Origin of the sequence: Streptomyces sp. NPDC050164 (assembly GCF_044459945.1) — a bacterium.
In the GTDB taxonomy this organism is placed as follows: domain Bacteria; phylum Actinomycetota; class Actinomycetes; order Streptomycetales; family Streptomycetaceae; genus Streptomyces; species Streptomyces coeruleorubidus_A.
This window is the reverse complement of record NZ_JBITJK010000010.1, coordinates 1-113321: the sequence shown is the minus strand read 5'-3', so window position 1 is coordinate 113321 and position 113321 is coordinate 1. Positions and strand designations below refer to the sequence as shown.

Annotated in this window: 100 protein-coding genes, 7 pseudogenes and 1 riboswitch (1 of these 108 running past the window's edge); of the genes and pseudogenes, 53 read left to right on the top strand and 54 right to left on the bottom strand. The window is 71.0% G+C overall.

Annotated features, from left to right (window positions below):
- Positions 1-255: the 5' portion of a MerR family transcriptional regulator gene (locus ACIBNA_RS16965; protein ID WP_399165980.1), read on the bottom strand. 153 nt of this gene lie to the left of the window's left edge; 255 of the gene's 408 nt are visible here — the first part of the coding sequence; it begins with the start codon at positions 253-255; the stop codon falls past the left edge of the window.
- A 49-nt stretch (positions 256-304) separates the two neighbouring features.
- On the opposite strand from ACIBNA_RS16965, the gene ACIBNA_RS16960 reads away from it, so the two are divergent.
- On the top strand, positions 305-1192 hold the full coding sequence (locus tag ACIBNA_RS16960) for an NAD(P)-dependent oxidoreductase (protein ID WP_399165979.1): 888 nt from the start codon (positions 305-307) through the stop codon (positions 1190-1192).
- 14 nt (positions 1193-1206) lie between these two features.
- Here ACIBNA_RS16960 and ACIBNA_RS16955 read toward each other — a convergent pair.
- Positions 1207-1608, bottom strand: a pseudogene (locus ACIBNA_RS16955) (hypothetical protein); the annotation flags it as partial.
- Positions 1609-2754: 1146 nt separating this feature from the next.
- On the opposite strand from ACIBNA_RS16955, the gene gcl reads away from it, so the two are divergent.
- Positions 2755-4539 (top strand): glyoxylate carboligase, encoded by a 1785-nt coding sequence (gene gcl / locus ACIBNA_RS16950; RefSeq protein WP_399165978.1) that lies wholly within the window; start codon positions 2755-2757, stop codon positions 4537-4539.
- An 864-nt stretch (positions 4540-5403) separates the two neighbouring features.
- Here gcl and ACIBNA_RS16945 read toward each other — a convergent pair.
- Positions 5404-5643 carry a hypothetical protein gene (locus tag ACIBNA_RS16945; RefSeq protein ID WP_399165977.1) on the bottom strand — a complete coding sequence of 80 codons (240 nt, stop codon included), beginning with the start codon at positions 5641-5643 and terminating at the stop codon, positions 5404-5406.
- Positions 5644-5735: 92 nt separating this feature from the next.
- On the opposite strand from ACIBNA_RS16945, the gene ACIBNA_RS16940 reads away from it, so the two are divergent.
- The gene (locus ACIBNA_RS16940; RefSeq protein ID WP_399165976.1) at positions 5736-6935 is read left to right on the top strand and encodes a Shedu anti-phage system protein SduA domain-containing protein; all 1200 of its coding nucleotides are present in this window, start codon (positions 5736-5738) and stop codon (positions 6933-6935) included.
- Between the two features lie 273 nt (positions 6936-7208).
- Here the strand turns inward: ACIBNA_RS16940 and ACIBNA_RS16935 are convergent.
- The 3 genes and pseudogenes from ACIBNA_RS16935 to ACIBNA_RS16925 form a co-directional block, all read right to left on the bottom strand.
- Positions 7209-8010 (bottom strand): annotated as a pseudogene (locus ACIBNA_RS16935) (catalase).
- A 209-nt stretch (positions 8011-8219) separates the two neighbouring features.
- The gene (locus ACIBNA_RS16930; protein ID WP_399165975.1) at positions 8220-9113 is read right to left on the bottom strand and encodes a 2-hydroxy-3-oxopropionate reductase; all 894 of its coding nucleotides are present in this window, start codon (positions 9111-9113) and stop codon (positions 8220-8222) included.
- Between the two features lie 22 nt (positions 9114-9135).
- Positions 9136-9957, bottom strand: a complete 822-nt coding sequence (locus ACIBNA_RS16925; protein ID WP_399165974.1) for a TIM barrel protein — start codon at positions 9955-9957, stop codon at positions 9136-9138.
- 473 nt (positions 9958-10430) lie between these two features.
- On the opposite strand from ACIBNA_RS16925, the gene ACIBNA_RS16920 reads away from it, so the two are divergent.
- The 7 genes and pseudogenes from ACIBNA_RS16920 to ACIBNA_RS16890 all read left to right on the top strand — a co-directional run.
- Positions 10431-10682, top strand: a complete 252-nt coding sequence (locus ACIBNA_RS16920) for a hypothetical protein (RefSeq protein WP_399165973.1) — start codon at positions 10431-10433, stop codon at positions 10680-10682.
- Positions 10679-11047 carry a helix-turn-helix domain-containing protein gene (locus ACIBNA_RS16915; RefSeq protein WP_010039054.1) on the top strand — a complete coding sequence of 123 codons (369 nt, stop codon included), beginning with the start codon at positions 10679-10681 and terminating at the stop codon, positions 11045-11047. The genes ACIBNA_RS16920 and ACIBNA_RS16915 overlap by 4 nt, the downstream gene beginning before the upstream one ends.
- Positions 11048-11207: 160 nt before the next feature.
- Positions 11208-11717, top strand: coding sequence for a 2-oxo-4-hydroxy-4-carboxy-5-ureidoimidazoline decarboxylase (uraD, locus tag ACIBNA_RS16910; protein ID WP_399165972.1), 510 nt, complete (start codon positions 11208-11210; stop codon positions 11715-11717).
- A gap of 7 nt (positions 11718-11724) precedes the next feature.
- Positions 11725-12141: a hydroxyisourate hydrolase gene (uraH, locus tag ACIBNA_RS16905; protein ID WP_399165971.1), complete on the top strand. Its 417-nt coding sequence runs from the start codon at positions 11725-11727 to the stop codon at positions 12139-12141.
- Positions 12142-12147: 6 nt separating this feature from the next.
- Positions 12148-13080 carry a factor-independent urate hydroxylase gene (gene pucL / locus ACIBNA_RS16900; RefSeq protein WP_399165970.1) on the top strand — a complete coding sequence of 311 codons (933 nt, stop codon included), beginning with the start codon at positions 12148-12150 and terminating at the stop codon, positions 13078-13080.
- 108 nt (positions 13081-13188) lie between these two features.
- The gene (locus ACIBNA_RS16895) at positions 13189-14568 is read left to right on the top strand and encodes an 8-oxoguanine deaminase (protein WP_399165969.1); all 1380 of its coding nucleotides are present in this window, start codon (positions 13189-13191) and stop codon (positions 14566-14568) included.
- A gap of 476 nt (positions 14569-15044) precedes the next feature.
- Positions 15045-16132: pseudogene (locus ACIBNA_RS16890) on the top strand (nucleobase:cation symporter-2 family protein); the annotation flags it as partial.
- 302 nt (positions 16133-16434) lie between these two features.
- On the opposite strand, the gene ACIBNA_RS16885 reads toward ACIBNA_RS16890, so the two are convergent.
- The 3 genes from ACIBNA_RS16885 to ACIBNA_RS16875 form a co-directional block, all read right to left on the bottom strand.
- On the bottom strand, positions 16435-16857 hold the full coding sequence (locus ACIBNA_RS16885; RefSeq protein WP_399165968.1) for an acyl-CoA thioesterase: 423 nt from the start codon (positions 16855-16857) through the stop codon (positions 16435-16437).
- 65 nt (positions 16858-16922) lie between these two features.
- Positions 16923-17552 (bottom strand): hypothetical protein, encoded by a 630-nt coding sequence (locus ACIBNA_RS16880; protein ID WP_399165967.1) that lies wholly within the window; start codon positions 17550-17552, stop codon positions 16923-16925.
- 80 nt (positions 17553-17632) lie between these two features.
- Entirely contained in the window at positions 17633-18841 is a 1209-nt protein-coding gene (locus ACIBNA_RS16875; protein WP_274820733.1) for a pyridoxal phosphate-dependent aminotransferase, read from the bottom strand.
- 86 nt (positions 18842-18927) lie between these two features.
- On the opposite strand from ACIBNA_RS16875, the gene ACIBNA_RS16870 reads away from it, so the two are divergent.
- Positions 18928-19554, top strand: coding sequence for a winged helix-turn-helix transcriptional regulator (locus ACIBNA_RS16870; protein WP_399165966.1), 627 nt, complete (start codon positions 18928-18930; stop codon positions 19552-19554).
- A 79-nt stretch (positions 19555-19633) separates the two neighbouring features.
- Here ACIBNA_RS16870 and ACIBNA_RS16865 read toward each other — a convergent pair whose 3' ends face one another.
- From ACIBNA_RS16865 to ACIBNA_RS16855, 3 genes are read right to left on the bottom strand one after another with little or no spacing between them, the layout of a single operon-like run.
- Positions 19634-20425 (bottom strand): hypothetical protein, encoded by a 792-nt coding sequence (locus tag ACIBNA_RS16865; RefSeq protein ID WP_399165965.1) that lies wholly within the window; start codon positions 20423-20425, stop codon positions 19634-19636.
- Positions 20425-21699 carry a VWA domain-containing protein gene (locus tag ACIBNA_RS16860; RefSeq protein WP_399165964.1) on the bottom strand — a complete coding sequence of 425 codons (1275 nt, stop codon included), beginning with the start codon at positions 21697-21699 and terminating at the stop codon, positions 20425-20427. The genes ACIBNA_RS16865 and ACIBNA_RS16860 overlap by 1 nt, the downstream gene beginning before the upstream one ends.
- A 44-nt stretch (positions 21700-21743) precedes the next feature.
- Complete coding sequence (locus ACIBNA_RS16855) at positions 21744-23237, bottom strand: IucA/IucC family protein (protein ID WP_399165963.1); 1494 nt, start codon at positions 23235-23237, stop codon at positions 21744-21746.
- A 109-nt stretch (positions 23238-23346) separates the two neighbouring features.
- On the opposite strand from ACIBNA_RS16855, the gene ACIBNA_RS16850 reads away from it, so the two are divergent.
- Positions 23347-24915 (top strand): IucA/IucC family protein, encoded by a 1569-nt coding sequence (locus ACIBNA_RS16850; protein WP_399165962.1) that lies wholly within the window; start codon positions 23347-23349, stop codon positions 24913-24915.
- 145 nt (positions 24916-25060) lie between these two features.
- Here ACIBNA_RS16850 and ACIBNA_RS16845 read toward each other — a convergent pair whose 3' ends face one another.
- The 4 genes from ACIBNA_RS16845 to ACIBNA_RS16830 all read right to left on the bottom strand — a co-directional run bounded on the left by ACIBNA_RS16845 (position 25061) and on the right by ACIBNA_RS16830 (position 29565).
- A complete protein-coding gene (locus tag ACIBNA_RS16845) occupies positions 25061-25426 on the bottom strand; it encodes a DUF4345 family protein (RefSeq protein ID WP_399165961.1) in 366 nt (121 codons plus the stop codon).
- A gap of 209 nt (positions 25427-25635) precedes the next feature.
- Positions 25636-27711 (bottom strand): iron ABC transporter permease, encoded by a 2076-nt coding sequence (locus ACIBNA_RS16840; RefSeq protein WP_399165960.1) that lies wholly within the window; start codon positions 27709-27711, stop codon positions 25636-25638.
- Between the two features lie 7 nt (positions 27712-27718).
- On the bottom strand, positions 27719-28699 hold the full coding sequence (locus tag ACIBNA_RS16835; protein ID WP_399165959.1) for an ABC transporter substrate-binding protein: 981 nt from the start codon (positions 28697-28699) through the stop codon (positions 27719-27721).
- Positions 28696-29565 carry an ABC transporter ATP-binding protein gene (locus tag ACIBNA_RS16830; RefSeq protein WP_399165958.1) on the bottom strand — a complete coding sequence of 290 codons (870 nt, stop codon included), beginning with the start codon at positions 29563-29565 and terminating at the stop codon, positions 28696-28698. The genes ACIBNA_RS16835 and ACIBNA_RS16830 overlap by 4 nt, the downstream gene beginning before the upstream one ends.
- Before the next feature lie 245 nt (positions 29566-29810).
- On the opposite strand from ACIBNA_RS16830, the gene cbiE reads away from it, so the two are divergent.
- Both cbiE and cobM read left to right on the top strand, forming a co-directional pair.
- Entirely contained in the window at positions 29811-31073 is a 1263-nt protein-coding gene (cbiE, locus tag ACIBNA_RS16825) for a precorrin-6y C5,15-methyltransferase (decarboxylating) subunit CbiE (protein ID WP_399165957.1), read from the top strand.
- Complete coding sequence (gene cobM / locus ACIBNA_RS16820) at positions 31070-31819, top strand: precorrin-4 C(11)-methyltransferase (RefSeq protein WP_399165956.1); 750 nt, start codon at positions 31070-31072, stop codon at positions 31817-31819. Before cbiE ends, cobM begins: the two co-directional genes overlap by 4 nt.
- 28 nt (positions 31820-31847) lie before the next feature.
- On the opposite strand, the gene ACIBNA_RS16815 is transcribed toward cobM, so the two are convergent.
- Positions 31848-32966 carry a cobalt-precorrin-5B (C(1))-methyltransferase gene (locus ACIBNA_RS16815; protein WP_399165955.1) on the bottom strand — a complete coding sequence of 373 codons (1119 nt, stop codon included), beginning with the start codon at positions 32964-32966 and terminating at the stop codon, positions 31848-31850.
- Between the two features lie 18 nt (positions 32967-32984).
- Here ACIBNA_RS16815 and ACIBNA_RS16810 point away from each other — a divergent pair, with 18 nt between their 5' ends.
- Positions 32985-33749, top strand: a complete 765-nt coding sequence (locus ACIBNA_RS16810) for a cobalt-precorrin-6A reductase (protein WP_399165954.1) — start codon at positions 32985-32987, stop codon at positions 33747-33749.
- A gap of 420 nt (positions 33750-34169) precedes the next feature.
- On the opposite strand, the gene ACIBNA_RS16805 is transcribed toward ACIBNA_RS16810, so the two are convergent.
- The 3 genes from ACIBNA_RS16805 to cobG are packed head-to-tail and all read right to left on the bottom strand — an operon-like array spanning position 34170 to position 37611.
- Positions 34170-35660: a precorrin-2 C(20)-methyltransferase gene (locus ACIBNA_RS16805; protein ID WP_399165953.1), complete on the bottom strand. Its 1491-nt coding sequence runs from the start codon at positions 35658-35660 to the stop codon at positions 34170-34172.
- Complete coding sequence (locus ACIBNA_RS16800) at positions 35657-36328, bottom strand: precorrin-8X methylmutase (RefSeq protein ID WP_399165952.1); 672 nt, start codon at positions 36326-36328, stop codon at positions 35657-35659. The genes ACIBNA_RS16805 and ACIBNA_RS16800 overlap by 4 nt, the downstream gene beginning before the upstream one ends.
- The gene (gene cobG, locus ACIBNA_RS16795; protein ID WP_399166061.1) at positions 36325-37611 is read right to left on the bottom strand and encodes a precorrin-3B synthase; all 1287 of its coding nucleotides are present in this window, start codon (positions 37609-37611) and stop codon (positions 36325-36327) included. The genes ACIBNA_RS16800 and cobG overlap by 4 nt, the downstream gene beginning before the upstream one ends.
- A 101-nt stretch (positions 37612-37712) precedes the next feature.
- Positions 37713-37789, top strand: a riboswitch (cobalamin riboswitch).
- Between the two features lie 56 nt (positions 37790-37845).
- On the opposite strand from cobG, the gene cobN reads away from it, so the two are divergent.
- Entirely contained in the window at positions 37846-41472 is a 3627-nt protein-coding gene (cobN, locus tag ACIBNA_RS16790; protein WP_399165951.1) for a cobaltochelatase subunit CobN, read from the top strand.
- Positions 41473-41577: 105 nt separating this feature from the next.
- On the opposite strand, the gene ACIBNA_RS16785 is transcribed toward cobN, so the two are convergent.
- The 6 genes from ACIBNA_RS16785 to ACIBNA_RS16760 form a co-directional block, all read right to left on the bottom strand.
- Complete coding sequence (locus ACIBNA_RS16785) at positions 41578-42720, bottom strand: acetamidase/formamidase family protein (protein ID WP_399165950.1); 1143 nt, start codon at positions 42718-42720, stop codon at positions 41578-41580.
- Positions 42721-42862: 142 nt separating this feature from the next.
- A complete protein-coding gene (locus ACIBNA_RS16780) occupies positions 42863-45076 on the bottom strand; it encodes a cytochrome P450 (RefSeq protein ID WP_399165949.1) in 2214 nt (737 codons plus the stop codon).
- A gap of 141 nt (positions 45077-45217) precedes the next feature.
- The gene (locus tag ACIBNA_RS16775) at positions 45218-46300 is read right to left on the bottom strand and encodes an NAD(P)-dependent alcohol dehydrogenase (RefSeq protein WP_399165948.1); all 1083 of its coding nucleotides are present in this window, start codon (positions 46298-46300) and stop codon (positions 45218-45220) included.
- A gap of 193 nt (positions 46301-46493) precedes the next feature.
- Positions 46494-48719: an arylsulfatase gene (locus ACIBNA_RS16770; protein ID WP_399165947.1), complete on the bottom strand. Its 2226-nt coding sequence runs from the start codon at positions 48717-48719 to the stop codon at positions 46494-46496.
- Positions 48712-49419, bottom strand: a complete 708-nt coding sequence (locus ACIBNA_RS16765; protein ID WP_399165946.1) for a histidine phosphatase family protein — start codon at positions 49417-49419, stop codon at positions 48712-48714. The genes ACIBNA_RS16770 and ACIBNA_RS16765 overlap by 8 nt, the downstream gene beginning before the upstream one ends.
- Before the next feature lie 113 nt (positions 49420-49532).
- Positions 49533-49679 carry a hypothetical protein gene (locus ACIBNA_RS16760; RefSeq protein ID WP_399165945.1) on the bottom strand — a complete coding sequence of 49 codons (147 nt, stop codon included), beginning with the start codon at positions 49677-49679 and terminating at the stop codon, positions 49533-49535.
- An 89-nt stretch (positions 49680-49768) separates the two neighbouring features.
- Here ACIBNA_RS16760 and ACIBNA_RS16755 point away from each other — a divergent pair.
- Positions 49769-50167: pseudogene (locus tag ACIBNA_RS16755) on the top strand (dihydrolipoyl dehydrogenase); the annotation flags it as partial.
- A 173-nt stretch (positions 50168-50340) separates the two neighbouring features.
- Here ACIBNA_RS16755 and ACIBNA_RS16750 read toward each other — a convergent pair.
- From ACIBNA_RS16750 to ACIBNA_RS16730, 5 genes are all read right to left on the bottom strand, one after another.
- A complete protein-coding gene (locus ACIBNA_RS16750) occupies positions 50341-51309 on the bottom strand; it encodes a bifunctional riboflavin kinase/FAD synthetase (protein WP_399165944.1) in 969 nt (322 codons plus the stop codon).
- Between the two features lie 516 nt (positions 51310-51825).
- Complete coding sequence (locus tag ACIBNA_RS16745) at positions 51826-52707, bottom strand: formylglycine-generating enzyme family protein (protein ID WP_399165943.1); 882 nt, start codon at positions 52705-52707, stop codon at positions 51826-51828.
- A 127-nt stretch (positions 52708-52834) separates the two neighbouring features.
- Positions 52835-54430, bottom strand: a complete 1596-nt coding sequence (locus tag ACIBNA_RS16740; RefSeq protein WP_399165942.1) for a sulfatase — start codon at positions 54428-54430, stop codon at positions 52835-52837.
- Positions 54379-54711, bottom strand: a complete 333-nt coding sequence (locus tag ACIBNA_RS16735; RefSeq protein WP_399165941.1) for a hypothetical protein — start codon at positions 54709-54711, stop codon at positions 54379-54381. Before ACIBNA_RS16735 ends, ACIBNA_RS16740 begins: the two co-directional genes overlap by 52 nt.
- Positions 54708-54983: an alcohol dehydrogenase catalytic domain-containing protein gene (locus tag ACIBNA_RS16730; RefSeq protein WP_399165940.1), complete on the bottom strand. Its 276-nt coding sequence runs from the start codon at positions 54981-54983 to the stop codon at positions 54708-54710. Before ACIBNA_RS16730 ends, ACIBNA_RS16735 begins: the two co-directional genes overlap by 4 nt.
- 72 nt (positions 54984-55055) lie before the next feature.
- Here ACIBNA_RS16730 and ACIBNA_RS16725 point away from each other — a divergent pair, with 72 nt between their 5' ends.
- From ACIBNA_RS16725 to ACIBNA_RS16685, 9 genes are all read left to right on the top strand, one after another.
- Positions 55056-56504, top strand: coding sequence for an aldehyde dehydrogenase family protein (locus ACIBNA_RS16725; RefSeq protein WP_399165939.1), 1449 nt, complete (start codon positions 55056-55058; stop codon positions 56502-56504).
- A gap of 11 nt (positions 56505-56515) precedes the next feature.
- A complete protein-coding gene (locus ACIBNA_RS16720; RefSeq protein ID WP_399165938.1) occupies positions 56516-57715 on the top strand; it encodes a PucR family transcriptional regulator in 1200 nt (399 codons plus the stop codon).
- Between the two features lie 231 nt (positions 57716-57946).
- A complete protein-coding gene (locus ACIBNA_RS16715; protein WP_399165937.1) occupies positions 57947-58969 on the top strand; it encodes an alcohol dehydrogenase catalytic domain-containing protein in 1023 nt (340 codons plus the stop codon).
- On the top strand, positions 58966-60345 hold the full coding sequence (locus ACIBNA_RS16710) for an amidohydrolase family protein (protein ID WP_399165936.1): 1380 nt from the start codon (positions 58966-58968) through the stop codon (positions 60343-60345). Before ACIBNA_RS16715 ends, ACIBNA_RS16710 begins: the two co-directional genes overlap by 4 nt.
- Before the next feature lie 451 nt (positions 60346-60796).
- Positions 60797-61879: a BMP family ABC transporter substrate-binding protein gene (locus ACIBNA_RS16705; RefSeq protein WP_399165935.1), complete on the top strand. Its 1083-nt coding sequence runs from the start codon at positions 60797-60799 to the stop codon at positions 61877-61879.
- Between the two features lie 292 nt (positions 61880-62171).
- On the top strand, positions 62172-63263 hold the full coding sequence (locus ACIBNA_RS16700; protein WP_399165934.1) for a BMP family ABC transporter substrate-binding protein: 1092 nt from the start codon (positions 62172-62174) through the stop codon (positions 63261-63263).
- Positions 63264-63292: 29 nt separating this feature from the next.
- Positions 63293-64849, top strand: a complete 1557-nt coding sequence (locus ACIBNA_RS16695; RefSeq protein ID WP_399165933.1) for an ABC transporter ATP-binding protein — start codon at positions 63293-63295, stop codon at positions 64847-64849.
- Positions 64846-66024, top strand: a complete 1179-nt coding sequence (locus ACIBNA_RS16690) for an ABC transporter permease (protein ID WP_399165932.1) — start codon at positions 64846-64848, stop codon at positions 66022-66024. Before ACIBNA_RS16695 ends, ACIBNA_RS16690 begins: the two co-directional genes overlap by 4 nt.
- Entirely contained in the window at positions 66021-66935 is a 915-nt protein-coding gene (locus ACIBNA_RS16685) for an ABC transporter permease (RefSeq protein ID WP_399165931.1), read from the top strand. The genes ACIBNA_RS16690 and ACIBNA_RS16685 overlap by 4 nt, the downstream gene beginning before the upstream one ends.
- Positions 66936-67012: 77 nt before the next feature.
- Here the strand turns inward: ACIBNA_RS16685 and ACIBNA_RS16680 are convergent, their stop codons facing one another.
- On the bottom strand, positions 67013-68047 hold the full coding sequence (locus tag ACIBNA_RS16680) for an aldo/keto reductase (RefSeq protein ID WP_399165930.1): 1035 nt from the start codon (positions 68045-68047) through the stop codon (positions 67013-67015).
- A gap of 185 nt (positions 68048-68232) precedes the next feature.
- Between ACIBNA_RS16680 and ACIBNA_RS16675 the strand changes: the two genes are divergently transcribed.
- From ACIBNA_RS16675 to ACIBNA_RS16650, 6 genes are all read left to right on the top strand, one after another.
- Entirely contained in the window at positions 68233-68685 is a 453-nt protein-coding gene (locus ACIBNA_RS16675) for a VOC family protein (protein WP_399165929.1), read from the top strand.
- Complete coding sequence (locus tag ACIBNA_RS16670; protein ID WP_399165928.1) at positions 68670-69065, top strand: nuclear transport factor 2 family protein; 396 nt, start codon at positions 68670-68672, stop codon at positions 69063-69065. The genes ACIBNA_RS16675 and ACIBNA_RS16670 overlap by 16 nt, the downstream gene beginning before the upstream one ends.
- Before the next feature lie 158 nt (positions 69066-69223).
- On the top strand, positions 69224-70042 hold the full coding sequence (locus ACIBNA_RS16665; protein WP_399165927.1) for a fumarylacetoacetate hydrolase family protein: 819 nt from the start codon (positions 69224-69226) through the stop codon (positions 70040-70042).
- Positions 70043-70118: 76 nt separating this feature from the next.
- Positions 70119-71282 (top strand): amidohydrolase family protein, encoded by a 1164-nt coding sequence (locus ACIBNA_RS16660; protein WP_399165926.1) that lies wholly within the window; start codon positions 70119-70121, stop codon positions 71280-71282.
- A 32-nt stretch (positions 71283-71314) separates the two neighbouring features.
- Entirely contained in the window at positions 71315-72088 is a 774-nt protein-coding gene (locus tag ACIBNA_RS16655) for an HpcH/HpaI aldolase/citrate lyase family protein (protein WP_399165925.1), read from the top strand.
- A complete protein-coding gene (locus tag ACIBNA_RS16650) occupies positions 72085-72441 on the top strand; it encodes a cupin domain-containing protein (RefSeq protein ID WP_399165924.1) in 357 nt (118 codons plus the stop codon). The genes ACIBNA_RS16655 and ACIBNA_RS16650 overlap by 4 nt, the downstream gene beginning before the upstream one ends.
- Positions 72442-72525: 84 nt before the next feature.
- On the opposite strand, the gene ACIBNA_RS16645 is transcribed toward ACIBNA_RS16650, so the two are convergent.
- The 3 genes from ACIBNA_RS16645 to fdxA form a co-directional block, all read right to left on the bottom strand.
- Complete coding sequence (locus tag ACIBNA_RS16645) at positions 72526-73323, bottom strand: IclR family transcriptional regulator (protein WP_399165923.1); 798 nt, start codon at positions 73321-73323, stop codon at positions 72526-72528.
- Between the two features lie 132 nt (positions 73324-73455).
- Positions 73456-74454, bottom strand: coding sequence for an NAD(P)/FAD-dependent oxidoreductase (locus tag ACIBNA_RS16640; RefSeq protein WP_399165922.1), 999 nt, complete (start codon positions 74452-74454; stop codon positions 73456-73458).
- Entirely contained in the window at positions 74451-74798 is a 348-nt protein-coding gene (fdxA, locus tag ACIBNA_RS16635) for a ferredoxin (protein ID WP_399165921.1), read from the bottom strand. Before fdxA ends, ACIBNA_RS16640 begins: the two co-directional genes overlap by 4 nt.
- A 172-nt stretch (positions 74799-74970) precedes the next feature.
- Here fdxA and ACIBNA_RS16630 point away from each other — a divergent pair, with 172 nt between their 5' ends.
- Genes ACIBNA_RS16630 through ACIBNA_RS16615 form a run of 4 tightly spaced genes read left to right on the top strand, consistent with a single transcriptional unit; the run spans position 74971 to position 79239 of the window.
- Positions 74971-76323 (top strand): SRPBCC family protein, encoded by a 1353-nt coding sequence (locus tag ACIBNA_RS16630; protein WP_399165920.1) that lies wholly within the window; start codon positions 74971-74973, stop codon positions 76321-76323.
- Positions 76320-76847, top strand: a complete 528-nt coding sequence (locus tag ACIBNA_RS16625; protein WP_399165919.1) for an aromatic-ring-hydroxylating dioxygenase subunit beta — start codon at positions 76320-76322, stop codon at positions 76845-76847. Before ACIBNA_RS16630 ends, ACIBNA_RS16625 begins: the two co-directional genes overlap by 4 nt.
- A 20-nt stretch (positions 76848-76867) precedes the next feature.
- Positions 76868-78079: a Dabb family protein gene (locus ACIBNA_RS16620; protein WP_399165918.1), complete on the top strand. Its 1212-nt coding sequence runs from the start codon at positions 76868-76870 to the stop codon at positions 78077-78079.
- The gene (locus ACIBNA_RS16615; protein ID WP_399165917.1) at positions 78076-79239 is read left to right on the top strand and encodes a M20/M25/M40 family metallo-hydrolase; all 1164 of its coding nucleotides are present in this window, start codon (positions 78076-78078) and stop codon (positions 79237-79239) included. Before ACIBNA_RS16620 ends, ACIBNA_RS16615 begins: the two co-directional genes overlap by 4 nt.
- A gap of 155 nt (positions 79240-79394) precedes the next feature.
- On the opposite strand, the gene ACIBNA_RS16610 is transcribed toward ACIBNA_RS16615, so the two are convergent.
- The 5 genes from ACIBNA_RS16610 to ACIBNA_RS16590 all read right to left on the bottom strand — a co-directional run bounded on the left by ACIBNA_RS16610 (position 79395) and on the right by ACIBNA_RS16590 (position 83263).
- Complete coding sequence (locus tag ACIBNA_RS16610) at positions 79395-80468, bottom strand: TauD/TfdA family dioxygenase (RefSeq protein ID WP_399165916.1); 1074 nt, start codon at positions 80466-80468, stop codon at positions 79395-79397.
- A gap of 116 nt (positions 80469-80584) precedes the next feature.
- Complete coding sequence (locus ACIBNA_RS16605) at positions 80585-80725, bottom strand: hypothetical protein (RefSeq protein WP_399165915.1); 141 nt, start codon at positions 80723-80725, stop codon at positions 80585-80587.
- A 193-nt stretch (positions 80726-80918) separates the two neighbouring features.
- Positions 80919-82193, bottom strand: a complete 1275-nt coding sequence (locus ACIBNA_RS16600; RefSeq protein ID WP_399165914.1) for a cation:proton antiporter — start codon at positions 82191-82193, stop codon at positions 80919-80921.
- A 72-nt stretch (positions 82194-82265) separates the two neighbouring features.
- Positions 82266-82676 carry a four-helix bundle copper-binding protein gene (locus ACIBNA_RS16595; protein WP_399165913.1) on the bottom strand — a complete coding sequence of 137 codons (411 nt, stop codon included), beginning with the start codon at positions 82674-82676 and terminating at the stop codon, positions 82266-82268.
- 146 nt (positions 82677-82822) lie between these two features.
- Positions 82823-83263 (bottom strand): hypothetical protein, encoded by a 441-nt coding sequence (locus ACIBNA_RS16590; RefSeq protein WP_399165912.1) that lies wholly within the window; start codon positions 83261-83263, stop codon positions 82823-82825.
- A gap of 704 nt (positions 83264-83967) precedes the next feature.
- Between ACIBNA_RS16590 and ACIBNA_RS16585 the strand changes: the two genes are divergently transcribed.
- Positions 83968-85218: an acyl-CoA dehydrogenase family protein gene (locus ACIBNA_RS16585; RefSeq protein WP_399165911.1), complete on the top strand. Its 1251-nt coding sequence runs from the start codon at positions 83968-83970 to the stop codon at positions 85216-85218.
- 94 nt (positions 85219-85312) lie between these two features.
- Here ACIBNA_RS16585 and ACIBNA_RS16580 read toward each other — a convergent pair whose 3' ends face one another.
- From ACIBNA_RS16580 to ACIBNA_RS16560, 5 genes are read right to left on the bottom strand one after another with little or no spacing between them, the layout of a single operon-like run.
- The gene (locus ACIBNA_RS16580; protein WP_399165910.1) at positions 85313-85894 is read right to left on the bottom strand and encodes a GAF domain-containing protein; all 582 of its coding nucleotides are present in this window, start codon (positions 85892-85894) and stop codon (positions 85313-85315) included.
- Between the two features lie 31 nt (positions 85895-85925).
- Positions 85926-86528, bottom strand: a complete 603-nt coding sequence (locus ACIBNA_RS16575) for a GTP-binding protein (protein ID WP_399165909.1) — start codon at positions 86526-86528, stop codon at positions 85926-85928.
- Positions 86506-86883 (bottom strand): DUF742 domain-containing protein, encoded by a 378-nt coding sequence (locus tag ACIBNA_RS16570; protein WP_399165908.1) that lies wholly within the window; start codon positions 86881-86883, stop codon positions 86506-86508. Before ACIBNA_RS16570 ends, ACIBNA_RS16575 begins: the two co-directional genes overlap by 23 nt.
- A gap of 2 nt (positions 86884-86885) precedes the next feature.
- Positions 86886-87314: a roadblock/LC7 domain-containing protein gene (locus ACIBNA_RS16565; protein WP_399165907.1), complete on the bottom strand. Its 429-nt coding sequence runs from the start codon at positions 87312-87314 to the stop codon at positions 86886-86888.
- Positions 87315-87364: 50 nt separating this feature from the next.
- Positions 87365-88969, bottom strand: coding sequence for a sensor histidine kinase (locus tag ACIBNA_RS16560; protein ID WP_399165906.1), 1605 nt, complete (start codon positions 88967-88969; stop codon positions 87365-87367).
- Between the two features lie 459 nt (positions 88970-89428).
- Between ACIBNA_RS16560 and ACIBNA_RS16555 the strand changes: the two genes are divergently transcribed.
- Positions 89429-90388 (top strand): FAD-dependent oxidoreductase, encoded by a 960-nt coding sequence (locus ACIBNA_RS16555; RefSeq protein WP_399165905.1) that lies wholly within the window; start codon positions 89429-89431, stop codon positions 90386-90388.
- A gap of 18 nt (positions 90389-90406) precedes the next feature.
- Here the strand turns inward: ACIBNA_RS16555 and ACIBNA_RS16550 are convergent.
- A pseudogene (locus tag ACIBNA_RS16550) lies at positions 90407-90553 on the bottom strand (IS5/IS1182 family transposase); the annotation flags it as partial.
- 55 nt (positions 90554-90608) lie between these two features.
- Here ACIBNA_RS16550 and ACIBNA_RS16545 point away from each other — a divergent pair.
- Positions 90609-90752: pseudogene (locus ACIBNA_RS16545) on the top strand (IS630 family transposase); the annotation flags it as partial.
- 32 nt (positions 90753-90784) lie between these two features.
- On the opposite strand, the gene ACIBNA_RS16540 reads toward ACIBNA_RS16545, so the two are convergent.
- Complete coding sequence (locus ACIBNA_RS16540; protein WP_399165904.1) at positions 90785-91105, bottom strand: antibiotic biosynthesis monooxygenase family protein; 321 nt, start codon at positions 91103-91105, stop codon at positions 90785-90787.
- A 413-nt stretch (positions 91106-91518) separates the two neighbouring features.
- Positions 91519-94395 carry an SAV_2336 N-terminal domain-related protein gene (locus tag ACIBNA_RS16535; RefSeq protein ID WP_399165903.1) on the bottom strand — a complete coding sequence of 959 codons (2877 nt, stop codon included), beginning with the start codon at positions 94393-94395 and terminating at the stop codon, positions 91519-91521.
- A gap of 438 nt (positions 94396-94833) precedes the next feature.
- Here ACIBNA_RS16535 and ACIBNA_RS16530 point away from each other — a divergent pair.
- The 5 genes and pseudogenes from ACIBNA_RS16530 to ACIBNA_RS16510 all read left to right on the top strand — a co-directional run bounded on the left by ACIBNA_RS16530 (position 94834) and on the right by ACIBNA_RS16510 (position 99679).
- A pseudogene (locus ACIBNA_RS16530) lies at positions 94834-96036 on the top strand (NAD(P)/FAD-dependent oxidoreductase).
- 93 nt (positions 96037-96129) lie between these two features.
- Positions 96130-97026 carry an RNA polymerase sigma-70 factor gene (locus ACIBNA_RS16525; RefSeq protein ID WP_399165902.1) on the top strand — a complete coding sequence of 299 codons (897 nt, stop codon included), beginning with the start codon at positions 96130-96132 and terminating at the stop codon, positions 97024-97026.
- A 165-nt stretch (positions 97027-97191) separates the two neighbouring features.
- Positions 97192-98226, top strand: a complete 1035-nt coding sequence (locus tag ACIBNA_RS16520) for an NADP-dependent oxidoreductase (RefSeq protein ID WP_399165901.1) — start codon at positions 97192-97194, stop codon at positions 98224-98226.
- Between the two features lie 306 nt (positions 98227-98532).
- Positions 98533-98862, top strand: coding sequence for a type II toxin-antitoxin system PemK/MazF family toxin (locus tag ACIBNA_RS16515; RefSeq protein ID WP_399165900.1), 330 nt, complete (start codon positions 98533-98535; stop codon positions 98860-98862).
- An 88-nt stretch (positions 98863-98950) separates the two neighbouring features.
- Positions 98951-99679 carry an SDR family oxidoreductase gene (locus tag ACIBNA_RS16510; RefSeq protein ID WP_399165899.1) on the top strand — a complete coding sequence of 243 codons (729 nt, stop codon included), beginning with the start codon at positions 98951-98953 and terminating at the stop codon, positions 99677-99679.
- 473 nt (positions 99680-100152) lie between these two features.
- On the opposite strand, the gene ACIBNA_RS16505 is transcribed toward ACIBNA_RS16510, so the two are convergent.
- Positions 100153-100422, bottom strand: coding sequence for a hypothetical protein (locus ACIBNA_RS16505; protein ID WP_399165898.1), 270 nt, complete (start codon positions 100420-100422; stop codon positions 100153-100155).
- A gap of 38 nt (positions 100423-100460) precedes the next feature.
- Between ACIBNA_RS16505 and ACIBNA_RS16500 the strand changes: the two genes are divergently transcribed.
- The 3 genes from ACIBNA_RS16500 (at position 100461) to ACIBNA_RS16490 (ending at position 102458) form a co-directional block, all read left to right on the top strand.
- On the top strand, positions 100461-101174 hold the full coding sequence (locus ACIBNA_RS16500; protein ID WP_399166060.1) for a site-specific integrase: 714 nt from the start codon (positions 100461-100463) through the stop codon (positions 101172-101174).
- A 79-nt stretch (positions 101175-101253) separates the two neighbouring features.
- Positions 101254-102168, top strand: coding sequence for a HipA family kinase (locus tag ACIBNA_RS16495; protein WP_399166059.1), 915 nt, complete (start codon positions 101254-101256; stop codon positions 102166-102168).
- Positions 102165-102458 (top strand): SelT/SelW/SelH family protein, encoded by a 294-nt coding sequence (locus ACIBNA_RS16490; protein ID WP_399165897.1) that lies wholly within the window; start codon positions 102165-102167, stop codon positions 102456-102458. Before ACIBNA_RS16495 ends, ACIBNA_RS16490 begins: the two co-directional genes overlap by 4 nt.
- Before the next feature lies 1 nt (position 102459).
- On the opposite strand, the gene aceB is transcribed toward ACIBNA_RS16490, so the two are convergent.
- On the bottom strand, positions 102460-104085 hold the full coding sequence (gene aceB, locus ACIBNA_RS16485) for a malate synthase A (RefSeq protein WP_399165896.1): 1626 nt from the start codon (positions 104083-104085) through the stop codon (positions 102460-102462).
- A 206-nt stretch (positions 104086-104291) separates the two neighbouring features.
- Positions 104292-104906 (bottom strand): NTP transferase domain-containing protein, encoded by a 615-nt coding sequence (locus ACIBNA_RS16480; protein WP_399165895.1) that lies wholly within the window; start codon positions 104904-104906, stop codon positions 104292-104294.
- A 195-nt stretch (positions 104907-105101) separates the two neighbouring features.
- Here ACIBNA_RS16480 and ACIBNA_RS16475 point away from each other — a divergent pair, with 195 nt between their 5' ends.
- Positions 105102-105431 carry a DUF5955 family protein gene (locus ACIBNA_RS16475; RefSeq protein WP_399165894.1) on the top strand — a complete coding sequence of 110 codons (330 nt, stop codon included), beginning with the start codon at positions 105102-105104 and terminating at the stop codon, positions 105429-105431.
- 257 nt (positions 105432-105688) lie between these two features.
- On the opposite strand, the gene allR is transcribed toward ACIBNA_RS16475, so the two are convergent.
- On the bottom strand, positions 105689-106486 hold the full coding sequence (gene allR / locus ACIBNA_RS16470; RefSeq protein ID WP_399165893.1) for an allantoin degradation transcriptional regulator AllR: 798 nt from the start codon (positions 106484-106486) through the stop codon (positions 105689-105691).
- Between the two features lie 257 nt (positions 106487-106743).
- On the opposite strand from allR, the gene allB reads away from it, so the two are divergent.
- Together allB and alc are read left to right on the top strand one after the other, a co-directional pair.
- On the top strand, positions 106744-108084 hold the full coding sequence (gene allB / locus ACIBNA_RS16465; protein WP_399165892.1) for an allantoinase AllB: 1341 nt from the start codon (positions 106744-106746) through the stop codon (positions 108082-108084).
- 52 nt (positions 108085-108136) lie between these two features.
- On the top strand, positions 108137-109252 hold the full coding sequence (gene alc, locus ACIBNA_RS16460; RefSeq protein WP_399165891.1) for an allantoicase: 1116 nt from the start codon (positions 108137-108139) through the stop codon (positions 109250-109252).
- A 90-nt stretch (positions 109253-109342) separates the two neighbouring features.
- Here the strand turns inward: alc and ACIBNA_RS16455 are convergent, their stop codons facing one another.
- Positions 109343-110086: an SDR family oxidoreductase gene (locus ACIBNA_RS16455; RefSeq protein ID WP_399165890.1), complete on the bottom strand. Its 744-nt coding sequence runs from the start codon at positions 110084-110086 to the stop codon at positions 109343-109345.
- 175 nt (positions 110087-110261) lie between these two features.
- On the opposite strand from ACIBNA_RS16455, the gene ACIBNA_RS16450 reads away from it, so the two are divergent.
- The gene (locus ACIBNA_RS16450) at positions 110262-110888 is read left to right on the top strand and encodes a dihydrofolate reductase family protein (RefSeq protein WP_399165889.1); all 627 of its coding nucleotides are present in this window, start codon (positions 110262-110264) and stop codon (positions 110886-110888) included.
- Positions 110889-111040: 152 nt separating this feature from the next.
- Positions 111041-111436: a ribonuclease domain-containing protein gene (locus tag ACIBNA_RS16445; RefSeq protein ID WP_399165888.1), complete on the top strand. Its 396-nt coding sequence runs from the start codon at positions 111041-111043 to the stop codon at positions 111434-111436.
- A gap of 48 nt (positions 111437-111484) precedes the next feature.
- Here the strand turns inward: ACIBNA_RS16445 and ACIBNA_RS16440 are convergent, their stop codons facing one another.
- Positions 111485-111685 carry a hypothetical protein gene (locus ACIBNA_RS16440; RefSeq protein ID WP_399165887.1) on the bottom strand — a complete coding sequence of 67 codons (201 nt, stop codon included), beginning with the start codon at positions 111683-111685 and terminating at the stop codon, positions 111485-111487.
- Positions 111686-111865: 180 nt separating this feature from the next.
- On the opposite strand from ACIBNA_RS16440, the gene ACIBNA_RS16435 reads away from it, so the two are divergent.
- Positions 111866-113146 carry a histidine kinase gene (locus tag ACIBNA_RS16435; protein WP_399165886.1) on the top strand — a complete coding sequence of 427 codons (1281 nt, stop codon included), beginning with the start codon at positions 111866-111868 and terminating at the stop codon, positions 113144-113146.
- The last annotated feature ends 175 nt before the right edge of the window (positions 113147-113321 follow it).

The following is a 113321-nucleotide window of genomic DNA, read 5'->3' as shown; positions in this document are numbered from 1 at the left end:
CGCCGCCAGCAGTTCGGGACACCCGAGCAGCTCCGGGGCCTCTCCGACCGCACAGGGCAGCAGATACGCGATGTCCTCGGACGATAAGCCGGCGCCGAGCAGGTGGCGGATCTGTCTCACCCGCAGTACCGCGTTCTCGTCGTACTCGCGGTACCCGTTCGTGCCGCGGTCCGCCTCCAGCAGGCCCTGGGCCTCGTAGTAGCGCAACTGATGGGCGTTGACGCCCGTCCGGCGACTCAGTTCCCCGATACGCATCAAAACCTCGCTTGACCTTCACACCGGTATCAACGTTGACGATGTTGCCATGAACAGGACCGACACACCCGTGACAGTCATCGGACTCGGACTGATGGGCCAGGCACTCGCCGGCGCGTTCCTGAAAGCCGGTCATCCCACGACTGTGTGGAACCGTACGACCGCCAAAGCCGACGGGCTGGTGGCCCGAGGCGCACGGCTCGCCCCGACAGTCGGCGACGCGGTCCGGGCCGGCTCCCTGACGATCATCTGCGTCACCGACTACCAGGCCGTGCGGGAGCTGTTCGGCACGGGCGACGTGGAGCTCGACGGCACGACGCTGGTCAATCTGACCTCGGGCGACTCGGCCCAGGCCCGGGAGACCGCCCGATGGGCCGAGCAGCGCGGCGCCCGCTACCTGGACGGCGCGATCATGGCCGTCCCGCCGGCCATCGGCACGCCCGAGGCGGTGATTCTGCACAGCGGCCCGCAGGCGCACTTCGACGAGCACGAGCCGACCCTCGACGTGCTCGGCACCGTCACCCACCTCGGTGCGGACCACGGCCTTGCGTCCCTGTACGACGTGGCCGGACTGGCCATGATGTGGAGCGTCCTGAACGCCTGGCTCCAGGGCACCGCGCTGCTCAGGACGGCCGGTGTCGACGCGGCGACGTACGCGCCGTTCGCGCAGCGGATCGCCGCCGGTGTGGCCGAATGGCTGCCCGGATACGCCGAGCAGATCGACAGCGGCTCCTTCCCGGCCGAGGTGTCGGCCCTGGAGACCGACGCGCGGGCCATGGCACACCTGATCGAGGAGAGCGAGGCGGTGGGGGTCAACGCCGAACTGCCGAAGCTGTTCAAGGCGATGGCCGACCGCTCGATCGCCGCGGGGCACGGTGGCGAGCAGTATCCCGTGCTGATCGAAGAGTTCAGCAAACCCGGGTCCGGCGACGACTGACCTGTTCGGGCGTGTCAGGGCGCCCGGTTCTCCGTGCCGGTGGCGTCCAGTGCGCCGGCCGGGGCGTTCACCGGCCGTGGTGTGCCGGTGAGGTCGAGGACGAACAGCGGGATGCCGAGGGCGTCGGCGCGGGCCCGTGCGTCGTCCGCGTACCCGGCGAGGGAGAGGTACAGGCAGTCCGCCGACTCCGTCATGGCCGTCAGCCACAGGCACTCCACGTCCCGCAGGGTCGCCGGGCGCACGCCCGGGTCGACCAGCGCGACGACGCCGCGGGCGGCGAGCCCGATCCCGGACGGCGGCCGCTGGTCAGCCCGCCGGACGCCCCGGTAGCCCAGCCAGCGCAGGTACAGCGCGGTGGCCGTGACGGCGTCGAGCGCGGTACGGATCGTGACGGAACGGAAGGGGGGCCGGGGGGCAGAGACAGCGTCGTCACCGGGGTCGGTCCCGGCATGGTCGACGGCGTCGGCACCGCCGCGGCTGCGGCTACCGGCGGCGGTCTCGCCACGGCCACCGGCCTCGGCATCGCCGCGGCCTCCCGCGTCGTCACCGGGGGCGTCACCGGGGTCGGTCCCGGCACGGTCGACGGCGTCGGCACCGCCGCGGCTGCGGCTACCGGCGGCGGCCCGGCCACGGCCACCGGCCTCGGCACCGCTGCGGCCTCCGGCGTCGTCACCGGGGTTGGTCCCGGTTCGGTCGGCGGCGTCGCCGCGGCTGCGGCTACTGGCGGCGGCCTGGTCGTGGCTTTCGGCTTCGGCGTCGCTGCGGCCACCGGCCTCGGCGGCGGCGCCAGCACCGCCATCGGCGTCGGCTCCTGCACTGTCACCGGCCGTGGCAGGGGCAGGGGCCCCCTCGGCGTAGGCAGAGGCGGCGGCCCGCTCGGCGGATGCGGCGTCGTGCGGGCAGGTCGCACGGCCCGGGTGCGTCGCGCCCTCCCGGCCGGCCTCGGCGTCCGCGTCAACCGTGATGTCCCGGTCACGCCGGAGGCCGCCGTCGGCTGCCGTGTCCTGCCTCGTCGTGCCGCCAGGCCTCAGGACATCGTCGGATGTCCTGTCCTGGCCCGTCGAACCGCCTCCGCCGGACACCCCCTCCCGCCCCTCCGCCACCGGCACCCGCAGCACCGCCCCGCACGGGCACCCCACCTCCGGCCGCGGCCACTCCCCGCGTCGGCCGCAGCGCTCGCACCGCACCGTCACCCAGTCGTCCTGCCAGACGCGGTGGGCGACGGGCGTCACCGTCCCGTCCCGGTCGAGCCGCGGGGCGACGGGCGCTCCGCACACGCACGGGTACGACGGGGCCGTGAAGCGGTGCTCTCGTCGGCAGGACGGACAGCGCACCGGCACGCTCTCGGCCATGACCACTCCCGTACGGCGTCACATCGGGACAGCGCGTCCATCGTGCTCCAGCGAGCCCCTGCCTGTCCGCCGCTTGTCCCTCCCTTGACGCCCTTCGTCCGCCCCACATACATTCATTCCAGATCGTAGAAGTTAGTTTCCGTAATACGGAAGAGCTCACCGCAGGGCGCGACGGGAGTGCGAATCCGACAGCCGAAGCAGGAGTACTCGATGGCTCGAATGACCGCTGCCCGCGCGGCAGTTGAGATCCTCAAACGCGAGGGCGTCACCGACGCGTTCGGTGTCCCGGGCGCGGCGATCAACCCCTTCTACGCGGCGCTCAAGGCCTCCGGCGGCATCAACCACACCCTCGCCCGCCATGTGGAGGGCGCCTCGCACATGGCCGAGGGCTACACCCGCACCCACGCGGGCAACATCGGCGTCTGCATCGGCACCTCCGGCCCGGCCGGCACCGACATGATCACGGGCCTGTACTCCGCGACCGGCGACTCCATCCCGATCCTGTGCGTCACCGGCCAGGCCCCGACCGCCGTGATCCACAAAGAGGACTTCCAGGCCGTCGACATCGCCTCGATCGCCAAGCCGGTCACCAAGATGGCCGTGACCGTGCTGGAGGCCGCGCAGGTCCCCGGCGTCTTCCAGCAGGCCTTCCACCTGATGCGCTCCGCCCGCCCCGGGCCGGTCCTGATCGACCTGCCGATCGACGTCCAGATGACCGAGATCGAGTTCGACCCGGAGACGTACGAGCCGCTCCCGGTCTACAAGCCCGCCGCCACCCGCGCCCAGATCGAGAAGGCGATCGGGATGCTGAACGCCTCCGAGCGGCCGCTGATCGTGGCGGGCGGCGGTGTCATCAACGCCGATGCCGCCGAACTGCTCGTCGAATTCGCCGAGTTGACCGGCACCCCGGTCGTCCCCACCCTCATGGGCTGGGGCGTCCTGCCCGACGACCACGAGCTGAACGCCGGCATGGTGGGCCTCCAGACCTCGCACCGCTACGGCAACGCGACCTTCCTGGAGGCCGACTTCGTCCTCGGCATCGGCAACCGCTGGGCCAACCGCCACACCGGCAAACTCGACGTCTACACGGCCGGACGGAAGTTCGTCCACGTCGACATCGAGCCGACCCAGATCGGCAAGATCTTCGCCCCCGACTACGGCATCGCCTCCGACGCCAAGGCCGCGCTGGAGCTGTTCGTCGAGGTGGCGCGCGAGCTGAAGAAGGCCGGCGAGCTGCCCGACCGCTCCGCCTGGGCGGCCTCGGCGCAGGAGCGGAAGGCGACCCTCCAGCGCCGGACGCACTTCGACGACATCCCGATCAAGCCGCAGCGCGTCTACGAGGAGATGAACAAGGCCTTCGGCCCTCAGACCCGGTACGTCTCCACCATCGGCCTCTCGCAGATCGCCGGCGCGCAGATGCTGCACGTCTACCGGCCCCGCCACTGGATCAACTGCGGCCAGGCCGGCCCGCTCGGCTGGACCATCCCGGCAGCGCTCGGCGTCGCCAAGGCCGACCCGGAGGCGTCCGTCGTCGCGCTCTCCGGCGACTACGACTTCCAGTTCATGATCGAGGAACTGGCCGTCGGCGCGCAGCACAAGATCCCGTACGTCCACGTCCTCGTCAACAACTCCTACCTGGGCCTGATCCGCCAGGCGCAGCGCGCGTTCGACATCGACTTCCAGGTCAACCTGGAGTTCGAGAACATCAACGCGCCCGAGCTCGGCGTCTACGGCGTCGACCACGTCAAGGTCGCCGAGGGCCTCGGCTGCAAGGCCATCCGCGTCACCGACCCCGCCGAACTCGGCGCCGCCTTCGAGCAGGCGAAGAAGCTCGCCGCCGAGTACCGGGTGCCGGTCGTCGTCGAGGCGATCCTGGAGCGCGTCACCAACATCTCCATGTCGACGACCAACGACATCGGCAACGTCGTGGAGTTCGAGGAGATCGCCACGGAGCCCGGCCATGCGCCGACGTCGATCAGGACGCTGAAGGTCTGACGCACGCGCAGGAGAGGGGCGGCCCGTCCGGGAGGACGGACCGCCCCTGTCGCGTTCACGCGTTCACTACGCGCCTCCACCCCGCATCCGCCTCCGCCCCCGCCGCAGTAGGTGTAGCCCGCACTGCCGCCTCCGTACGGACCGCGTGAGTGCTTGAGGAGGCTCTTGCCGCCCACCTCTGCCCGGCGGAGCAGACCCGCCCGGAGGGCGAAGCGCGGCACCACCAGCCGCAGGGCCGCCTCGCCGTGCAGGGCCACGGCCAGCAGCCGGTCGTGGTCGGTCAGGCCGCGTCTGCCGGCGGGCAGCGGATGGCGCCGACGCAGCTCCCGCACATGTCGGCGTGCACCGCGCGTCGGACCGAGCAGCGGGTAGCGCAGCAGGCCCGCCTCCGCGAGCGGGATGCGCATCAGGGCCACCGCGAGCCGTATGCCCGGGTCCTTGACCAACGTCCGCAGACCGGCGGGCTCGTGGAGACAGGCGTGCACCTTCTGGGCCAGGGGAGAGGGCGGCCCTTGCGCGCTCACGGCGTCCGCGACGCCCGCCCGCACCGTCCCCGGCCGGTCCGCCTCCACCAGGCCCCGCAGATACAGATCCACCACGGCGACGGTGACGGCGGCCCGGGGGCCGTCCCCCAGCAGTGCGATCTCGTGCGGCTCCAGCCGGACCGCCGTACCGTCATCCATGGCTTCACCCCCGTGCCGGGGCCCGCCGCCCCCGTGCCGGCGGGTCCCGTGTGCCGAGAATGTGCCCGGCCCCGGGGGCGGTTGAAGCCCCCGGGGCCGGGTTCAGAGGTTCATTTGAGGGTTCCGTACACGGCGTACGACCGGTGCCGTACGCGCGCCTGCGAAGGGGCGCGGGGCGGGTTCACGCCTCGTGGTGTTCGGACAGCCCCGGCCAGTCGTCCGGGCCGCCGCCCTGCCACTCGACGAGATCGCTGTCCGCGACGTCGGTGACGTACAGGTCCGCCAGCCGCAGGATCTCGGCGACGTCGTCCATATGTGTGGCGATACCCAGTGTCGCGTCGCCCTCGGTGACGCGCCGGGAGCCGTCCAGGGCAGGAGGGTGCACCACGACGTGCGGATGCGCCGGTGATGGATGTGTCATGCCTCCAGCGTCCTGCGGCAGCGCTGGATACGCACGCCGGGGTGTTGTCAGACCCTGCGAACACAATGCGCCGTATGACACCGAGAAGCGACATGACGTTGGAGTGGCATTTACGTGAGGTGGTGGCCAAGGAGGCCATCGACCAGACCGTGAAGAACGCCGTGCAGTCGGTCTTCACGCACATGCACAGCGGCCGGAGCGGCAAGAGACGGGGCGGCAGAGAGCTGATACGGCTCTTGGAGGAAGTGCGAGGGACTGCGGCCGGGGTCGGCGAGTGGCAGGTAGTACGGCTCGTGCAGGATGCGATCGAGTATGCAGAGGGGCGGATCCTGCGGTACGACTTCGAGGATCGCTACAGGCTGTTCGGAGATGGACGAAGGAGGGAGTCGCACACGGGCTTCCTCGGCAGCACCATGAAGGCGATGCACCAGTGGCTCATCGACAGCGGGCGGGAGTTCCTGTCGGACCACCCCGAGGCCGGGATCAAAGAGTTCCTGGAGCATTTCCGTGCGCAGGGTGAGGACGCGCTGTTCCTTCAGGCCCCCGACGATCGCCCTGGGCGTTATGTGATTCCGAGGGGCCGTGCCGAGATCACCCTGTGGTTGGAGCGGATCATCCGCAGCGGTCGGATCGATGTCGCCGACCCGGCCGCTGAAGCCCGGAAGATCGTCACATCGCCCGAAGCCATGGCCCTGCTGGCTGCCGATGACCAAGGACGAATCCTCCTGCAGGCCGCTGAACTGCGCCGACGCGCGGCCCGACTCAAGGAACTGCGCACCGTCGTCGAGGATCGCAAGGCCACAGAGGCCGATGTGCAGCGGGCGCTTGACGGGCAGTACTGGATCTTCGGTGGGCGGTTCGTGGGCGAGGCGGCGCAGCGGCGCCTCGTGCCGGGAGACGAGGTGGACATCCCGCTGATACGTGGTGACGGAGCGCTCCATATCGTCGAACTCAAGCGAGCCATGAGCCTCAAGGGTCCCCTCGTCAAGCGGCATCGCAACGCATGGGTTCCGGCGGCGCAGGTGCACGAGGCCGTCGGCCAGGCTGTCAACTACCTCACTGGTCTGGATGAGAGCCGGGAGCGGCTCCGTGCCGACCTCGGTATCGAGACTCGGCGTGCCAGCGCCCTCGTCCTGGTCGGACATCCGGCACTGCATCCCGAGGTGCCGGAGGAGGAGATCAACGAGGCGCTGCGGACGTTCAATTCTCACCTCACCAGGGTCGAGGTCCTGACATACAAGGAACTCCTGGACAACGCCGAGCGCTCCCTCGCCGGAGATGGCCCGGTGTAGGGAGCGCGTCAGTGCTGGCCGTCCGACGGCGCGAGGCTGGGCGCGACAGGACGTTCGCGCCGCCGGACGGGGTCTGGGGAGGGGTGCCGGTAGTGGGACCGCGGCGGGTGCGACGGAGTCCGGAACGGGCTTCCCTCAGGTCGAGAACCCGGCCGGGTCCTTCACCACCGCACTGGCTCACACTCCGCCGCGGTCCGCGCCCTGCCCGCGCCCGTGCCCGGGGCGACCACCCCTCATCCGGGTCGCCCAAGCGGTCGGACACGGGCAGGGAGTTCAGTCCTCGCGCAGGGCGCGGACCGCCTCCTCCACGCGCCGCCCGTACTCGGGGTCGGCGGCGTGGAAGTGCGCGAGGTTCTTCTCGACCACGTCGTCGCAGGAGACCTGGGAGAGGCCGCCGGCGATGTTCGCGACCAGCCGGGACTTCTCCTGCGCGGACATCAGCCGGTACAGCTCGCCGGCCTGGAAGAAGTCGTCGTCCTTGGTGTGGAGGGAGGCCGCCTGGGTGCCCGTGTGGCCGGTCACCGCCCGCGGGGCCGACAGCGGGCGGCCGGCCTCCACCGGGCCGTCGCAGGAGTTCGGCTCGTAGTTCTTCGAGTGCCGGCCCTGGGCGTTGGACGCCATGAAGCCGTCCCGGCCGTAGTTCCGGGCGGTCGTGGCCCGGGGCGCGTTGACGGCCAGCCGCGTGTGGTTGACGCCGTGCGCCCAGAAGTCCCGGAAGTTGTCCGGTTCCTGACGGCCCGATGGGGGTCCCCCCGCGTTCTTAAGGCGTGGGGGAGGGTCGCGCTTCTGGGAGTGGATGAAATCCGGGAACTTGATCGGGTCCTTGATGAAGAACACCGGGGTGTTGTTGCCGAAGAGGTCGTAACTGCCCTCGGCCGTATGGAACTTGACCGCGAAACCCGCGCGGGTCGCGCACCGCGTCCGCGCCGCCGAGGCTGTCGGCCACGGTCGAGTAGCGCAGGAACTCCTCGGTCCGCTTGCCGGTCTCGCTCAGACCGCCGACGCCGGCGGTGGCGGAGTTCTGGTTGTCGGCGACGGGGGCGCCGGACTCGGTGGTGAGCACGCGCTGCGACATCGTGACCCTTCCCTACGAGAGGGCAGTGGAAAAGTGTTTCCGCTTTGTGGAGCCTAGGGGTTGGGGTGATCGGAGCGTCAACAGTTTGTTGAAGTAATGGGCATGGCTGGGTCCGGACGGCGCCGCCGCTTTGGGCGCGACAGGACAGGTGTCAGCGGCGGCGCCGCCCGGGGTACGAGGGACCCTCGGGCCATGAGGGTGTACGAGGGTCAGATCCGGGCGCCGGAGAGCCGCTCCACGGCCCGCAGCAGCGCCGAGTGGTCCAGGCCGCCGTCGCCCTGCGCGCGCAGGGACGCGACCAGCTGGGCGACCACGGCGCCGACGGGCAGGGCCGCGCCGACGTTGCGGGCGGCGTCCGTGACGATGCCCATGTCCTTGTGGTGCAGGTCGATCCGGAAGCCCGGCTTGAAGTCCCGGCCGAGGAAGTTGTCCTTCTTGCGGGTCAGCACGGTCGAGCCCGCCAGGCCGCCGTTGAGGACGTCCAAGGCCGCCTTCAGGTCCACGCCGGACTTCTCCAGGAAGACCACGGCCTCGGCGCACGCCTGGATGTTCACGGCGACGATCAGCTGGTTGGCGGCCTTCACGGTCTGGCCGGAGCCGTGTGGGCCGCACAGCACGATGGTCTTGCCAAGCGCCTCGAAGATGGGCCTGGCCTGGTCGAAGTCGGCCTGCTCGCCGCCGACCATGATGGACAGCACGGCCTCGATCGCACCGGCCTCCCCGCCGGACACCGGGGCGTCCAGGACGCGGATGCCCTTGTCCTTCGCCGCCTTCGCCAGGTCGACCGAGGTCTGCGGGGTGATCGAGGACATGTCGATCAGCAGGGCGCCGGACCCGGCGTTCTCCAGGATGCCGTCGGGGCCGTAGGCGATGGCCTCGACCTGCGGGGAGGCGGGCACCATCGTGATGACGACGTCGGCGTCCCGCACGGCCTCGGCGATCGAGCCGGCGGACGTGCCGCCGGCGGCGGCGAGGCGGTCCAGCTTCTCCCGCTCCAGGGTGAATCCGGTGACGTCGTAGCCCGCCTTGATCAGGTTCTCGGACATGGGGGAGCCCATGATGCCGAGGCCGATCCAGGCGATCTTGGGCAGTGCGTTGCTCATGGTGTGCCTTTCGGTACGGGGGTCAGCGGGGCAGCCAGTCGAAGGCCTCGGCGCTCGGGCGGTCGCCCGGCTTGTACTCGAGGCCGACCCAGCCGTCGTAACCCGCCTTGTTCAGCCGGTCGAGGAGGTCTTCGAGGGGCAGCGAGCCCGTCCCGGGGGCGCCGCGGCCGGGGTTGTCGGCGATCTGGACGTGGCCGGTCTTCGCGGCGTACCGCTCGATCACCTGCGGCAGGTCCTCGCCGTTCATGGACAGGTGGTAGAGGTCCATGAGGAAGCGGGCGTTGCCCAGCCCCGTCGTGTCGTTGACCTTGTCGACGACGCCGACGGCGGCCGGTGCCGACACCAGCGGATACGACGGCGACTCGGGCTGGTTGAGCGCCTCGATCAGCAGGATCGCGCCGATCCGGTCGGCGGCCCGCGCCGCGAGCACCAGGTTCTCCAGGGCGAGCGCGTCCTGCTCGGCCGGGTCCACGCCCTCGACGCGGTTGCCGTACAGGGCGTTGAGCGCCTTGCAGCCCAAGGAGGCGGCGAGATCGGCCGCCACGTCGATGTTGGCGCGGAACCTCGCCGACTCCTCGCCCGGGATCGACAGGACGCCACGGTCGGGGCCGGGCAGTTGGCCGGCGTAGAAGTTGAGGCCCGTGAGCTGGACGCCCGCGTCCTCGACGGCCCTCTTCAGCGCGTCGAGCTCCGACTGCTCAGGGATGGGCGAGTCGACCCAGGGCCACCACAGCTCGACCGCCGTGAAGCCGGCCGCGGCGGCGGCCGCGGGACGCTCCAGGAGCGGGAGTTCCGTGAAGAGGATCGACAGGTTGACGTTGAAGCGCTGGTCTGCGAATCCCATCGGGCCGCGCTCCCTTCCGTTTGGTTCCGCATCGTGGAAGTTGCTTTCTGCTTACCGGAAGACTGCCGTCGGGTCTCGTGGCTTGTCAAGAGGACGGGCGGCGGACTTCGGCCGTCCGGCGCGGGCCCATGCGTCCGGAGGCGGAGGTGCCCGCCGCGCTGGAGCTGACCCGGCTGGCGCCCGCCCGCTGCCCGAGTTCCGAGGTGGCCGTGGCGCCTCGTCGTTGCGGGGTCACCGGGCTGGCGCCGTACGTCGGCCGCGGCCCCCGCGAGCACGCCGAGGGCGTCTCCGTAGCCGGTGCGGGGTCGGCTCGCGTGCGAACAGCGGCGGGCGTGAACGTGAATGCGTGGGAAGCGTGTGTGTATGTCGGAGGGGATGTGTTCATGCGCAGAGTGCGGAGTGCGTGCGCAGGCGGTCCGGTCCGCCCCGGCGTCGGCTAAGGTCGCACAGGTCACGACGGTTCTGGGGGCAGCATGCGACTGAGAGTGGAGTTCACGACCGAGCCCTTCGACCTCGACGAGGCACCCGCGCACGCGCTGGTCGCCCGCGAGGTCGTGGAGGCCGCCGAATTGGACGCCGTGGACGTCGGCCCGTTCGGCAACACCGCCGAGGGCGGTGCCGACGCGGTGCTCACCGCCGTGGACGCCCTGCTCCGCAAGACCCTGCAGGCGGGCGCCACCCGGGTCTCGCTCCAGGTCAACGTGATCGAGGAGGGCGAGGCGTGAGCGGCGCCGGGGACGAGCCGTTCATCGCGGCCGTGAAGCCCCTGGTCGACGCCATGGGCGGCGAGATGATCCCGCCGGACGAGGCCGGCCCCGACGACGTCGTCCTGTCCTGGGAGGGCCGCGACGCCGTCGCCGTACGGCTGCCGCAGCTCGCCGACTCCCTCGACCACATCCTCGCCGCCATGGAGCGCCGCAAGGGCATGCCGCTGGCCGACCTGGACCGCAAGGCCAAGCAGGAGGTCGTACGGATACTCGAGGCGCGCGGCGCCTTCTCCGTACGGCACGGGGTGGAGACCGTGGCGAGCGCCCTGGGCGTCAGCCGCTTCACCGTCTACAACTACCTCAACCGCGAGAAGGGGGCCTGACCGGGCTCGTGCCCTGACCAGGCTCATGCCCGGTTCCGCCGCCTCGCCGGGTTTCGTCACACGGAATTTTCAACAAACTGTTGACGTGCTGTCGGGGGAGGGCGTTAGCTATCGGCACGCCCGTTCAGCACGAAGGCCGTACCCGGCCACGGAGGCTCCCGTGACTTCCACTTCCACGCCGCCGGGCCTGGCCCGGTTCAACGCCCTCGAGGAGCACGCGGCCTTCACCGCGCTCCACGAGGCGTGCGCCTCCACGGAGTGGGCGAAGCGGCTGCTCGCCGCCCGCCCCTACGCCACCCCCGAGGCGCTGTACGCCGCGAGCGACGCCGCCATGGCGGAGCTGACGGCGCAGGACCTCGCGGAGGCGATGGCCGGCCACCCGCCCATCGGCCGCCCGAAACCCGGTGACCCCACCTCGGCCCGGGAGCAGCGCGGCATGGCCGGCGCCTCCGACGCGCTCAAGGCGGAGATGCTGGAGCTGAACCTCGCCTACCAGGAGAAGTTCGGCCACGTCTTCCTGATCTGCGCCACCGGCCGGACCGGCGAGCAGATGCGCGACGCGGTCAGGGAACGGATCGGCAACACGCCGGGGCGGGAGCGGGAGATCGTCCGCACCGAACTGGGGAAGATCAACCGCATCCGCCTGGCCCGACTCGTCGAAGAGGACTGACAGCAGCATGAGCACCTCCGCCACCGCGTCCGTGTCCACGCACATCCTGGACACCAGCGCCGGCCGCCCCGCCGAGGGCGTCGCCGTCCGGCTCTCCGCCCGCAGCGGGAGTGCGGCCGCCTGGCAGGCGCTCGGCGGCTCCGCGACCGATGCGGACGGCCGGTGCAAGGACCTCCCGGCCCTGCCGGAGGGGACCACCCACGTACGGCTCGACTTCGCCGTCGAGCCGTACTTCGAGAAGAAGTCCGCGAACGACGCGAAAAGCCAAGCCGATGCGCAGCAGGACGCCCCCGCGAATCGGGACAGCGGCGCCGGTGTGTTCTTCCCGGAGGTGGCGATCACGTTCGCCGTCGTACCGGGCGAGCACTACCACGTACCGCTGCTGCTCAACCCGTTCGGCTACTCCGTGTACCGAGGGAGCTAGCTACTCATGCCCACCATTCTGGGACAGAACCAGTACGGCAAGGCCGAGAACCGAGTCGTCAAGATCACGCGGGACGGCGCCACCCACCGCATCAAGGACCTCAACGTCTCCGTGTCGCTGAGCGGCGACATGGACGAGGTCCACTACTCCGGCTCGAACGCCAACGTCCTGCCCACCGACACCACCAAGAACACGGTGTACGCGTTCGCCAAGGAGCACGGCATCGAGTCCGCCGAGCAGTTCGGCATCCACCTCGCCCGCCACTTCGTCACCAGCCAGGAGCCGATCCACCGGGCCCGGATCCGCATCGAGGAGTACGCCTGGGAGCGGATCGAGGCCTCCGACGCCAACTCGCAGTCAACCGGCGCCGACGAGGCCAGGCACTCCTTCGTCCGCAAGGGTCAGGAGGTCCGGCTGACCCAGATCACCTACGACGGCTCGTCGTGGGAGGTGATCTCGGGCCTGAAGGACCTCGTCGTGATGAACTCGACCAACTCCGAGTTCTGGGGCTACGTCAAGGACAAGTACACGACGCTGAAGGAGGCCTACGACCGCATCCTGGCCACCCAGGTCTCCGCCCGCTGGCGGTTCAACTGGACCGACGACGACCAGCGCATGCCCAACTGGGAGCAGTCCTACGAGCAGACCAGGAAGCACATGCTCCAGGCCTTCGCCGAGACGTACTCGCTCTCGCTCCAGCAGACGCTGTACCAGATGGGCGCGCGGATCATCGACAACCGCGGCGAGATCGACGAGGTCCGCTTCTCCCTCCCGAACAAGCACCACTTCCTGGTCGATCTGGAGCCGTTCGGGCTGAAGAACGATACCGCCGACGGTGCTGTGTACTTCGCGGCCGACCGCCCCTACGGCCTGATCGAGGCGACGATCCTGCGGGACGGCTGCGAGGCGCAGATCCCCGTGGACCTCACCAACCTCTGACGTTCCCTCTTTCGGCACCCGTGGCCGGGGAACCCATCTCCTCGGCCACGGCACTCAAACTCCCAGGGTCCTGCCGTGCCCCCTCCACCTCAGCGCAAAGGACGAACCATGGCAGCAGCCCAGCGCATCGTCATCGAGAACTGTGCGATCGCGACCGTCGACGCCGACGACACCGAGTACGCCTCCGGACATGTCGTCCTCGCCGGCAACCGCATCGAGTCGGTCGGCGCGGGCAAGGCCCCCGAGGGCCTGGAGAACGTCGTACGCCGCATCGACGCCTCCGGTCACCTCGTCACCCCCGGACTGATCAACACCCACCACCACTTCTACCAGTGGATCACCCGGGGCCTGGCCACGGACCACAACCTCTTCGACTGGCTGGTCGCGCTGTACCCGGTCTGGGCGCGCATCGACGAGCCGATGGTGCGCGCGGCGGCCCAGGGCTCGCTCGCGATGATGGCCCGCGGCGGCGTCACCACCGCCATGGACCACCACTACGTCTTCCCGCACGGCTCCGGCGACCTGTCCGGCGCGATCATCGGCGCCGCCCGCGACATGGGCGTCCGCTTCACCCTCGCCCGCGGCTCCATGGACCGCAGCGAGAAGGACGGCGGCCTGCCCCCGGACTTCGCCGTCGAGACCCTCGACGGGGCGCTGGCCGCCACCGAGGAGACCGTCCGGCAGCACCACGACTCCTCCTTCGACGCCATGACCCAGGTCGCCGTCGCGCCCTGCTCGCCCTTCTCCGTCTCCACCGAACTCCTGCGGGACGGCGCGCAGCTCGCCCGCCGCCTCGGCGTACGGCTCCACACCCACGGCTCGGAGACCGTGGAGGAGGAGAAGTTCTGCCACGAACTGTTCGGCATGGGACCGACCGAGTACTTCGAGTCCACCGGCTGGCTCGGCGAGGACGTGTGGATGGCGCACTGCGTCCACATGAACGACTCCGACATCGCCGCCTTCGCCCGTACGAAGACCGGCGTCGCGCACTGCCCGTCGTCCAACGCCCGTCTCGCGGCCGGTATCGCCCGCGTCCCCGACATGCTCGCGGCCGGCGTCCCGGTCGGCCTCGGCGTCGACGGCACCGCGTCCAACGAGTCCGGCGAACTCCACACCGAGCTGCGCAACGCCCTCCTCATCAACCGCCTCGGCGCGCACAAGGAGGCCGCCCTGAACGCCCGCCAGGCGCTGCGCCTCGGCACCTACGGCGGCGCCCAGGTGCTGGGCCGGGTGGCGGAGACCGGCTCACTGGAGCCGGGCAAGCTCGCCGACCTGGTCCTGTGGAAGCTGGACACGCTCGCCCACGCCTCCATCGCCGACCCGGTGACGGCCCTGGTCTTCGGCGCGGCGGCCCCGGTCACCGCCTCCTTCGTGAACGGCCGGCAGATCGTCGAGGACGGGCGGCTGCTCACGGTCGACGAGGACGCCATCGCCCGCTCCACGCGGGACGAGGCCCGGCGGCTGGCGAGGATCGCCGCGCAGGGCTGACCCCCCCGATGACTCCGGCCGGGAGGGACGGCTCCCGGCCGGTGCCGCGGACCCGAGCGGGGTCCACGGCGGCCGTCTCCGGGGCGCGCAGAGATGGCGCGCCCCGGAACGGAACTCCCTCTTTTCGCTGGGCAGGAGTCGTCGCCCCACCGTTCCTCAGCAGCGACGGGCGTGAGCCCGTGCACTGGCACGCCCCGAACGGTCTTGGGCGCACTGGTCGTCCGCTTTCGCATCCCGGGCGGCGACACGAATCCTGTCCGTGGTCCGAGCCGGGCGGGCGGAGTCCCTCACGACCTGGTCTGGTGGGCGCGGCCAGAGGCGGCGGGGAGGCCCTGAACCGTCCCTCTGTGGAGCAGGGGCCCCGCGCGCTGGCGCCGTGCCCGACGTTCCAAATCGCACGGCAACGCTACCCCGCTGCCCGTGTGCCGCCGCAAGCTCATCAACCGACGATCACACGATCGAGCGAAGTCGCTGTTCGGTCCGACGCCCTGCCGATCATCTTCGGCGCGGTCATCGTCGCCGGACTCCTCGGCTTCATAGCCGCCCCGTCTTCTGCAAGGCGGTCCGCTTCTTCCCGCCGGTGGTGACGGGCACGGTCATCACCCTGATCGGCATCTCCCTGCTCCCGGTCGCCTTCGGCTGGGCTCAGGGACCCGACCCGGCGGCGCACGACTACGGTTCGGCGACCAACCTGGGGCTGGCCGCCGGCACTCTCGTCATCGTCCTGCTGCTGCGGCGCTTCACCCGGGGCTTCGTCAAGCAGATCGCGGTGCTGCTCGGCCTGGTCGCGGGCACGCTGATCGCGCTCCCGTTCGGCGCCACGGACTTCGGCCCGGTCGCGGACGCGGCGGTCATCGGCTTCCCGACCCCCTTCCACTTCGGCGCCCCGCAGTTCCAGCTCGCCGCGATCCTCTCCCTGTGCGTGGTGATGGTGGTGTCGATGACCGAGTCGACCGCCGACATGCTGGCGCTGGGTGAGATCGTCGACCGCCCGGCCGACGAGAAGACCATCGCGGCCGGCCTGCGCGCCGACACCCTCGGCTCGGCGATCAGCCCGCTCTTCAACGGCTTCATGTGCAGCGCCTTCGCGCAGAACATCGGCCTGGTGGCGATGACGAAGATCCGCAGCCGCTATGTCGTCGCGGCCGGCGGCGGATTCCTGGTGCTGATGGGCCTGTGCCCGATGGCCGCCTCGCTGATCGCCGTCGTACCGCGCCCGGTGCTCGGCGGGGCGGGCGTGGTGCTGTTCGGCTCGGTCGCGGCCAGCGGCATCCAGACCCTGGTCCGGGCCGGCCTGGACAAGGACAACAACGTCCTGATCGTGGCCGTCTCCCTGGCCGTCGGCATCATCCCCATCACGGCGCCGGAGTTCTACCACGCCTTCCCGGAGACGGCGCGGATCGTCCTGGACTCGGGCATCTCGACGGGCTGCGTGGCGGCGGTCCTGCTGAACCTGGTCTTCAACCACCTGGGCCGACGCGACCGGGACGCCCACGACGTGACCCACCCGATGGAGGCGGGCGAGGAGATCACGGGCGTCACCCGGACCCCGGCCGCACCGTGAGACCGGCGAAAACAGCTCCGGACTCCGCTTAGGCTCCTGCCTCGGTCAACTCACCGTTGACCGGGGGGACAGGGGACGAGGGGGAGACGGACCGATGAGGGGGCGACCCCGGACGAGTGCCGGCTCATCCTCGCCGACGCCGATCGCCACCGCTGGACGTTGGCCGGGGCGGCGAGCGGCAGCGAGATCTGAGTCAAGCACCCGTCCGGGGACATCGCCCTGCTCGTGGTCGAGACGAAGTCGACCGCACTGCCGGAGCTCGCCTCCCTCATGGTGGACATGACGATCTGGCGGCAGGCGTCCTAGAGTCCGAACAGGCTCGGGTCCGACGCCAGCTCCCTGAAGCGCTCCTGGGGCTCCGCGACCAGCTTGCGGGCCTTCAGGTCCAGCAGGCCGCCGACCGCCGTGATCTCGGCCGCCACCGTGCCGTCCGTCTTGCGGACCGTCTGCTCGATGCGGAAGGTCTTGCCCTCGCCCCAGGCGAAGGCGCAGGTCACCTCGACCTCGTCGCCCGCGAGCAGCTCCCGCTTGTAGCGGATGGTCGTCTCCAGGGAGACCGGGCCCACGCCGCTGCCTATGAGGGCGGACTGGCTGATCCCCGCGGCCTGCAGTAACGACCAGCGGGCGTGTTCCGCGTAGTTCAGGTACACGCTCTGGTTGAGGTGACCCTGCACGTCGGTCTCGTAACCGCGGACGGTCACCGGGACGGAAAACGGCTCGCTCATGGGCTTCCCTTCTGGCACCGGACACTCGTGGCGTACGCAACGATCCCCCGATCTTGGCATGCTCATCACGCCCGGCGCGGCGAGGCCAGGAGATAGCGGGTCCCGGTGCGCGGCTCGCGGTGCTCGCTCACCTGCCAGCCTGCCCCTTCCAGGGTGGCCGCGCAGGCCCGCAGCGCCTCGTCGTCCGGCTCGTACACGGCGACGGCCTCCGGCTGCGGGGTCTCCCGCACCCGGTAGCCCCCGTCGTCCCGCCCGGCCGGGCGGTGTCCGGCCGCCTCCAGCGCGAGTGCGGCGGCCTGCACGAGATGCGTACGCTCCCAGCCGCAGGGCCGCTCCACCGCACCGTCCGGGTTGGTCATCCGGCGCAGCTCCAGCAGTCCCTGCCAGGCGCTGTGCACCTCACGGCGCCGGGCGGGCCCGGTCTCGGGCGCCGCCTCCTCGCCGCCGACGCGCGCGGCGAACACACCGGCGGTTGCGGGGGCCTCGGCGGCGGGCACGGGCACCTGTGTGACGCCCTGCCGCACCCGGTGGCCCTCCGGGGTCAGGAAGTGGTCGTGCGGCGGCCGGGGGTGCCGGAAGGCGAGCCCCTGCCGCACCAGCGCCGCCAGCTGTGCCTCCGTACCCCGCAGCCGGCCGGTCACCGGGTCGGCGGCGTCGATGACCCGCCGCTGCGCGGCGGTCGGCGGTCGGGTCACGGCGCGCTCCTCTCCGGCACAGGCCCCGGGGCACTCGCCCCACCTGCTGGAAGGCTACGACCCGCCACTGACAATCGCGCCTACTGCCGGTACCCGCCGAGGAAGCGTCCGATCCGCCCGATCGCCGCCTCCAGGTCGTCCGCGTGCGGCAGGGTCAGGATGCGGAAGTGATCCGGGGTCGGCCAGTTGAAGCCCGTGCCCTGCACCACTTGGATCTTCTCCCGCAGCAGCAGGTCCAGGACGAACTTCTCGTCGTCGTGGATCTTGTGCACCTTGGGGTCGAGGCGCGGGAACGCGTACAGCGCCCCCTTCGGCTTCACGCACGTCACGCCGGGGATCTCGTTGAGCTTCTCCCAGGCCACGTCCCGCTGTTCGAGCAGCCGGCCACCGGGCGCGGTCAGTTCGCGGATGGACTGGCGGCCGCCGAGCGCGGCCTGGATGGCGTACTGGGCGGGCGCGTTGGCGCACAGCCGCATGGAGGCCAGCATCGTCAGGCCCTCCAGGTAGTCCTTCGCGTGCTGCCTCGGGCCCGTCACCACCAGCCAGCCGGAGCGGAAGCCCGCCACCCGGTACGTCTTCGACAGGCCGGAGAAGGTCAGGACGACCAGGTCGGGGGCGAGCGCCGCGACCGAGTGGTACACGGCGTCGTCGTAGAGGATCTGGTCGTAGATCTCGTCGGCGAAGACCATCAGGCCGTGGCGGCGGGCGAGGTCGAGGATGCCCTCGATGATCTCCTTCGGGTAGACCGCGCCGGTGGGGTTGTTGGGGTTGATGATGACCACGGCCTTCGTGCGGTCCGTGATCTTCGACGCCATGTCGTCCAGGTCGGGGTACCAGTCGGCCTGCTCGTCGCACAGATAGTGGACCGCCTTGCCGCCCCCGAGGGTCGTCACCGCCGTCCAGAGCGGGAAGTCCGGTGCGGGGATGAGGATTTCGTCGCCGTCCTCGACCAGCGCCTGTACGGCCATCGAGATCAGCTCGGAGATGCCGTTGCCGAGGAAGACGTCGTCGACGCCGACCTCCAGGCCCAGCGTCTGGTAGCGCTGGGCGACCGCGCGGCGGGCGGGGAGGATGCCGCGCGAGTCGGTGTAGCCGTGTGCCTGCGGCAGCATCCGGATCATGTCCTGGAGGATCTCCTCCGGCGCCTCGAACCCGAAGAGCGCGGGGTTGCCGGTGTTCAGGCGCAGCACGCTGTGACCGGCCTCCTCCAGCGCGTTGGCGTGCTCTATCACCGGGCCGCGGATCTCGTAACAGACCTCGCTCAGTTTGCTCGACTGCCGGAACTCCATGCGCCGCTTCCCCTCGCTGACTGGTGTTGCTTGGTTTTACCAAGTAGCAGCTTGGAAAGTCCAACAACTTGTCTAGACTGCGTCGCATGCCACCTCGCCGAAGCTACGACCAGTACTGTTCCGCCGCTCGCGCCCTCGACGTCGTCGGCGACCGCTGGACCCTGTTGATCGTCCGGGAGCTCCTCGCCGGTCCCCGCCGCTACACCGACCTGCACGCGGACCTGCCCGGCGTCAGCACGGACGTACTCGCCTCCCGGCTCAGGGACATGGAACGCGACGGCCTGGCCACCCGCCGCCGGCTGCCGCCTCCCGGCGCGGCTTACGTGTACGAACTCACCGCCCGGGGAGGTGAGTTGCTGCCCGTGCTCCAGGCGCTGGGGGAGTGGGGGCAGGCGGAACTCGGCGAGCGGCGGCCGACGGACGCGGTGCGGGCGCACTGGTTCGCCCTGCCGCTGCTGCGCCTGCTGGACGGGGAGGGACTCGTCGAAGTCCGCCTGGAAGAGGGGCTGTTCCACCTGCACGCCGGTGCCGAGGAGGGGCTCGTGTACGGCGACGGGCCCGCCCCCGGGGAGCCGGACGCCCGGCTGGTCCTGGACACCGGCACGTGTACGGCGCTCAGCCGGGGGGAGCTGAGCCTGGCCCGGGCCGTGCGGGAGGGCCGGGTCGAGGTGAGCGGCGAGGGCACGCTGGCCAAGGCGCTCCGCGAGGCATGACCTCGCCAGGCACTCCGCGAGCGTGAATGAAGGCCCGCAGTCAGCGGGCCTGCTGAAACAGCGGGCCTTCGAAGCACGGTCAGGCGCTCGGCGGCACCCGTGACGGCCGTCCCGCGCCGCGTGTCAGCGCGTGGCCGGCGACACCCGCCAGCGCCGCCAGCACGCCGCCCACCGCCGTCCACACCCACCGGTCCGACCACCAGCCGGACGCCCAGCCGTCCTCGGGCTGCAGGCCGGCCAGTACGGCCGCGTTCTCCTGCTGGTCCTCGGACCTCGTCGCGATGCCCGGCACCAGTGGCTCGGCCAGCGATCCGTCCACCGCCGCCGAGCCGCCGGTGTCCTTGGAGTCGGCGCGGACCTCGGTGTCGACCGGGAGGCCCAGGTCGGAGGTGGGGACACCGGTGGCCGTCAGCCGGATGTAATAGGTGCCGGGCAGCGGGTCGTTCGCCCACGGCTCCGACCAGGCGCGGACCGTGCGCAGCACGCAGGTCAGGTCCACGGAGGGCGCGTTGGCCGCCGCGGTGCGGGTCTGTGCCCCGTACTGGCAGGCCTGGCGGCGGCGCAGGCCGTCGTACACGTCGATCTGCCAGGTCTGTTCGGCGTGGGTGTCCGGCAGCTTCACCGACGCCCTGACCGTGGGGCGCGCTCCGGTGTCGGCGGGGAACGACCAGTACAGGTAGTCGCCCGTGGAGCCGCTCGCCGTGGCCCGCTGCCCCTGCTCGATCTCCGTGGCCGTACGGAAGGACGTGCCCGCCTGCGTGGGCGCCGACGCGCCGTCCCGCGACGCACTCGGCCACGGGTCGGCCGCGGCCGGGGCGGCCGTCAGTGAGAAGGTCAGCAGCGCGGCGCTCAACACACGTACCGTTCGCATCAGTCGGTCCTCCAGATCGCGACCCGCCAGCGCGACAGCCAGCCCCAGACGAGACCGGCGAGGAAGCCGGTGAGAATCAGCGCGCCGAGCAGCCACCAGCCGCGGCCGAGGCCGAAGGAGGCCACGTCGCCCGCCTGGCTCGGGCCGTCCACGACGTCGACCGTCAGCTCCAGCGGCAGACCGGGCGCGGTCTTCACCCCGGAGGCCGCCGAGAAGGAGTGGGTGACCGCCAGGCACACGGCCTGCGCGGCCGGCTTGTCGCTGTCGGTGCCGTCACGCTCGGGCTCGGGGTGCCTGAGCCCTGTCGAGATCACATCCGTACGGCCGTTGCCCGCCGCCTCGCCCCGCACGATCTCCCGCCCGTGCACCGTGACGGCTCGCAGCAGTACCCCGTAGGCGGGAGTCACGGCCCGGTCGGCCGCCACGCTCACCGAGGCCCGCAGCTCCTGGCCCGGCAGCACGTGCACCCGGTACCAGCGCTGCTGCCCGAACTCCTCCCGGTCCGTGTACAGCCCGGACTTCAGCGCCGGTGCCTTGGCGCACTCGGCGGCGCCCTCCACAGGCACCGGCGTCACCACCGGATCGGCGGCCCGGTCCACCAACTGGTTGACGCGGTCGGTGAGTTCGTCCTGGTGCTCCACCGAGGTGTACGTGCCGCCGGTGGCCTCGGCGATGCAGCTCAGCTGCCTGCTCAGCTTGGCCGTCGGCACCAGGCCCAGCGTGTCGATGGTCAGGCCGATGCCCTTGGCGGCTATCTCGCGGGCCACCTCGCACGGGTCGAGCGGGGCGCAGGTGTCCTCGCCGTCGCTGATCAGCACGATGCGCTTGGAGCCGTCGCCGCCCTCCAGGTCGTCGGCCGCCTTCAGCAGGGCCGGGCCGATCGGCGTCCAGCCGGTCGGGGTGAGCGTGGCGACGGCCGTCTTGGCCTCGGTGCGGTCCAGCGGGCCGACCGGGTAGAGCTGCGCGGTGTCCTTGCAGCCCGTCTTCCGGTCGTCCCCGGGGTAGTCGGCGCCCAGGGTGCGGATGCCGAGTTCCACCTCCTCGGGCGTCGCGTCGAGCACCTCGTTGAACGCCTGCTTCGCGGCGGCCATCCGCGACTGTCCGTCGATGTCCCGCGCCCGCATCGAACCGCTCACATCGAGGACGAGGTCGACCTTGGGGGCGTCCTGGCCCGTGGGTTCGCCGGCGGCCGCTCCGGCCGGGCAGGCGAGCCCGGCCGTCAACGCGGCGAGCAGGGCACAGACCGCTGCCACCGGCCGTTTTCTTGTGATCATCGGCGGATCTTATTGATCACCGGTGCCGTGCTCCAAAACGGGGTTCAGGCAAGGGGGTTGGGCAGTTCCGCCCACTGGTCCCCGGCCGTCTGCGGCGACAGCCGCATCAGCGTCAGCGCCTTGGTGGGCAGCGGTTCCGCGCGCAGCGCCGCGAGGTCCGGGCTGCGGGGCAGCTCCCGTACGGCCGTCTCCAGCGCCTCCGTGAGCGCCGCCCCCGACCCTGCCGTGCCGGCCAGCGCTCCCGCCACCAGCGAGCCGAACAGCTTGCGCCGCAGCGTGCGTTCGTCGTCCGTGACCATCCGGGCGGGCAGGTCGGGCACCGTGATGCCGTGCCGGCCGAGACGGACGGGGCTGACGCGGATGTCGGCCAGGTCGCGGTAGACCAGCCGCAGCGGATCGCCCGCCGGCGACAGGATCACCAGGAGGTTCTGGCCGTGTGCCTCCAGGGCCACGCCCAGCTCCAGCAGCCGCAGACCGACGGTGAGGGCGAGGCGCGCGAAGCCGGCCAGCCAGGCGGGGGAGCGGGGGAGGTCGGTGGTGGCGAGCGCCGCCACCGGCAGGACCCGTTCGCCGTCCCTCGCGTACGTCTCCGGCGGCTCCCGCAGGACGGCCGCGAAGTCGGGGGAGCCGGCCGCCGCCGCGCCCAGGGTGCGGGTCATGTGCAGCAGGCCGTCGGTGTGCGCCGCCGGCGTCCCGGCGAACTCCGACAGCACCGCGGACGCGGCGACCGAGGGCAGCGAGATGTCCCGCACCGACGACGTCAGCCGGGCACTGAGCGAGGTCTTGACGTGCGGCCCGCCGGGCAGCGCGAGCGTCCGCAGCGACATCAGGGGATGCCCGGCGCGCCGCTCCTCGCACACCCGCTTCAGCACGTGCGCCGCCTGCCAAGGGTGCACCGGCAGCACCACCCGCTCCCCGTCCCGCAGATCCCGCGGCCAAGCGCCCGTCACCAGGCACTCCTGCGCCCGCACCGGCACCAGCCCCAGCTCCACCAGCGGCCGGTGCTCGGGCCCGTAGGCGAGCTGCTCGGCCACCGAGAAACCGGGCCGGGACCGGCAGGTGGGATGGAACGGATGCCCGTCGACGATCCGCTGCTCCCACTCCCAGTCGCTCCCCGGCCACGCGTCCGTCGCGCGCCGCTCCTGCCCCGCTCGCGACAGCGCCAACGAGGCGACACTGTGCCCGAGCTCGGCGGCGAAGGACGCGGAGTGCGGTACGGCGAGGTCCGTCACCAGCCGGGCCGGATCGTCGTACTCCGCCTCGTCGAGCCGTACGACGGTGACGTAGGCGCCGGTCGCGTACGGATCCGGCCGCGGGCCGTGCAGCCGGCGGCCGTCGGACAGGTACAGGGTCAGCCCGTCCCGGCCCTGCTCACGGGTGACCCAGGGCAGCGGATCGTGGGCGAGACCGCGCCACAGCCGGGACAGCACGGCCGCCCGGGCGCCGGGCAGTTCGGCCTCGTACCGCGGCAGGAGACCGGGCCGCACGACGGCCAGTTCGTCGGCGACCTCGGCCTCGGCGGTGGGGGAACGGTGCACGGGCGGGCTCCTCGGGTACGAATAGGGCGTCACGGCGGGATGACGACGACACGCATACCGATCATCTCCGCCCGGAAGTCCGGAAATCCGGAAGGACCGCAGGGAACGAGTGGAACGCGTGGACCTCATGCCCCCGCCCGACGGCGACGACTCCGCCCACGGCGCATCCGCCCCCGGCGACTTCGCCCAGGACGACCCGGTCACCGGCGATCTCGCCGAACGGGCCGACGCGTACGCCGCCGTGCCGCTGCTGAACTGCCTGCTGCGGGAGGTGGCGCGGCCGGTGAGCGAGACGGGCGAGCACCGGGTCCACCACCTGCCCGGCGGGGACCGCCTGCTGCGCGTGCGCGGCACGCGGCGACCCGCCGAGCCCGAGGTCCGCGTGGGCGGCGGCTGGCACCGCGTCGGCCACACCGAGCTGGTCAAACTCGTCGCGGAGGAACTGCGCCGGCACACCGGGCTGTCCAACCACGAACTGCCCGCGGAGATGATCGACAGCCGGGACGCCGTGGCCGCGCTGCTGGCCGCCCGCGCCCGGGCGACCCCGCCCGACGACCCCTATCTGCGCTCCGAGCAGTGCCTCCTCACCGGCCACACCCACCACCCGGCCCCCAAGGCGCGCGGCGGCGGCCCCGCCGCCGGCTGGCTGCCCTACGCGCCCGAGGCGTACGCCCGCTTCCCGCTGACCCTGCTCGGGCTGCGCGAGGACACCGTCGTCGAGGAGGGCGACACCTCGGCCCTCGACGCCCTCGGCACGGCCCCGCCCGGCTACCGGCTGCTGCCCGCCCACCCCTGGCAGCTCGACCTGGCCGGTCCCGAGCTCGCCGACGCCTTCGCGGACGGCAGAGTCGTCCGGCTCGGCACGACCGCCTTCGACACCTGGCCGACGGCCGCGATCCGCACGCTCTACGCGCCCGGGCACGACCTCTTCCTGAAGTTCAGCCTGGACGTGCGCATCACCAACGACATCCGCCGGCTGTGGCGCCACGACCTGCTCGCCCTGCGCCGGACCGACGCCGCGGTGTGCGCCGCCTTCGAGACGTTCGAAGGCCCCCCGGCCTGGCTCAGCGACCGCGGATACCGCACCGCCGACTTCGCCTTCGAGGCCCTGGCCGTCCTCGTCCGGGACGGCTTCGCAGGCCGTCTCCTGCCCGGTGCGACCCCGCTGCTCGCCGCCGGTCTCGTCGAGGGCTTCGACGGCAGCCCGCTCGATGGGGCCGCCGACCCCGAGGCGTGGTGGGCGGCGTACCTGGCGCAGGTGGTGCCCCCGGCCCTGACGGCCTTCGCCCGGCACGGTGTCGTCATCGAGGCGCACCTCCAGAACACCCTGGTCGCCGTGGACGCCGGCGGCACACCCGTGCAGGCGCTGTACCGGGACGCCGAGGGCGTGAAACTCCTGCCCGACGTGGAGCGGGAAGCCGGCTGGGAGCGGCTCGTGTACTGCCTGGTCGTCAACCACCTCTGCGAGATCGCCGGCGCCCTCGCGGAACGCCACCCCGGCCTCGACCCCTGGCCCGCCGCCCGCCGCGAACTCGCCCGCCACGACGTCCCCGAGATCCCCGCCCTGCTCGCCTCGCCCACCCTCCCCGGCAAGACCAACCTGCTGCTCCGCTGGACGGGCGCCGACGGCGCGGCCGCGCGCTACCTGCCGTTGCCCAACCCACTGCGCGGCGCCTGAGAGCCGTTCACCCGCCCGGACCCTCCGGGGCACCGGAAGAGGGTCGCGGTCAGGGTGAGGGTGGCTGTCCGCGTGTCCCACCTGCGAGGAGAGGCATGACCGAGACCGACAGGGCCACCGCCCTCGCCGCCGAGGCCGGGTGCGATCAGCTTCGGGACACAGCGACCCGGCTCCCGCCGAATCCGGTCTGCGGCGCGTAGGCGCGAACCCGGACTACTGGTATCCGGCCGCCCTGTCCCGGCGGGTGCGCGGCGAGCGGGTGCCGGCGACCGCGTTGGCGGGTGAGCGCATCGCCCTGTTCCGGGGACGAGGTGGTGAAGTGCACGACACCGAACCCGCCGTAGACGGCGCGGACCTCGCCACGTGCTTCCGGGGCAGTCGGCTCGATACCGAAGGGTCGGATGAGCGCAGTGGGCGCAATGAGGCCGAAGAAGCCCATGCCGAGAAAGAAGAGGGCGACGACACCTATCCAAAGGGCAGACATGACGAAGAGGCTGTCGCCGAAGCGCATGCGCCTTCAATTACCTCCGGGGTAAAGGGCGTCGGGACACACCGTCGTCACGGTCAAGGCGCCGCCCGAGAGCGTGGTGCACTGCTTCTGTTTTCGCCTGGCGAGGTCGGCTGAGGGCGACGGCCCCAAGCCGTGATCACAGTACCCACAACCTGATGGTCCGCCGCGTCACAGGCGACGCCACGATCTCCTGGCGCGACCGCGGGTGTTCATGCCGCCCTTCGGCTCCGTACCAGCAGACGCAGGAAGTACGGCGTGCCGATCACCGCCGTCATCAGACCGGCACCCAGCTGGGCGGGGGCGATGACCGTGCGGCCGAGCAGGTCGGCCGTGCAGACCAGCGCGGCGCCGAGGAGGACGGCGACGGGCACCACCCGCACGTGCCGCCGGCCCACGAGGGCACGCGCCGCGTGCGGCGCCACGAGGCCCACGAAGCCGATCGTGCCGGCCGAGGCGACGGCGGTCGCGGCGAGCAGGACGCTCACGACGAGGAAGCCCAGCCTGGCGCCGGGGAGTCCGAGGCCGAGCAGCCGCGGAGTGTCCTCGTCCAGGGAGACGAGGTCCAGCTCGGTGCGCCGGGCGACCGCCACGACCAGGCCCAGCGCCAGCATGAGCGCGACGGGCAGGACGTCCGTCATGGTCCGCCCGTACGTCGAACCGGACAGCCAGGTCAGCGCCTTCGTGGCGTTGAACGGGTCGGTGAGCACGATGAGCAGGCTGATCAGGGCCGTGGAGCCGGCGGCCATGCCGATCCCGACGAGGACCAGCCGGTTCTGCCGGTAGCCGCCCCGCGCGGCGAGCCCGAAGACGACGGCGGAGGCCAGCGCGGCGCCCCCGAACGCGGCACCCGCGATGCCCCACGATCCGGCGGCGGGCACGGTGGTCACGAGCAGCACGGCGCCCAGCGCGGCTCCGCCGGAGACGCCCAGCACCCCGGGCTCCGCGAGCGGGTTGCGGGTCACGGCCTGCACCAGAGTGCCGGCCAGGGCGAGTGAAGCTCCCGCGCACAGGGCCGCGAGCACCCGCGGCACACGCGTGTCCAGCACGAACGAGACGGTCTGACCGGCCCGCCCCTGCACCCAGTTCGCGACATCGCCGAGCAGGAGCTTGCTGTCGCCCAGCAGGACGCCGGCCAGCGTGACGCCGACGGCCACGGCGACCAGGGCGGCCACCGTGACCAGGAACGCCGTCCGGCTGGGGATGCGCAGCCGGTCCGGCGCGTCGGCCCCGGCCGTGTCCCGCAGCCGCAGGGCCGTCACCACCAGGAACACCGCACCGACCAGGCTGGTGACGATGCCGGTGGGCACGGCGACCGCCGTGTCGGCGGGGACGAGGGCCCGCAGCAGCACGTCCGAGCCGAGCACCAGCCCGGCACCGGCCAGTCCGGCCACGGGCAGGGCCGCGCGGGCGCGGACGAAGCCCCGGAACCGGCGGGCGAGCGGACGCACGAGGGCGGGGGCGCACAGCCCGACGAAGCCGATGGGCCCGGCGAGGGTGACGGCCGCCGCGGACAGCAGCGCCGCCAGCACGACCACCGTGACGCGGGTGGCGTGCACCGGGACGCCCAGCCCGCGTGCCGCGTCGTCCCCGAGGGCGAGCGCGTCGACCCGGCGGGCGACCAGCAGCAGCCCGATGAGGCCCACCAGGGCGACGGGCAGCATCTGGAGGACGCCGTCGAAGCCGTTCTGGCTGATGCTGCCCTGGTTCCACTGGTAGAGGCCCTCCGTCTGCTGCGGGAACAGCAGGAGCAGCCCTTCCGTCATGGAGTTCAGGCCCAGCGCGAGCGCGGTGCCGGCGAGCACCAGCCGTACGGTGCCCGTGCCGAGGCCCGACAGGGCGAGCACGACGGCCGCCGCCACCAGCCCGCCCGCGAAGGCGACGCCGGAGGAGGCGAGCAGCGGCAGGGAGACGCCCGTCGCGCCGACCAGCCCGAGCGCCAGATACGAACCGGCGTTCACCGCGAGGGTGTCGGGGGAGGCGAGCACGTTGCGACTGACCGCCTGGAGGACGGCGCCCGCGATGCCGAGGACGACGCCGACCAGGATGCCGGCGGCCATCCGCGGCAGCCGGGAGGCGATCACCACGGACGCGTCGCCCGGATCGGCCTGCCCGGTCAGGGCCTTGAGCACCTGGGCCGGTCCGACGGCGGCGGTGCCCTGGGTGATGTCGACGACGGCGAGAGCGGCGACCAGGAGGACGAGCCCGGCCGTCACCGCGGCCGCACCCGTCCGGGACGCGGCCGCCGGCGGACGGGTGGTGCCGGGAGGCGCTTCGGTGACGGCCATGACCCCGTTACTTCGTCAGCGCGTCGACGAGGGCGTCGATGTACGCCTCCATCGACCCGGGACCGCCGAACATCCAGATGCCGTCGGGCAGCCGGTGCACGTCGCCCGACTTCACGAACGGCAGGGACGTCCACACGGCGTTCTTCGCCAGCGCGCCGGTGAACGGCGTGCTCGACTTGTCGCCGTCGTTGCCTATGTACGCGAACTGGACGTCCTTCGGCAGAACGGTGAGGCCCTCGACGTCGGTGCTGCCGAGGCCGTAGGCCGGGTCGCCCTTGACCTTCCAGGCGTTCTTCAGGCCGAGCCGCTCGTTGACTGACCCGATGAGGGAGCCGCTGGTGAACGGGCGCAGGGAGACCTGGTTGGAGGTGACGTAGCCGTCGGCGAAGGCGATGCCGGTGCCGTCGAGCCCGGCGTCGGCGAGGGCCTTCTTGCCTTCGGCGACCTTGGCCTCGAAGTTCTTCCGGGCGGTCTTCGCCTTGTCGGTGGTGCCGGTGGCCTTGGCGATGAGGTCGAGGTTCGTGAACATCTGCCCGATCTGGTCGGAGGCGTCGGCGGACTTCACCTCCAGCACCGGGGCGATCTTCCGCATCTGCTTCACGGCCGCGTCCGGCAGGTCGGAGCTGGCCACGATGAGGTCGGGGGAGAGGGAGGCGATGGTGTCCATGCTCGGCTCGCCGCGCGTGCCGATGTCCTTCGGCTCGTTCTTCAGCGGGACGGCCGTGTCCCAGGTCTTGTAGCCCTTGACGTCGGCGACGCCGACCGGGTCGACACCGAGGGTGATGAGACTCTCGACCTCGTTCCACTCGGTGGCGACGACCTTCTTCGCCGGACCGTCGAGCTCGACCTTCGCGCCCGTCGAGTCGGTGAGGGTGATGGCCTCCGAGGTCTTCTTCGAGTTGTCGGCAGCGGGCTCGGTGGTGCCGCACGCGGCGAGGGTGAGTGCCGCGGCGGTGGTGCCGGCCGCGGTGAGCAGGAGACGTCTCATGAGGTGGTGCCGAGCCTTTCGCTTGGGGTGGTGCGGGTGTGGTGCCGGCCGATCGGACGGGTCCGTATCCGGCCGGTGTGGGGGTCTGTGTCGACGTCGATCCGGATGCCGTAGACGGCGGTCAGCCGTTCCGGGGTCAGGACCTCCTCGGGCCGGCCGTCGGCGACGATCCGGCCCGCTTCGAGCAGCGTGATCCGGTCGGCGATGGCCGCCGCCTGGTCGAGGTCGTGCAGGACGACCCCGACGGCGATCCCGTGGTCGTCCGCCAGATCGCGGACGAGGTCGAGGAGTTCGATCTGATAGCGCAGGTCGAGATAGGTCGTCGGCTCGTCCAGCAGCAGCACGCCGGTCTCCTGCGCGAGGCAGCTCGCGAGCCACACCCGCTGCAACTGCCCGCCGGAGAGATGGTCGGCGCCGCGCTCGGCGAGGTCCGTGACGCCGGTGAGCGCGAGCGCCCGCTCCACCGCGGCCGATGCGTCCGGGTCCGGGCGGCCGAAGCGGCCCCGGTAGGGGTAGCGGCCGAACTCGACGAGGTCGCGCACAGTCAGTCCGCTGGGTGTGGGGCGGCCCTGGGTCAGCAGGGCCACGTACCGCGCGAACTCCCGGGCGGTCAGGGCGAGGCCGTCGGTGTCGGCGTCGATTCTGAGCGTGGCCTCGCGGGCCCGCTGCAACCGGGCGATGGTGCGCAGCAGCGTCGACTTCCCGCTGCCGTTGGGCCCGACAAGGACGGTCACCTCACCGGGCCGGAGCGCGATCGCCGCGTCGTGCACGACGTCCACGCCGTCGTACGACACGGTCACGCCCGTGGCCGAAAGTTGATGTCCGCGCAGACGCTGACTGCCGGCCGTTTCCTCACCAGATCTCACGCGGCGAAGGTTAGCCTAGCCTAAGTGCAGTTTGGGAGGGAGGTGCCCGAACCCGAGCTCAGCCCGACCCCGGCTGGATCCGGCCATTCTCGGTCGCGGCGTTCGCGGCGGTGTCGATCGACAGGGTCGGCCGGCGACCGGGCGGGACGGTGACGGCCGAGGGCATGCGTACCCGAGCACAGGCGCGCTGGTCAGCGCCCAGTAGAGTGCGCCTCTGTTGTCCCCGAGCCCCGAGGTACCACGCAGTGACCCCCGCACCTGACGCACCGACCGCCGCCGTGACCGTCGTCGGGCTCGGGGCCGACGGCTGGGCGGGACTGCCCGGCCCCTCCCGCACCGCGCTGCGCGAGGCCGAGGTCCTGATCGGCGGCCCTCGCCAGCTCGATCTGCTGCCCCCGGAGTGCACCGGGCAGCGCATCGCCTGGCCCTCGCCCCTGCGCCCCGCCGTCCCCGGCCTGCTCGCCGCGCACGCCGGCCGCCGGATCGCCGTACTCGCCAGCGGGGACCCCATGTTCTACGGCATCGGCCGCGCCCTCGCCGAGGAGACCGGCGCCCTGCGCGTCCTGCCGCACCCCTCCTCCGTCTCCTACGCCGCCGCCCGGCTCGGCTGGCCGCTGGAGGACGTCGAGGTCGTCACGCTCGTCGGCCGGCCCGCCGCCCGCCTGGCCGCAGCTCTGCACCACGGCCGGCGGCTCCTCGTCCTCAGCGCGGACGCCACCACCCCCGGCGAGGTCGCCGCCCTGCTGCGGGACCGGGGCTTCGGGTCCAGCCGGATGCGCGTCCTCGAACAGCTCGGCGGCGACAAGGAACGCACGACCGACGAGTCCACCGCCGACGACTGGCCCGGGGCGCAGCCGCCCGGCGATCCGCTCAACATCGTGGCCGTGGAGTGCCGCCGCGCCCCGGACGCCCTGCGCCTCGGCGCCGTGCCCGGGCTCCCGGACGAGGCGTACGAGCACGACGGGCAACTCACCAAGCGGCACATCCGCGCCGCCACCCTCGGCGTGCTCGCCCCCGCCCCCGGCGAACTGCTGTGGGACATCGGCGGCGGCTCCGGCTCGATCGCCGTCGAGTGGATGCGCACCCACCCCTCGTGCCGCGCGGTCACCGTGGAGCGGGACCCGGCGCGCGCCGAGCGGATCACCCGCAACGCCGACCGGCTCGGCGTGCCCGCACTGCGGGTCGTCACCGGCGCCGCGCCCGCCGTCCTCGCCGAACTCCCGCCCCCCGACGCCGTGTTCGTCGGCGGCGGCCTCACCGCGCCCGGCCTCCTGGACGCGTGCTGGGAGGCCTTGCCCGACGGCGGGCGGCTGGTCGCCAACACCGTGACGCTGGAGTCCGAGGCGCTGCTCGCCGACGCCCACCGGCGCCGCGGCGGCGAACTGGTGCGGCTCGCCGTGGCGCACGCCGTGCCGGTGGGAGGCTTCACCGGGTGGCGGCAGGCGATGCCGGTGACCCAGTGGGCCGTACGGAAAACGCTCGACACCCCTTCAGGAGCAGACAGATGACCGTGTACTTCATCGGTGCCGGCCCAGGTGCCGCCGACCTGATCACGGTGCGCGGCGCCCGCACGCTCGCCGCCTGCCGGGTCTGTCTGTACGCGGGCAGCCTGGTCCCGCGCGAACTGCTCGCCGAATGCCCGCCGGACGCCCGGCTGGTGGACACCGCGCAGCTCGACCTGGACCAGATCACCGCCGAGTTGCTGCGCGCCCACGAGGAGGGGCACGACGTGGCCCGACTGCACTCCGGGGACCCCGCCGTGTTCAGCGCGGTCGCCGAGCAGATGCGGCGGCTGGACGCGGCCGGGGTGCCCTACGAGGTCGTCCCGGGCGTACCCGCCTTCGCCGCCGCGGCCGCTGCCCTGAAGCGGGAGCTGACCGTACCGACCGTCGGCCAGACCGTGATCCTCACCCGCGTCGCCAACCGGGCCACTGCCATGCCCGAGGGAGAGGACCTGGCCACCCTCGGCCGCAGCGGCGCGTTGATCGTGCTGCACCTGGCCGCCAAGTACGTGGACCGCGTGGTCGGCGAACTCCTCCCGCACTACGGCGCCGACTGCCCCGCCGCGGTCGTCGCCTACGCCTCCCGCCCGGACGAGCTGATCATCCGCGGCACCCTCGACGAGATCGCGGGGAAGACGAAGGAGGCCGGTGTGCTGCGCACGGCCGTGATCATGGTGGGGCGCACACTCGGGGCGCAACAGTTCCGGGACAGCCACCTGTACTCGCCGGAGCGGGAACGCCACGTGTGCTGAAAGCGGTGTACGTGTACGGCCCCCGCCGTCAGGCCGGCGCGCTGCGCCCCACCACCGTCCCCGCCCGGTCGATGCAGATCACGTCGACCACGACCGGCGCCCCGCGCAGCACGGCCAGGGCCTCGTCGCGGGCGGTCGCGGCGACCAGGTCGCCGAGCGGCACCCCGGCGGCCAGGCACGACTGGAGCGCGGCGAGCCCGGTGTTGGCGTCCGCCACCTCCGCGGCCAGCGCCTCGTCCGCGCCGCCGCGCCGGGCCAGCTCGGCGAGGAAGCCCTTGTCGACCTGGGAACGGGCCGAGTGCAGGTCGAGGTGCCCGGCGGCGAGCTTGGAGAGCTTGGCGAAGCCGCCGCAGATCGTCAGGCGGTCGACGGGGTGCCGGCGGATGTACTTCAGCACGGCGCCCGCGAAGTCGCCCATGTCGAGCAGGGCGTCCTCGGGCAGCCCGTACTCGGCCACGACCGTCTTCTCCGACGTCGACCCGGTGCATCCGGCGACATGCCTGCGCCCCGCCGCCCGCGCGACGTCCACGCCCCGCCGGATGGAGTCGATCCACGCCGAGCAGGAGTACGGGACGACGATGCCGGTCGTGCCGAGGATGGACAGGCCGCCCAGGATGCCGAGCCGGGGGTTCCAGGTGGAGCGGGCGATCTCCTCGCCGTGGTCGACGCAGACGGTGATCTCGACGTCGCCCGAGCCGCCGTGCCGGGCGGCGACCTCGGCGACATGGTCGCGCATCATCTGGCGGGGGACCGGATTGACGGCCGGTTCGCCGACGGGCAGGGGCAGACCGGGGCGGGTGATCGTGCCGACGCCGGGGCCCGCCTTGAACACCACCCCGGCCCCGGCGGGCAGCCGCCGTACCGTGACCCGGACCAGCGCCCCGTGCGTGACGTCCGGGTCGTCCCCGGCGTCCTTCACGACCCCCGCCATCGCGTGCGCGTCGCCCAGCTCCTCGACGGCCAGCGCGAACGACGGTGTCTGCCCCTTCGGCAGGGTGATCGTCACGGGGTCGGGAAACTCGCCGGTCAGCAGGGCGGTGTACGCCGCCGTCGTGGCCGCCGTCGCACAGGCGCCGGTGGTCCAGCCGGGCCGCAGGCCGGTGCGCTCCAGCTGGGCCCTGCGGCCGCCCTTCACTTCGCTGCTCATGAACGGACCTGGACTTCCATGCGCGTACTGATTCTCGGCGGCACCACGGAGGCCCGCCGTCTTGCCGAACTGCTCCACGACACGCCCGGCCTGACCCTGACCAGTTCCCTCGCCGGGCGGGTGGCCAGCCCCCGCCTGCCCCCGGGCGAGGTCCGGATCGGCGGCTTCGGCGGGGCGGAGGGGCTGGCCGCGTGGCTGCGCGAGCAACGGGTGGACGTGCTCATCGACGCCACCCACCCTTTCGCCGGGACGATCAGTTTCCACGCGGCGCGGGCCGCCGCCACCGCCCATGTTCCCCTGCTCGCCCTGCGGCGCCCCGGCTGGGTCCCCGTCGCGGGCGACGACTGGCACGACGCCGGCTCCCTGGAGGAGGCCGCGAGGCTGCTGCCGTCGCTCGGCCGGCGCGTGTTCCTCACGACCGGGCGGATGGGCCTGGCCGCGTTCGCCGCGCTGGACGACCTGTGGTTCCTCGTACGGTCCGTGGACGCCCCCGAGGCCCCGCACCCGGCCCGCATGGAGGTGCTGCTCGACCGCGGCCCCTTCACGCTCGACGGCGAACGCGAGCTGCTGCGCCAGCACCGCGTCGACGTCGTGGTGACCAAGGACAGCGGGGGAGCGGCCACCGCACCGAAACTGACGGCCGCCCGGGAGGCCGGCCTGCCGGTCCTCGTGGTCCGCCGCCCCCCGGTCCCCGAGGGCGTCCCGGTCGTGTCCGGGCCGGAGGAGGCGGCCCGGTGGGTCGGGGTGTGGTTCCACGGGCGCGGGTTCCCGGTCGGCGGCTGAGGTCTGGCCTGGCCTGGGAGGGGGCCGGTCGGGTGGGTCGGGGTGTGGTTGCGTGGGTGTGGGTTCCCGGTCGGCGGCTGAGGTCTGGCCTGGCCCGGACGCGAGCCGACCGGAGACGAGTCGGCCGGAGGCGACCCGACCCGGCCGTGATCGCCCGGTGCGCGGCCTCGCCTCGCACCGGGTCCGTACCCGGGCCTGTTCCCCGGGTCCCCGAGCGGGCGGACGCCGGTCCGGAGGTGGCCCGGTGGGCCGGAGAGTGGTGCCGCGGGCGTGGGTTCCCGGACACCCGTTGAGGACCGACCGGGGCCGGAGGCGAGCCGGCCCGGCCGCGGTTGTCCGATCCGAGGGCTCGCCTCGCATCCGTACCCGGGCCTGTTCCCCGGGTCTCCACACACGCGGCGAGCCCGCCGCCCTGCCCCCTCACCCCTCCGGATAACGCCGCGGAGTCCACACGATCTCCTCGCCGTCCCCGCGCCGTACGGCCCGGGTCTGGGAGGAGCCGATCAGCAGGATCGTGCGCATGTCGACCTCGGCCGGATCCAGATCGGCCAGTCGTACGATCCGGACGCGTTCGCCGGTGCCGCCCACGTCCCGCGCGACCACGACGGGGGTGTCCGGCGCCCGGTGCTCCAGCAGCAGCTCGCGTGCCTTGCCCACCTGCCAGGTGCGGCTGCGCGAGCCGGGGTTGTACAGGGCCAGCACCAGATCCGCCGAGGCCGCCGCGTGCAGCCGTTCGGCGATGACCTCCCAGGGCTTGAGCCGGTCGGAGAGCGAGATGGCGGCGTAGTCGTGGCCGAGCGGGGCGCCCGCGCGGGCCGCTGCCGCGTTGGCGGCGGTCACGCCCGGCAGCACCCGCACCGGGACGTCCGTGTACTCCTCCTGGGAGGCGACCTCCAGGACGGCCGTCGCCATGGCGAAGACGCCCGGGTCGCCGCCGGAGACGACCGCGACCCGCCGCCCGCGCCGGGCCAGATCGAGGGCGAACTCGGCGCGCTCCGACTCCACCCGGTTGTCCGAGCCGTGCCGGACCTGCCCGGGGCGCCGCGGCACCCGGTCGAGGTAGGTCGTGTAGCCGACCAGGTCGTCGGCGGCGGCCAGCGCACCCCGGGTCTCGGGCGTCAGCCACAGGGGACCGGCCGGCCCGGTCCCGACCACGACGACCTCGCCCCGCTCCCGGGACTCCGGCCGCTCGGCACCGGCCTGGCTCGGCAGCACGGCCACCGAGAAGTACGGCACCGACTCCGCGTCCACGTCGGCCAGTTCGGCCAGTCGCTCCCCGGCCATGGTGGCCCGCTCGACGTACCGGGCCTCACCCAGCCGTCCCGAACCCTCCAGCGCGCCGCGCACCTTGGTGAAGGTCCGCCCCAGCTTCATCACCACGGCCGCGTCGGTCGAGGCGAGCCGTGCGGTCAGCTCCTCCTCGGGCAGCGTGCCCGGCAGAATCGTCAGCACCTCCTCGCCCTCGGCGAGCGGGGTGCCCAGCCGCGCGGCGGCGGCGGACACGGACGTGACGCCGGGGATCACCTCGGTGTCGTAGCGGCCGGCGAGCCGCTTGTGCATGTGCATGTAGGAGCCGTAGAAGAGCGGATCGCCCTCGGCGAGGACCGCGACCGTCCGCCCCGCGTCCAGGTGCGCGGCGAGCCGGGCCGACGCCTCGGCGTAGAACTCCTCGATCGCGCCCTGGTAGCCACCGGGGTGGTCGGTGGTCTCGGTCGTGACCGGGTAGACCAGCCGCTCCTCGACGTGGTCGGCGCGGATGTGCTTCGCCGCGATCGAGCGGGCGATGGAACGCCCGTGCCGGGCGCTGTGGTACGCGATCACGTCCGCGTCGGCGATGACCTCCACGGCCCGTACGGTCATCAGGGACGGGTCACCGGGGCCGAGCCCCACTCCGTACAGCTTGCCGCTCACTCTTCCTCACTCGCGATCGCGTTGAGCGCGGCGGCGGCGATGGCGCTGCCCCCGCGACGGCCGCGCACGACCAGGTGCTCAAGACCGGACGGATGCGCGGCCAGGGCGTCCTTGGACTCGGCGGCCCCGACGAAGCCGACCGGCACGCCGATCACGGCGGCCGGGCGGGGAGCCCCCTCCTCGATCATCTCCAGCAGCCGGAACAGCGCGGTCGGCGCGTTGCCGACGGCGACCACCGAGCCCTCCAGCCGGTCCCGCCACAGCTCCAGCGCGGCGGCGCTGCGCGTGGTGCCGAGCTCCGCGGCCAGCTCCGGCACGGACGGGTCGGAGAGCGTGCAGAGCACGTCGTTGCCGGCGGGCAGCCGCTTGCGCGTCACCCCGCTGGCCACCATCTGCACGTCGGTGAAGATCGGCGCGCCCGCGCGCAGGGCCGCACGGGCACGGGCCACCACGGCCGGCGTGTAGGCCAGGTCCCGTACGAGGTCGACCATCCCGCAGGCGTGGATCATCCGGACCGCGACCTGGCTGACGTCGGCGGGCAGGGCCGCGAGGTCCGCCTCCGCGCGGATGGTGGCGAAGGACTGGCGGTAGATGGCCGCGCCGTCCTTCTCGTAGTCGTACGTGGTCACGGTGGTGTTCTCGCTGCTCTCGGTCGTCGTACGGGTCATGAGGTGATCTCCGCCAGGGCGGCGGTGAGTCGGGCGGGGTCGTTCATCGAGGTGGTCCGGGGTTCCCGGCCGCGTACGGCGGTGGAGAGCCGGTAGCCGCCCTCCGGAGCGGCGACCACGTCGACGCGGTCGCCCCGGGGATGTCCGCAGCGGCGTTCGCAGCCGGACCAGTACAGGGGCAGGCCGTGCGGGCCGATCGCGTCGAGGGTTTCGGCCGCGTCGGTCCGTACATCCGCCTGCGACTTGGCGCATCCGGGCCTGCCGATGCAGGCGCCGACGCGCAGCCAGGGGGAGCCGGGGTCGGTGACGAGGCCGGTGGCGGCGAGGCGGGCGAGGGACTCGTCCGCGTGGGTCCCCTGTGTGGGAAGAACCACACCGCGCCACGGGGTCAGACGCAGCTCACCGGCGGCGATGTGCGTCAGTTCCCGCCATTGGCGCGCCGAGAGCCGTCCCAGGGGTACGTGCACCGACAGGCCGTGACCGACAACTCCCGGGGGCGGGCCGTCCGTACGGTCGGTCTCCCGGCCCCGCCGCTCGTGGCGGATGCCCTCGGCGGTCAGACGATGGCCGACCGCATCGAGCAACTCGCCCTCGGGAAGGGCGAGTTCAGCCATGCGCCAGACCCTTGCCCCGCTCGCCCGGGCCGCCTCCAGGAAGGTCTCCGCGGCCAGCAGCGCGGCCCGCGCCGCCTCCTCGGCCAAGACGTGCAGCGCCTCTCCGGCCGCTCCGAGGCCGACTCGCGCACCGCCGTCCGCCGCCGCCCGTACCGTCACATCGGCACCGAGGCCGGCCACGTCCCCGCGTCCGTCGTCGAGCGCGAACAGGAAACGCCCCGACAGGGCCCGCGCCGCCTCGCTCGCGCACAGCGCCGCGTCGAGGGCCGTCAGCCAGGGCCGTACGTCCAGCACGCCCCGCCCGTCGAGACCGGACAGCGGCGAGGCCACGATGTTGCGCACCCGCTCGTGCCCGCGCGAGGGCAGCAGCCCGGCGGCGTCCAGCAGACCGGCCAACTCCCCGCCGCAGCCGTCGTCCAGACCCCGCAGCTGCACGTTGCCGCGCGAGGTCAGATGCAGATCCCCGTCGCCCAGCCGCTCCGCCACGTCGGCGAGCGCCCGCGCCTGTCGCACGGTCAGGACCCCGCCGGGGACCCGGACACGGGCCAGCGCGCCGTCGTCCGCCGCGTGCAGCCGCAGCGTCCCCGGGCAGGCGTCACCGCGGTCCCGGGAGACCGCTGTGGCCTGGGGCGATGAACGGAGGGCAGGCGTGGACATGGCGGCGAGCATACCTACCATCACACCGGGTGTATGCCCCGCCCTTTTCCCCTGCCCCTTACTATGCTCCTCGGTGGATCATCCGGTCCGCCGACGCCACGACGGCGACAGGGGAGGAAGCCCGGTGCGAGTCCGGCGCGGTCCCGCCACTGTAAGCCCGGCCCACACGGGCCGGGCGAGCCAGGAACTCCCGCCGTCCCACCACCCGCCCGGGGCGCGGACACCCCGAGGAAGGCCAGCCGCCGCATGCTGCACTCAGCCGGGGAACGACTCCCGCACCCCCGCGTCCTGCTCCTGTCGACCTCCGACACCGACCTGCTCAGCGCCCGCGCGGCCGGCGGCCCGGTCCCGTACCGCTTCGCCAACCCCTCCCGCTTCGACCTCGACGACCTCCCCGCCCTCCTCGACGGCGTCGGCCTGGTCGTCGTACGCCTCCTCGGCGGCATCCGGGCCTGGCAGGACGGACTCGACCTGCTCCTCGCCGACGGCCGCCCGGTCGTCGTCCTCACCGGCGAACAGGCCCCCGACGCCCAGTTGATGGCGTCCTCCACCGTCCCCATCGGCATCGCGGCCGAGGCCCACGCCTACCTCGCGCACGGCGGCCCGGCCAACCTGGAGCAGCTCGCCCGCTTCCTCTCCGACACGGTCCTGCTCACCGGCCACGGCTTCGAGGCACCGGCGGCCGCCCCCACCTGGGGCCCGCTGCCCCGGGCGGGCCGGCAGACCGACGGCCCGACCGTCGCCGTGCTCTACTACCGGGCCCACCACATGAGCGGCAACACCGCCTTCGTCGGCGCCCTGTGCGACGCGATCGAGGACGCGGGCGGCCGGCCCCTGCCCCTGTACGTCGCCTCCCTGCGCGCCCCCGAGCCCGAGCTGATCGAGGAACTGAGCGCCGCCGACGCCATCGTCACCACCGTCCTCGCCGCCGGCGGCACCAAGCCCGCCGAGGCGTCGGCAGGCGGCGACGACGAGTCCTGGGACGCGGGCGCGCTCACCGCCCTCGACGTACCGATCCTCCAGGCCCTGTGCCTCACCGGCTCACGGACCGACTGGGCGGACAACGACGAGGGCGTCTCCCCGCTCGACGCGGCCAGCCAGATCGCCGTCCCCGAGTTCGACGGCCGCCTCATCACCGTCCCGTTCTCCTTCAAGGAGATCGACGCCGACGGCCTCCCGGCCTACGTGGCCGACCCCGAGCGCGCCGCCCGGGTCGCCGGAATCGCCGTACGCCACGCCCGGCTCCGTCACATCCGGCCCGCCGACAAGCGCCTCGCGCTGGTCCTGTCCGCCTACCCGACCAAGCACTCCCGCATCGGCAACGCGGTCGGCCTGGACACGCCCGCCAGCGCCATCGCCCTGCTGCGCCGACTCCGCGACGAGGGCTACGACTTCGGCAGGGACGCGGAGGTGCCGGGCCTGGCCTCCGGCGACGGGGACGAGCTGATCCGCGCGCTGATCGAGGCGGGCGGGCACGACCAGGACTGGCTCACCGAGGAGCAGCTGGCCCGCAACCCGGTGCGGATCCCGGCGGCCGACTACCGCCGCTGGTTCGGCACGCTCCCCGGGGAACTGCGCACGGCCGTGGAAGAGCACTGGGGCCCGGCCCCCGGCGAGATGTTCGTCGACCGCAGCCGCGACCCCGAGGGCGACATCGTCCTCGCGGCCCTGCGCTTCGGCAACCTGCTGATCCTCATCCAGCCCCCGCGCGGCTTCGGCGAGAACCCGATCGCGATCTACCACGACCCGGACCTGCCGCCCTCCCACCACTACCTGGCCGCCTACCGCTGGATCGCCGCCCGGGCCGAGGACGGCGGCTTCGGCGCCGACGCGATGATCCACCTCGGCAAGCACGGCAACCTGGAGTGGCTGCCCGGCAAGAACGCCGGCCTGTCCGCGGCCTGCGGCCCCGACGCCGCCCTCGGCGACCTCCCCCTGATCTACCCCTTCCTGGTCAACGACCCCGGCGAGGGCACCCAGGCCAAGCGCCGCGTGCACGCCACGCTCGTCGACCACCTCGTCCCGCCCATGGCCCGCGCCGACTCCTACGGCGACATCGCGCGCCTGGAGCAACTCCTCGACGAGTACGCCCAGATCTCCTCCATGGACCCCGCCAAGCTCCCGGCGATCCGCGCCCAGATCTGGACCCTCATCCAGGCCGCCCGGCTCGACCACGACCTCGGCCTGGAGGACCGCCCGGACGACGACGGCTTCGACGACTTCCTCCTGCACGTCGACGGCTGGCTCTGCGAGGTCAAGGACGCCCAGATCCGCGACGGCCTGCACGTCCTCGGCAACCCGCCGCAAGGCGCGGACCGCGTCAACCTCGTCCTCGCCATCCTGCGCGCCCGCCAGATCTGGGGCGGCGCCACGGCCCTGCCCGGCCTGCGTGAGGCCCTCGGCCTGGACGAGTCCGCCGCGACCCGCACGAGCGCCGACGAGGCCGAGGAGAAGGCCCGCGCCCTGGTCCAGGCCATGGAGGACGCGGGCTGGGACCCGGCCGCGGTCCCCGCCGAACACGGCGAACAGGTCGCCGCCATCCTTCAGTTCGCGGCCCGCGAGGTCGTGCCGCGCCTCGCCGCGACCACCGCCGAGGTCGACCACACCGTGCACGCCCTGGCGGGCGGCTTCGTCCCGGCGGGCCCCTCGGGATCACCCCTGCGGGGCCTCGTCAACGTCCTCCCGACGGGCCGCAACTTCTACTCGGTCGACCCCAAGGCGGTCCCCTCCCGCCTCGCCTGGGAGACCGGCCAGGCCCTCGCCGACTCCCTCCTGGAGCGCTACCGCGCCGACAACGGCGACTGGCCCACCTCCGTCGGCCTCTCCCTGTGGGGCACCAGCGCGATGCGCACCGCGGGCGACGACGTGGCCGAGGCCCTCGCCCTGCTCGGCATCCGCCCCGTCTGGGACGACGCCTCCCGCCGGGTGACGGGCCTGGAGCCCGTCCCGTACGAGGAGCTGGGCCGCCCCCGTATCGACGTCACCCTCCGCATCTCGGGCTTCTTCCGCGACGCCTTCCCGCACACCATCGGCCTGCTGGACGACGCCGTACGCCTGGCCGCCTCGCTGGACGAGCCGGCCGAGGCCAACCACGTACGGGCCCACGTCCAGGCGGACGTGGCGTCCCACGGCGACGAACGCCGCGCCACCACCCGCATCTTCGGCTCCCGCCCCGGCACGTACGGCGCCGGCCTGCTCCAGCTCATCGACTCCCGCGACTGGCGCACCGACGCCGACCTCGCCGAGGTCTACACGGTCTGGGGCGGCTACGCCTACGGCCGCGAACTCGACGGCCGCCCGGCCCGCGAGGAGATGGAGACCGCCTACAAGCGCATCGAGGTCGCCGCGAAGAACACGGACACACGCGAGCACGACATCGCCGACTCCGACGACTACTTCCAGTACCACGGCGGCATGGTCGCGACGGTCCGCGCGCTGCGCGGCACGGCTCCCGAGGCCTACATCGGCGACTCCACCCGCCCCGAGACGGTCCGCACCCGCACCCTCGTCGAGGAGACCTCCCGCGTCTTCCGCGCCCGCGTGGTCAACCCCAAGTGGATCGAGGCGATGCGCCGCCACGGCTACAAGGGCGCCTTCGAACTCGCCGCCACCGTGGACTACCTCTTCGGCTACGACGCCACCACCGGCGTGGTCGCCGACTGGATGTACGACAAGCTCACCGAGACCTACGTCCTGGACCCGGCCAACCGCGAGTTCCTCCAGCAGGCCAACCCCTGGGCACTGCACGGCATCGCCGAACGCCTGCTGGAGGCGGAGTCCCGCGGCATGTGGGAGAAGCCCGACCCGGCCGTGCTGGAGGGGCTGCGGCAGGTGTACCTGGAGACGGAGGGGGATCTGGAGGGCGACGGGTGATCGTTGCGCACCTTGAGGCGACCGGGGGCCGTCTCCGGTCGCCTCGTCGCGCCGGCTGCACCGGCGACCTGCCCGCGGGGCCACCGGGATCGGCGCAGCCGCCGGTCAACGTAGTGGGCCGACCTCGCGGAAGTCGGACTTGCGGATCCTTCCGTGGACGCCCTTCACGCCGTCGACGACCTGGGAGACTGCGAAGTCGCCGGCCGCGCTGAGGTACGCCATCGCCAGGTGGCGGTCGATGCCGTAGTCCGTCACGAGGAGGTCCAGCGCGCAGCGCACGCAGTCGCGCATCGCCTCGTCCAGATCCTCGTCCAGCCCGATCGGCACGAGGTGCTCGTCCGTCTCGGCGAACGGGGTGACGCGGCCGTGGCCGGGCCGCAGCGCCGCACCGCCGGGCACCACCTCGAGCTTCACGGTGGCGCGCAACGACGCCTCGAACGCGGTGAGGGCGACCTCGCCGTCGCCCTGTGCGAAGTGGGGGTCCCCGAAGTAGACCAGCGCGTCGTCGACCTGTACGGGAAGGAACAGTGTGGCGCCCTCGCCGAGCAGGGAGACGTCGATGTTGCCGCCGTGCCGCCCCGGCGGCACCGAGTGAGGCCGTTCGTTCCCGGGCACCGCCACGCCCATCACGCCGAGGAACGGCCGCAGCGGGAAGCGCAGTGAGCCGCGGGAGGGGTCGGTCCGGTCCACCGCCATCCGGCCCCACGCGCCGTGGCGATCCGCGTGCGCGGTCGCGAAGGTCATCACGGGACCGGGCAGTGACGGCATCTCGCCGGGGAGCGCGCCGAAGCCGTGCCGTGCGGAGACCAGACCGTACGGAACCCGCGGTGTGAGGCCGAGGACGCTTACGGCGAGCAGGTCGCCGGGCCGGGCGCCGGCCACGGCGATCGGCCCCGTGACCAGGTGCGGCCCGTCGTCCTCGAAGTCGTGCGGCATACCGGAGTCCGCGATCTGCTGGGCGTCGTCGAGCACATCGGCGCCGCCGACGCCGTAACGGGCGAAGAACTCACGCGGGTTGCGGCCCTGATCCTCCAGAACTCCCTCGTGGCTGATCGTGTCCACCGTGACGACGGCGCCCGGCTGCACGACCGCGCACGGTGAGTCCGCCTCGCAGGGAAGGCGACCCCACAGGGTGTTCCCGGGTGTGGCCGGGACGTAGGCCGGCGACGGGATCGATCCGTGGCCGGGCTGGAGGACCGGGAAGCCGGTCGCGGCGACGTCGAGGAGGGACGAGTCGATCGCTGGCATGGCCAACCTTTCGTGAAAGGGATGGCCCGACGCTAGGAACGTCTCGTTGCCGTGCTGTTTCGCGAGGAGGTCCGCGCAGTAAAGCTGTCTCGTATGTCAACACGACATCTCGCAATCTACGCTGGCCCGGCCTGACCGGGGCTCAGAGGTCGAGGACGAGTCGGTCGCCCTGACAGCGGCCGACGCAGATCATCATCGAGCGCCCCGCAAGGCGTTCCTCTTCGCTGAGCACGGAATCCCGGTGTTCCGGCGCACCGGCGAGCACACGGGTCTCGCAGGCGCCGCAGTACCCCTTCTCGCAGTCGTAGGACAAGCCGCTCACGGCATCGCGCAGGACCTCGATGAGGCGGCGGTCGGCCGGCACGGTGAGCGTGGCTCCCGTGCGCGCGAGCTGGACGTCGAAGGGCCGGTTCTCCGCGGCGTCGAACGCCGTCTCCAGGTCGTCGCCTGCGGTGAAGCGCTCCAGGTGCAGCCGGTCGGTGAGGCCCAGGCGGGCGCACTCGTGCTCGACGGCCGCCAGCATCGGTGCCGGCCCGCACGCGTAGACCGCGGTGTCCGCGTCCAGCCCGCCCAGCAGCCCGGGGAGGTCCGGCAGCCCGGCCTCGTCCTGTGGGAGCAGGGTGAGCGCGTCGCCGGCGACGGCGGCGAGCTCGTCGGCGAACGCCATCGTGGAGCGGGTGCGCCCGCCGTACACGACGGTGAAGGGCGTGCCGCGTCCGGCGGCCTCGCGGACCATGGCGAGGATCGGTGTGACGCCGATGCCGCCGGCGAGGAACAGGTAGGACGGCGCCGGCGTGAGCGGGAAGTGGTTGCGCGGCCCGCGTATCGCGAACGTGGCTCCCGTGCGGGCCAGTTCGTGGAGTTCCACCGACCCGCCCCGGCCCTGCGGCTCGCGCAGGACGCCGATGCGCCACGTCGTGGCGTCGGCGGGGTCACCGCACAGCGAGTACTGACGCAGCCTGCCCGACGGCAGGCGCAGCTCGACGTGCGCGCCGGGCCGCCACGCGGGGAGTCCGCCGCCGTCCGGCAGGCCGAGATCGACGGCGACGACGCCCTCGGCCGCCGTCCGCACCGCGGTCACCCGCAACGGGGTGGGCGTGCTCAGCGTGCGGACCGTGCCCGCCGCCGCGGTCGCCCGGGGACCGGGCGTGAAGACCGCCGGGACCGCGTCCCAGCCGGACTGGTTGCCGCGCGTCGGATAGGGCACGAGCCCCTCCTCGATCACCCGGTAGTCGGGCAGCCGGGTCAGGACCTGCGTCATCATCGCGCGGAACATGGCTCGGGCGAGGTGCGCGCCGGCACACCGGTGCGAGCCGATCCCGAAGCTGAGGTGCCGACTGGCGTCGCGGTCCAGCCGCACCTGCTCGGGGGCGGGGAACACGGCGGGATCGTGGTTCGCGGCGACCCACGGGATCAGCACCCGGTCACCCGTGCGCATCGGGCAGCCACCGACCTCGACGTCCTCGGTGACCGTGCGGGCCATCGACTGCGACGGAGCGAAGGCGCGGAGGAACTCCTCGGTCGCGGTGTCCAGCAGATCCAGGGAGTCGATCAGCCTCTGCCGCTGCTCGGGGTGGCGGGCGAGATGGACGAGCGTCGATCCGGTCAGCGAGGTGGTGGTGTCGACGCCACCGGCGATGAGCAGGCCGATCACCGACACCAGCTCGTCCTCGTCGAACTCGCTGCCGTCGCCGCGCCGACCGGCCACCAGCGTGCTGACCGCGTCGGCCTGTGGTGCCGAGCGGCGCTCGGCGATCAGCTCGCGGATACGCCGATCCATGTAGGCCAGTCCGGCGGCCCCGCGCACGGCGCGCTCGCTGCCGGCCGGCGCGGCGAAGATGTCGTGGATCGGCCCGGCCAGCTTCGCCCAGTCCTCCTCGGGGAAACCGAGCCAGTCCAGGGTGACCGCGGCCGGCAGCGGGTTGGTGAGGTCGCGGACGAAGTCGCAGGAGCCGAGCTCGATGAAGTCGTCCACGACGCGGGCGGCGTGGCGCTCGATCATGGGTACCAGGTGCTCGACCGCCTCCGGGGTCAGCAGCGGGTTGATCAGTTGCCGGTACTCGGTCGAACGCGGCGGGTCGAGCTCGATCGGATACTGCTCCAGCCCTGGTCCTTTGGGGATGACGATGCCGACCCCCTGCCCGCCGTGGTCACTGCGGGCCGAGGAGAACGTCGCGTCGTCGCGGGCGATGCGGGTCACGTCGGCGTACCGCGTCGTGTAGTGGAAGCCGCCATGGGCGGCGGAGCGGCCTACCGGGCAGGTCTCACGGAAGCGCGCGTAGTAGGCGACCGGATCGGCGTTGGCCTCGTCGGAGTGGTGGTCGAAGTCGATGTCGGAGGTGATGTCGGCGGACATGGTGGGCACGCTCCACGTGCTCGGACCTGTGCGCGGTGTTGTCCGGCCGCGCCACCGGAAGTCTGCTGCCTCATCGGCGTCGGTCACCCTAAGGTGCCGCCGCCGCGGGTGACAACGTCTCGTGGACGGAGCTGCCGGTGCTCAGAAGGTCAGCACGGCTTTGCCGACCGAGCCGGACCGGACGGCCGCGACGGCCTCGTTGATCTGCTCGAACGGGAAGTAGGTGATCATCTTCTCGACCGGGAACCGGCCCTTGGCGTTGAGTTCGAGCAGCTTCGGCAGGAACAGCTGCGGCAGGCTGGACCCGGCGATGATGCCGGTGACCGAGCGCCCGTTGAGGATGCTGCGCCACTCGAAGCTCATCGACTCGCTGGGGCCGATGCCGATGACACCGGCGCGGCCGAGCGGCCCGAGGGCCTCCACCGCGGTGCGCAGGACGTCCTCGCGCCCGGTCGTGTCGACCACGAAGTCGAAGCCCCCGGGGGCGAGGGCCGCCAACTGCTCGGCGATCGCCCCCGCCGAGGAGTCGACGGTGTGCGTGGCTCCGAAGCCGCGGGCCGCCTCCAGTTTGGCCGGGTTCACGTCGACGGCGGCGACGACCTCGCAGCCGCTCAGCGAGGCGGCGATGATCGCGGCCACGCCGACGGCCCCTGCCCCGAAGACCGCGATCGACGAGCCGGGGCGCGGCTGGAGCACGTTGAGCACACCGCCGGCCCCGGTCTGGAAACCGCAGCCGAAGGGACCGGCCCGCAGCAGGTCCAGTGACGGGTCGATCTTCACGACCGCCCGCTCCGGCGCGACGACGTGACTGGCGAACGACGACTGCCCGAGGAAGTGGGCGTTGACCTCCCGCCCCTCGTGCGTCACCGCGGTGGAGCCGTCGGGCCGGCGGCCGGAGAAGTTCACCGCGTCGAAGTCGCGGCAGTAGGCGGGCGAGCCGGTGCGGCACAGCGCGCACGCGCCGCACGACGTGAAGGACATGGCGACGTGGTCGCCCGGGCGTACGGAGGTGACGTGGGCGCCGACCTTCTCGACGACACCCGACCCTTCGTGCCCGAGCAGCGCGGGCGTGGGGAAGAAGCCGGCGAACTCGAGGTCGGTACCGCAGATGCCGACGCCCGCGACGCGGACGAGCACCTCGTCCGGGCGGGGCTCGTCCAGGTCCACGTCGGTCAGGACGAACGGCTGTCCGGGTTGCTCCAGCAGAGCGGCGGTGGCGCGCACAGGGCCTCCTTGGTGCATCACAAAGCGAGACGGAATATTGCCATGCGGGACATGGTCGCACATGGCCGCAGGGCGCGGACACATCGTCATCGCCGCGGTGGTCTTCGGGGCGTGGCGGCTTGGCCTGACGGAAGGGTGAGGGCCTCCCGCCAGGCGGGTTCGAGTTGCGCTCGGACAAGCAGTTGACACACCGTCAGTCGGCGGCAAGCCACGAGGCCATGAGGCCGCCGTCTTCCGTCAACGCCGCGCCGAGGTCGAGATCGAACCGCACCTGACCGAAGTGGCCCGAGTACGCCCGACCGGCCGTCGGCACCGAGACCACTGGCGCCAGCGGATCGCGCCCTACGCTGAGACCGTTACCGCCTGTGTAGTACGGCACTACACGAGCGATTGTCGCGCGTACCGGTGCCAGGTCGGGCGTGGACAGCTCCACGCCGGCGCCGCCGGTGTCGGCGGGACGGTAAGTGACATTCAGATCGAGGGTGCCGGTCGGCAGCGGGCCCAGTTCGAGGGTGTCGTAGACCTCACCGAAGTAGTTGAAGTCCAACCGCGCTGATCCGTTGATCATGTGCAGCACGAATCCACCGAAGGTGCCGCCGAAGGAGAAGATCACCCCTTCCTGGTCGACGTAGTCAGTGAGCTTCGTCGACATCGTCCAGGTCGTTCGAAGCAGGGCGGGGACGGCCGATTCGGCGATCCGCTCGGCCCCCTGGTAGTAGACGAGCGTGGGCTGCGGGTCGGGGCGCGCCGAGCGCTCGACGAAGCGGTCGTCAAGTGGCAGCACACCGAACCGGTGCGCCTCGCGCCACCACGTGTCAACCATGTCCTTCAGGCGCTCGGGCTCTTGGGCAGCGAGGTCGTTGACCTCGGAGAAGTCCGCGTCGAGGTGGTAGAGCTCCCACTGGTCGTCGGCATAGTCGACGCCGACCTCGTGCAAAGTGACGGCTTTCCAGCCGTTCTTGTAAAGGCCCCTGTGTCCGCCCATTTCGAAGTACTGGGTGCGCTCGGACGCCGAGGCCCGGTCTTCGGCCGCAAGTGAGAACGGCACACCGTGGATCGGAATCTGGTCATCATCGGCAGGGACGCTGACCCCTGCGACCTCGAGCAGTGTTGGTGTGACGTCGATGGCGTGCAGGAAGGCGTCGTGCACCCGGCCGACCTCGCCGGTGTGGCCCGGCCAGTGGACGACGAGCGGAGCGCGGACGCCGCCGCCGAAGGTGTAGTGCTTGTACAACTTGCACGGCGTGTTGCCGGCTTGTGCCCATCCTGTCGGGTACAGCGGATAGGTCGTGGGCGAGCCCAGCTCATCGATGCGCGCGGCGGAGGTGTCGTCCACCGGCGGAAAGTCGTTCAGCGCGATCAGCTCGTTCCAGGTTCCGGACTCGCCGGCCTCCCCGGAAGCGCCGTTGTCCGACACGACCATGACGAGGGTGTTCTCGTCCGCGCCGAGCGCGGCCAGCCCATCGAGGAATCGGCCGATCTGAGCGTCGGCGTGCTCGATGTAGCCGGCGTAGACCTCGGCGTAGCGCGCCATGAGCTGTTTCTGTTCCGCCGTGAGGTCCTCCCAGCGCTGCACGTCCGGGTTGGGTTCCGGCAGTCGGGTTCCGGCAGGTATGACACCGGTGGCGAGCTGACGCGCGAAGACGCGTTCCCGTTCGACGTCCCAGCCGTCGTCGAACCGCCCGCGGTACTTGCTGCGGTACGGCTCGGGTACCTGGTGCGGTCCGTGGCCGGCGCCGAACGCCAGGTACGCGAAGAAGGGGCGGTCGGGATCTCCGGAACGGTGATCAGCCACCATCTGCAGCGCAGCGTCGGCCAGGTCCTCACTGAGGTGATAGTCCTCGCGCGGCGGGTCAATGAAGTGGTTGTCCCGCACGAGATTGGGGCGGTACTGGTCGGTCTCGCCGCCCAGGAACCCGTAGAACCGGTCGAAGCCCTTGCGGAGGGGCCAGTGGTCGAAGGGACCCGACGGCTTCAGCGCCTTCATCGGAGTGAGGTGCCATTTGCCGATCGCGTAGGTGCGGTAGCCGGCCTGCTGGAGGAGGGAGGGCAGCATCGGTGCACGGTCCGACACGCATTCCCGCCCGTTCGGAAAGCCCGACGGGAAGCCGGCGAGCATGCCCATACCGACCGAGTGATGGTTGCGCCCGCTGAGCAGGCACGCTCGGGTCGGCGAGCACAAGGGCGTGACGTGCAAGTTGGTGTACCGCGTTCCCGCGAACGCGAGCCGGTCTATGGTCGGCGTCTCGATGGTGGATCCGAAGCACCCGAACTGCGCGAATCCCACATCATCGAGGACCACCACCACGATGTTCGGGGCCTCTGTCCCCGGGTGAGCCTCCGGCGCATGCCAGGGCGTCGACTCCGCGACCGTTTCGCGGATGAGGCCAGCAAATGCCGGCTCGAATTCATTACCCATTCTTTTGCCTCATTTCTGCACGATCTTTCCGAACCTGGTATCCGGACTCTTGACGATGGCAGGCGGGACCCGATCGATTGAGCATGCGCCCGTAGAATGCGCCGCCCACGTAGCTGTCGAGGATGGACAGCGACCCGGTATGGGCGTGGAATCGGAAGACCTCGTCATGCGGCGTGCCGAGGGCCCGACGCAGCAGGTCCTTGCGACACAACCACCAACCATTGACCGGCGCGGCCATCGACGATCCGGCAACGGCCCGGGCGATCCGTTCCGGGAGGGAGGCGAACGGCTCGCCACCGGGCGGTGCGGCGTCCTCGGCGTTCGGCCAGCCGGTCAGCGCTTCGGGCCACCGGCCGTCGCCTCGTCGAACGTCAATCCCTCCCTGAAACCGAAGTCCGTCTCGAGCCCGCCATGCGCGTCCACTGCGACGCCGACCTCGGCGGCAGGCCGCCGCCGTCTCGCGAGCCCGGCGCAGTGGCGCGCTGATGATCGTCTGCACCGGCCCGTACTCGCGCAGGTGACGGGCCGGCGCCGTGGCCGGCAGCGCGCCGGTGGCGTCCAGCGGCAGCTCGTTGTGCCCGGAGAACCGGCCGGCCTGCGAGTACTCGGTCGCGCCGTGCCGGGCGAGTGGCAGCCGACTCGGCGGCCCCGCGTAGGGAGCCCAGCGCGTTCGGATGGCTTCACGCTCGACGTCGGACATCCGGCACCTTTCATAAAACGAGATGCTGTCTCGCGTAGCAATACGGACGCATGTTAGCGCAGAGCACCCAGCCAGCCAAGGGACGTGAGAATGCTCGGACGCCCCTGGTGTCGTCACCAGACCCGCTTCGCTTCCGCGCGCCGCAGGAGGGGCCGGCTGAACGCGTCGAGCCGCAGTTGCACGCCGCGGGCCTGCTCGTCGCCGAACGTGATCCCGACGGCGCAGTCGAACCGACCGGGGTGAGCCCGGCGATCCCGCATCTGCCGGGCGTCGCTGATCGTGGAGGCCGGAGTCGTCGCACTGGACCTCCGTCCCGCACATCTACGCCGTCGGCGACGTCGTCGGCCCGATGCCGGCCCACAAGGCGGTGCACGGGGGCCGGGTCGCGGCGGAGAACGCGGCGGGTAGGTCGAGCGCGTTCGATGCCATGGTGATCCCCAGCGTGGCCTGCACCGACCCCGAGATCGCATGGGCGGGGCTCACCGAAACGGCGGCGAAGGAAGCGGGCATCGCGCACCGGACGGCGACGTTCCCCTGGGCGGCGTCAGGCCGCTCGCTCTCGCTCGCCCGTGACGAGGGACTGACCAAGCTCGTCGTCGAGGAGAGCACCGGCCGGATCCTCGGCCGCGGGATCGTCGGGCCGTCATCGGGCGACCGGATCTCAGAGGCAGCACGGGCGATGGAGATGGGCGCCGTCGCCGCCGACGTCGGGCTCACCGTGCACCTGCACCCCACGCTCTCGGAGACGCTCGGACAGGCGCCCGACGTGTTCGAGGGCACGACTCCTCCAGCGGCTGACCAAGCGCGTGCCGGAGTCCGCCCTGGTGGCGGGACCACGGAACATCCCGGCCGACGTCGGCCCCGTGGACATCACTGCCATGGTGCCTGCCGGTCCGCCGTTCCCGTCCCGTCACCCGGGCTCTACTTCGGCCGGTCCGAGACCGCCTCGTATGCCTCGATGAGCTCCCGTGCCCGCTTCACGTCGTCCGCGATGGCCTCGAGGAGGGCCTCGATCGAGTCGAACTTCGCCTGCCCGCGGACGAAGGCGAGGAAGTCGACGGCGACGTGCAGGCCGTAGAGGTCAAGGCCGACGCGGTCGATGACACAGGCCTCGACGGTGCGTTCCGTGCCGTCGAAATGCGGGTTCATGCCGACGGAGATCGCGGCGGGCATCGTCTCGCCCTGGGCGTGCAGCCAGCCGGCGTAGACACCGTCCGCGGGGGTGGCGGTGTGCGGCAGCGTCTCGACGTTGGCGGTCGGGAAACCGAGCTCGCGACCGCGCCGACCACCGCGGACGACGACGCCCTCGACACGGTGCGGACGGCCCAGGACCTCGGCGGCGCCCTCGACGTCGCCCTCGGCGACGAGGCGGCGGGTCAGGGTGGAGGAGAAGGGCTCGCCGCCGCCGGCCTCGCCGCGCACGAACAGGTCAACGACCTCGACCTGGTAGTCGTACGTGTGGCCGAGCTCGGCGAGGAAGGCGACGTTGCCGGCGGCCTTGTGTCCGAAGCGGAAGTTGGAGCCTTCGACGACACACTTGGCATGCAGCTTCTCGACGAGAACCTTCACGACGAAGTCCGCGGGCGACAGCTTCGAGAACTCGGTGGTGAACGGGATGATGAGCAACACGTCCACGCCGAGTTCGGCCATCAGTTCCGCACGCCGGTGGTGCGGGGCGAGCAGCGGGGGGTGGCTGCCGGGACGTACGGCCTCACTGGGACGCGGGTCGAACGTGACGACGACGGAGGGGATGCCGAGCTCCCTGGCACGGTCCACCGCACGGCCGGTGATCAGCTGATGTCCGCGGTGCACACCGTCGTAGGATCCGATGGTGACGACGCTGCGCCCCCAGTCCTGGGGTATGTCCTCCAAGCCATGCCAGCGCTGCACTGTGACCACTCCTCGAACCTGTGTCCGTGATTTCCGGGTTTCCATGCTTGTTTGCTACGCGGATCGCAGGTCTGAGAGAGACTGCCATGTCGCCTGGCCGCGGGTGGCGGCATCGGTGTGACCCGAGCGCGCCAGGGGGCTGCTGGGCCCGGGCGCCGGAAGGCGCTGGTAGGGCCGGTGCCGGGCGGGTCCGCGTGACCGGCGAAGCCGGCCGGTCATGGCCTCAGCCGAAGACCGCCGGCCAGGCTCTTCGCCTTGCCCTTTGCGCTCTCCCTGCCTGCCATGAGGCCACGCGCTCCTCGTCGTCCCCGGGCACGGTGTGGAAGACGGGTATCCGCCGGTGCTCGACCTCCGCCGCGCTCAACGCCGGCGGCCGTCCTCCACGTCGCGGCACACCCGGTGTTCGCTCCGGCGCTGCCCTTCCGCGACAGTAGGGCCGGGGACTCGCCGGTGTTGTCACACGAAGCCCACCCACCCACCGCGCGGCCGGCCGTGGTGCATCGCCGTCCGCGGGACTCACAGGTCCGCGGCGACGCGGAAGCCGACGTTGCCGCTCGAACTGTCGGGGTCGTTCCCGGTTCGCGCGGCGACGCGGTAGCGGTTGCAGTACGAGGCGTGGCACAGGTAGGAGCCGCCGCGCATCGCCCGGCTGGTGTGGGCCGGATCGAATCGGTCGGCGCACCATTCCCACACGTTGCCGGCCACGTTGTACAGCCCGAACCCGTTCGGCTCGTAGGCATCCACCGGGGCGGTGCCCGTGTAGCCGTCTTCAGCGGTGTTGTGCACCGGAAAGCGGCCCTGCCAGATGTTGCACCGGTGCTGCCCGCCGGGGGTGAGTTCGTCACCCCACGGGTAGCGTGCCTGGTCGAGCCCGCCGCGTGCGGCGTACTCCCACTCGGCCTCGGTGGGCAGGCGGCGTCCGGCCCAGACGCAGTATGCGGTGGCGTCGTTCCAGGATATGTGCGCGACCGGGTGGTCCCAGCGTCCTTCCAGGTCGCTGCCGGGCCCCTCCGGTGTTGCCCAGTAGGCCCCGGACACCCCGCACCACCAGGGTGTCTGCTGCGGGCGTGGTGAGATCTTGCGGAGGTCGCCGGGCAGGAACTTCGCGAACACGTAACTCCACCCGTACCGCTCGGCATCCGTGCGGTAGCCGGTCGCGGAGACGAACTCGGCGAAGCGCGCGTTGGACACGCAGTGCGTGTCGATGGCGAACGGCGCCACGGTAACCTCGCGCACCGGGCCTTCGCGGTCCTCGGGAAACCCGTCGGAGTCGTCGGTGCCCATCCGGAAGACCCCGCCCGGCAGCTCGATCAGCGCACCGCTGTCGCGCCTGTCCGTCGGCACTCGCCGGGCCTGCCCCTCATGGCCTCCGCGCCCCGGAGGACAACATCCCGCCATCTCGCCACATCTCCCTTTGCTTTCCGTCCATCCGACCGTGACGGCCCTCCACCAGCCGGGTTGGTGTTGCTCGACCACTCTTGGCGGGTAGCCCGAGTATTCGATATGCGCGCCAAGGAAAGGTACATCAGTCGACTGGGCCGACCGGGACCTCGACGATGCCATAGTGCTGATACCTTCTGGGATTCTGCTGGACAGTCGGCTGTCCACCCCCGATAATAATTTCGAAGTTCTTGAGTTGCGGGTCGCTTGTTTGCCTCATGTGTTCCAGCAGTGTGCGCTTCATTTCCAAGGATCGATCATGCATGTCGGGCCGGTCAATGATGTTGATCCGCTGACCTGGGTCCTCTTCGAGATCATAAAGCGCCAGGGGGACACCGTGCGTATATTGTTTCACCCTCTTCGCCAGCGCCGGATCGCTTGCAGCTGCCGCCACAAGGGCCTTGTAGGTCAAACCGGTCACGGCATCGGTGTACTTCATCATGAAGCTGCCGTCCGACCATGGCGTGAAGATCATGAGGTATCTGTGATCCTGTATGCCTCGCATGGCATAGTTCGTGCCATTGTATTCCGTGTTCATGTACGTCAAGTTATAGTCCCGGACTGACGTCACCTGTCCGTTTATCATCGGGACCCAGGACTTTCCGTCGATGTTGTCCGGTGTATCGATGCCGAGAAGATCAAGCACGGTCGGCAGTATGTCAATATTTGAGGTCAGCGCATCGAACGACCGCGGGGCATCCATGCCGGGCCATTTGAGCAATGCGGGCGTGAGCGTTCCACTGCTGTAACAAGTGCTCTTGGCGAACGGGAATGGCATTCCGTGATCGGAGACGAACAGTACGATCGTGTTGTCTCTCTCTGGACTGTCGTTGAGCTTGGACAATACGTTGCCGACTGCGATATCCAGCCTCTGAACGCTGTTGCAATATTGCGCCAGCTCGGTGCGAATATCCGGAAGATCTTCGAGATGCGGAGGAATGACAACCTCCTCCGGGCGGATCTCGTGCGGTATGTTGTAGGGGCCGGTCTGGTTGTCGTCCTGTGCGTTCGCCTCGGAGCTGCCGTAGAACGGACGATGAGGGTCGGTGATGTTGCAACTGATGAAGAACGGCTTGTTCTGGGCGCGCGCCGCGTTCATGGCCTCATCGACGCGGTCAGCGATGAGAACGGGATTTCTGTCGTCCCATGTCAGGGGATCCCCGTCCCGCCCGCCGCGTTCCCAGTCCCAGGTGAAGCGGCCGGGTGGCTGCATATGCTGAATCTTGTTGATGCCTGCAGTGAAATAACCATGATCCTGCAGAATCGTGGTGAAGGTCGGAATCTCGCTGTCTATGGCCGTGAATCCGATCCCTCCACTCCGGTGCGGGACCATGCCCGTCATCATCGCTTCCCTGGACGGCTGGCATATGGGCGCTGCCGTGCGGGTGGCCACGAACCGGTGAGACCCTTGAGCCAATGCGTCCAGGGTGGGCGTTATGTTCACGGGGTTTCCCATGAAGCCTGGCATGGAGCCATCCATGTCATCGGCAGTGATCAACAGGAAGTTCAAGCGATCGGCCTGCTTGGGCACCACTCGCTTCAAGTTCGCCGCCGCAGCTGTAGCCGAACTCATGTCGACTTCCTGCCGGTCCATCTGGATCCACCATCCTTCGAGTTGTTGCGTTTGGTCTATCGAGCTGAGCACCGTGCCCGGCGGCGAGCCGCCGCCCGCCGCCGACATCCGACGAACTCGCCGGTGGCCTGCACGTTCAACCAGCTGACCTTTGGAGCGTTGGAGGCCTCGCGCACCGAGCCGATCGTTACGGCGATGGTCGGGGGCTCGCCACAGACGGGCGGATAGGAGCGGAACGGTGCGACGTCGCGCCCCGCGGGACCGTCGGTGGAGATCATGGCGATCGGTCGGGGGGCGACGGACGACCGGCCGAGGGCGTGGGTGTTGAGCTCCCGCCCCTGGTGGGCCACCACGGTGGAGCCGTCGGGCCGGCGGCCGGAGAGGTTCACCGCGTCGAGGCTGCGGCGGCAGGCGGGCGAGCCGGTGAGGCACAGCGAGCACGTGCGGCCTCCTCGACGTCCCCCCACTCTTCTTGCCCGAGCAGCGCGGGCGTGGGGAAGAAGGGGTCGACGAAGTCAAGGTCGGTGCCGCAGATGTCGACGGTGGCGACGCGGACGAGCACGTCGTCCGGGCGGGGCTCGTCCAGGTCCACCTCGGTCAGGACGAACGGCTGTCCGGACGGCTGTCCGGGTTGCTCCAGCAGAGCGGCGGTGGCGCGCACAGGGCCTCCTCGAGGCTCACAAAGCGAGACCGCATATTGACATGCGTGACAGGGTCGGTCAAGGTTCGCCCTATGGCGGCTGTTGACTTCCCTTCATCCCAGCACTTCATCAACGGCGAGTGGGTTGCGGCCCGCGACGGCGGAACCCTGGACATCCTCGATCCGGCTACCCAGCAGGTCATCACCAAGGTGGCCCGGGCGGGCGCGGACGATGTCGACGACGCGGTCGTCGCGGCGCGCCGCGCCTTCCCTGCCTGGGCGGCGACCAACCCGAGCGAGCGCGGAACGCTGATCCGGCGCTGGGCCGACCTGATCATCGCCGAGGTCGAGGCCCTCGCGGCCGTCGAGGCCCAGGACGTGGGCAAGCCACTGTCCGGGGGCCGGACGAACATCTATATCGCTCACGGCATGATCGACTACTTCGCCGGCGCGGCCGACAAGCTCACCGGAGTCACGCTGCCCACCCGCAGCCCCGACTACCTGGGCTACACGGTGCACGAGCCATACGGCGTGTGCGCCGTCGTCATCCCGTGGAACGTTCCCTCCATACTCACGGCCGCGAACGTCGCGCCGGCGCTCGCGGCGGGCAACACGGTCGTCCTCAAGCCGTCCGAGATCGCGCCGCTGGCCCCGTTCGCACTCGTCGAACTCGCCCGCCGCGCCGGGTTCCCGCCGGGGGTGATCAACGTCGTCGCGGGCCTCGGCCCCGAGGCGGGCGTCGCACTCACCTCGCACCCGGACGTCGATCACATCAGCTTCGTCGGCTCCACCATCACCGGGCGGACGATCATGGCGGCCGCCGCACAGAACCTCGTCCCGGTCAAGCTGGAACTCGGCGGCAAGTCGCCGAACGTACTCTTCGCCGACGCGGACCTCGACACGGCGATCCCGGCGATCGTCGCCTCGATCACCGAGAACGCCGGGCAGAACTGCTACGCGGGTTCCCGGCTGCTGGTTCAGGCCTCCGTGCACGACGAGGTCGTGGAGCGGATCGCCGCCGCCATGGCCGCGGTCAAGACGGGGCCCTGGGAAGCGGACCTGGACATGGGGCCGCTGGTCAGTGCCGCGCAGTTCGCCCGCGTCAGCGGCTTCCTCGAGGACGCGCCCCGCGAGGGGGCACGGCTGGTCACCGGTGGCGCACCCACCGGCGACGGGTGGTTCGTCCGGCCGACCGTGTACGACCGTGTGGACGCGGGCATGCGCGTCGCCCGCGAGGAAGTCTTCGGCCCGGTTCTCGCCGTACAGTCGTTCCGCGACACCGCCGAGGCGACCGAGCTGATGAACGCGACGGACTTCGGCCTGCTGGCCTGCATCTGGACCAACGACGTCTCCCGGGCACTGCGGCTGGCGAGGGACGTCCGCTCCGGACAGGTGGCGGTCAACCAGTTCCATGACGCGGGAGTGATCGGATTCCCGTTCAACATGCAGAAGGACAGCGGTTTCAGCCGGGGCGGCGGCTACGCGGCGCTGCGCGAATACACCCAGGAGAAGGGCGTGGCCATCCGGCTGCTGGCCCGCTGAGACTGGACACCATGGCTACCACTGCCGGAGCGTGGTCCGGACCGGCCCGGGAAGGACCGGGGCCGGACACCGATCCTGCCGTGCTGGAGCGGGAACTGACCGAGGCCGTGCTCGCCGGCGCCGCCCGCTCGGACGTGCTCCACGTGCTTCTCCGGGCGACCGGCCGGCATGTGCGCCTGCTGTCCGCCGAGGGCGGGCCGCTGGCGACCACCGATGGCGGTGCAGGCGTGCCGGCCGCGGTGGCGGCCGGGGTGCTCGCCGGCGTGACCGGACCGGTGGTCGACACGCTCGACGGGCTGTCGGCCACGGCGCTGCCCGCGCGCGCGGGGACGACGGTGGCCGGTGTGCTGCTGACGGTGGGTCCTGGCGATCCGCGCGTGCAGGCGCTGGCCGGGGCGGCCGTCACCGCGCTGCTCATCGACGCCGTGCGCGCGGGAGACGAAGCCGCCGAGGTCTCGCCGCAGCACACACCGGCCGACGTGGTCGCCTCACTGCGGTCCGGGACGGTGAGCCCTTCGATGTGCGCGGCGGCCGCGGCACTGGGGATCGACCTGCAGCGACCGCCGGCCGGTGCCGTACTGCACTACGGCGGCTCCCGCCTGCGCGCCTGGTCCACCGCTCTCGCCTGGCTGGAGCACCCGGTGCAGCAGGAGGGGCGCACAGCGTGGACGGTGGTGCAGGACGAGGCTGTGCTCGCCCGCCTGCACAACCGCCTGCTGCTCATGACCGGCGACGAGTGCGCTGACCACGTCGTCGCGGCGAGCGGCTCCCACACCGACTCCGCCACAGGCCTGGCCCGGTCCTTCACCGAGGCCGAAAGGCTGCTCGGCCTGGCGCGGACCCAGCGCGTCCCACTGCTCACCTTCGACCGCTGCGGGGTCGTCCAGGTGCTGTTGCCCCTCCCGCCCACGCAGCTCGAGGCGTACGCCGAGGCGCACCTCGGGCCGATCCGGCAGCGTCCGGAGCTGATGGCGACTCTGCGTGCCTGGCTGGCCGAGAGGGGCAGCCGGCAGAGCGTCTCCGAACAACTCCACCTGCACCGCAACTCGGTGGGCTACCGGGTGCGCCAGATCAAGAACCTCCTCGGCACGGACCCCTTGCTTCCCGCCGCCTCGGCGGAACTGCACCTGGCGCTCACAGCCCTGGACCTGCTCGCAGCCGACGACCAGCGGCTGCGTGGCGACGACGAGCCGATGTCTGCCGGACTCTGAACCGGTATGCGAGGCGCCGCCGCGCGGCCCGGCGGCGCCTGCCTGTGCACCCGCCCTCACCTGCCCCAGCCTGCCCTGTGAGCCTTCCGGGCGGCCGAAACGCCGACGAACCGAAGACGTAACGCAGGAGCGTTGACACCACCGGTCGGCGGAGGCAGAGTACCTCGCAATACGTTCCACCGCCTCGCAATGCGAGACGGATAAGAGTTGGGAGGCTGCGCGGTGCGAGCCATGGTGCAGACCGATTTCGGCGGGCCCGAGGCCATGTTCCTGCAGGATGTCCCGGAGCCGCTGTGCGGACCGTGCGACGTTGTCGTCGAGGTCGCGTACTGCGGACTGAACCGCCTGGACCTGCAGCAACTCAAGGGGCCGGCCGTGATCCCCGGTTTCCGCCTTCCGCACGTGCCGGGCATGGACTTCGCCGGAACGGTGGTGTCCACCGGGTCCGCGGTCAGCTCGATCGTCCCCGGTGACCGGGTCATCGCCGACCCCACTCAGGGCTGCGGCAATTGCCCGCACTGCGCGGTGGGCGATCGTGCGTACTGCGTCAGCCCGCGCATCCTCGGCGCCAACGTCCCCGGCGCGCTGGCCGAATACGTACTCGTGTCCGCGGAATCGGTCGTTCCGGTCCCCGAGTCCATGCCGCTCTCCGCGGCCGTCACCCTCCCCACCGCCTTCGCGACAGCGTGGTACGCGGTGCACACAGTCGGGTCACTCGCCGCCGGTGAGACACTCGTCGTGCACGCGGGCGCGAGCTCCGTCAGCCTGGCGGCCATCGCGCTGGCCAAGCGGGCCGGTGCTTCGGTCGTCGCGTTCGCCAGCAGCGACGAGAAGCTGGCTGCGGCCGGCGCGGCCGGTGCGGACCTGGTACTGCGCAACGGGGACCCGGACGCGGTCAAGACGATCACGGCCTTCACCGACGGCGCCGGAGCGGACCTGGTCCTGGACCACGTCGGCACCGACACCTGGCGCACCTCACTGGACTGCCTCGGCATCCGCGGGCGCCTGCTCCTGATGGGCAGCACCAGCGGCGACCAGGTGTCGTTCTCGCTCAGGGAGGTCTTCCACCGAGGCCTCAAACTGCTGGGCGTCGGCGGGTACACCTCGGCCGACTTCGTCGCCGCCACGTCAGCCTGCTTCGCCGACGGCCTGCGCGTGCCCACCGCCGCCCGGTTCCCGCTCCAGGACCTGGCCGACGCCTGGGACGTGCTCAGCGCCCGCGACACCATCGGGAAGGTCGTGATCGAGCCATGACCGACCTGCTGATCGTGGGTGGCGACGTCGTCACGATGGACTCCGAGCGCCGGGTCCTGACCGGTGCGACGGTCGCCGTGTCCGGGGACAGCATCGCCGCCCTCGGCACGGCTGGGGACCTGCGCGCCCGCTTCCCGGGCGCGCGGGAGATCGACGCGTCGGGCTGTGTCGTGATCCCCGGCCTGGTCGACGCCCACCAGCACACGACCGTCGACCCCCTCGTGCGCAGCATGATCCCGGACCACATCGGCTCGCAGGAGGCGATATTCGACTGGATCGTCCCGCTGCACGTCCGCGCCGACGGAGACGACGACGAACTGGCCGCGACCATCACCGCGGTCGAATGCCTGTCCCGGGGCATCACCACGGTGCTCGAGCCGGGCACGGTGGCCTACCCGGAACGAGTCGCCGAGGGGCTGGGTGCCGCTGGGATCCGCGCCCGGGTCGGCGGCTGGGGCTGGGACGCCGAGGGCGTACCGTTCGGTGCCCCCGCCGACGAGGTGCTCTCCAGGCAGGAGGACATCGTCCGGTCCCTGCCGGTCACCGGGCCGGTCACCGGGTGGGTGACGCTCGTCGGCCACGACCTTGCCAGCGACGAGCTCTTCGCCGGAGCGGCGAGCCTGGCCGAGCGGCTCGACGTCGGACTGACCTGGCACGTCTCGCCGGGACCCGCCGACATCGAGGCCTACGCCCGGCGCTGCGCGCGCCGGCCGGTGGTCCATTTCCGTGACCTGGGAGTCCTCGGCCCGCGCCTGCTGCTGGGGCACGCCGTGTGGCTCGACGACGCGGAGGTCGACGCGATCCTCGAGACCGGTACCGCGGTCGCCGCCTGCCCGGGGGCCTACCTGCGTCTCGCCCAGGGATACACACGCGCCTCCCGCCACGCCGAACTGGTGCGGCGGGGCGGCCGGGTGGCACTGGGCTGCGACGCGCACAACGCCGGCGACGCCCCGGACGTCCTCCTGGCCGCCTACCTGTTCGCCGGCCTCGAACGCGACCGCGACCTGCCCGAACCGGTCCGCGCCGAGCAGGCGTTCGCGCTCGCGACGATCGACGGCGCCCGGGCGATCGGTCTCGGCGACCGGATCGGCTCCCTCGAGGTGGGCAAGGCCGCCGACATCGTCGTGCTCGACACCGAGGACCCCGCCTGGGTGCCCCGCGGCGACCTCGCGCGCCAGCTCGTATGGGGCCACGTGTCACGCACCGTCCGTGACGTGCTGGTCGACGGCCGCGTGGTCGTTCGCGACCGGCGACCGACCGGCGTCGACCTCGAGGCCGTCGCCGCGGCTGCCGCCGAGCGGTCTGCCGCCCTCCTGCGGCGCGCCGGTATCACTCCCCGCCCGGCCTGGCCTACCGAGCCGGCAGCCAGTCAGTAAAGGAGACCGGCCGTTGAATGTCACCGACATATCCGGGATTTCGCCGGCGCGGACGCAGGACCTGCTGTCGCAACCGGTGGCACCGCGGCCGATCCCGACCGGCACCACGCTCGACCCGGAGCCGGGGTGCAATGTCACGCCGTACGGCTACTGCCCGCCGGTCAGCGGTCCACCACTGCTGATCGCGGTCACCGTCGGTGCTCAGCGGCAGGACACCCCGAGCCGAAGGACACCTGGCGCACCATCGGTCGCACCGGCGAGATCGTCGTGCGGTCGGGCGGATGAGTTACCCGCCGCTCCTGGCCACGGGTGAGGAGTCCCTCTCCCACCGGAGCCGTTTCTCCTGCGCCGAACTCAACCGGGCCGGCTGACCCGCTCGACCGGCCACCACTTCCCCGATGCCACCACCGCCTCGACGCAGCGGTGCCACCCAGTGAATGGAACAACGCTCATGACCACAAGAGGCACGCTCTGGCGTCGTCGGGCAGCGGCCGGCCTCGCCCTGGCAGGAGCCCTCGCGCTGTCCGGTTGCGCCGGCAACGCGGCGACGGCACCCAAGGCGACCGACCAGGCGAAAGGCCCGGCCCTGAAGGAGCCCGACGTCAACGGCGACGGCAAGGTCGTCATCGGAGTCCTCAGCCCCGGCGACATCAACGACCACGGCTACTACCAGAGCTTCGTCGACTCCGCGGACGCCTACGCCAAGAAAAAGGGCTGGACGATCATCAAGCGCGGCAGTGTCTCCACGACGGACGGGCTCAGCGCGGCACGCGCGCTGTGCCAGCAGCACGTCGACCTGGTCGCGCTCGGTGCGACTGAGCTCAAGAGCGCCATCCCCGCCTCCGAGGAACCGGTCTGCGCCAAGACGGCCTGGTACATGCCGGCGGCGGCGGGCGTAGTCACCCAGACCCCGAAGATCCTGCTGTCCACCGACGATCCCAACCAGAGCCTGCTCGCCGCCGGCTATGCCGCGGGCCTGAAGATGAAGGCCGCCGGCATCACCAGGGCCGGGTTCGTCACCGGCAACAAAGCCTCCTTCAGTGTCCTCGCCGCCAAGGCCTTCCAGGCCGGGATCCGGGAGGTCGTCCCGAAGGCCACCGTGACGAGCACCTACACCGGCGACTTCAACGACTCGGCGAAGGCCAAGGAGGCCATGCAGGCCCAGATCAGCCAGGGCATCAAGGTCATCTACCCCTACCTGGGCGGCGCGACCGATGCCGCGACGCAGCTGGCGAACGCGAGCGGCGTGATGACCCTCACCCCGGGCACCGACCGGTGCGCCTCGGCCAACCCGAAGTTCGACATCTCGGTCATCTTCAACCCGGGTGACTACTTCCTCGCCGCACTGGAGGAGTTCGCCAAGAACAACCTCAAGATGGGCACGACGCGCGTGTGGCAGCTGGGCGTCGACCCCTACCCGACGGTCAGGATCTGCGACCCCAAGGGCGACGAGGAGCAGAAGCTGGCGCAGTTCATGAAGAAGATCGGCAGCAAGGAGATCGACCCGGCGGCCGAGGTCAAGCGCCTCGGCTGACGTGCCGAGATCCACGAGGAAGATCGGCTGACACTCACCGTCCATGACGTGCTGGTCGACGGCCGGGTGGTCGTCAGCGACCGGCGGCCGACCGGCTTCGACCTCAGGGCCGTCACCGCGGCTGCCGTCGAGCGGTCCGCCAACGCTCCTGCGGCGCGCCGACGCAGCACGCCCCGCCCGGCCTGGCCGACGGCGCCGGCGGGCGCGGAAGCCACTGTCCATCGGCCACCACTTCCCCTGATTCCACCACCGCCTCGACGCGGCGGTGCCACCCAGCGAACGGATCACAGACATGACTACTGCAAGCACCCTCCGACGTCGTCGGGCAGCGGCCGGCCTCGCCCTCGCGGGAGCCCTCGCGCTGTCCGGTTGCGCCGGCAACGCGGCGACGGCACCCAAGGCGACCGACCAGGCGAGCGGCGGAAGCAGCCCGGCGCTGAAGGAGCCCGACGTCAACGGTGACGGCAAGGTCGTCATAGGTGTCCTCAGCCCCGGTGACATCAACGACCACGGCTACTACCAGAGCTTCGTCGACTCGGCGGCGGCCTTCGCCAAGGAAAAGGGCTGGACCATCATCAAGCGCGGAAGCGTCGACGCGAACGACGGGCTCAGCGCGGCACGCGCCCTGTGCCAGCAGCACGTCGACCTGGTCGCGCTCGGCGGGACCGACCTCAAGACCGCCATCCCGGCCTCCGAGGAACCGGTCTGCGCCAGGACCGCCTGGTATGTGCCGGCGGCGAAGGGCGTTGTCACCCAGACTCCGAAGATCCTGCTGTCCACCGACAACCCCAACCAGACCCAGCTCGCCGGTGGCTACGCCGCGGGCCTGAAGATGAAGGCCGCCGGCGTCACCAAGGCCGGGTTCGTCACCGGCCCCAAGGCATCCTTCAGCGTCGCCGGCGCCAAGGCCTTCACGGCCGGGATCCGGGAGGTCATCCCGAACGCCAAGGTGCTCGTCACCTACACCGGCGACTACAACGACTCGGCGAAGGCCAAGGAGGCCATGCAGGCACAGATCAGCCAGGGCGCCAAGCTGATCTACCCCAACCTGGGCGGCGCGACCGACGCCGCGACGCAGCTGGCGAACGCGAGCGGCGTGATGACCCTCACCCCGGGCACCGACCGCTGCGCCTCGACCAACCCGAAGTTCGACATCTCGGTGATCTTCAACCCCGGTTCCTACTTCCTCGCCGCACTGGAGGAGTTCGCCAAGAACAACCTGAAGATGGGCACGACGCGCGTGTGGCAGATGGGCGTCGACCCGTACCCGACGGTCAAGTTCTGCGATCCCAAGGGCGACGAGGCGAAGAAGCTGGCGGAGTTCATAAAGAAGATCGGCAGCAAGGAGATCGACGCGGACGCCGAAGTCAAGCGCCTCGGCTGACGTGCCGACACCGACAAGGAAGATCAGCGATGACATCGACGACCTCAGCGGTTCCGGTTCTTGAACTGCAAGGCATCACGAAGTCCTACGGATCCGTGACAGCCTGCGACGACGTCGACCTCATGGTCGACGCCGGCGAGATCCACGGGCTCCTGGGTGAGAACGGGGCGGGCAAGTCCAGTCTGATGAAGGTCCTGCTCGGGCTGGTCCGGCGGGACTCCGGCACCGTCCTGGTGCGCGGTGAGCAGGTCGCGCTGGACAGCCCGCAGGAAGCTGCCGAGCTGGGCATCGGCATGGTGCACCAGCACTTCAGCCTCATCAACAGGCTGACCGTGTGGGAGAACGTGGCACTCGGCGACACCGGCAAGGTGAACAAGCAGGCCATCTGTGCCGACATCACCGAGGTCTCCGCCCGGTACGGACTGCCGATCGACCCCGAGGCGCGCGTCGACGCGCTCTCGGCCGGCCAGCGGCAGCGGGTCGAGGTGATCAAGTGCCTGCGGCGCGACCCTCAGATCCTGATCCTGGACGAGCCGACCTCGGTGTTGACCCAGGCCGAGTCGGAGGAGTTGTTCGCCGTACTCCGCCGCGTGGTGCAGGAGGAGGGACGCGCTGTCATCCTCATCAGCCACAAGCTCGCCGAGATCACCCAGGCCACGGACCGGGTGACGGTCCTGCGCAAGGGCCGCGTCACCCACCGGACGGTCACCGCCGAGACCACCGCGTCAGAACTCGCCAAGCAGATGGTGGGCCGGGAGGTGTCGCTGGGCGAAGAGGCTGCCGCACTCGGCATGCTGCCGGTGCAGACCACGCACACCGGCAAGGGCGAAACCAGGGACCGGCAGCCGGCTGTCCTGCGCCTGGACGGACTCACCGTCGAGGAAGGCGGCGTCAAACTCCTCGACGGCGTCGATCTGACCGTGGGTGCGGGCGAGATCGTTGCCCTCTACGGCGTCGAGGGCAACGGCCAGGCGACGCTCGGCGACGTCCTGTCGGGTCTTGTCGCACCCACCGCCGGGACCATCGAGGTCGCCGGGCAAAGCGTCGAAGCGACCCGGCCCGGTGCGCTCACGAAGGCCGGTCTCGGCATCGTGCCGGAGGACCGGCATCACAGCGGCGTCGTTCTCGATATGAGTATCGCCGAGAACCTGGCGATGAAGTCGCTGCCCAAGGTCAGTGGCCGTTTCCTGGTGCGGCGGGCCGCGATGCTCGCCGAGGCGCGCCGCCTCGCGGACGAGTTCGACATCGTCACGCCCTCACTGGACCTGCCCGTGCGCAGCCTCTCCGGCGGTAACCAGCAGCGGGTCGTACTCGCCCGGGAGCTGTCCGGTGGCACCCGCGTCCTGGTGGCCGCGCAGCCCACCCACGGGCTTGACGTCGGCGCCATCGAGAGCATGTATTCCCGGCTGCGCAAGGCAGCCGCGGACGGCGTCGGTGTGCTGCTCATCTCCACCGAATTCGAGGAAGTCATGGCCCTTGCAACCTGGATGGCGGTGATCTCCTCCGGGCGGATCACCGGACGCCTCCCCGTCTCGGAGGCGACCCCCGAGCGGCTCGGCATGCTGGTCGGCGGTGAGGCCGCATGAGCGCCGCCTCGCTGACGGGACCGGACGAACTCGCCCGTCGCTTCCTCGCCCGGCTCGGGCCGGGGCGCGGTGGCTGGACGACCACGGCCCTGACCGTCCTGCTCGTGCTCGCCGCCGCCGGTGTGTCCGCGCTGCTCCTCGTACTGACCGGTCTCTCGCCGAGTGCCGCGCTGGACGCGATCTGGAAGGGAAGTCTGGCCAACGCCGGCGGATGGACGACCACGCTGCTCAACGCGGCGCCTCTGCTGCTGGTCGCGGTCGGTATGTGCATCTGCACGACCACCGGCACGGTCAACATCGGACAGGAAGGGCAGGTGCTCATCGGCGGTCTGGCCGGAGCCTGGGTCGGGCTGCGGTTGGCCCTGCCCGGCCCGATGCTGGTCGTCGTGGTGATGATCGCCGCGGCGGTCGGCGGTGGCATCTGGGCCGGGCTCAGCGCTCTGATGCACCGTTACCGCGGAGTCAACATCGCGGTGAGCACCCTGCTGATGTCGTTCGTCGCCGTCCAGCTCGTCTCGTTCACCGTCGGGACGCCGTGGTTGCTGCAGGAGACCGTGAGCGCCTCCGACATGGCCGACGCGCAGTCCAACCCCCTGCCGGCCAACGCCCAGCTCGCCACCTTCGGGCAGTACCCGTCGCTGCAACTGAACGCCGGCCTGTTCCTCGCGCTCATCGCCGCTGTCGGCGTCTTCATCCTCCTCACCCGCAGCCGCTGGGGCTTCCAGGCGCGCATGGTCGGACTCAATCCGCTGACGGCCAAGCACGCCGGTGTCCGGGTGGGCGCGGTCAGCGGCCTCACCCTGGCGGTGTCCGGCGCCCTCGCAGGGCTGGCGGGCGGCCTGCTCATGGCCAGCCCGATCGGCACCAACCGGCTGACGGGCGGCCTGTCGGACAACGTCGGCTGGGACGGTCTGCTCGTCGCGCTCGTCGCGCGCAACCGGCCCCTGGCCACGATCCCGGTGGCGTTCGTGTTCGGCGTGCTGCGAGCGGGCGGCAACTTCCTGTCGACCACCGGTGTGCCGTACTACCTCGTCGACATCGTCAAGGCGCTGCTCGTCCTCGCGTTCGTCGCGCCGCCCGTCCTCGTCGACCTCGTGCGCCGGCGTCGCGGTGCCGCGCCGAGCACGGCGCGCCCCGTGCCCGTTGTCCCGACCAAGGTGAAGGCAGCCTCGTGAGCGTTCTTGATGACACCACAACCATTCTCTCCAGCGGTGTCCGGCTGACCGTGCCGCTGGCGTTCGCCGCCTGCGGCGAGTACCTGGCCGAGCGCGCCGGCACGATGAACATCTCCGTCGAGGCGATGATGCTCGGTGCCGCGTTCACCTCGGTCGCCACCGCCAGCGCGTCCGGCAGTGCCACCATCGGCCTCGCGTCCGGCATCGTGGCCGGACTGATACTCGGCTTCGTGCACGGCAACCTCTCCCACCGGGCGCAGATCAACACCTTCGCGGTCGGCCTTGTGCTGAACGCGCTGCTGCTCGGGCTGACGAGCTACCTGATCACCACGCAGCAGTTCGTCTCGCACCAGGTCAGCGTGCTGTCGATCCCGCTGCTCGAGGACATCCCGCTCATCGGCCGGCCGCTGTTCTCCCAGCGCTGGCCCGCCTTCCTCCTGTTCGCGCTGGTGCCGCTCACCTGGTGGCTGGTGGAGCGCAGCCGCTGGGGCCTGGAACTGCGGGCGGTCGGGGAGAACCCGCAGGCCGCCGACGTCACGGGCATCAAGGTGAACGTGCGGCGCCGACAGGCCCTGCTGTGGTGCGGCGCGCTGTCCGGTCTCGGTGGCGCGTACCTCGCGATCGGCGAAGTCGGATCGTTCAACCAGGACATGACCTCGGGGCGCGGATTCATCGTCATCGCCGCGGTGATCTTCGGGGCGTGGCGGCTCGGCCGGACCATGCTCGGCTGCCTGCTGTTCGGCCTGTCCGACGCGATGCGCCTGGCGCTCCCCGCGCTCGGTTTCAGCCTCAACCCCGAAATGCTCGTCGCAGCCCCGTATCTGCTCGCGCTCCTCGCCATGGTGCTGTTCACCACCCAGCACCGGCAGCCCGGCGCGCTCTGTCGGCCCTTCTATCGCGGGTCGACCTGACAGCCGCGATCCGGCGAGGGACGGATACCCGGCACCGCGACCGCGCGGTGCCGGGTATCCGTCGTGGAACACCGGTGTCAGCGGCGGCGCAGCGCCGCGGTCTGAAGCGCGGGCGGCGTGTGGCCGACGTCGCGCGGGTTGAGCACGCTGCCCGGTGCGACGAGTGCGTCGATCCTGTCCAGCGCCTCGGCCGACAGCGGCCGGTCCACCGCGGTGAGCTGCGTGAGGAGCTGGTCGTGGGTGCGCGGGCCCATGATGGCCGATGTGACGCCGGGATGGGCGAGCACGAACCGCAGCGCCAGCTCCACGAGCGTGCAGCCCTCGTCGGCGGCGAGGAGCACGAGCTCCTCGACGACCGCCAGCTTGCGTTCGCGTATCCGCTCGTCCGCGTAGTCGAAGTGGTCGCCGTGGGCCCGCGCGCGCGAGTCTGCCGCTGGCTCGGCGCCGGCCCGGTATTTGCCCGTCAGCCAGCCGCCGCCCAGCGGGCTCCACACCATGACGCCCATGCGGTGCCGCTGCGCGGTGGGCAGGGCGGCGGCCTCCGCGTGCCGGGCCAGGATCGAGTACGACAGCTGTTCCACGGTGAACCGCTCGCGGCCACCGCGCTGCGCCGCCCACTGCGCCTCCACGATCTCCTCGGCCGGGAAGCTCGAGGTGCCGGTCGCCCGCACCTTGCCCGCCCGCACCAGGTCGCCGAGTGCACCGAGGGTCTCGTCGATGTCGGTTCGGGGATCGGGACGGTGGACGAGGTACACGTCGAGGTGGTCCGTCCCCAGCCGTCGCAGGCTGTCCTCCACGGCGCGCGTGATCCAGAGCCGGGAGTTGCCGCGCCGGTTGCGGTCGAGCGGACCTCCGGGCATCTGGTTGTGGAACTTCGACACCAGGACGACGTCGTCGCGCCGTCCCTTCAGCGCCCGGCCGAGGATCTCCTCCGACTCGCCGAACGCGTACACGTCAGCGGTGTCGACGAAGTTGACTCCTGCATCGAGCGCCGTCGCCACCATGCGGTGGCACTCCGCCTCGTCGGTGTTGCCCCAGGCGCCGAACATCATCGTCCCGAGGCAGAGCTCACTCACCTCGATGCCGGTCCCACCCAGAATCCGGTAGTGCACGTTTCCCCTCGTCTTCCCCGGCGACGCCTGTCGCTGTCATGCGCAGGCTCCCACGGGGGCGGGCCGGGATCCGATGTCGCACGGGGTCAGCGTTCCCGGCGCACGCGTTGTGTCCGCAGCACATCGACCTTCGGGTGCGCGCAGACCTAGGCTCGAGGAAAATCGCACCACTCAATGGAGGTACCGTGGCCACCGGTCTCACGTCGGCCCGCTGGACTCACGTCGCGCTGCCCACCGGCGACCTCGACAAGTCGATCGCGTTCTACACCTCGCTGACTCCTCTGGTCGTGGTCGAGCGGTTCAAGGACGCCGACGGCGAGAGCGTCTGGCTCTCCAACGACAAGCAGGTCGAGACGCCGTTCGTGCTCGTCCTGGTGTCGTTCAACAAGGACAAGGGCAACCAGCAGGGTCTGCTGCACCCGTTCGCGCACCTCGGCATCGAGGTGCCGGCGCGCGAGGACGTCGACGCGCTCGCGGACAGGGCCCGCGAACTCGGCTGCCTGCACTGGGAGCCCCGGCAGATGCCCGATCCCATCGGCTACATCTGCGCTCTGAAGGATCCCGACGGCAACGTCGTCGAGATCTCCCACGACCAGCGGGTCTTCGACACCGTCCGCGAGAAGTGGGGTTCGCACTGAAAGACACCCGCGCCGCGGTCGAGGCGTACCTCGCGGCGCTGAACGCGCACGACTCCGACGCGGTGGCCGCCTGCGTGGCCGAGGACTTCGTCAACGAACACACGTCGTCGACGGGCATCAGCCGCACGGGCCGCGCCGAGTACCGCGCGGCGCTGACCGGGTTCCTCGAGGACTTCGGGGACCTGCACTACGCACCCGAGCGCTTCCTCGTCGACGGCGAGTCGGCCGCGGTGCCGTACGTGATGACGTTCCGGATGCGTTCGGCGGGTGACCGTCCCGTGCGCGTGCGCGGAGTCTTCCTGTTCACCGTCGCCGACGGTCTCATCACGCGCCGCACGGACTACTGGGACAGCGGCGAGGTGCAGCGCCAGCTCGCCTGACGCCCCCGGCCGGCTGCCCGGAACCAGCCCCCTGAGCACCCCGTCCGCCTCTCGTGCGGACGGGGTTTCGGCGTATCGGCTCCGGCCTGCGTATCACTTTGCATGATGCCGTCTCGCATTTCTTGACATGGCTCCATCTCGCATTGAAAGATGCCGTCATGCAAGTAGTGACGACACAGGCCGGCCTGGGCCGGATCGAGGACGGGGCTGTCGCCCTGTTGGACACTGCTTTTCCGCACGTCGGCGCGGTGCTCGAACAGGAGGGCTCGTTGCGGTGCCTGGAGTCCTGCGCGGTGCGTCGGCGCACCTCACTCGACGAGGCCACGCTCATCGCGCCCCTGGGCCGTCCCCGGGCGGTGTGGGGCGTCGGGCTCAACTACGCGTCGAAGGCGGCCCGGACCGGCCGGGCACTGCCCGAACAGCCGATCCTGTACCTGGCCGCGTCGTCCGCCGTGCCGGAACCCGGCGCGCAGGTGGTGATCCCGCAGGCCGTGACCGAACCCGACTACGAAGGGGAGATCGCGGTCGTCGTCGGGCGCAGGCTGTACCAGGCGTCCGAATCGGAGGTCTGGCCCGCGATCGCCGGCATCACCGCGGCCAACGACATGACGGCGCGTGATGTCATGCGCGCCACGGGCACGCCCGCCCTCGCCAAGAGCTACCCGGGTTTCACGCCGCTGGGCCCGTCGCTCCGCACCCCCGACGACCTCGGCGACCGCGACGCGATCCGCGTACGGACCCGGGTCAACGGCGAACTCCTCCAGGACGACACGAGCGCCGGGATGATCTTCCCGGTCCCCGATCTGCTCAGCAGGCTGTCGTGGTTCAGCGCGCTCGAACCCGGCGACGTCGTCCTCACCGGAACCCCGGCCGGCACCGGCCAGGACCGTGCGTGCTTCCTCGCCGACGGCGACGAGATACGCGTCGAGGTGGACGGCGTGCTGCCCCTCGTCACCCGCGTGGTGCGTCCCGCGTGACGCCTCACCGCGCGACCACCCCGCAGACCAAGCCGGTCAGCCGACCGTCCCTTCAACTCCCTGGGAGCCCATAGCGATGTCCAACTCGTCCGAGTCGTCCTACGACCTCGTCCTGGCCGGCGGTACCGTCATCGACCCGGCGTCGGGCACCAACGCCCGGCTCGACGTGGCGGTCACCGGTGACCGCATCGCCGCGATAGGGGAGGGGCTGGCAGCCGGCGCGGCCCGCACGATCGACGTCACCGGCTCCACCGTGCTGCCGGGCCTCGTCGAGGGCCACACCCACATCTTCCAGTACGTCTCCGCCGTCGGCGCCCCGGCCGAGGAGGCCCATCTGCGCCGCGGCGTCGTCGCGGCGGCCGACGCCGGCACGGCCGGCGCCTCGACGTTCGCGGCCTTCCGCAAGCTGGTGGTCGAGGCGAACCCGCTGCGCATCGTCAACTTCCTCAACGTCTCGGTGCTCGGCCTGATCGACTTCAGGTTCGGCGAGCTGCTGAACCCCGGCACCCTGGTCCCCGAGGACGCGCTCGCGACCGCCGAGGCCCACCCCGACATCGTGCGCGGCTTCAAGATCCGCCTCTCCGAGGACGTCGTCGGCGAGAACTGGGAGCCGTTGCTGAAGAAGTCCGTGGCGCTGGCCGAACAGGCCGGTCTCCCGCTGATGCTGCACATCGGCGAGACCGCGGAGCCGCTGCCCGTCGTCCTCGACTACCTGCGCCCCGGCGACATCGTGGCGCACTGCTACACCGGCAAGCCGCACGGGATTCTCGACGGCGACCGCGTGCAGCCCGCCGTCACCGCGGCCCGGGAACGCGGCGTGCTGTTCGACTCCGCCCACGGCAAGAGCAACCTCAGCTTCGAGGTGGCGCGCCGCGCCATCGCCGACGGATTCCTCCCCGACGTCCTCAGCTCCGACACCAGCGCGCGGAACTGGCGCGGCCCGGTGTTCGACCTGCTCACCAGCATCTCCAAGCTGGTCGCACTCGGCGCGCCGCTCGAGGAGTGCGTCCGGCGGGCCACCGTCGCGCCGGCCCGGCTGCTCGGGCTCGACACCGAGGGCTACGGGCGCCTGGAGGTCGGCGGACGGGCCGACGTCACGGTCGTCAACTGGACCGACGAGGTCACCCTGCCCGACGCCGCGGGCAACACGATCGTGGCGCCGCGCCTGGAACCGACCGTGGTGCTGCACGGCGGCACCGAGATCGACATCGTGCCGTGGCGGGGCCTGCCGTCGGCCTGACACACCCACACATCCCGCCCGGGGAGGATCCGATGACCGCTGGTGACGTCCATCTGCTGCGGCGCCGGCTGCGCGCGGCCCTGACGGCCGGGGGACCCGCCGTCGGTACGTTCGTCAAACTGGCGTCGCCCGACGTGGTGGAACTGGCCGAGGCGGCCGGGTTCGCGTTCGTGGTCGTCGACCTCGAACACTCCACCCTCTCCGAGCGGGACGCCGTCGACCTGGTGCGCCACGCGGACGTGTGCGGCCTGCCGGCCCTGGTCCGCGTGCCCGAGGTGGACGCCGCCGCCGTCAACCGGCTGCTGGAGGCCGGGGCGGCGGGAATCCAGCTGTCCATGCTCACCCGGGTCGCCCAGGCCGAGGCACTCGTGGCGGCCACCCGGTTCGCGCCGGCCGGCCGCCGGTCGGTGAGCCTGGCCAACCGGGCCGCCCGGTTCGGTGCGGTCCCCCCGGCCGGGTTCCTGCGAGCCGAGCAGGACGACCCGCCGGTGCTCGTCGGCCAGATCGAGACGGCGCGGACGGATCCGTTGCCGGATCTCCTCGCCGCTCTCGACGTGTGCTTCGTCGGCAGCACCGACCTCGCGGTCGACCTGGGCCTGCCGGCGGACCCGGCGGTGCTGCGCGCCGCGGTGGACCGGGTGAGGGACGCCGCCGGCTCGGCGGCGGTGGCGTTCGGCGGCTGGGCGCCGACCCGGGGCGCCGCGGCCGACCTGGGCCTCGGCGACGCCGGCTACCTGGTCGTCGGCTCGGACCTGCAGATGTTGGCGGCCGGACTGAGAGCGGCCGCCGGAGAGGAAAACCAGTGAGCACACGCAACGCAGCGCTGTTCGGCACCGTCGTCAACTGGGACGAGCTGCCGGTGACCCAGGTGCGGCCGGGGGTCCGCCGTCGCGTCTACGCGACGGACGAGGTGATGATCTGCCACCACGAGCTCGAGACCGGCATGACGCTCAACCCGCACCGGCACGAGGACTTCGACCAGCTGGTCCATATCGCCGAGGGGCGTGCGAACTACTACGTGGACGGTGTCGCGCACGACATGCGCGCCGGATCGTTCCTGCTCGTTCCCCGCGGCAGCGAGCACTACGTGGAGCCGACGGAGACCCCCTGCGTGAACATCGACTTCTTCGTCCCGCCGCGGGCCGACCTGCTGCCCTGACCGGCATACGGGCTTGCCGCGTACGCGTCCGGCCCCCACGGGGATCCCGTGAGGGCCGGACGAACGTGCGGGCACCGCGACTGGTCAGCCGCCGTTGGGCCCGTCGTCGGAGGTGCCCAGCCGCTGCGACAACGCGCGGGCGGTCTCCAGCAGCGCCTGGGCCATCGGCGACTTGACGTCGTCGGAGACGGTCGCCGTCGTGCCGACGATCGCCAGTGTTCCGCTGATCGTGTCGCCCTCGAAGATCGGTGCCGCGACGGTGCGGACCCCGTTGACGGTGGGGGAGTTGACCGACAGACCGTGCTGCCGGATGGCTTCGAGTTCCTCGGTGAGCTCGGCCGACTTGCGGACCGCGCGCGGCAGCGTCGGTACCTGCTCCGGGGGTAGGAAAGCGAGGAAGACGCGTCCCTGCGCCGAGGACGTGAGGTTCAGGCGCGAGCCGACCCGGACGCTGATGCGCACCATGTGATCGGTGTTGTCCACCGAGCGCACCACGGTCGCCGACTCGCCGTCCCAGACCGACAGCACGATCGTCTCGTCGATGCGCCTGACCAGTTCCTCCATGTACGGCTCGGCGGCGGCGACGATCGGCAGGCCGGCACGCGCGGCCGTGGCGAGCGTGAGCACCTGGGGGCCGAGGGAGTACAGCGAGGTGCGCTCGTCGTACCGCAGCAGGTTCGCCGCCCGCAGTGCCTTCGTGTAGCGGTGCGCGGTCGCCTTGCTCGCCCCGAGACGCGCGGTGATCTCATTGAGGCTCATGTGCGGCTTGCCGACCGTGAACGAGCCGAGGATCAGCGCCGCACGCTGCACCGTCTGAATGGTCGGCGCTGTCCTGTCCGGGCCGTCCTGCTCGCCGGTGCCGCGCTGCGCCTTCGTGGGCATGGATTCCTCGCTCCTGTCCGTGGTCGGTCATAAGACACTAAACGAAACGCCGTATCGAATAAAGTAATGGTAAGGCGGAGGGCAACCGGGAGTGAAGGGTTTCGAGGTTCTCATCCACGGCAGCCGCAGGTCTCACGCATCGGAGGAGTGCCCCGGCGTGATCGAGCGTGCCGGGTCGAGCAGGGCGGCGATGTGGTTGACGGCCAGGGCCGCTTCACCGAAGCCGATCGAGATGAGGCTGACCTTGCCGTCGTAGTCGGCGATGTCGCCGGCCGCGAAGACACGCTCCCGGCTGGTGCGCATCGTGGGGTCGACGAGGATGCGCCGACGGCGCAGCTCCAGCCCCCACTGCTCGATCGGGCCGAGATCGGCGATGAAGCCGAGCGCGGCCACGACGGACTGGGCGGGCAGCGTGATCGGGGCGCCGTCGGAGCTCGCGACCACGACCTCCGACACCGTCCCGTCACCGGAGATCTTCTCGACCTCGTAGGGCGTCAGGACCCGCACGGAGGACGAGTGAACCTGCTCGACGGTGCGTTCGTGGGCCCGGAACCGCGTACGCCGGTGCACCAGCGTCACCGACGAGGCGATCGGCTCCAGTGACAGCGCCCAGTCGAGCGCGGAGTCCCCGCCGCCGACCACGACGACGTCCTGTCCGGCGAGCTCGTTCAGCCGCGGTACGAAGTACCGCAGCCCCCGGCCCAGGTACTCGGAGCCCACGGGGAGCTCGCGGGGGATGAAGTTGCCGATACCCCCGCAGACGAGCACCGCGCCCGCGGTGATCCGCGCGCCGGCGTCGGTAGTCGCGACGATGCCCTCGCCCGTGTCGTCCAGCCCGGTCACCCCGTGCCCGAGCAGGTAGGCGGGCTCCCACCGCCCGGCCTGCTCGGCCAGCCGGTCCACCAGGTCCTGACCGCGGACGGCGGGGAAGCCGGCCACGTCGTAGATGAACTTCTCGGGGTACAGCGCGGCGATCTGGCCCCCCACCTCGGGCAGGGCGTCGGCGACCGCGACGCTCAGGCCGCGGAAACCGGCGTAGTACGCGCCGTACAACCCCGTGGGGCCGGCGCCGATGACGAGCAGGTCGACGGAGACCTCTGGGCCGGCGCCCGTGGCCGGGAGGCCGGTCACGGGCCCACCTCCGGGTGGTCGTGGCCGGCCTTGCCGACCTTGCGTGCCCCGCCGGGCGAGCCGAGCGGTTCGATGCCGAGGGAGAAGAACTCGGCGTTGATGCGCTCGAACTGCTTGCTCTCCTCCGGCAGGTCCTCGTGGTGGAAGATCGAGATCTGCGGGCAGACGGGTTCACAGCGCCCGCACTCGACACATTCGTCGGGCTGGATGTAGAGCATCCGGTCGCCCTCGTAGATGCAGTCGGCCGGGCACTCCTCCATGCACGACTTGTCCATGACGTCGATGCAGGCCTGAGTGATGACGTACGGCACGAGCTTGTTGCCCTTCACACGGTCGCACAGCATGCGAGACGGTGTATTTCGATGTGGGACAGGATGATGGCCGTGCCGGGCCGAGGTGTCAACCGTGAGACGAATGCTTGACACCTTGAGAATGCTGGGGGAGTCTGATGCGACATACGAGATGGCGTCTCACAGCACGCCACTCGGGTCGGGACTTGTGAGAGGCAAACTCCCCATGGGAAGCAATCCCCGGACCGTCCCAGCGCCGATGATCGTCGAGGACTGGGACCAGCTCACCTTCCGGGTCAACCGCGAGGCCTACCGCAGCGCGGAGATCTTCGCCCGGGAACGCGGCTGGGTGTGGATGCACACCTGGCTCTACCTCGGGCACGAGACCGAGATCCCCAACCCCAACGACTTCAAGGTCCGCACGCTCGGCGGCCGCCCGCTGATCTTCTGCCGGGACACTGCCGGCGAGGTGCACGCGTTCCTGAACTCCTGCCCGCACCGCGGCACCGTGCTGTGCCGCGAGAACGAGGGCTCGACCAGGCTTTTCCAGTGCTTCTACCACGCCTGGACGTTCCGCAACAACGGCGAGGTCGCCGCGATCCCCGACGCCGGGGCGTACGAGTCGAGCGAGGAGTTCCGGGCGTCGATGGGGCTGCGTGGCGTGCCACGCCTGGAGACCCACGAGGGGTTCGTCTTCGTCTCCTTCGACCCCGACGTTCCGCCGCTGCTGGACTACCTCGGCGACGCGGCCGACTACATGACGATGATCCAGCAGCAACACGCCGGCGGCATGACCACCCTGCCCGGCGCACAGCTCTACAGCGTGCGCGGCAACTGGAAACTCGCCGTCGAGAACGCCATGGACGGCTACCACTTCGCGCCGACGCACAACACGTTCGTCGGCTACCTGCGGGAGAGCGGCTACGCCGTCACCGACGACAACCAGTACGCCTACAACCTCGGAAACGGCCACGGGCTGCTCGTCCTGACCGGGCACGGCGGACGGATCAGCATGATCTGGGAACCGCGCTTCGGCGAGGACGAGCGGGTCCGCACCGAGGCCCACCGGGCCGAGATGACGCAGCGGCTGGGGGAGAAACGGGCGCACTACGTGGCCGACGAGAGCCACATCCTGTTCGTGTTCCCGAACCTGCTGCTGTTCGACATCGAGGGTCTGTCGATCCGGCAGCTGGAGCCGGTGGCGCCCGACCAGACCGACGTGCGGGCCTGGCAGCTGGTCCCGCGCGACGAGGACCCGGACACGCGCGCCCTGCGCATGAAGACCGTCGTCAGCTTCGTCGGCCCGGGCGGACTCGCGACACCGGACGACATCGAGGCGTACGAGGCGGTCCAGCGCGGCATCCAGGCCACGGCGGGCACCGCCGCGCCCGAACTGGACTACAGCGACATGTCGCGCGGCATGGCCGACGAGGCCAAGGGCGTGCAGGGCAGGTCCATCGACGAAGGCGCGATGCGGGGCTTCTGGCGGCACTGGATCGAAGCCACAGGGCTCGACGACGGCATCGAGGTCAACGGCGAGCGACCGGCGACCTTCCTCGCGGGGAGGGATGTGCGATGACCGCGATCGTCAACCGCGGCGCCGTGCGGTGCGCCGGACGCACCGTCACCCGGCAGGAGGTGGAGGACTTCCTCTACGCCGAGGCGGACATCCTCGACCACTGGGACTACGACGGCTGGCTGGCCCTCTTCGAACCTGGCGCCCGCTACGAGATCCCGACCACCGACCACCGCCCCGGCTGGTCCCCGCACGAGACCGGATCGTTCGTCGACGACGACTGGGACCTGCTGAACGCACGGGTCAAGCGCCTGAAGTCCCGCAAGGCGCACGCCGAGAACCCGCACTCGCGCACACACCGGCTGGTGTCGAACGTGCGGCTGTCCGAGGCAGACACGGCAGATTCCTTCCGGGTGGCGGCGTCGTTCGTGGTGCACCGCGCCCGCGACGGGCACTTCGACGCCTACGTCGGGTGGTACGACCATCTGCTGGTGCCGGCCGAGGACGGACTCCGTTTCCGGTTGCGGCGCTCGATCCTCGGCCACGAGTCGCTGGCGGCAGGCGCCCGGCTCAGCTTCATCCTCTAGCCGGAGCGGAAGGCGACCCGATGATCCGACACACCCTGTCCTTCCGTTTCGCCGACGGAGCCGACCAGGCCACGCGGGAGTCCGTACTGGCCGAGCTGCGCACCTTCCCGGACCGGTACCCGGCCATGCGCGGCTTCGTCCTCGGCGAGAACATCAGCACCCGCGACCGGACCTTCACCCACACGATGGCCGTCGACTTCGACAGCCAGGACGATCTGCTCGCCTATCTCGGCAGCGAGTCCCACGAGAGCTTCGTGCACACGCGCTGGCGACCGGTGATCGACCGGCAGGCCATCACCTCGTTCGAGTACGCCGAGCGTCCGTCGCTCGCCCCAGGAAGGACACCGCCGGTGAGCACACGCCCGCACGGCCCGTACGGCATGGAGTACGCCCGGATCGAGGTTCCGGACATGCAGGCCACGATCGACTTCCTCGAGTACCACGTCGGGCTGCAACTGGAGCAGCGTACGGACGAGTACGCCTACCTGCGCGCGGACATCGAGCACCACGCGATCGAGTTGATCCACGCGCCCGAGCGCACCGACGGCTGGACGACCGCGGTCGGCTACAGCGTGGAGAGCGAGGAGGTTCTCGAACAGCTGCGCAAGAGCGTCGCCGACGCCGGCCTCGACATCCTGGACCTCCAGGAGCGGCAGCAGGCGCTGTGCGACAACGGCTTCGCGGTGAAGGACCCCAACGGCCTCCTCGTCGAGCTGTTCACCGAGTTCCAGGAGTACGCCGAGCCGCCGCACATCGAGATCCGGCCCCTCGACCTGGTGCATCCCTTCATCGCCACCGCGAAGTACGAGGAGACGCTGGACTTCTACCAGAACGTCCTGAGGTTCCTGCCCTCCGACTACGTCGTCGGCTCGACCACGTTCTTCCGCGGCGAGGACCGCTACCACCACAGCCTCGCGATTCAGAAGAACACGGAGCACTTCACCGCCCACCTGTGCTTCGCGATGAAGAGCCTCGACCACGTCATGCGGATGCGCGCCCGCGCGCTGTACAAGGGTGCGCCGATCGCCTCCGACATCGTCAACCACTCGGCCTCGACGTCGATCGCGTTCTACCTGCACGACACGCGCTTCGGCCCCCGGTACGAACTGTGCGACAGGCACCGCGTGTTCACGCCGGAGGAGCACGAGACGCACCGGCCCCGCAGGATGCCGGCCGACCCGCGCAACATCGACGTGTGGCGTCCGGCCGCCGACGACTGGGGACGTTTTTGAGACAGGAGCTGCTCGACGTCCTGCACCTGCTCGACGCGACCCCCGCCCCCCGCGGTCAGGAGCGGACGGCGGCCCACCGGTTGCGCGACTGGTGCGCCAACCGGTGGCCGCACGTCGAGTGGGAGGTACTGGAGCACGGCCCCGCGGGCGGCAGCCTTCTCGCCGCCCACGGGGCCGGGCCGTTGCTGTATTCCCACCTCGACACGTCGCTGGACGACGGCGACGCGTCGTACCGGCTCGTCACCGGCAACGCCGCACCGGTCGGCCCGCTCACCGTGGACGACGACGCGGTGGAAGGCTTCGGCCTCGGGGTCGCCCGCGGGCCGGCGGCCGCCGCGCTGGTCGCGTTCGCCGAGGCGGGATCCGGACGGCTGCTGCTCGCCGGCTCCGGGACGCACCGCCGCACCGGCGGGACCACCGGCCTGGAGGCCTACGCCGACGCCTACCCGCTCCCGAGGTCGGCGATCGTGGCCAAGTGCGGCCCGCCCACGCTGCTGTGGCACGAACCGGGCGCGCTCTACCTGACCGTCCGGGTGACCGGCCGCTCCGGGGCGGCGATGATGGCGGAGTCCGCCACGCCGACCGGGGGAGTCGTCGCCCAGGCCGGCGTCGTCCTGGACGAGCTGGCCCGCTGGCGCGCGGACTACCTGGCCGCCGACCCGCGGGTGGGGCAGACCGGCCGGGCGTGCGGCATCGGCGCGATCAGCGGGGGATGGCCGGACAAGCCGGACCTGCTGCCGGCCCGGCTGCGGATCGATCTGTACGTCGTCGCCGGAGACCGGGTCGAGCCGGCCGTGCTGGCGGCCGAGCTGGCCGACCGGCTGCGGGCGCGGTGCGCGGAGTCGGTGCTGCGGGACTGCGCGGTCGACGTGGAGGCCGAGCCCGTCGCGCCGGCCGCGGCCACGGCGGCCGACGCCCCGGTGGTGACGGCCGCCCGGGCGGCCTGGCGCGACGAGTTCGGCGCGCAGCCGCCGCCGGTCACCGGCTGGACGGGATCCACCGACGGCGTCGTACTGCGCGCCCGAGGCGTTGACACCGTGCGCCTCGGCCCGCAGGCGAAGCCGGCCGTCGACGATCCGCGTCGCGATGAACTGTCGTTGGCGCAGCTGACGGCCTACGCGCGCATCTACCGCCGGCTGTTGACCGAGCTGCCGGCGTAGCCCGGGCGGTTGGCGGAGTTGGCGCTGTGGCGGCGACAAGGAGTTCGCCCGCCAGTACCTGGGCGGGGACTTCTTCGCATGGAGTTCGTCGGCGTCCGGAGGGCTCGGCCGCGGACGCCGACGAGATGACCAACTGTCACCGAGAGGGGACGGCGTCACACTCCCCAGTCGTCGTTCACCGTGACGGCGTCGGCGATGTGGAAGCGGCCGCCGGGTACCGGCGGTGTGGTCGGCTCACCCATTTCGACGACGTGCTTGCCGAACTTGGGGGCCAGCGGGCGCCCGACGTCGCGCTTGAGCCACAGACGCAGCAGGTGCCGGCGGCGCTCCGGCTCCGGGTGGTCGATGTAGCTGGTGCGCGAGTGCAGGGCGGCGTAGTTGAGAAGCCACTGCACATCCCCCGGCTGGAAATCCATGTCGATCGGCAGACCGGGTTCCTGCGAGATCTCGTCGAAGAGGGCGATCGCCGCGGCCTGGTCGGGCGTCAGTTGGGGAACGCCGGGGTACTCCTGGGCGCTGAAGATCATCGAGCTGCCGGCGTAGGTGCTGAAGACGCCGTCGACGTAGCTGATGATCGGTGAGGTGTACGTCAGCTCAGGGGAGTCGGGGTCCTGGCGCCGCCAGTCCCAGTGGTAGGTGTCGAAGAGCCGCGGAGCGAGATCCGGTCGCAGGCGCAGCATCTCGTTGTAGATCGTGGTGCCGCTGACCAGGCTGGAGGCTCCGCCCTCCTTGGCGCCGCGCAGGCACATGAGGGCGACGACGTCGGAGCTGTCCGAGTGGAACGGCAGCCGGTCCCGCACGCGGGAGGGCAGCGCGCCCTCGTCGGCCATCGTCTTGTTCGACGTGGCGATCACGTGGTCGAGCAGATCGCCCCTCTGGTTCTGCCCGATCGGCTGGCCGAGGTGCAGGCCCATGATGAAGAAGATGGCGGCGGCCATGGCGTCGCCGTACTCCTCGGTGCGCAGACCGCGCACCAGGACGAAGCCCCGGCCGGCGTCCATCTGGCCGGCGCACTCGTCGTTGAGGGCACGACAGGCGTCGAACGGGTAGTCGGCGGCGGTGACGGTGCGCAGGTCGGGGTCGTCGGCGACGAAGCGCCGGCCCAGGTCTTCCAGCTCGGCGCGCTCGGCGTCGCTGAGGACGTAGATCCACTCGGTGGACTTGGACAGCTCGTCGCCGCGCCAGGCGGACGGTCCGGAGATCGGCTCGAGGCCGACAGTGGTGGTCACGGTGATGCACTCCTCGAAGAGGTGATGAAAGTTCCGTCGGCGAAGACACGACGGATGACGAAGGTTCGTGGTGCGGCAGGGGCTCGTCGCGCGGCGACGAACGGCACTCAGACCGCTCAGAAGGGGGTCTGAGGCTCGCCGGCGGCCGTACCGGGGCGCAGTCCCTCCCGGGGCGGGAAGTAACTGAGCGGTTCGTCGTAGGTCCGGCGGCCAGCGCACGACACGAGCAGGACGCCGATCGGGGCGACTGTCCTCATGCTGGTCCCGTCCTTTCGAGAAGTGACCCCACGATAGGGGAGGGCCGGGCTTTGAGCAATATGCGAGACGCCATCTCGTAAACGCGAGCCGGGCCGGCACGGCGACGAGGGCCAGGTACTCCAGCCAGGCGAACAGGACCGCCAGTCGCGGCACGGTGCTGGGCGCGGTCGGGGGCTGCACCGAGTCGATGTGCTACCCGGTGCGCATCCCCCCGGATTCCGCAAGGTCGTTTTTGTGTGACAGACGGCGGATGGCCGGGGTCGCCATCGCTCCGTGCAGCATCACCGAGACCACCACGGTGAAGGCCACCACGGCCCACAGTTCGCGCTCCAGTCCGCTGAAGGAGTTCTGCCCCAGCGCGTACGACAGGTAGAAGAGCGAGCCGATGCCCCGGATACCGAACAGCGATACCACTGCGCGCTCCAGTCGCCCCGTTGTGCTCTTCACCTGAGCCAGCCACCCGGTGAGGGGCCGCACGACCAGCAGCACCAGGACCCCGACGGCCGCCCCCCTCAGGGTCAGGGCGGACAGGGCGCCGGCGGCGAGGTACCCGCCGAGCAGGAACAGCAGCAGGGCGGTGAGCAGCCGCTCGATCTGCTCCGTGAACTCGTGCAGCACCTTGTGGTAGCCGTGGCTGCGCTCGGCGGCCCGGATGACGCAGGCGGTGACGAACACCGACAGGAAGCCATATCCATGGAACACCTCGGCGATCCCGTAGGACAGGAAGGTGGCTGCCAGCGCCACGAAGCCCTCCATATGCTCGGAGAGCCGCAGCACCGGCGTCCTGGCCCGGAAGAACATCCATCCCAGCAACCAGCCGACGCCCGCACCGACGGCCAGCCCGACGGCGCACCTGCCCAGCGCGTCGGTCAGTGCCCAGCGGCCGATCCACTCCGCCGACCACCCGGCGCCCGCCGCCGTGGCGAGGGCGATGGCCGCGTAGACGAACGGGAAGGCGAGTCCGTCGTTCAGCCCGGCCTCGCTGGTGAGAGCGAACCGTGCCTCGTCCTCGTCGCGCTCGGTACCGAGCGGCTCTCCCACCCGTACCTCCCCGGCCAGCACGGGATCGGTGGGCGCCAGCACCGCACCCAGCAGCAGGGCGACGGCGGGAGGCCAGTCCAGCAGCCCCCAGGCCAGCAGAGCGACGGCCACCACCGTCAACGGCATGGTGACGCCGAGCAACCGCCAGGTAATGGACCACCTGCGACGGCCGAAGGGCCGGTCAATGGCGAGCCCCGCGCCCATCAGCGACACGATCACACACACCTCGGTGGTGTGCTCGACCCACAGGCGGTCGTTCACGGGATCCACGGCGGGTACGGACACCGGCAGCAGCTGGATGAGGACGCCCGCGACCAGGAAGATCATGGGCATGGAGAACGGCCGCTTGGAGACCACCCGGGGCAGGACGGCGGCCCCGAGCGCCCCCATTCCCAGGCACACATAGGCAACGTCCGAAAGCGTCACTGCATACTCCTGTGACCTGGGATGTTCGCCGCCGAGGTGCCGGCCCGGCGGCCCCTGTGGTGGATCGGTCGGTCAGCCGAGGGCCTGGAGGAGCTCGTTGCAGGCCTTCTCGCAGGAGCGGCAGGCTTCGGCGCACAGGCGGCAGTGCTCGTGCTGGTCGGCGTGGCTCGAGCACTCGTCGGCGCAGGCCTTGCAGGCGGTGGCGCACGCCTGGAGGATCGCGCGGGTGATGTTGGCGTCGTAGCCGGTGTGCCGGGACAGGACGGATGCCGTGGTGTTGCAGATGTCGGCGCAGTCCATGTCGGTGCGGATGCACTTGGTGAGGTCGCCGACCATGCCCTCGGACAGGCAGGCGTCCGCACAGGCGGTACATGCCTGGGCGCAGGCGACGCATTCCTCGATGCAGCGGGTGAGCTTGTCGCGGTCGACCTGACCGAGGTCGGCCGGGTAGGTGGCGAGCATGTCCTTGACCGTGGTCGTCATGCGGTGTCTCCTTCGGATGCCGCCGGAGGCGGCGGGCCTGGACGGGCCCGCGCCTCGTAGACCTCCGGCCCGTGCCGGGTTGGCCCCGGCCCGGTGGCTCAAACGCGCCCGGCTCGGGCTGTGGCTCGAGCACTCCTCGTCGGCGATCACCCCTCGGTTGCGATGTTCACTTCATGGCGGAGAGCCGGAAGCAAGGGCGCGACCAGGGCTCCAGCCGGCTGGAGAGTGGTCCCCGCCGACGCGGCGATGCTCATCCTCGCCGGCTCCTCCCGGGGGACGACCACCAGGGGAGCCGTCCCGGCGTTGCGCCAGTTCGTCGTGCAGGCCTGGATCCGGGCGGTCCGCTCGGGGCGGTCCGGTTCGGGCACCCGCAGCCGCAGGGCGCCGATCGCTCCACCGCTGACGAACGGGAACAGCAGTAGGTGCGTGCGCGAGGCCAGGTGGGCGCGGGGGAGGCTGGTGCGCCTGGCCGCCAGCTGGGCGATGCCGGCGAAGGTCAGGCCGGCGAGCAGGCCGAACACCAGGTGACCGCCGAGGCTGGAGCTGGTCACGTACGGCTGGACCGCGGGTTCGCCCAGGAACTGCACGGCACGACCGAAGGCGCCCCGAGTGTCACGGACCTGCGCCGGGCCCTGACGGCTGCCGGTCTACCTGGGGTGGCTGGGAGGACTGAGGCGGTTGGGACCGGGGCAGTGGCACTCTGCGGTTCCTCCGGCGGGGTGGGACGAGTGGCCTTTCTCATTGGTGGTTTCTCTTCGCGGAGGTCGATCTCACAAATCGCGCAAGTGTCCCCAGTGTGCAGCCCACTCGTCTGCCTCTGGGCTCTGACCTGGCCCGCATTGCCTGGCCGGGGCCCTTTCCGTGTATGTGCCCCCTCGTGGCCTCCGGCTGCTTCGGGATGATCATGGCCGATCTGCGTCGGTGGATCATGCTGGCGGCTCAGGAACAGGTCCTTATCAGTCAGGCGTGACGTGGCTGGTTCGGTCAGGGTGCGCTGCGGTCAAATCGCCGGGCAATCGCCTGGTGAGTGGGGCCGTGTCGGTGTGTGGTGGATGCTGTTCGCGGCTGAGCGGTTTTCGATCCGGGTGTGATGCGGAGCGGACAAGTGGCGTATCACGTTGCATAGTTGGGGACGGAAGACAAGAGCGGCAGTTTCGGCCAATCCTGTAGGGTGATCTTGGCTGAGATGGATCGACAAGTAGACAATATGTGAGCGAGTCAGCCAGAAGGCGATGAAGCCCGACGGACGACCTCTGACTCCGAACTGACGGGGTAGCAGACAGGAGAGATTGTGGAGCGCTACTTCACCAGCAGGTGGCATGAGGATCTCCGGCTTCGAGTGCGTGAGTTCGCAGAGCGCAAAGTTCGGCCCCGGATAGCGGAGATGGAGGCGTCCCGAGGGGTGGCCCACGAGCTGTCCCGGCTCATCGCGCGGCAGGGATGGATCGGGGTGACCATCGGCAAGGAGTACGGCGGCATGGGGGCCGGGCATCTGGCCAAGACGATCATCATCGAGGAACTCTCCCGTGTCAGTGGGGCCATGGGTGCCATGGTGCAGGCTTCCCAGCTCGGCGTCGCCAAGATCGTCCACTTCGGTAACGAGCGGCAGAAACAGACCTGGCTGCCGCGCATCGCCGCGGGCGACTGCCTGCCCACGATCGCGGTCACCGAGCCGGAGTCCGGCGGTCACGTCCTGGGCATGGGCAGCACCGCCGTCCGCGACGGCGACGAATACGTTCTCAACGGCCGCAAGGTCTTCGTCGGCAACAGCCACGTCGGGGACCTGCACGGCGTGGTCGTCCGCACGGGAGAGGGATCGAAGGGACTGTCGGCGTTCCTCGTCGAGGCCGACCGCCCCGGCTTCTCCCTGGCCCCACAGCAGCCCGCCATGGGCCTGCACGGCTTCAGCTTCGGCGAGCTCATCTTCGACAACTGCCGGGTGCCGGCCGAGAATCTGCTCGGCTCGGAGGGACAGGGCCTGGCCGTCGCCTACTCCTCCAGCGTGCTCTACGGCCGGCCCAACCTGACCGCGGTCTCCCTCGGGATTCACCAGGCCGTCTTCGAGGAGACAACCGCTCTGTGCATCGAGCGTGAGCGGTACGGCGCGCCGCTCGGCGCAGTCAACAACATCAAGCTCAAGCTGGGCAGGTTGAAGTCCCGGCTCATGACGGCCAGGCTGGCCGCCTACCACGCGGTGCACCTGCTCGACCAGGGCCAGCCCTGCGACGCGGAGCTGATGAACGCCAAGTTCCTCAACGTCGAGTCAGCCATCGAATCGGCGAAGGACGGCATGGACATCCACGCCGCAGCCGGCCTGTTCACCGATCGCCCGATCGAGCGATACCTGCGCGACGCCCACCACATCTACGCACCCGCCGGCACCTCCGACATCCAACTGCTGCGCCTGGGGGAAATCGCGCTCGGCGAGGCCAAGGGCCAGTGGTCCGAGCGTCTGGCCGACCTGGTGCGGACGGTACCGGCCCAGCGCCGGGAAGAGCAGTCCGAGCCCTTGCCGCTGGAGACGGTCGGCTACACGGGCTGAAACGCGCAGGGAGCCGCCGACACAGCGTCGTGCCCGCGGCTCCCTCACCACGAATCAAGGGACCCGGTTGTCGTAGGCCGCCCCTCACACGAGCTCAGATCCCGCCCTTGCGCTCCATTTCGGCGATGCGCTCCGTCAGTTGCTGCGCCATCGACTTGATGGTCTCCAGACCCGCCCGTCCCCATGGACGGGTGTCGGTGTCCACGACGCAGATCGTCCCCAGGGACATCCCGGTCTGCTGGTCGATCAGCGGCGCACCCATGTAGGAGCGGATGCCGATCTCGTCGACGACCGGATTCCCGGCGAACCGCGGATAGTCGCAGACGTCCTCCAGTACCAGTGCCTTGCGCCGTACGACGACGTGCGGGCAGTAGCCGTGGTCACGGGCCATCACCCGGCCCACCTGCGGCCCCGGCTGCAGCTCCATCCCGGGCCGGCCGGCCGCGTACAGGCCGGCGAAGTACTGGCGGCTCTCGTCGATGAAGTTGACCATCGAGAACGGTGCGTTGGTGACGCGCGCCAGGTCGGCGGCGAAGTCGTCGAATTCCTCGACCGGGCTGTCCCCGATGCCGATCTCGCGCAGCCTGGCGACGCGGGCGGGGGCGTCCCTGTCCTCGGGAGTCAGAAGCAGGTGGGAGGTCGGGTCGTACTGGCTGTAGGGAACCGGGGTGGACATGCAGGCTCCAATCGGCCGCGTTGAACGTGTGTCAGCGCAGCGGGTCAAGCTCCGCGGACGGTACGCCGGGAGTCGAGGTGAGCAAGTGCTGTACGAGTGAGATCAACACGCCGGTGCTGGAGGAGCACTGCCGCGCGTCGCACATCACGACGGGGGTGTCGGGCTTGAGGGCGAGGGCGGCGCGGACCTCGTCGGGCGTGTAGTGATAGGCGCCGTCGAACTCGTTGACTCCCACGACGAAACCGATGCCGCGACGTTCGAAGAAGTCGACGGCCGCGAAGCAGTGATCCAGCCGGCGGGTGTCGGCGAGGACCACGGCGCCCAGAGCCCCGTTGGACAACTCGTCCCACATGAACCAGAACCGCTCCTGTCCGGGCGTTCCGAACAGGTACAGGATGTGTTGATCGTCCAGGGTGATGCGGCCGAAGTCCATCGCCACGGTGGTGGTCGACTTGTCCTCGATGCCGACCAGGCTGTCTGTGCGGGCACTGACCTGAGTCAGCAGTTCCTCGGTACTCAGTGGCTCGATCTCGCTGACTGCTCCTACGAAGGTGGTCTTGCCCACCCCGAAGCCTCCGGCAATGAGGATCTTCAGGGCGGTACGGAAGGGGTCAGAGCCGCTTACGAAGGCCATTCAGCACCGCCTCCAGGAGATTTCGGTCGGTTGGGGAGCCCGCCCTCATGACGTGCGGCGCCCGCGTGGTGAGCGCGTCGTGCTGCACGAGGTCGGACAGGAGAACTTTGGTGATGACGGCCGGCAGCCGCAGGTGAGCGGCTACCTCGGCAACCGACAGGGGGACACCGCACAGGTCCAGGACCTGCTCGTAGTCGGGGCCCAAGTAGGCGTTCGGCCGGATGCCGGTGGCCACCACCTGAGTGAGCAGGTCGAAGTGCGCCGAGGGACGGGTGCGCCCGTTGCTGACGGTGTACGGGCGTACCAACCGCCCGGCCTCGTCGTCGAGCCACGCCTCGTCCTGCGCGTCCGTCATCCTCAGCGCCTCGGATCATGGGCCGCGGCGGCCGCCTGTTGCCGGACCGGGGTGGCGAGATACGTGCGGACACTCTTGACCAGCTTGGCCATCTCGTAGCCGAGCACGGCCGCGTCGGCCTCCCGCCCGGCCAGGACCGCCAGACAGGCCCCGGAGCCCGCCGCGCACACGAACAGCAGTGCGGTGTCCAGCTCTACGACCACCTGACGCACGTCCGCACCGTCGGCGAACCGCATCCCTGCGCTGCGCGCGAGGGAGTGCAGACCGGACGCCACGGCCGCCAGATGTTCTGCTTCGTCGATGGTCTCCAGCCCGTCGAATGCCTTCGCCAGTCCGTCCGAGGACAGCAACAGGGCGCTGCGGGCGTGGGGGACCCTTTGGACGAGCCCGGTCAGGAGCCAGTCGAGATTCTGGTTTTGGACGGTAGGCATGTCGCTCACGGTGGCGTTCTTCTCCTCGGGGGTGGTGTGAAGCCTGCGGGTCAGCGAGAGCTTTCAGCGGAACTGTCATCGGGTTCGTTCTCGGCGAGACCGAATCCGCGCTGGAACGTGGCCATCAGCCCTGGATCGTGCTCCACCTCTTGTTCGTTCCCCCTGTACGTGCCGGGAGCGTCCCGGAGCTGCGGCACGAGGTGCTCCTGCGCGTGGCGCTGCGGCAGCGGCGGCCGCTCGTCGTCGGCCGGCCCGCTGGTGCGCGAGGGTCCCCGATCGTACGGCTGCGCGGCCTCCACGGGCCCTGCGTGCCGCGACGCCGCGGGCATTGGCGCGTTTTGAGGCAGCGGCTGCGCCGCGGGCGGCGGGGCCACGTGGCGGGCGGTCGGCTGCGCTGCGGGCGGCGGGGCGACGGGGCGGGCGGTCGGCTGCGCTGCGGGCGGCGGGGCGACGGGGCGGGAGGCCGGCTGCGCTGCGGGCGGCGGGCCCACGGGCTGGGTGCCCGGCTGCGGCGCGGCGGCAGCCTGAACCGGCCGGGACGTGTCGGCAGCCTGGTGCGATGCCTCGTCCGGTTCGTCACCGACCAGGCCGCGCGGAATGATCAAGATGGCCTGGATGCCGCCGAAGATGTTGTTCTGCAGCCGGACCGCGAGGCCATGGCGGCGGGCCAGCGCGGAAACCACGTACAAACCGATTCGGCCGTCCGCGAGCAGCTTGCCGATGTCGATACGGTCCGGCTCGGCGAGCAGCTGGTTGTACCGGTCCTGCTCCTCCAGCGGCATGCCGAGACCGCGGTCCTCGACCTCGACCGCCAGCCCCGCGGCCACCCGCTGGGAACGCAGCAGTACCTGGGTGTGCGGATCCGAGAAGGCCGTGGCGTTCTCGACCAGTTCGGCGAGCAGGTGGATGACGTCGGCGACGGCGTGACCGCGTACCGTCCCCTCGATCGGCGGCACCAGTTTGACCCGGGAGTAGTCCTCGACCTCGGCGATCGATGAACGCAGTACCTCGGTGAGGGTCACCGGGCGGGTCCACTGGCGGCGGGACACGGAGCCGCCCAGCACGGCGACGTTCTCCGCGTGCCGCCGGATGCGGGTGGCCAGGTGGTCGACGTGGAAGAGGCCCTTGAGCAGGTCCGGGTCCTCAACCTCGTTCTCGAGCCGGTCGAGCATGCTGATCGCACGGTGCACAAGGGACTGCAGTCGCCGGGCGAGGTTGACGAAGACCTCGACCCTCTCCTTGCTGTCCTGCCTGCCGTCCTCGGAGGGCTTCGCGGCCGACGCGGCATGCGCGCCCTGCGCGGTGACCGTCTTGGTCTGCCACAGCAAGACGTTGATCTCGTAGGCCAGACGACCGTGTACGTCGCCCTCGGGCGGGGAGTGATGGGTGAACGAAGGCTGCTCGACGCTCTCCCCCCGGGCCAGTCGCTCCAGTAGGTCCTGCAGTTCCGCCTGTCCCGCGGCGACCGCGCGGCGCAGTACCTCGTACTGCCGCAATGCGCTGCGGGCCTCGGCACGGCCGGCGAACACGGCCCCGACCAGAACGCCCGTGCCGAGCACGGCGCCCGCGGTGAGCATGCCCCAGGTGGCGGCGTCGGCGGCGCCGGTCTGAGCAAGCAGTACGTAGATGATCAGGGCCGCCGCGAGAACTGCCATGAGGACAGCGGGCCACAGTGCCAGGCGTACCGTGCGGGACCGGGTGACCGCATCGGCTGGCTGATTCTGGACTGTCCGCCTGGCATGTCTGTTGCGTGCCGGGCCCGCCGCGGTCGTTGTTCGACCGGCATCCGAGCGCGCTGTGAATGTCGGGGAATCGGGCATCGAAGTCCTCTCGATCAGCCAGTTCGGACACCTGGCGGCGCAGCGCAAGCCAACCGGCAACTCGGGTTCGCGATGGGAGGGTTATTCGGTCGGCCACCCTACGCCAGTCTCATCCGTGTGGCGTAATCACATGGGTAGTCGCTTGGTCATAAAGAGGACTTACCGGACTGCCGAAACGATTCGTCTGCCATCGGGCCCCGGCACGCCACATGGTGCTCGAGCAGAGCACCGGCCCGCGGAGCGCGACGGGATGCGGCCGAACTCGCGGAGTGCTCGAACGGCTACGGTCGGACCATGCCAACGAACGAGGGGATCGTCGTCCTGGGCGGCGGAGTCTCCGGCCTCACCACTGGAGTCGTGCTGTTGGAGGCCGGGCTGTCCGTACGGTTGGTCGCCGAGGAGATCCCCGCCCGTACATCACTCGTGGCCGGCGCGATCTGGGGTCCGCACCTTGTCGAGCCCTGGGCGGATGTCCGGGAATGGGGGCTCACATCTCTCGATGCCTTCCGGCGTCTCGCCGAGGAAGGCAAGGCCGGTGTCCGCATGGCAAGCGGGATCATGGCGGCCCGGCAACCCTTCGAGGAACCAGGGTGGAGCGAACTCGTCTCCGACTTTCGGGAGGCTGACGCCTCCGAGCTTCCTCACGGCTTCCTCGCCGGTCGCCGCTTCACCGCCCCGGTCGTCGACATGCCGGTCTATCTCGGCCATCTGCGGCGCCGTTTCCGCGATCTTGGCGGACGGCTTGAGCAGCGCGTGATCTGCTCACTCGACGAGTTCGCTGGTGTGTCCGCCGTCGTCAACTGCGCCGGCATGGGCGCCGCCGCGCTGGCCGGCGACCTCACGTTGCGGCCAACCCGTGTACATCAGCTGGTGGTTGAGAATCCGGGCGTCACGGAGTTCTTCTCCGAGCTCACAGGACCGTCGTCCGCCCTCGTCCACTTCTATCCGCACGGGGACACAGTCGTTCTGGGCGGTAGCGCGATCGACTATGACGGTGACTTGTCCGAGGACGCGGCCGCGGCGCACGGCATCGTCGAGCGTTGCGCCGCGGTCGAGCCGAGGCTGGTTGATGCCCGGGTCGTCGAGCATCGAGTGGACGTCCGACCGACGCGCTTCGAGGTGCGGGTCGAGTCCGACCGCCGTGAAGACGGCATCCCTGTGATTCACAACTACGGGCACGGTGGAGCCGGAGTGACGCTGTCGTGGGGCTGCGCGCGGGAGGTCGCGCAGTTGCTCGTCGAGGGGCTTTGGTGACCGCTGGCCGGGCCGTGGAGCTCGCCGCGCCTTGACGGCCTGTTGACCGGCGGACAAGTTGTCCCATCGGCCGCGGTAAGGGAGACGGACCGTGCCGCCTGCGCCCTGGTAGCCCTTGTCCGCCCAGCAGGCGATGTCGGCCTCGGCGGGAGCGTCGATGATGCCGCCTACCTGTTGTGGCTGGGGGTTCGAACGGTGCCGGCCGCCGTACACGGGCGCCCGAGCCCTGCACCGCTACCCGCGCTGGCGCAACGCCAACGCCCGCCACCCCGACGTGCTCGCCGCCCAGCGCAAGGAACGCGCCCGCATCCGCAGCGAGAAGAACCTCCGCTGGGGCGGCGGACCACAACAGACAGCAGCCTGAATACAAAACTGGCAAAACTTCCGGCCACAAACCTACGGCCGGTGTACGGACACGACCTCGTACGGTGCGAGGTCGAGCGTCGCGATCTTCAGTACTTGCTCCATGCACGCCCGCACGTCGGCGTCTTCGCGCGCGGCCGCCAGATCCGCCTGCGAACGCCACTGGTTGTAGTTGGCCACTCGAGTGCCCTCAAGACCCCGGTGAATATTGGCCTGCACATAGCCAGGCTGCTTCGGCATCACCTCCCGCGCCATGTACTGGAGCAGCTCGATGAGACGTTGCTGATTCTCGGGAGCGACGGTGAAGACATTGATGTAAGTGACCAGGTCACCGCCCGTACTGATCTCGGTCATGCTCAGTATCTCCTCGCAGGCCCTGTGAATCATGGTGTCTGTCACAGGAGGCAACACGGATCGGCACCGCGTTTCTTCCAGGCCATGGCACTGCGCAACGCGCATGCCCAGCAAAGGAGTTCGGCGCCCAGGACCTTCCGCACACCAGGCTTCGGGAGCGCCGGGCTGAGCCCTGTGTGCGCTGCGACAGTGGCCCGTCCTGGTTCTGGGACAGACTGCAGGTGAGGGGCTGCCCGAGCTTGCGCCAGCGGGTCGTGGCCACTGCCGGCCTGTATCTGAAGGCGCCTCTCACCTCGACGCTGCGGGGAGCCCGTGGTGACGTTGGCACGATGGCTCAGGCGCTCCTCCCCGGCTGTTCACGCTCGGTTACTATGCTCACTTCATGCCGGAGGCCGGAAGCGAGGGGCGCATCGTCATTGAACAGCCTCCTCGATAGCCTGGAGTGCCTCGCGGTACCGACCTGCCTCCGCCAGGCGGTTGGACTGGTTGTTCAAGGTCATGGCGTGGCCCGCGCCGAAGACGCCGAAGTCCCGGCGCCTCAGCTCCCGGTACAGCGTCTCCGCTTCGGAGACCGCGTCGAGACGCTCCCCTGCCCGGCCGGCTTCGCCCAGTCGCACGGAAAGACTACTGAGGGCCTCGGCGAGACCAGACGAGAAGGGGACGGAGGCGGAGTTACCCCCTACCGACAGCAGCTCTCGGTACACCTCCACGCTCTCCAGGGCCGCAGCGAGCGACTCCTCCCGCTGCCCCACGGAGGCCAGTTGGTTCGAGAACGTCAGGAGAAGACGGGCGAATTCCAGCCCGTAGGTGCCGATGTCCTGTCCCGCCAGATCCCGAATCCGCCGGACGTCCTCAGCGACGACCTGCTCAGACGCTCGGTCGGCCGTCGGGTCTCCGGACGCAAGGGCGAACGCCTCGGCCAGGTCGGCGGCGGAGGGTCTGCGGGTGGGGTCGTGCTCCAAGCAACGCCAAAGAGCCCGCAGGAGCACCGGGCCGATCCCGGGGTTGGTAAAGGGGCCATGTCCCGAGTTGTCGGCCCTGGGGTCGCTCCACCGTCCCGAGAGGAAGGCCAGCAGCAGCGCACCGACGGCGTACACATCGCTCTGCGGCGTGAGCGACCGCCCGTCGTCGTCCGCCTTCAGGTAGGTGTCGCTGAGGGGCAGCACGTCGCGGTGAGCACTGTCGACTCCGTCGACCGTCGCGGTCGCCCAGCCGACCAGCCGGACGTCGCGGTCGGTCACGAGAACGGCCAGGGGTGAGAGCGAGCCGTGCACCAGCCCCCTGGAGTGGGCGAGGGCAACGGCCTCCGTCAGGCCCAGCCCGATCCGCAAGAAAAGCTCCTCCGGGACCGTTCCCCCGTGTTCGTCGAGGACGGCGCGAAGGTTCGGTGCGGGCGGTGAGGACGGGGCGTCTGCGCGGCGGTGGACGCAGCTCGCCGCGACCCACGGCAGCTCCCCTGTGGTGGGCGCCGCCACACCGAGGAGTGCGGGGGCATGCGCGCCCTGCATCCGCGTCAGGCACTCGGCTTCCGTCCGGACGAGGTCCCGCGCGGTTCCCGGGTCGCGGGTACGCAGCATGACCGGCGCCCGGACCGTGGCGACGGTGCCGTCCTCGTCCTCGGCCAGGTACATCGTCAGGTGCGGCCAACCGTGGGCACTGCGTGCACGGAGCCGGAATCGACCGAGCCGTACCGGGTCCTCCGGCAGGAGCTCCACCCAGCCGGCTGGCAGGGTCTCACCCGGCGCGTCGTCGTACGCCTCATCAGTCCCGGCGGCTGCGGAGTCCCGGGGCTCGGTGGAATCCCCGGTCTCACCCCCGGGGACACGGGGCGTTTTCGGCATGGGTGCCACCGGCCTTGCATCGGCGGATGGGATGCCGAGCCGCGTTAGCACCTGCTCCCGTAGCCAGCCGAAGGAGCGCCCGGTGTCGTCGATGACGGCCGCGCCGTCCGGGTGCCCGACCCACGCCGGGAAGACCGGGGCGCGGCCGACGGCGGCCTCAATGCGCCGCGTCACAGCCTCGGCGGTGCGCAGCAGTTCCCTCGGGGAGACGGCGCTGAGGAGAACGCGCCGGGCGCCGTCCGTGAAGTCGAACCGCCGGTGGTGCGGCAGCCGGTCCGCCCCGTCGGCGTCGAGCTCGTGCATCAAGCCCCCCAGGAACACCTCCATGAGGTGGCCGATGTCGGTCGGCGGCCCGAGGGCGGCCTGCACCAGGCGCATCACGGGCGGCGTGACGGGGGCGACGGCCGCCACGTGGGCCGCGAGCCGATACGCCTCGGCGGACGCGGCCTCCCTGAAGCGGAGTACCGCTTCGGCAGCGTCGCCGTCCCGGGCGTCGGCGACGGTCCGGCTGGAGCCGGGTCGGCCGGCGTCCCACAGCGGGAGGAGCGCTGTGCCGCCGGGTGAGGCGACGAGCCACGCCCAGTCGGCGACGGCTGTAGGGGTCGGCGCGAGGACCGGGACGGGTACGGAGTCGAAGCGGACCAGGTCCGGCGGCAGGTCCGGGTCGGTGACGTGCCAGGCGCGGGTGGGGCCGCCGCGGCGATGGGTGGTGACCTGCCAGCGCCGTGCGCCGATGCCGGTGCTCGCCCAGAGCCGGGACGGCAGTGCCTGGACGATCGCGATGGGACCGCAACGTCCCCAGCGGTCCGTCACCTGGCGCATCCCGCCGTCCCGCCAGGCTTCGCCCACACCGTCGCTGACGACTAGGACGAGGGTGTTGCCGGTCAGGTCGCACAGGGACTTCGGCGACAAGAGCCGGCCGCGGTGGCGGTACGGGCTGGTCCGCAGGGACGGAGTGCCGCTGCGCGTGTCGAGCCCGTACACACGCACGTCTCGGAAGGCCCCGGCACGTTCCATCAGCGCCCGGACATCGGCGGCGAGCCGCTGCCAGAGGACCATGGAGACGCCGTCGTCAACCACGAGGGCCAGGGACAGCCAGCGGGTGCGCACCGCACGGGTGACGGTCTCGGGCACGCCCGTCTCAGCGATGGCAGCGACGGTCCGTGTGACGTCGAGTTCCTGCTGGCGCCGGTCGGGGAAGCGCTGCCGCAGCGGCCGGAGGGACTTGCCGAGCCGGAGCTGCCCGGCGCCGAGGGTGCTGCTGTCCGGGGCGCGGACTGCGACCGCCGGCGACAGGCCCGCGAGCGCTGGCGCGTCTTCGTCGGGACTGGGCCGCGCCGAGGCCAGAAGCGGGCGCGCGGACCGCTTCCTCGTGGACTCCGCAGCGGTCGGCTCTGATGCCGCTGGCTGGGGTGGGAGAGTCGCCAACGCCGACCAGGTCATCGACATGGGGACGGGGCGGCGGCGTCGCAGGCGGAACCATCGTCGCCACCGGCACCCCCGACAGAGCCACCGGCCGCTACACCGCGATCACCTGAGCCCGGAGCGGACGGATTGACCGCAGCCGCCCGTGGTCAGGCGAGGGCGAGTCTTTCCAGCTTCTTGGCGTCGACGCTGTCACGGCCGCCTTCGGCCGGGCACTGCTCCAGGGCGATCGCGGCCAGGGTGTAGTCGCGGCGGCTGATGGCGTTGTTGACGGCCGCGCGTTGGGTGAGAGGACAAGCCGAGTCACCGTGCCGCTCTCGAAACCGTCGCCTGACCCACCCTGTTGAGCCACTGCGGTCACAGCTCCGGGCGAGCCCAGTGAAGTGATCTGCTTCACACCCTGTCACAGCGACCGGCTATGCGGTGACTTATGGCCGAACACCTGGAACCGAAGGAGGCGCCATGACTGGGAACACGCAGGTGGTCGTGATCGGTGGCGGATACGCGGGCGTGATGGCTGCGAACCGGCTGACGCAGCGCGACGACGTGACGGTGACGCTGATCAACCCGCGCCCGGATCTTGTCCACCGGGTCCGCCTGCACCAGTTGGTGGGCGGGTCCGACGACGCGGTCGTCGCGTACGAGGACGTCCTGGCCGAGCGGGTCCGGCTGGTGGTCGACAGCGTGACGCGGATCGACGCGGCCGCACGCAGCGTGACGCTTACAGCCCACGCCACGCTCGACTACGACTACCTGATCTACGCCGTGGGCAGCGGCAGCGCGGAACCGGGCGTGCCCGGCGCTGAGTTCGCGTACCCGATCGCCACCCTGGAGGAGGCACAGCGGCTGCGTGCCGTCCTCGAAGCCACGCCGGAGACGGCCCCGGTGACGGTGGTCGGCGCCGGTCCCACCGGCATCGAGACCGCCGCCGAACTGGCGGAACAGGGCCGCCAGGTGACCCTGGTCTGCGGCGGAGTTCTCGGCCCGTACCTGCACACGCGGGGCCGGCGCTCGGTGGCGAAGCGGCTGGCCGCGCTCGGTGTGACGGTCATCGACGGCTCGGACACGAAGGTGACGCAGGAACCGGCGACGCCGTACGGCTCGCTGACGGCCGTGAGCTGCCGAGCGAGGTGACCGTCTGGACCGTCGGCTTCGGCGTTCCCGACCTGGCCGCGCGCAGCGGGCTGAGCACCGACGCCGTGGGCCGCCTGCTCACGGACGAGACGCTGACGAGCGTGGACGACGCGCGCATCGTCGCGGCCGGGGACGGCGGCATCGTCCGGCCTGCCGCTGCGGATGAGCTGCCTGAACGCGTCTCCGCTGGGCGCGCGGGCCGCCGACACCGTACTCAGCCGACTCGCGGGTGAGCAGCCGGAGAACCTCCACCAGTCGATGTACGCCCAGTGCATCAGCCTGGGGCGAAGCGCGGGCATCTACCAGTTCGCCAACAGGTCCGACGTCGCGGTGCGGCTGTACATCGACGATGGCTTCGGCGCCCGGATCAAGGAAATGGTTTGCCAGGGCATCCCCAAGCACCTGGCCGGGGAGGCGCACAAGCCCGGTTCGTTCAGGCTGCACCGCATGCCCGGAGGCGTCGCCAAGCGCAAGCAGATGCTGCGCGACCACCGCGCCGGGACACCGGCCGCAGCCGACCGGGCAGCCTGACCGGTGGGTGCTGGGGAGGATCTTGCTGTGGACGCACGCGAACGCGGTCGGCCGCCACGGCCGACCGCGAAGGACGAGGAGAAGGGACGAGAGATGAGCGACGACGCCACCGACCCGGCGACCGAGGCATTCCTCGCTCACCGCAACCTGATCTTCACCGTCGCCTACGAGGTACTCGGATCGGCGGCCGACGCCGAGGACGTCCTCCAGGAGACCTGGCTGCAGTGGGTTAAGGCCGACCGGGGGCAAGTACGCGACCAGCGCGCCTTCCTCGTCCGGATCACCACCCGCCAGGCGCTCAACCGGCTGCGCACCATCAAGCGCCAGCGGGAGGCGTACGTCGGCTCCTGGCTGCCCGAGCCGCTGCTCACCACGCCGGACGTGGCCCAGGACATCGAGCTCGCTGAGAGCGTGTCGATGGCGCTCATGCTCGTCCTCGAGACGCTGTCACCGACCGAGCGTGCCGTCTTCGTGCTGCGTGAAGCCTTCGACATCAGCTATGACGAGATCGCCGAGGCCGTCGACAAGAGCCCCGCGGCCGTCCGCCAGATCGCCCACCGCGCTCGCCGGCACGTCGAAGCCCGCCGCCCCCGCCGGGTGGTCTCCTCGAACGAGGGCCAGGCGGTCCTGGAATCGTTCCACCGCGCGGTCGAAACCGGGGACTCGCACGCCCTCCTTGAGGTCCTCGCCCCTGAGGTCGTCCTGATGAGCGACGGCGGCGGCATCAAACACGCCGCGCTGCGGCCGGTCACTGGCGCCGATCGGGTGGCCCGTATGTTCGCCGGCGGCATCGGCAAGGTCGAAGCCACGATCACCACCGAACCGACCGCGATCAACGGCAACCCGGCACTTCTCGTCCGCCTGGACGGCGAGATCGACGGCGTCATGGCGATCAGTGTCCAGGACGCCCTCATCACCGGCCTCTACTACGTCCGCAACCCCGAGAAGCTGTCCCACCTCACATCCGCGACCCCGCTCACCCTGCGCTGAACACCAACGGTCCCCGACCGCGGACGTCAATCCTTCCAACGCAGCGGACCTGGCCTACCTCGCCCTGGCCGCATGGCGTGGGGCCGCTTCAGCCGCGAGTCCTTCACCGCTGACCCGCCAGGGGGACAACCGATGAGCCATACAAGCGAGCGAAGAGGAGAAATCATGAAGGCAGTGCGTTACCACTCCTACGGCGGCAGCGACGTCCTCGTCTACGAGGAGGCAGACCGGCCGGTGCCAGGTGTGGGCCAAGTAGTGGTGCAGGTGGTCGGCACCTCGTACAACGACGCGGACTCGGGCCTCCGCGCGGGATTGCGACAGGACATGCTCCCCCTGGCCTTCCCGCACATTCCCGGCCTCGACCTGGCCGGAGTCATTACCGCGGTCGGCGAGGGGGTGTCCGACTGGAGGGTGGGGGACGCGGTGGTCGCGCTGCTGCCGGCGGACGCGCCCGGCGCGGCCGCCGAATACGTCGCCGTATCCGCCGAGGCGCTGGCCACCGCCCCCCGCACTGTCGAGCTGGCCGACGCCGCGGCCCTGCCCCTCGTCGGGCTGACGGCATGGCAGGCCCTGTTCGAACACGCCGACCTCAAGCCTGGGCAGAACATCCTGATCAACGGCGCGGGCAGCGCAGTGGGCGGGTACGCCGTCCAGCTTGCCGCGCAGGCCGGTGCCATCGTGACCGCAACCGCCAGTGCGCGCAGCCGCGACCGTGTCCGCTCCTACGGCGCGGACCGGATCGTCGACTACGCCGTGACCCCCGTTGTGCAGGCGCTCGCCGGGCAGCACTTCGACGTGGTGCTGCAGCTGGCTCCCGCCGGCCCCGAGGAGAACGCGCAGCTGGTGGACCTGGTCGCCGACGGCGGAGCCTTCGTCAGCGTCACCACTCCCGGCCCGCAGGATGCCGGACGCGGGGTGCGCACGGTGCACGTGTTCGTGCGCAGCGACGTCACCCAGCTCGCCGACCTGGTCGCCCGCGTCGACGCCGGAGATCTGGCGATCGAGGTGGCCCAGCGGCTGCCACTGGCCGACCTGGCCACGGTCCACGCCCGCGCCGCCGGCCGGTTCGCCCGGATCGCCGAGCTGGCCGCCCAGGTCGAGGGCGGAGACCTGGCCGAGCGGCTGCGTGCCGACCCGGCCGCGGTCCGCGCCCCGGCTGCCGCCGGAGAGCTGGCCGGCAAGACCATCCTGACTCCCTGACCCGAGCGACGCTGGCGCCAGCCCGGTGACCGTGATGGCACCCTCTGAAAAACGGCCAGGTGATGCTCGCATCCTGCCCAGACATGCTCAGTGGAGCGGGCCATCGGAAAACTGAAGCAGTTCAGAGCCGTGGCCACCCGCTGTGACAAGCGCGGATACGTCTACCTCGACACTGTCACCGCCGCCGCAGTCGTTATCTGGCGCTGCTCATGATCGGCCGGAGCCCACACGGATGGGGCCGACAATGAGGTGTTCGACCCGGGGCGCACCGCAGAGTTCGCCCGCCGCTCTATGTCAGGAGGGCCTGTGCAACGTGGCGAAGTCTGGTGGGCGGATATCGACGAGCGGCGGCTTGTCGTACTGCTCTCGGAGGAAGCGTCCGAGTTCCGGGCGATGCAGGTCGTCGCTCCCGCCGGCACCGAGCTCAGAGGAGTGGCCGCTGAGCTGGCAGTAGGTGCCTCCGAAGGGCTACCTGTTGAAGGCGTGCTGCGAGTCGCATTCCCCCGCCCCGGCCTCATTCCTTGCACGTGGCTGGTCACCTTGACTCGGAAGGACCTGGTCGAGCAGGCGGGAGTCCTGTCGTCCGCGAAGCTTGGTGATCTTCAGGAACTCCTCCACCTCGGTGGACTTGAGTAGGAGCTGCACCGTGACCGCCAACGCACTCCTCGTCTGGCTCCGATAGTGCTCGAAGAGACAGACCCTATGTAGAAGGAGGTGTGCGCTTGTGGATCTGACTGGGCGCACAGTGGTAATTACCGGGGCCGGGCGTGGGTTCGGGCGAGCGTTGGCCCTGCTGGCAGGCCGGCTGGGTGCGCGCGTGTTCGTGTCCGCACGAGCTCTGGCTGCGGCACAGAGGGTGGCCGATGAGGTGGCGACCGACAGCGGCGCGAGAGTCGACGCGTTCGCCTGCGATCTGGCCGACCCGGCCTCCGTCCGGGCCTTCACGGAGGGGATCGCTGCCCACGCCGACCGCGTGGATGTGCTGATCAACAATGGTGCCCGCTACCTGGAAGGCCCCGATCTGTGGGACGCCGATGACGACGCGATCACCGACACCATCGCCTCCGGAGCCACCGGCACACTGCTGACGGTCAAACACTTCCTGCCGCTGCTGCGCGCCTCTGTTGGTGCGGACGTGGTCAACGTGGTCTCCTCCGCCGCGGAAGCCCGAGACCACCGCTCCCGGGCACACCCCGCGTTCTACGCAGCCAAGGCCGCCCAGGCCGGCTTCGCCGACATCCTCTCCCACCGGCTCCGCCCCGAGGGTATCCGTGTCATCTCGCTCTATCCGCCGGACTTCACGGACGGTGACCCGCTCCACTCCACCTGGGATCACGCTTCCCGGACCGCAGACGGCCCACTGACCGCCCAATCCGTGCTCGACTGCGTCCTGTTCGCGATCCGCCAGCCGCGAGACTGCTTCATCCGGTCCTTTCACTTCGAGCAGATGTAGGCGCCCGCCCAGGGGTAGCCAGCGGGCTCGGGCGCCAGGCGGGCGCCGTGGCAGGCCGGGCAGGTGTGCGTGGTGGACCGTCAGCGGACGGGAAAGGCGCGGACGACTGAATGGGGCCGGGGCCTCGCGCAGCTGCCGGTTCTCCGACGCCAGCTGGTTGACCACACGCACCAGTGCTTCCACATCGGTGCGTAGTTGGGCCAGCTCGGCCTTGTCCTTCTGCCGGAGCTCCTTGAGCCGTACGACCTGCAGGCGCAGCCGGGCCTCGGCATCGGTCGGTTGTCCTCTCTCTTTGACCTGTGCGTAGAAGTTGTTCTTGAGATCCAGATGGCGCTGGGTGAGTGCGTTGCGCGGTACGCCCGCTTCTTGGGCCAGGGCGACGACCGTCAGCGCGCCGTTGGAATGCTGCGGGGTGCCCTGCAGGATGCGGTCCATGGCCGCGCGGATACGGTCACGTTCGTCGGGTGCAGGGCTCATGCGGTGCCGTCCTGGAGGGTGGCGCGGGTGCGGTGGTGAGCGTCGGCGAGGTCGCGCAGCCGGGTGGCGTTGTCGCGCAGGCGCTCGCCCAGCGGGCCGGGAAGTTGGCCTGCCTGCTGGTCAAGCGCGGTGGCACGGCGCCGGAGGCCGGCGGCGTGCTCATCGGTGCGGGCGATGTTCGCGCAGGCGGGGACGCACTGGTCGAGGCTGTGGGCGTCCCTGAGGCCGCGGTGGCACAGAGCCTTGTCGCGCTTGTAGACGCACATCACCGAAGGCGCCGAAGGAGCGACGCGAAGCGTGGCCGCTGGAGACGGCGCTCCGAGTCCGTGATGGGATCAGCCCGCGGCACCGAATAGCCGTCGTCGTCGGGCTGGGGTGCGGACTTCGCCAGGGCGAAGTCTTCGGTTTGAGCCCGGAGGACATCGACTATGCCCGAGGCGTTCTCCACGTCCGTCGCCAAGTTCAGGCCATCAAGGGGAGGTTGTACTTCGCCCTGCCGAAGGGGGCGAAGACGCGCACCGTCGACATGCCCTCCTCGGTGGCGGACGAGCTGAAGCGTCACGTCGAGGCGTTCCCGCCGGTGGAGGTGGAGCTTCCGTGGGGGAGGCCAGAGGCGGACGAGCAGCGGAAGAAGTTCTCCCTCCTGCTCACCACCCGATTCGGCAACGCCGTGGCGGTGAACACGTGGAATACCTACACCTGGAAGCCGGCGCTGGCCAAGGCCGGCGTCATTCCGCCGCGCGCCAAGGGTGCGAAGGACTGGCAGTGGGAGGCGGCGCCGAAGGACGGCTTCCACGTGCTGCGGCACACCTACGCCTCGATCATGCTGGAGGCGGGGGAGTCCGTGGTGACGCTGGCACGATGGCTCGGGCACTCCTCCCCGGCTGTCACGCTTGGTTACTATGCTCACTTCATGCCGGAGGCCGGAAGTAAGGGGCGCACCGCCATTGACGGACTGCTGGGGAGAACGGGAGACGAGCATGCCAGCCGAAACTCCCCAGATTCTCCCCAGGGTTGAACGGGGAGGTTTTCCCGGATTGCACCGCGTTGGAGCTGGCCGTGAAATGTCAGGCAATCGAGCTGTGGGGCCTTTGAAGATGCTGAGAGAGGTCACCGCCACCCGCTACATCGAGCCCCTGGTCTCCGGCGGCTCGGTCCCCGGCGTCGTCGAGGCCGACGACCTGGGCACGTACGTCGTGAAGTTCACGGGCTCCGCGCAGGGCCGCAAGGCGCTGGTCGCCGAGGTGATCGTGGGGGAACTGGCCCGCGCCCTCGGGCTGCGCTTCCCCGAGCTGGTGCTGGTGCACTTCGACCCGGTGATCGCGCAGGACGAGCCGCATCAGGAGGTGCGGGGGCTGCACACGGCCAGCGCGGGCGTGAACCTCGGCATGGACTACCTGCCGGGCGCCCGGGACTTCACGCCGGAGATCGCGCGGGTCTTCCCCGTCGATCCCCTGGAGGCGGGGAGGATCGTCTGGCTCGACGCCCTGACCGTGAACGTCGACCGCACGGTGCACAGCTCCAACTTGATGGTCTGGCCCACCCTGGGCGTCGCGCCCCCGCGCCTGTGGCTGATCGACCACGGTGCCGCGCTCGTCTTCCACCACCGCTGGGACGGCACCGACCCGGCCAAGGCCTACGACTTCCGGCACCACGCTCTCGGCCACTACGGGCCCGACGTCCGGGCCGCCGACGCCGAGCTCGCTCCCAAGGTGACCGGCGAGCTGCTGTGCCGGATCCTCGCCGAGGTCCCGGACGCCTGGCTCGCGGACGAGCCGGGCTTCGCCACCGCGCAGGAGGCGCGCGAGGCGTACGTGTCGTACCTCCACGCGCGCGTGCGGGCCTCCGAGGCCTGGCTGCCCACCGACTTCCCCAGCCGGGAGGAGCTCGCCGCCGAGGAGGCCCGCAGGGCGGCGCGCAACCAGCAAGGACGCCCCGCGTGGCTCAGGCAGGTCCCCGACCTGCACGGCAAGCCCGCGGCCGAACAGGATTGGTCGGTGCACCTCGGATGAGTGGCCGTGTCGAGATCGAGTACTGCACCCAGTGCCGCTGGCTGCCCCGCGCGGCCTGGCTGGCGCAGGAGCTGCTGACGACCTTCGAGGTCGAGCTGACGGAACTGGCCCTGAAACCGGGCAAGGGCGGGGTGTTCGTCGTACGCGTCGGCGACGAGGTCGTCTGGGACCGCCGCGAGCAGGGCTTCCCCGAGCCGACGGCCGTGAAGCGGGCCGTACGCGACCGAGTGGCCCCGGGGAAGCCCCTGGGCCACTCGGACAAGCCGTCCGCTGGGCCGTCCGCGGACTGAGTCAGCCCTTGAGCTGCTCGTACGCCGGGAGCGTCAGGAAGTCGGCGTAGTCCTCGTCGAGGGAGACCTTCAGCAGCAGGTCGTGCGCCTGCTGCCAGTTGCCGGCCGCGAAGGCCTCCTCGCCGATCTCGGCCTTGATGTTCGCGAGTTCCTCGGCGGCGACCTTGCGGGCCAAATCGGCGGTGACCTTCTCGCCGTTGTCGAGGACGACGCCCGCGTTGATCCACTGCCAGATCTGGGAGCGGGAGATCTCGGCGGTGGCGGCGTCCTCCATCAGGTTGAAGATCGCGACCGCGCCGAGTCCGCGCAGCCAGGCCTCGATGTAGCGGATGCCGACCTGCGCGGCGTTCACCAGGCCCGCGTACGTCGGCTTGGCGTCCAGCGAGTCGATCGCGATCAGGTCGGCCGCCTTGACGTCGACGTCCTCGCGCAGGCGGTCCTTCTGGTTGGGCTTGTCGCCGAGGACCTTGTCGAAGGACTCCATGGCGATCGGCACCAGGTCGGGGTGGGCGACCCAGGAGCCGTCGAAACCGTCGTTCGCCTCGCGGTCCTTGTCGGCGCGGACCTTCTCGAAGGCGACCTTGTTGACCTCCGCGTCCCGGCGGGACGGGATGAACGCCGCCATGCCGCCGATCGCGTGCGCACCGCGCTTGTGGCAGGTACGGACGAGGAGTTCGGTGTACGCGCGCATGAACGGGGCCGTCATCGTCACCGCGTTGCGGTCCGGCAGGACGAACTTGGCGCCGCCGTCCCGGAAGTTCTTGACGATGGAGAACAGGTAGTCCCAGCGGCCCGCGTTCAGCCCGGAGGCGTGGTCGCGCAGCTCGTAGAGGATCTCCTCCATCTCGTACGCGGCCGTGATCGTCTCGATCAGCACGGTCGCGCGCACGGTGCCCTGCGAGATGCCGACGTAGTCCTGAGCGAAGACGAAGACCTCGTTCCAGAGGCGGGCCTCCAGGTGTGACTCCGTCTTGGGCAGGTAGAAGTACGGGCCCTTGCCGAGGCCCAGCAGACGCTTGGCGTTGTGGAAGAAGTACAGGCCGAAGTCGACGAGCGCGCCGGGCACCGGGGTGCCGTCCGCGTCGACGAGGTGACGCTCGTTCAGGTGCCAGCCGCGCGGGCGCATGACGACCGTGGCGAGTTCCTCGTTCGCCTTCAGGGCGTACGACTTGCCGGACTTCGGGTCTGTGAAGTCGATGTTCCGGGTGTAGGCGTCGATCAGGTTGAGCTGGCCGAGGACCACGTTCTCCCAGGTGGGCGCGGAGGCGTCCTCGAAGTCCGCGAGCCACACCTTGGCGCCCGAGTTGAGGGCGTTGATGGTCATCTTGCGGTCGGTGGGGCCGGTGATCTCGACCCGTCGGTCGTTCAGGGCGTCCGGGGACGGGGCGACCTTCCAGGAGTCGTCGGCGCGGATCGCCGCGGTCTCCGGGAGGAAGTCGAGGGTGGAGGTCCGGGCGATCTCGGCGCGGCGCTCGGCGCGGCGGGCGAGGAGCTCGTCACGCCGGGGCGTGAAGCGGCGGTGCAGCTCGGCCACGAAGGCGAGCGCCGCTTCGGTGAGGACCTCCTCCTGCCGGGGCAGGGGCTCGGCGTCGACGATGGCCAGCGGGGACGGCGCTGGTGCGGACATGAACTGTCACTTCCTTCAGCGAGCTACGAAGACGAGTCGGCGTTCGGCACCGGGTGCCAGTCTTCCCGGATACGGCGTTCGGCGCCCGCGGAGCCCTCGGGCGCTTCTGAACAGTGGATACTAGTTTCCTCATGGTGGAAGTTCAATCGTCTGTTGATGTCGAGACTCTCCGAGTCGAGGCAAGGTGGCGCTCCGTGCCACCCCGCTCACTCAAGGTGGGTCAGGTCGGCCTCCGTGTCGATGTCGAAGGGTCGGGCCACGTCCCCGCACTCGACGAGCGTGATCCCCGGCTCGTGCTCCTTCAGATAGGCGCGTGCCCCTCGGTCCCCGGTCGCAGTCGCGGCGATGCCCGCCCAGTGGGCGGCACCGAACAGGACCGGATGGCCGCGCACTCCGTCGTACGCGGCCGACACCAGCGACTCCTCGCCCTCGTACGCGCCGAGCACCCGGGCCACCGCCTCCGGGCCGATGCCGGGCTGGTCGACGAGGGAGACCAGGGCGGCCGCCGCGCCCGTACCGGCGAGCGAGTCCAGCCCGGCCCGCAGGGACGTCCCCATGCCCTGTTCCCAGTCGGGATTGCCGACCAGGACGCATCCCGGCAGTGCGGCGCGCGCCCGGACCTCGTCCGCCCGTGCGCCCAGCACCACATGGACCCGCTCGCAGCCGCCCTCGCGCAACACCCGCACCGCGTGCTCCACGAGCGGCCGTCCCCGGTGGGTGAGCAGTGCCTTGGGGCGCCCGCCGAGCCGCCGCCCGCCCCCGGCGGCGAGCAGCACCCCCGCAACCGCAGGCGCCCTGTTCGTCGTCTTACGTGTCGTCATGGATCCTGCATACCGCACGACCTCAGGCCGAGAAGTTACGCAGCGGAGCAAGTCGATGACGCAATGGACTGGCGCCTGGTGGCCCGCGTCGTTTACTGTCGCCCGCACCGACCGGCCGGGCGGCCGACCGGTGCCCGGTGTGGGGGACTTCGCGTCGGAAGGGCACGCGCACGACGGAGTGCGAGGGGGAGGACTGTGTTGCGGAGCGTTGAGCAGAGGCGGCAGGGGCCTGTGACCGGCGGCGACGAGGATCCGCGCGTGACGGAGCTGCGCTCCGCCGTCGCCCGGCTGCGTCGCCGGCTCGCCGCGCATCCCGGTCGGTTCGCCGACCGGGCCATCGCCGAGGAGGAACTGGCCGCGCTGGACGCGATGGCGGCCGACGGCACCCCCGAGATCCCGCGGTTGCGCCGCTCCCTCCTGCTGATCGCGGGCGCGATCGGCTCGGTGAGCGCCCTGGCCCAGGAACTCGCGGAGGTCCGCCGGGCCGTGGACCTCTTCGGGGGGCCGGTGCGGGGGCAGGGCTAGGGTCTGTCGTTTGGATCAGGTCGCAGGGAGTTGACGGCATCTCGTCAGTCCCGCGTCTGCGACCTGATTCAAACGACAAGCCCTAGGCGTGCCCGGAGGGCCGCCCGGTCCACCGGGTGTGCGGCGCGGTGTCCCTACGGCCGTGTCCTGGGGCGTTCCGGCGTCCCTCGGCCCTGGCGTGGGGCGAACCCGAGGGCTCGCCCGGCCGAGCGGCGCCGTCCCGCCCGTCCGTCCACCCGGCCGGTGCCGTCAGGCCATCACGCGGGGGTCTGGCTGGCCAGGGCCTCGGACAGTTCGCCGGCGACCTGCTGGAGCACCGGCACGATCTTCTCCGTCGCCGCTTCCGTGACGCGGCCCGCCGGGCCGGAGATGGAAATGGCCGCGGCGGTGGGGGAGTCGGGGACCGGGACCGCCAGGCAGCGGACGCCGATCTCCTGTTCGTTGTCGTCGATCGCGTAGCCCTGGCGGCGCACGTCCTCCAGCGCCACGAGGAACCCGTCGGGCGTCGTGATCGTCTTGTCCGTCGCGGCGGGCATGCCCGTACGGGTGAGCAGGGCGCGCACCTCCTCCGGCGGGAAACCTGCGAGCAGGGCCTTGCCCACGCCCGTGGAGTGCGGCAGCACGCGCCGGCCGACCTCCGTGAACATGCGCATCGAGTGCTTCGACGGCACCTGTGCCACGTAGACGATCTCGTCCCCGTCCAGCAGCGCCATGTTCGCCGTCTCGCCGGTCTCCTCGACCAGCCGGGCGAGATAGGGCCGCGCCCAGGTGCCCAGCAGCCGGGAGGCGGACTCGCCGAGGCGGATCAGGCGGGGGCCCAGCGCGTACCGGCGGTTGGCTTGCTGGCGTACGTACCCGCAGGCCACCAGCGTGCGCATCAGGCGGTGGATGGTCGGCAGGGGCAGCCCGCTGCTCGCGGACAGCTCGCTCAGACCGACCTCGCCGCCCGCGTCCGCCATCCGTTCGAGCAGGTCGAAGGCGCGCTCCAGGGACTGGACCCCGCCGTTGGCGGAGGACCGGGCGGAGTCGGTGGTGCTGGCGCTGGACGTCGGCACGGCGCGTTCCTTTCGGGACTGGCGGAAGAGCAGAAGCCTACCCGGCAGTCGGTTGACTCCCCGCTTGTACGTAGCTACGTTCTGCGCACTGGAAGCTTAATTCCGCTTTGTGGAAACGTCCAGGAGTGGTCGCGTGGAAGGTGCCGTAGCCCAGTGTGCCCTTGACTGTGCGGGAGAGGGAGTGAAGACTCCTTCAACAGAAAGTTGATTTCCGTTACGTGGAAGTTAATGGAAGCAAGTGGAAGTAAGGGGTTCGGGTGTCCGACGCTGAACTGGTGCTTCGCTCGACGCGTGTCATCACTCCGGAGGGGACGCGCGCCGCATCGGTCGCGGTCGCCGCCGGCACGATCACGGCCGTCCTCCCGTACGACGCACCCGTACCGGAGAATGCCCGTCTGGAGGACCTGGGCGACCACGTCCTGCTGCCCGGCCTGGTCGACACCCACGTGCACGTCAACGACCCCGGCCGCACCGAGTGGGAGGGCTTCTGGACCGCCACCCGCGCCGCCGCGGCCGGCGGCATCACGACCCTCGTCGACATGCCCCTCAACTCCCTCCCGCCGACCACGACCGTCGCGCACCTGCGGACCAAGCAGCAGGTCGCCGCCGACAAGGCGCACATCGACGTCGGCTTCTGGGGCGGCGCCCTGCCGGACAACATCAAGGACCTGCGCCCGCTGCACGAGGCCGGCGTCTTCGGCTTCAAGGCGTTCCTGTCGCCGTCAGGCGTTGACGAGTTCCCGCACCTGGAGCGGGACCCGCTCGCCCGCACCATGGCCGAGATCGCCGCCTTCGACGGCCTGCTCATCGTGCACGCCGAGGACCCCCACCTCCTCGCCTCCGCCCCGCAGCAGCCCGGCCCCAGGTACGCCGACTTCCTCGCCTCCCGCCCCCGGGACGCCGAGGACACCGCCATCGCCCAGCTCATCCGCGAGGCCAAGGCCCTCGACGCACGCGTGCACGTCCTGCACCTCTCCTCCAGCGACGCCCTGCCGATGATCGCGGAGGCGCGGGCGGAGGGCGTCCGCATCACCGTGGAGACCTGCCCCCACTACCTGACCCTCACCGCCGAGGAAGTCCCCGACGGCGCCAGCGAGTTCAAGTGCTGCCCGCCGATCCGCGAGGCAGCCAACCAGGACCTGCTGTGGCAGGCGCTGGCCGACGGCACCATCGACTGCGTCGTCACCGACCACTCCCCGTCCACCGCCGACCTGAAGACCGACGACTTCGCGACGGCCTGGGGCGGCATCTCCGGACTCCAGCTGAGTCTGGCGGCGGTGTGGACCGAGGCCCGGGGGCGCGGGCACGGCCTGGAGGACGTGGTCCGCTGGATGTCCGCGCGGACGTCCGAACTCGTCGGGCTCGACGACCGCAAGGGCGCCATCGCGCCGGGCCGCGACGCCGACTTCGCCGTCCTCGCCCCCGACGAGACCTTCACCGTCGACCCGGTGGCCCTCCAGCACCGCAACCACGTCACGGCGTACGCGGGCAAGACCCTGTACGGCGTCGTGAAGTCCACCTGGCTGCGCGGGCAACGCATCGTCGCGGACGGCGAGTTCACCGAACCGAAGGGCCGACTCCTCACCAGGCAGCCGTAGACCTCCCGGCATCCGCATCCACACCGGCCGACTCCCGAAAGGCATCTATCCCGTGACGGCGATTCCCAGCTTCACCGGCGACGCGAACCCCTACGGAGGCGGCGACCCGTACGCGGACTACCGCACCGCCGACTTCCCCTTCACCCAGTACGCCAACCTCGCCGACCGGCGCCTCGGTGCCGGTGTCATCGCCGCCAACGACGAGTTCTTCGCCCAGCGCGAGAACCTGCTGGTGCCCGAGCGCGCCGAGTTCGACCCCGAGCACTTCGGGCACAAGGGCAAGATCATGGACGGCTGGGAGACGCGGCGCCGCCGGGGCGCGTCGGGCGACCACCCGTGGCCGACCGCCGAGGACCACGACTGGGCGCTGGTCCGCCTCGGCGCCCCGGGCGTGGTCCGGGGGATCGTCGTCGACACCGCGCACTTCCGCGGCAACTACCCGCAGGCCGTGTCCGTCGAGGGCACCTGCGTGCCGGGCTCCCCGTCGCCCGAGGAACTCCTCGGGGACGACGTGAAGTGGACGACCCTGGTCCCGCGCAGCCCGGTCGGCGGCCACGCGGCGAACGGTTTCTCCGTCGCGGTCGAGCAGCGCTTCACGCACCTGCGGGTCAACCAGCACCCCGACGGCGGCATCGCGCGCCTGCGCGTGTACGGCGAAGTCGTCCCGGACCCCGCGTGGCTGGAGGTGCTGGGCACCTTCGATGTCGTCGCCCTGGAGAACGGCGGCCAGGTCGAGGACGCCTCCAACCTCTTCTACTCGCCCGCCACCAACACCATCCAGCCGGGCCGCTCCCGCAAGATGGACGACGGCTGGGAGACCCGGCGCCGCCGCGACCAGGGCCACGACTGGATCCGCTACCGGCTGGCCGCCCAGTCCCGGATCAGCGCCCTGGAGATCGACACCGCGTACCTCAAGGGCAACAGCGCCGGCTGGGCCTCGGTGTCCGTGCGCGACGGCGAGGACGGCGAGTGGCGGGAGATCCTGCCCCGCACCCGCCTCCAGCCCGACACCAACCACCGCTTCGTACTCCCGGCCCCGGCCGCCGGCACGCACGCGCGCGTGGACATCTTCCCGGACGGCGGCATCTCCCGGCTGCGGCTGTTCGGCTCCCTGACGGAGGACGGTGCGCGGCGCCTCGCGGCGCGTCACCAGGAGCTGGGCGGCTGAGCCGCCCCCGCTCCAGGGGCGCACCGGCCCGACAGCACCGGTGCGCCCATGGAACCTGTGCGCCCTATCGCACCCTGTGCGCCCCCTGCCTCACGCCGCGTGCCCGCCGTCCACGGCGAACTCCGCACCGGTGACGTACGTCGCGCCCGCCAGATACGCCACCATGGACGCCACCTCGTCCGCCGTCCCGAACCGCCCCAGCGCCGTCATCGCCGCCTGGCCGGCCGCGTACGGCCCGTCCGCCGGGTTCATGTCGGTGTCGATCGGCCCGGGATGGACGAGGTTCGCCGTGATTCCGCGCCCGCCCAGCTCCCGGGCCAGGGCCTTGGTCATACCGGCCAGGGCCGCCTTGCTCGTCGCGTAGAGCGTCCCGCCGGGCCCCGGCACGCGATGGGCCATGCAACTGCCGATCGTGATGATCCGCCCGCCCTCGGGCATGCGCGCGGCGGCGGCCTGGGAGGTCAGGAAGACACCGCGCACGTTGACGGCGAGGACCCGGTCCACGTCCGCGAGCGACAGGGTCTCCAGTGGCCCGAGCACCCCCACGCCCGCGTTGTTCACCAGGACGTCGAGGCCGCCCAGCGCCTCGGCCGCAGCGGTCACGGCACCGGCCGCCTCGGCGGCGTCCGCCGCGTCCGCGCGCACCGCCACCGCCCGGCGCCCCAGCGCCTCCACGGCCCGTACGACGTCCTCGGCCGCCTCCTTGCCGTTCACATAGCCGACCGCCACGTCCGCGCCCTCCCGGGCCAGCCGCAGGGCCGTCGCCGCGCCGATGCCACGGCTCGCGCCGGTCACGAGAGCCACCTTGCCGTCGAGAGTTCCTTGAGAAGTCATGTGTCCATCCCACCGGCCGACCGACCGCGGCGCTGGCGGTGAACGGACGTCGAGATGGGCGCATCCGGTCCCTCGCGACAGGGGCCGTACGGCCGAGCGATGAGTTGCGGATGCCCACGGGGTCTGAACCGATGACAACAGACCCCGACCGTTTTCGAGAAGAAGGGCACCCGCCATGGGCAAGCTCGTCTCCACCCTCTTCGTCACCCTCGACGGCGTCTACCAGGCCCCCGGCGGCCCTCACGAGGACACCCGCGGCGGCTTCACCCACGGCGGCTGGAGCTTCCCGTACGCCGAGGAGGACTTCGGCCGGTTCATCGACGAGGTCTTCGCACGTCCGAGCGCCTTCCTGCTCGGGCGGCGTACGTACGACATCTTCAACACGTTCTGGCCGAAGGTGACCGACCCCGCCGATCCGGTCGCCTCGAAACTCAACGCACTGCCGAAGTACGTCCCGTCCTCGACCCTCAAGGACCCCGAGTGGGCGGGCACCACCGTGCTCACCGGCGACCTCGCCAAGGAGGTCACGGCCCTGAAGGAGCGCACGGACGGCGAGATCCAGGTGCACGGCAGCGGCGCACTCGTCCGGTCCCTGCTGGCCCTCGGCCTCGTCGACTCCCTCCACCTGCTGACCTTCCCGGTCGTGCTCGGCGCCGGGTTCCGGCTGTTCACGGAGGGCGCCGTACCGACCGCGTTCCGGCACGCCGGAGGCAGCGTCACCAGCACGGGCGTCTCGATCCAGACGTACGAGGTGGCGGGCCGCCCGCACTACGGCGAGTACGTGCTGCCGGAGAACGCGTAACCGCCTTGCCTCGGCGTCCTCATCGGCCCTGGTGAACAGCGCGTGGGGGCGCCGGAGGGCAGGTTAACTCCCCGCTAACTCATCGGACTTGACGGGAAAATCTCCGAGCTTGTCATTGACATGCCACTGTCTACGCGCGTCATCATGTGCGCATGAATTTCCCCCCACGCGCCTCGCGGCTCGGCGCAGCAGCCGCCCTCCTGTCCGCCCTCCTCGTCGGCGGCACCGTCTCCGCCACCACGGCCGACGCGGCCCCCACCGCCGTCGGCAACATCTGCTACAGCGACTTGCCGTCCCAGGCCCACGACACGCTCGACCTGATCGAGCAGGGCGGCCCCTTCCCGTTCGAGCAGGACGGCACCGTCTTCCAGAACCGGGAAGGCATCCTGCCGAGCCAGTCGTCCGGCTACTACCACGAGTACACGGTCATCACCCCGGGCTCCTCCACGCGCGGTGCGCGGCGCATCGTCACCGGTGAGGAGAACCGGGAGGACTACTACACGGCCGACCACTACAAGTCGTTCGACCTGGTCGACTACGGCTGCTGAGCCGGGCGGCCGCTTCCGTGGACGCCGGCCGGAAGTCCGCCCGGGTGCTCAGACGGACTTCCGGCTCCCGGCCGCCGCGAACAGGGCGATGCCCAGCACGAGCAGGGCGACGCTCGCGTAGATCTCGTAGCCGTCGAGGAACCCCAGTCGTTGCACGAGGCCCCAGTTCCAGTCGGTGAACTCGTGCACCAGGCCCGCCACGCCCTGTACGAGGGCGAGGAAGCCGAGAATCTCCAGTACCTGCTTCATGAGACGAGCCTCGCCCCGCGGACCCCCACACACATCGGCCGCGGGGCGAGCGTCCGTTGGACGGAAGTCCCTGTTCGGACCCGGTCGGCCACGTCGAAAGTCTGCGATGCGGTGACTTTGGTCGACGATTGACGGCCAGGGGGAGGTGAACGGGCCCTGGTCTGCGTAGATTTGTCGACCGTGAGTGGTGACAACGCGGGGCAGGCCTCCCCGGTTCTGACGGGCGAGACACAGACACCTGCACTGTTCACCGGGCGCAGGTGGTTCGTCCCGTCCGCCCTTCTGCACGAGCTCGACCCCGACGCCGCACGGGCCGGGCGACGGCCACGGCGTACCGCCCGCGACTGGGTCGTCGACTTCTCCTGCTTCGTGCTGGCCGTGCTGGTGGGCGCGGCCGCCATAGAGGCGCTCAACGACAACCCCCATGTCCCGGAAGGACTGGCCGTCGTCGACCAGCTGACCGGGGCGCTGGCCTGCGCGGCCGTCTGGCTGCGCCGCCGTTGGCCGCTGGGGCTGGCCGTGGCGATGACTCCCGTCACCTTCATCTCGGACACGGCGGGCGGGGCGGGGCTGATCGCCCTGTTCACCCTCGCCGTGCACCGCCCCTTCCGGTACGTGGCCTGGGTGGGCGGCATCAACGCGGCCCTGACCCCGCTGTACTACTGGTTCCGCCCCGATGCGGACATCCCCTACCTGCTGAGCGTGGTCTTCGTGATACTGCTCACGGTGGCGATCGTCGGCTGGGGCATGTTCGTACGAGCCAAGCGGCAGCTCATGGTGAGCCTCAGGGACCGGGCCCGGCGGGCCGAGACGGAGGCGCGGCTGCGGGCCGAGCAGGCGCAGCGGCTCGCCCGTGAGGCCATCGCGCGGGAGATGCACGACGTGCTCGCGCACCGGCTGACCCTGCTGAGCGTGCACGCGGGCGCCCTGGAGTTCCGGCCCGACGCGCCACCGGCCGAGACGGCGCGGGCGGCGGGTGTGATCCGGGAGAGCGCGCACGAGGCCCTCCAGGACCTGCGCGAGATCATCGGCGTCCTGCGGGCGGGGGAGCCCGACGACACGGGGCGGCCGCAGCCGACGCTCGCGGGGCTGGACACGCTGGTCGCCGAGTCGCGTGAGGCCGGCATGAAGGTGACCCTCGACAACCGCGTCGACGACGCCGCCGCCGTTCCGTCCTCCGTGGGCCGCACCGCGTACCGAATCACCCAGGAGGGCCTGACCAACGCCCGCAAGCACGCGCCCGGCACGGAGGTCACGGTGTCCGTCACCGGCGCACCGGGCGACGGCCTCACCGTCTCCGTGCACAACCCGCCCCCCGAGGGCGAGGTGCCACCCGTCCCCGGCTCCGGCCAGGGCCTGATCGGCCTGACGGAACGAGCGACCCTCGCGGGCGGCCGCCTGGAGCACGGCCACACCCCGGAGGGCGGGTTCCAGGTGCGGGCGTGGCTGCCGTGGGGCTGAGGCACGGCCTCGCGGATCCGTCCCGGCTGTCCGCAAGGCCCGCCGGGCCTTGGTGGCGGCGGAGTCTCCGTTTGGGGCGGCTAGGGCCTGTCGTTTGGATCACGCCGCAGACGCGGGGTCTGGCACGCACCTCTGCGGCGTTGTCGTCGGTTGCCGACTCCCCCAAGCTCTCGAC

Coding starts and splice junctions, on each gene's coding strand:
- ACIBNA_RS16960 (WP_399165979.1), top strand. CDS start 305: ATGAACAGGACCGACACACCCGTGACAGTCATCGGACTCGGACTGATG.
- gcl (WP_399165978.1), top strand. CDS start 2,755: ATGGCTCGAATGACCGCTGCCCGCGCGGCAGTTGAGATCCTCAAACGC.
- ACIBNA_RS16945 (WP_399165977.1), bottom strand. CDS start 5,643: ATGACACATCCATCACCGGCGCATCCGCACGTCGTGGTGCACCCTCCT.
- ACIBNA_RS16940 (WP_399165976.1), top strand. CDS start 5,736: ATGACGTTGGAGTGGCATTTACGTGAGGTGGTGGCCAAGGAGGCCATC.
- ACIBNA_RS16930 (WP_399165975.1), bottom strand. CDS start 9,113: ATGAGCAACGCACTGCCCAAGATCGCCTGGATCGGCCTCGGCATCATG.
- ACIBNA_RS16925 (WP_399165974.1), bottom strand. CDS start 9,957: ATGGGATTCGCAGACCAGCGCTTCAACGTCAACCTGTCGATCCTCTTC.
- ACIBNA_RS16920 (WP_399165973.1), top strand. CDS start 10,431: ATGCGACTGAGAGTGGAGTTCACGACCGAGCCCTTCGACCTCGACGAG.
- uraH (WP_399165971.1), top strand. CDS start 11,725: ATGAGCACCTCCGCCACCGCGTCCGTGTCCACGCACATCCTGGACACC.
- pucL (WP_399165970.1), top strand. CDS start 12,148: ATGCCCACCATTCTGGGACAGAACCAGTACGGCAAGGCCGAGAACCGA.
- ACIBNA_RS16895 (WP_399165969.1), top strand. CDS start 13,189: ATGGCAGCAGCCCAGCGCATCGTCATCGAGAACTGTGCGATCGCGACC.
- ACIBNA_RS16885 (WP_399165968.1), bottom strand. CDS start 16,857: ATGAGCGAGCCGTTTTCCGTCCCGGTGACCGTCCGCGGTTACGAGACC.
- ACIBNA_RS16875 (WP_274820733.1), bottom strand. CDS start 18,841: ATGGAGTTCCGGCAGTCGAGCAAACTGAGCGAGGTCTGTTACGAGATC.
- ACIBNA_RS16870 (WP_399165966.1), top strand. CDS start 18,928: ATGCCACCTCGCCGAAGCTACGACCAGTACTGTTCCGCCGCTCGCGCC.
- ACIBNA_RS16865 (WP_399165965.1), bottom strand. CDS start 20,425: ATGCGAACGGTACGTGTGTTGAGCGCCGCGCTGCTGACCTTCTCACTG.
- ACIBNA_RS16860 (WP_399165964.1), bottom strand. CDS start 21,699: ATGATCACAAGAAAACGGCCGGTGGCAGCGGTCTGTGCCCTGCTCGCC.
- ACIBNA_RS16845 (WP_399165961.1), bottom strand. CDS start 25,426: ATGCGCTTCGGCGACAGCCTCTTCGTCATGTCTGCCCTTTGGATAGGT.
- ACIBNA_RS16840 (WP_399165960.1), bottom strand. CDS start 27,711: ATGGCCGTCACCGAAGCGCCTCCCGGCACCACCCGTCCGCCGGCGGCC.
- ACIBNA_RS16835 (WP_399165959.1), bottom strand. CDS start 28,699: ATGAGACGTCTCCTGCTCACCGCGGCCGGCACCACCGCCGCGGCACTC.
- cobM (WP_399165956.1), top strand. CDS start 31,070: ATGACCGTGTACTTCATCGGTGCCGGCCCAGGTGCCGCCGACCTGATC.
- ACIBNA_RS16815 (WP_399165955.1), bottom strand. CDS start 32,966: ATGAGCAGCGAAGTGAAGGGCGGCCGCAGGGCCCAGCTGGAGCGCACC.
- ACIBNA_RS16810 (WP_399165954.1), top strand. CDS start 32,985: ATGCGCGTACTGATTCTCGGCGGCACCACGGAGGCCCGCCGTCTTGCC.
- ACIBNA_RS16800 (WP_399165952.1), bottom strand. CDS start 36,328: ATGACCCGTACGACGACCGAGAGCAGCGAGAACACCACCGTGACCACG.
- cobG (WP_399166061.1), bottom strand. CDS start 37,611: ATGCTCGCCGCCATGTCCACGCCTGCCCTCCGTTCATCGCCCCAGGCC.
- cobN (WP_399165951.1), top strand. CDS start 37,846: ATGCTGCACTCAGCCGGGGAACGACTCCCGCACCCCCGCGTCCTGCTC.
- ACIBNA_RS16785 (WP_399165950.1), bottom strand. CDS start 42,720: ATGCCAGCGATCGACTCGTCCCTCCTCGACGTCGCCGCGACCGGCTTC.
- ACIBNA_RS16780 (WP_399165949.1), bottom strand. CDS start 45,076: ATGTCCGCCGACATCACCTCCGACATCGACTTCGACCACCACTCCGAC.
- ACIBNA_RS16770 (WP_399165947.1), bottom strand. CDS start 48,719: ATGGGTAATGAATTCGAGCCGGCATTTGCTGGCCTCATCCGCGAAACG.
- ACIBNA_RS16765 (WP_399165946.1), bottom strand. CDS start 49,419: ATGTCCGACGTCGAGCGTGAAGCCATCCGAACGCGCTGGGCTCCCTAC.
- ACIBNA_RS16760 (WP_399165945.1), bottom strand. CDS start 49,679: ATGCGGGATCGCCGGGCTCACCCCGGTCGGTTCGACTGCGCCGTCGGG.
- ACIBNA_RS16745 (WP_399165943.1), bottom strand. CDS start 52,707: ATGGCGGGATGTTGTCCTCCGGGGCGCGGAGGCCATGAGGGGCAGGCC.
- ACIBNA_RS16740 (WP_399165942.1), bottom strand. CDS start 54,430: ATGTCGGCGGCGGGCGGCGGCTCGCCGCCGGGCACGGTGCTCAGCTCG.
- ACIBNA_RS16725 (WP_399165939.1), top strand. CDS start 55,056: ATGGCGGCTGTTGACTTCCCTTCATCCCAGCACTTCATCAACGGCGAG.
- ACIBNA_RS16720 (WP_399165938.1), top strand. CDS start 56,516: ATGGCTACCACTGCCGGAGCGTGGTCCGGACCGGCCCGGGAAGGACCG.
- ACIBNA_RS16715 (WP_399165937.1), top strand. CDS start 57,947: ATGGTGCAGACCGATTTCGGCGGGCCCGAGGCCATGTTCCTGCAGGAT.
- ACIBNA_RS16710 (WP_399165936.1), top strand. CDS start 58,966: ATGACCGACCTGCTGATCGTGGGTGGCGACGTCGTCACGATGGACTCC.
- ACIBNA_RS16705 (WP_399165935.1), top strand. CDS start 60,797: ATGACCACAAGAGGCACGCTCTGGCGTCGTCGGGCAGCGGCCGGCCTC.
- ACIBNA_RS16700 (WP_399165934.1), top strand. CDS start 62,172: ATGACTACTGCAAGCACCCTCCGACGTCGTCGGGCAGCGGCCGGCCTC.
- ACIBNA_RS16695 (WP_399165933.1), top strand. CDS start 63,293: ATGACATCGACGACCTCAGCGGTTCCGGTTCTTGAACTGCAAGGCATC.
- ACIBNA_RS16690 (WP_399165932.1), top strand. CDS start 64,846: ATGAGCGCCGCCTCGCTGACGGGACCGGACGAACTCGCCCGTCGCTTC.
- ACIBNA_RS16665 (WP_399165927.1), top strand. CDS start 69,224: ATGCAAGTAGTGACGACACAGGCCGGCCTGGGCCGGATCGAGGACGGG.
- ACIBNA_RS16660 (WP_399165926.1), top strand. CDS start 70,119: ATGTCCAACTCGTCCGAGTCGTCCTACGACCTCGTCCTGGCCGGCGGT.
- ACIBNA_RS16655 (WP_399165925.1), top strand. CDS start 71,315: ATGACCGCTGGTGACGTCCATCTGCTGCGGCGCCGGCTGCGCGCGGCC.
- ACIBNA_RS16645 (WP_399165923.1), bottom strand. CDS start 73,323: ATGCCCACGAAGGCGCAGCGCGGCACCGGCGAGCAGGACGGCCCGGAC.
- fdxA (WP_399165921.1), bottom strand. CDS start 74,798: ATGCTGTGCGACCGTGTGAAGGGCAACAAGCTCGTGCCGTACGTCATC.
- ACIBNA_RS16630 (WP_399165920.1), top strand. CDS start 74,971: ATGGGAAGCAATCCCCGGACCGTCCCAGCGCCGATGATCGTCGAGGAC.
- ACIBNA_RS16625 (WP_399165919.1), top strand. CDS start 76,320: ATGACCGCGATCGTCAACCGCGGCGCCGTGCGGTGCGCCGGACGCACC.
- ACIBNA_RS16620 (WP_399165918.1), top strand. CDS start 76,868: ATGATCCGACACACCCTGTCCTTCCGTTTCGCCGACGGAGCCGACCAG.
- ACIBNA_RS16605 (WP_399165915.1), bottom strand. CDS start 80,725: ATGAGGACAGTCGCCCCGATCGGCGTCCTGCTCGTGTCGTGCGCTGGC.
- ACIBNA_RS16595 (WP_399165913.1), bottom strand. CDS start 82,676: ATGACGACCACGGTCAAGGACATGCTCGCCACCTACCCGGCCGACCTC.
- ACIBNA_RS16580 (WP_399165910.1), bottom strand. CDS start 85,894: ATGTCCACCCCGGTTCCCTACAGCCAGTACGACCCGACCTCCCACCTG.
- ACIBNA_RS16575 (WP_399165909.1), bottom strand. CDS start 86,528: ATGGCCTTCGTAAGCGGCTCTGACCCCTTCCGTACCGCCCTGAAGATC.
- ACIBNA_RS16570 (WP_399165908.1), bottom strand. CDS start 86,883: ATGACGGACGCGCAGGACGAGGCGTGGCTCGACGACGAGGCCGGGCGG.
- ACIBNA_RS16565 (WP_399165907.1), bottom strand. CDS start 87,314: ATGCCTACCGTCCAAAACCAGAATCTCGACTGGCTCCTGACCGGGCTC.
- ACIBNA_RS16560 (WP_399165906.1), bottom strand. CDS start 88,969: ATGGCAGTTCTCGCGGCGGCCCTGATCATCTACGTACTGCTTGCTCAG.
- ACIBNA_RS16555 (WP_399165905.1), top strand. CDS start 89,429: ATGCCAACGAACGAGGGGATCGTCGTCCTGGGCGGCGGAGTCTCCGGC.
- ACIBNA_RS16540 (WP_399165904.1), bottom strand. CDS start 91,105: ATGACCGAGATCAGTACGGGCGGTGACCTGGTCACTTACATCAATGTC.
- ACIBNA_RS16535 (WP_399165903.1), bottom strand. CDS start 94,395: ATGTCGATGACCTGGTCGGCGTTGGCGACTCTCCCACCCCAGCCAGCG.
- ACIBNA_RS16525 (WP_399165902.1), top strand. CDS start 96,130: ATGAGCGACGACGCCACCGACCCGGCGACCGAGGCATTCCTCGCTCAC.
- ACIBNA_RS16520 (WP_399165901.1), top strand. CDS start 97,192: ATGAAGGCAGTGCGTTACCACTCCTACGGCGGCAGCGACGTCCTCGTC.
- ACIBNA_RS16505 (WP_399165898.1), bottom strand. CDS start 100,422: ATGTGCGTCTACAAGCGCGACAAGGCTCTGTGCCACCGCGGCCTCAGG.
- ACIBNA_RS16495 (WP_399166059.1), top strand. CDS start 101,254: ATGCTGAGAGAGGTCACCGCCACCCGCTACATCGAGCCCCTGGTCTCC.
- ACIBNA_RS16490 (WP_399165897.1), top strand. CDS start 102,165: ATGAGTGGCCGTGTCGAGATCGAGTACTGCACCCAGTGCCGCTGGCTG.
- aceB (WP_399165896.1), bottom strand. CDS start 104,085: ATGTCCGCACCAGCGCCGTCCCCGCTGGCCATCGTCGACGCCGAGCCC.
- ACIBNA_RS16480 (WP_399165895.1), bottom strand. CDS start 104,906: ATGACGACACGTAAGACGACGAACAGGGCGCCTGCGGTTGCGGGGGTG.
- ACIBNA_RS16455 (WP_399165890.1), bottom strand. CDS start 110,086: ATGACTTCTCAAGGAACTCTCGACGGCAAGGTGGCTCTCGTGACCGGC.
- ACIBNA_RS16450 (WP_399165889.1), top strand. CDS start 110,262: ATGGGCAAGCTCGTCTCCACCCTCTTCGTCACCCTCGACGGCGTCTAC.
- ACIBNA_RS16445 (WP_399165888.1), top strand. CDS start 111,041: ATGAATTTCCCCCCACGCGCCTCGCGGCTCGGCGCAGCAGCCGCCCTC.
- ACIBNA_RS16440 (WP_399165887.1), bottom strand. CDS start 111,685: ATGAAGCAGGTACTGGAGATTCTCGGCTTCCTCGCCCTCGTACAGGGC.